Annotated in this window: 88 protein-coding genes (1 of these 88 only partly in view); 55 read left to right on the forward strand and 33 right to left on the reverse strand. The window is 65.7% G+C overall.

Features of this window, described 5'->3' with window-relative positions; genetic code table 11:
- The 10 genes from LJ760_RS15905 to LJ760_RS15950 form a co-directional block, all read left to right on the forward strand.
- A protein-coding gene (locus LJ760_RS15905) for a ribose-phosphate diphosphokinase (RefSeq protein ID WP_104104432.1) crosses the window boundary here: on the forward strand, positions 1-892 show its 3' portion. Its footprint begins 92 nt before the window's first position; only the last 892 of its 984 coding nucleotides appear in the window; the start codon falls outside the window, past its left edge; its stop codon occupies positions 890-892.
- Between the two features lie 255 nt (positions 893-1147).
- Complete coding sequence (locus LJ760_RS15910) at positions 1148-1756, forward strand: 50S ribosomal protein L25/general stress protein Ctc (RefSeq protein WP_227924291.1); 609 nt, start codon at positions 1148-1150, stop codon at positions 1754-1756.
- A gap of 66 nt (positions 1757-1822) precedes the next feature.
- A complete protein-coding gene (gene pth, locus LJ760_RS15915) occupies positions 1823-2410 on the forward strand; it encodes an aminoacyl-tRNA hydrolase (RefSeq protein WP_227924292.1) in 588 nt (195 codons plus the stop codon).
- A gap of 441 nt (positions 2411-2851) precedes the next feature.
- Positions 2852-5455: a helix-turn-helix transcriptional regulator gene (locus LJ760_RS15920; RefSeq protein ID WP_227924293.1), complete on the forward strand. Its 2604-nt coding sequence runs from the start codon at positions 2852-2854 to the stop codon at positions 5453-5455.
- A 29-nt stretch (positions 5456-5484) separates the two neighbouring features.
- Entirely contained in the window at positions 5485-8181 is a 2697-nt protein-coding gene (locus LJ760_RS15925; protein WP_227924294.1) for a helix-turn-helix transcriptional regulator, read from the forward strand.
- Between the two features lie 287 nt (positions 8182-8468).
- Positions 8469-10709: a helix-turn-helix transcriptional regulator gene (locus LJ760_RS15930; protein ID WP_227924295.1), complete on the forward strand. Its 2241-nt coding sequence runs from the start codon at positions 8469-8471 to the stop codon at positions 10707-10709.
- Between the two features lie 295 nt (positions 10710-11004).
- Positions 11005-13752, forward strand: coding sequence for a helix-turn-helix transcriptional regulator (locus tag LJ760_RS15935; RefSeq protein ID WP_227924296.1), 2748 nt, complete (start codon positions 11005-11007; stop codon positions 13750-13752).
- A complete protein-coding gene (locus tag LJ760_RS15940; protein WP_227924297.1) occupies positions 13749-16496 on the forward strand; it encodes a helix-turn-helix transcriptional regulator in 2748 nt (915 codons plus the stop codon). The genes LJ760_RS15935 and LJ760_RS15940 overlap by 4 nt, the downstream gene beginning before the upstream one ends.
- A gap of 383 nt (positions 16497-16879) precedes the next feature.
- Positions 16880-18412: a sugar transferase gene (locus LJ760_RS15945; RefSeq protein ID WP_231709612.1), complete on the forward strand. Its 1533-nt coding sequence runs from the start codon at positions 16880-16882 to the stop codon at positions 18410-18412.
- Between the two features lie 150 nt (positions 18413-18562).
- Positions 18563-19189, forward strand: coding sequence for an acetyltransferase (locus LJ760_RS15950; protein WP_227924299.1), 627 nt, complete (start codon positions 18563-18565; stop codon positions 19187-19189).
- 20 nt (positions 19190-19209) lie between these two features.
- Here LJ760_RS15950 and LJ760_RS15955 read toward each other — a convergent pair whose 3' ends face one another.
- Positions 19210-20025 (reverse strand): SGNH/GDSL hydrolase family protein, encoded by an 816-nt coding sequence (locus tag LJ760_RS15955; protein WP_227924300.1) that lies wholly within the window; start codon positions 20023-20025, stop codon positions 19210-19212.
- Positions 20026-20572: 547 nt separating this feature from the next.
- On the opposite strand from LJ760_RS15955, the gene LJ760_RS15960 reads away from it, so the two are divergent.
- The 4 genes from LJ760_RS15960 to LJ760_RS15975 are packed head-to-tail and all read left to right on the forward strand — an operon-like array spanning position 20573 to position 25333.
- A complete protein-coding gene (locus LJ760_RS15960) occupies positions 20573-21868 on the forward strand; it encodes a glycosyltransferase (protein ID WP_227924301.1) in 1296 nt (431 codons plus the stop codon).
- Complete coding sequence (locus LJ760_RS15965; RefSeq protein WP_227924302.1) at positions 21865-23301, forward strand: O-antigen polymerase; 1437 nt, start codon at positions 21865-21867, stop codon at positions 23299-23301. Before LJ760_RS15960 ends, LJ760_RS15965 begins: the two co-directional genes overlap by 4 nt.
- Positions 23298-24098: a CDP-alcohol phosphatidyltransferase family protein gene (locus LJ760_RS15970; RefSeq protein WP_227924303.1), complete on the forward strand. Its 801-nt coding sequence runs from the start codon at positions 23298-23300 to the stop codon at positions 24096-24098. The genes LJ760_RS15965 and LJ760_RS15970 overlap by 4 nt, the downstream gene beginning before the upstream one ends.
- Positions 24098-25333 (forward strand): hypothetical protein, encoded by a 1236-nt coding sequence (locus tag LJ760_RS15975; protein WP_227924304.1) that lies wholly within the window; start codon positions 24098-24100, stop codon positions 25331-25333. Before LJ760_RS15970 ends, LJ760_RS15975 begins: the two co-directional genes overlap by 1 nt.
- A 102-nt stretch (positions 25334-25435) precedes the next feature.
- Here the strand turns inward: LJ760_RS15975 and LJ760_RS15980 are convergent, their stop codons facing one another.
- The 3 genes from LJ760_RS15980 to LJ760_RS17535 all read right to left on the reverse strand — a co-directional run bounded on the left by LJ760_RS15980 (position 25436) and on the right by LJ760_RS17535 (position 30819).
- The gene (locus LJ760_RS15980) at positions 25436-26902 is read right to left on the reverse strand and encodes a polysaccharide biosynthesis tyrosine autokinase (protein WP_231709592.1); all 1467 of its coding nucleotides are present in this window, start codon (positions 26900-26902) and stop codon (positions 25436-25438) included.
- Positions 26903-26970: 68 nt separating this feature from the next.
- Complete coding sequence (locus LJ760_RS15985; RefSeq protein ID WP_227924306.1) at positions 26971-27702, reverse strand: hypothetical protein; 732 nt, start codon at positions 27700-27702, stop codon at positions 26971-26973.
- Between the two features lie 48 nt (positions 27703-27750).
- Positions 27751-30819 carry a LamG-like jellyroll fold domain-containing protein gene (locus tag LJ760_RS17535; protein ID WP_227924307.1) on the reverse strand — a complete coding sequence of 1023 codons (3069 nt, stop codon included), beginning with the start codon at positions 30817-30819 and terminating at the stop codon, positions 27751-27753.
- Between the two features lie 244 nt (positions 30820-31063).
- On the opposite strand from LJ760_RS17535, the gene LJ760_RS15995 reads away from it, so the two are divergent.
- Positions 31064-31513, forward strand: a complete 450-nt coding sequence (locus LJ760_RS15995; RefSeq protein ID WP_227924308.1) for an adenylyltransferase/cytidyltransferase family protein — start codon at positions 31064-31066, stop codon at positions 31511-31513.
- Positions 31514-31614: 101 nt separating this feature from the next.
- Positions 31615-32994 carry a glycerophosphodiester phosphodiesterase gene (locus LJ760_RS16000; protein WP_227924309.1) on the forward strand — a complete coding sequence of 460 codons (1380 nt, stop codon included), beginning with the start codon at positions 31615-31617 and terminating at the stop codon, positions 32992-32994.
- Here LJ760_RS16000 and LJ760_RS16005 read toward each other — a convergent pair.
- A complete protein-coding gene (locus tag LJ760_RS16005; RefSeq protein WP_227924310.1) occupies positions 32987-33448 on the reverse strand; it encodes a VanZ family protein in 462 nt (153 codons plus the stop codon). The genes LJ760_RS16000 and LJ760_RS16005 overlap by 8 nt on opposite strands.
- Positions 33449-33768: 320 nt before the next feature.
- On the opposite strand from LJ760_RS16005, the gene LJ760_RS16010 reads away from it, so the two are divergent.
- From LJ760_RS16010 to LJ760_RS16025, 4 genes are all read left to right on the forward strand, one after another.
- Positions 33769-35085: a cysteine desulfurase gene (locus LJ760_RS16010; protein WP_331460736.1), complete on the forward strand. Its 1317-nt coding sequence runs from the start codon at positions 33769-33771 to the stop codon at positions 35083-35085.
- Positions 35086-35535 carry a Fe-S cluster assembly sulfur transfer protein SufU gene (gene sufU, locus LJ760_RS16015; RefSeq protein ID WP_227924311.1) on the forward strand — a complete coding sequence of 150 codons (450 nt, stop codon included), beginning with the start codon at positions 35086-35088 and terminating at the stop codon, positions 35533-35535. It begins immediately after the preceding gene.
- A 113-nt stretch (positions 35536-35648) separates the two neighbouring features.
- On the forward strand, positions 35649-36725 hold the full coding sequence (locus tag LJ760_RS16020) for a hypothetical protein (RefSeq protein ID WP_227924312.1): 1077 nt from the start codon (positions 35649-35651) through the stop codon (positions 36723-36725).
- Positions 36725-37591 carry a hypothetical protein gene (locus LJ760_RS16025; RefSeq protein ID WP_227924313.1) on the forward strand — a complete coding sequence of 289 codons (867 nt, stop codon included), beginning with the start codon at positions 36725-36727 and terminating at the stop codon, positions 37589-37591. Before LJ760_RS16020 ends, LJ760_RS16025 begins: the two co-directional genes overlap by 1 nt.
- 50 nt (positions 37592-37641) lie before the next feature.
- On the opposite strand, the gene LJ760_RS16030 is transcribed toward LJ760_RS16025, so the two are convergent.
- Entirely contained in the window at positions 37642-38955 is a 1314-nt protein-coding gene (locus LJ760_RS16030) for a UDP-glucose dehydrogenase family protein (protein ID WP_227924314.1), read from the reverse strand.
- Between the two features lie 222 nt (positions 38956-39177).
- Between LJ760_RS16030 and LJ760_RS16035 the strand changes: the two genes are divergently transcribed.
- Genes LJ760_RS16035 through LJ760_RS16045 form a run of 3 tightly spaced genes read left to right on the forward strand, consistent with a single transcriptional unit; the run spans position 39178 to position 42467 of the window.
- Positions 39178-40434 carry a glycosyltransferase family 4 protein gene (locus LJ760_RS16035; RefSeq protein WP_227924315.1) on the forward strand — a complete coding sequence of 419 codons (1257 nt, stop codon included), beginning with the start codon at positions 39178-39180 and terminating at the stop codon, positions 40432-40434.
- 13 nt (positions 40435-40447) lie between these two features.
- Positions 40448-41476 carry a GDP-mannose 4,6-dehydratase gene (gmd, locus tag LJ760_RS16040; protein ID WP_227924316.1) on the forward strand — a complete coding sequence of 343 codons (1029 nt, stop codon included), beginning with the start codon at positions 40448-40450 and terminating at the stop codon, positions 41474-41476.
- A 1-nt stretch (position 41477) separates the two neighbouring features.
- Positions 41478-42467 carry a GDP-L-fucose synthase family protein gene (locus tag LJ760_RS16045; RefSeq protein WP_227924317.1) on the forward strand — a complete coding sequence of 330 codons (990 nt, stop codon included), beginning with the start codon at positions 41478-41480 and terminating at the stop codon, positions 42465-42467.
- Here LJ760_RS16045 and LJ760_RS16050 read toward each other — a convergent pair.
- Positions 42464-44074 carry a sensor histidine kinase gene (locus tag LJ760_RS16050; RefSeq protein WP_227924318.1) on the reverse strand — a complete coding sequence of 537 codons (1611 nt, stop codon included), beginning with the start codon at positions 44072-44074 and terminating at the stop codon, positions 42464-42466. The genes LJ760_RS16045 and LJ760_RS16050 overlap by 4 nt on opposite strands.
- A gap of 180 nt (positions 44075-44254) precedes the next feature.
- Here LJ760_RS16050 and LJ760_RS16055 point away from each other — a divergent pair, with 180 nt between their 5' ends.
- Positions 44255-45067, forward strand: coding sequence for a response regulator transcription factor (locus tag LJ760_RS16055; RefSeq protein WP_227924319.1), 813 nt, complete (start codon positions 44255-44257; stop codon positions 45065-45067).
- A 118-nt stretch (positions 45068-45185) separates the two neighbouring features.
- On the opposite strand, the gene LJ760_RS16060 is transcribed toward LJ760_RS16055, so the two are convergent.
- The 4 genes from LJ760_RS16060 to LJ760_RS16075 form a co-directional block, all read right to left on the reverse strand.
- Positions 45186-46874 carry a sensor histidine kinase gene (locus LJ760_RS16060; RefSeq protein WP_227924320.1) on the reverse strand — a complete coding sequence of 563 codons (1689 nt, stop codon included), beginning with the start codon at positions 46872-46874 and terminating at the stop codon, positions 45186-45188.
- A 110-nt stretch (positions 46875-46984) separates the two neighbouring features.
- Positions 46985-47359 carry an Hpt domain-containing protein gene (locus LJ760_RS16065; protein WP_227924321.1) on the reverse strand — a complete coding sequence of 125 codons (375 nt, stop codon included), beginning with the start codon at positions 47357-47359 and terminating at the stop codon, positions 46985-46987.
- Positions 47360-47626: 267 nt separating this feature from the next.
- The gene (locus LJ760_RS16070) at positions 47627-48061 is read right to left on the reverse strand and encodes a VanZ family protein (protein ID WP_227924322.1); all 435 of its coding nucleotides are present in this window, start codon (positions 48059-48061) and stop codon (positions 47627-47629) included.
- Positions 48058-48636 (reverse strand): arsenate reductase/protein-tyrosine-phosphatase family protein, encoded by a 579-nt coding sequence (locus tag LJ760_RS16075; RefSeq protein ID WP_227924323.1) that lies wholly within the window; start codon positions 48634-48636, stop codon positions 48058-48060. The genes LJ760_RS16070 and LJ760_RS16075 overlap by 4 nt, the downstream gene beginning before the upstream one ends.
- 221 nt (positions 48637-48857) lie before the next feature.
- Between LJ760_RS16075 and LJ760_RS16080 the strand changes: the two genes are divergently transcribed.
- The 5 genes from LJ760_RS16080 to LJ760_RS16100 all read left to right on the forward strand — a co-directional run bounded on the left by LJ760_RS16080 (position 48858) and on the right by LJ760_RS16100 (position 52314).
- Positions 48858-49370: an alternate-type signal peptide domain-containing protein gene (locus LJ760_RS16080; RefSeq protein WP_227924382.1), complete on the forward strand. Its 513-nt coding sequence runs from the start codon at positions 48858-48860 to the stop codon at positions 49368-49370.
- A gap of 85 nt (positions 49371-49455) precedes the next feature.
- Positions 49456-50007, forward strand: a complete 552-nt coding sequence (locus LJ760_RS16085) for a hypothetical protein (RefSeq protein ID WP_227924324.1) — start codon at positions 49456-49458, stop codon at positions 50005-50007.
- A gap of 17 nt (positions 50008-50024) precedes the next feature.
- On the forward strand, positions 50025-50768 hold the full coding sequence (locus LJ760_RS16090) for a signal peptidase I (protein WP_227924325.1): 744 nt from the start codon (positions 50025-50027) through the stop codon (positions 50766-50768).
- Positions 50768-51721: a hypothetical protein gene (locus LJ760_RS16095; protein WP_227924326.1), complete on the forward strand. Its 954-nt coding sequence runs from the start codon at positions 50768-50770 to the stop codon at positions 51719-51721. Before LJ760_RS16090 ends, LJ760_RS16095 begins: the two co-directional genes overlap by 1 nt.
- Entirely contained in the window at positions 51718-52314 is a 597-nt protein-coding gene (locus LJ760_RS16100) for a hypothetical protein (RefSeq protein WP_227924327.1), read from the forward strand. Before LJ760_RS16095 ends, LJ760_RS16100 begins: the two co-directional genes overlap by 4 nt.
- On the opposite strand, the gene nhaA is transcribed toward LJ760_RS16100, so the two are convergent.
- From nhaA to LJ760_RS16120, 4 genes are all read right to left on the reverse strand, one after another.
- Positions 52311-53675 carry a Na+/H+ antiporter NhaA gene (nhaA, locus tag LJ760_RS16105; protein ID WP_227924328.1) on the reverse strand — a complete coding sequence of 455 codons (1365 nt, stop codon included), beginning with the start codon at positions 53673-53675 and terminating at the stop codon, positions 52311-52313. The genes LJ760_RS16100 and nhaA overlap by 4 nt on opposite strands.
- 168 nt (positions 53676-53843) lie before the next feature.
- Entirely contained in the window at positions 53844-54065 is a 222-nt protein-coding gene (locus LJ760_RS16110; protein ID WP_227924329.1) for an SCO4848 family membrane protein, read from the reverse strand.
- Positions 54066-54068: 3 nt separating this feature from the next.
- The gene (locus LJ760_RS16115) at positions 54069-54572 is read right to left on the reverse strand and encodes a DUF2505 domain-containing protein (protein ID WP_227924330.1); all 504 of its coding nucleotides are present in this window, start codon (positions 54570-54572) and stop codon (positions 54069-54071) included.
- A 128-nt stretch (positions 54573-54700) separates the two neighbouring features.
- Positions 54701-55363 carry a hypothetical protein gene (locus LJ760_RS16120; protein WP_227924331.1) on the reverse strand — a complete coding sequence of 221 codons (663 nt, stop codon included), beginning with the start codon at positions 55361-55363 and terminating at the stop codon, positions 54701-54703.
- A gap of 294 nt (positions 55364-55657) precedes the next feature.
- Between LJ760_RS16120 and LJ760_RS16125 the strand changes: the two genes are divergently transcribed.
- On the forward strand, positions 55658-57298 hold the full coding sequence (locus tag LJ760_RS16125) for a M28 family metallopeptidase (protein WP_227924332.1): 1641 nt from the start codon (positions 55658-55660) through the stop codon (positions 57296-57298).
- Positions 57299-57507: 209 nt separating this feature from the next.
- Positions 57508-61107 carry a transcription-repair coupling factor gene (gene mfd, locus LJ760_RS16130; protein ID WP_227924333.1) on the forward strand — a complete coding sequence of 1200 codons (3600 nt, stop codon included), beginning with the start codon at positions 57508-57510 and terminating at the stop codon, positions 61105-61107.
- An 8-nt stretch (positions 61108-61115) separates the two neighbouring features.
- On the opposite strand, the gene LJ760_RS16135 is transcribed toward mfd, so the two are convergent.
- The 4 genes from LJ760_RS16135 to LJ760_RS16150 all read right to left on the reverse strand — a co-directional run bounded on the left by LJ760_RS16135 (position 61116) and on the right by LJ760_RS16150 (position 62652).
- Positions 61116-61253, reverse strand: coding sequence for a hypothetical protein (locus LJ760_RS16135; protein WP_227924334.1), 138 nt, complete (start codon positions 61251-61253; stop codon positions 61116-61118).
- Between the two features lie 133 nt (positions 61254-61386).
- Entirely contained in the window at positions 61387-61638 is a 252-nt protein-coding gene (locus LJ760_RS16140; RefSeq protein WP_146363517.1) for a hypothetical protein, read from the reverse strand.
- 39 nt (positions 61639-61677) lie between these two features.
- Positions 61678-62352: a deoxyribose-phosphate aldolase gene (gene deoC, locus LJ760_RS16145; RefSeq protein ID WP_227924335.1), complete on the reverse strand. Its 675-nt coding sequence runs from the start codon at positions 62350-62352 to the stop codon at positions 61678-61680.
- Positions 62353-62508: 156 nt separating this feature from the next.
- Entirely contained in the window at positions 62509-62652 is a 144-nt protein-coding gene (locus tag LJ760_RS16150) for a hypothetical protein (RefSeq protein ID WP_227924336.1), read from the reverse strand.
- Between the two features lie 156 nt (positions 62653-62808).
- Here LJ760_RS16150 and LJ760_RS16155 point away from each other — a divergent pair, with 156 nt between their 5' ends.
- From LJ760_RS16155 to LJ760_RS16165, 3 genes are all read left to right on the forward strand, one after another.
- Positions 62809-63888: a hypothetical protein gene (locus LJ760_RS16155; RefSeq protein WP_227924337.1), complete on the forward strand. Its 1080-nt coding sequence runs from the start codon at positions 62809-62811 to the stop codon at positions 63886-63888.
- Between the two features lie 122 nt (positions 63889-64010).
- The gene (locus LJ760_RS16160) at positions 64011-64472 is read left to right on the forward strand and encodes a DUF7793 family protein (protein WP_227924338.1); all 462 of its coding nucleotides are present in this window, start codon (positions 64011-64013) and stop codon (positions 64470-64472) included.
- Entirely contained in the window at positions 64469-66052 is a 1584-nt protein-coding gene (locus LJ760_RS16165) for a bifunctional diguanylate cyclase/phosphodiesterase (protein ID WP_227924339.1), read from the forward strand. Before LJ760_RS16160 ends, LJ760_RS16165 begins: the two co-directional genes overlap by 4 nt.
- A gap of 21 nt (positions 66053-66073) precedes the next feature.
- Here LJ760_RS16165 and LJ760_RS16170 read toward each other — a convergent pair whose 3' ends face one another.
- The 3 genes from LJ760_RS16170 to LJ760_RS16180 are packed head-to-tail and all read right to left on the reverse strand — an operon-like array spanning position 66074 to position 69286.
- Positions 66074-66631: a dihydrofolate reductase family protein gene (locus LJ760_RS16170; protein ID WP_227924340.1), complete on the reverse strand. Its 558-nt coding sequence runs from the start codon at positions 66629-66631 to the stop codon at positions 66074-66076.
- An 18-nt stretch (positions 66632-66649) separates the two neighbouring features.
- Positions 66650-68437, reverse strand: a complete 1788-nt coding sequence (locus tag LJ760_RS16175) for a phospho-sugar mutase (protein WP_227924341.1) — start codon at positions 68435-68437, stop codon at positions 66650-66652.
- 48 nt (positions 68438-68485) lie between these two features.
- Positions 68486-69286, reverse strand: coding sequence for a purine-nucleoside phosphorylase (locus LJ760_RS16180; protein ID WP_227924342.1), 801 nt, complete (start codon positions 69284-69286; stop codon positions 68486-68488).
- A 90-nt stretch (positions 69287-69376) separates the two neighbouring features.
- Here LJ760_RS16180 and LJ760_RS16185 point away from each other — a divergent pair, with 90 nt between their 5' ends.
- Both LJ760_RS16185 and LJ760_RS16190 read left to right on the forward strand, forming a co-directional pair.
- Positions 69377-70783: an NAD(P)H-quinone dehydrogenase gene (locus tag LJ760_RS16185; RefSeq protein ID WP_227924343.1), complete on the forward strand. Its 1407-nt coding sequence runs from the start codon at positions 69377-69379 to the stop codon at positions 70781-70783.
- 175 nt (positions 70784-70958) lie between these two features.
- Positions 70959-72386 carry an MFS transporter gene (locus LJ760_RS16190; RefSeq protein WP_227924344.1) on the forward strand — a complete coding sequence of 476 codons (1428 nt, stop codon included), beginning with the start codon at positions 70959-70961 and terminating at the stop codon, positions 72384-72386.
- A 98-nt stretch (positions 72387-72484) separates the two neighbouring features.
- Here LJ760_RS16190 and LJ760_RS16195 read toward each other — a convergent pair whose 3' ends face one another.
- On the reverse strand, positions 72485-74290 hold the full coding sequence (locus tag LJ760_RS16195; RefSeq protein ID WP_227924345.1) for an acetyl/propionyl/methylcrotonyl-CoA carboxylase subunit alpha: 1806 nt from the start codon (positions 74288-74290) through the stop codon (positions 72485-72487).
- A 278-nt stretch (positions 74291-74568) separates the two neighbouring features.
- Between LJ760_RS16195 and LJ760_RS16200 the strand changes: the two genes are divergently transcribed.
- Positions 74569-75531, forward strand: a complete 963-nt coding sequence (locus LJ760_RS16200; protein ID WP_227924346.1) for an endonuclease domain-containing protein — start codon at positions 74569-74571, stop codon at positions 75529-75531.
- Positions 75532-75580: 49 nt separating this feature from the next.
- On the opposite strand, the gene LJ760_RS16205 is transcribed toward LJ760_RS16200, so the two are convergent.
- The 5 genes from LJ760_RS16205 to LJ760_RS16225 form a co-directional block, all read right to left on the reverse strand.
- Complete coding sequence (locus LJ760_RS16205; RefSeq protein WP_227924347.1) at positions 75581-76216, reverse strand: Maf family protein; 636 nt, start codon at positions 76214-76216, stop codon at positions 75581-75583.
- Positions 76217-76310: 94 nt separating this feature from the next.
- Entirely contained in the window at positions 76311-77705 is a 1395-nt protein-coding gene (locus LJ760_RS16210) for a dicarboxylate/amino acid:cation symporter (RefSeq protein ID WP_227924348.1), read from the reverse strand.
- 172 nt (positions 77706-77877) lie between these two features.
- Complete coding sequence (locus LJ760_RS16215) at positions 77878-79608, reverse strand: DUF885 domain-containing protein (RefSeq protein WP_227924349.1); 1731 nt, start codon at positions 79606-79608, stop codon at positions 77878-77880.
- Between the two features lie 44 nt (positions 79609-79652).
- Complete coding sequence (locus LJ760_RS16220) at positions 79653-79886, reverse strand: acyl-CoA carboxylase epsilon subunit (protein WP_227924350.1); 234 nt, start codon at positions 79884-79886, stop codon at positions 79653-79655.
- Entirely contained in the window at positions 79883-81472 is a 1590-nt protein-coding gene (locus LJ760_RS16225; protein WP_227924383.1) for an acyl-CoA carboxylase subunit beta, read from the reverse strand. The genes LJ760_RS16220 and LJ760_RS16225 overlap by 4 nt, the downstream gene beginning before the upstream one ends.
- Before the next feature lie 265 nt (positions 81473-81737).
- On the opposite strand from LJ760_RS16225, the gene LJ760_RS16230 reads away from it, so the two are divergent.
- From LJ760_RS16230 to LJ760_RS17440, 13 genes are all read left to right on the forward strand, one after another.
- Entirely contained in the window at positions 81738-82595 is an 858-nt protein-coding gene (locus LJ760_RS16230) for an SDR family oxidoreductase (protein ID WP_227924351.1), read from the forward strand.
- Positions 82596-82654: 59 nt separating this feature from the next.
- On the forward strand, positions 82655-83542 hold the full coding sequence (locus tag LJ760_RS16235; protein WP_227924352.1) for a biotin--[acetyl-CoA-carboxylase] ligase: 888 nt from the start codon (positions 82655-82657) through the stop codon (positions 83540-83542).
- Positions 83543-83576: 34 nt separating this feature from the next.
- On the forward strand, positions 83577-84146 hold the full coding sequence (locus LJ760_RS16240; RefSeq protein ID WP_227924353.1) for a PH domain-containing protein: 570 nt from the start codon (positions 83577-83579) through the stop codon (positions 84144-84146).
- Complete coding sequence (locus LJ760_RS16245; RefSeq protein WP_227924354.1) at positions 84139-85287, forward strand: adenylate/guanylate cyclase domain-containing protein; 1149 nt, start codon at positions 84139-84141, stop codon at positions 85285-85287. The genes LJ760_RS16240 and LJ760_RS16245 overlap by 8 nt, the downstream gene beginning before the upstream one ends.
- 236 nt (positions 85288-85523) lie before the next feature.
- Positions 85524-91544, forward strand: a complete 6021-nt coding sequence (locus LJ760_RS16250) for an Ig-like domain-containing protein (protein ID WP_227924355.1) — start codon at positions 85524-85526, stop codon at positions 91542-91544.
- A gap of 71 nt (positions 91545-91615) precedes the next feature.
- Complete coding sequence (locus tag LJ760_RS16255; protein WP_227924384.1) at positions 91616-92593, forward strand: AAA family ATPase; 978 nt, start codon at positions 91616-91618, stop codon at positions 92591-92593.
- A gap of 8 nt (positions 92594-92601) precedes the next feature.
- The gene (locus tag LJ760_RS16260; RefSeq protein WP_227924356.1) at positions 92602-93960 is read left to right on the forward strand and encodes a DUF58 domain-containing protein; all 1359 of its coding nucleotides are present in this window, start codon (positions 92602-92604) and stop codon (positions 93958-93960) included.
- A 2-nt stretch (positions 93961-93962) separates the two neighbouring features.
- Positions 93963-96434, forward strand: coding sequence for a transglutaminase family protein (locus LJ760_RS16265; RefSeq protein WP_227924385.1), 2472 nt, complete (start codon positions 93963-93965; stop codon positions 96432-96434).
- A 7-nt stretch (positions 96435-96441) separates the two neighbouring features.
- Positions 96442-97335: a PP2C family protein-serine/threonine phosphatase gene (locus LJ760_RS16270; RefSeq protein WP_227924357.1), complete on the forward strand. Its 894-nt coding sequence runs from the start codon at positions 96442-96444 to the stop codon at positions 97333-97335.
- Positions 97332-98954, forward strand: coding sequence for an FHA domain-containing protein (locus LJ760_RS16275; protein ID WP_227924358.1), 1623 nt, complete (start codon positions 97332-97334; stop codon positions 98952-98954). The genes LJ760_RS16270 and LJ760_RS16275 overlap by 4 nt, the downstream gene beginning before the upstream one ends.
- Positions 98951-100558, forward strand: a complete 1608-nt coding sequence (locus LJ760_RS16280) for a serine/threonine-protein kinase (protein ID WP_227924359.1) — start codon at positions 98951-98953, stop codon at positions 100556-100558. Before LJ760_RS16275 ends, LJ760_RS16280 begins: the two co-directional genes overlap by 4 nt.
- A 90-nt stretch (positions 100559-100648) precedes the next feature.
- Positions 100649-101446, forward strand: coding sequence for a hypothetical protein (locus LJ760_RS16285; protein WP_227924360.1), 798 nt, complete (start codon positions 100649-100651; stop codon positions 101444-101446).
- Positions 101447-102577: an RDD family protein gene (locus tag LJ760_RS17440; protein WP_269436624.1), complete on the forward strand. Its 1131-nt coding sequence runs from the start codon at positions 101447-101449 to the stop codon at positions 102575-102577. It begins immediately after the preceding gene.
- Positions 102578-102604: 27 nt separating this feature from the next.
- Here the strand turns inward: LJ760_RS17440 and eccCa are convergent, their stop codons facing one another.
- From eccCa to LJ760_RS16310, 4 genes are all read right to left on the reverse strand, one after another.
- Complete coding sequence (gene eccCa, locus LJ760_RS16295) at positions 102605-106612, reverse strand: type VII secretion protein EccCa (protein ID WP_227924361.1); 4008 nt, start codon at positions 106610-106612, stop codon at positions 102605-102607.
- Positions 106609-107577 carry a hypothetical protein gene (locus LJ760_RS16300; protein WP_227924362.1) on the reverse strand — a complete coding sequence of 323 codons (969 nt, stop codon included), beginning with the start codon at positions 107575-107577 and terminating at the stop codon, positions 106609-106611. The genes eccCa and LJ760_RS16300 overlap by 4 nt, the downstream gene beginning before the upstream one ends.
- A 91-nt stretch (positions 107578-107668) precedes the next feature.
- Positions 107669-108994 (reverse strand): type VII secretion integral membrane protein EccD, encoded by a 1326-nt coding sequence (gene eccD / locus LJ760_RS16305; protein ID WP_227924363.1) that lies wholly within the window; start codon positions 108992-108994, stop codon positions 107669-107671.
- A 5-nt stretch (positions 108995-108999) separates the two neighbouring features.
- The gene (locus LJ760_RS16310; RefSeq protein WP_227924364.1) at positions 109000-109380 is read right to left on the reverse strand and encodes a hypothetical protein; all 381 of its coding nucleotides are present in this window, start codon (positions 109378-109380) and stop codon (positions 109000-109002) included.
- A 143-nt stretch (positions 109381-109523) separates the two neighbouring features.
- On the opposite strand from LJ760_RS16310, the gene LJ760_RS16315 reads away from it, so the two are divergent.
- Complete coding sequence (locus LJ760_RS16315) at positions 109524-109841, forward strand: DUF6457 domain-containing protein (RefSeq protein ID WP_227924365.1); 318 nt, start codon at positions 109524-109526, stop codon at positions 109839-109841.
- A gap of 69 nt (positions 109842-109910) precedes the next feature.
- Here the strand turns inward: LJ760_RS16315 and LJ760_RS16320 are convergent, their stop codons facing one another.
- Entirely contained in the window at positions 109911-112259 is a 2349-nt protein-coding gene (locus tag LJ760_RS16320) for an FdhF/YdeP family oxidoreductase (protein WP_227924366.1), read from the reverse strand.
- Between the two features lie 337 nt (positions 112260-112596).
- On the opposite strand from LJ760_RS16320, the gene LJ760_RS16325 reads away from it, so the two are divergent.
- The 4 genes from LJ760_RS16325 to LJ760_RS16340 all read left to right on the forward strand — a co-directional run bounded on the left by LJ760_RS16325 (position 112597) and on the right by LJ760_RS16340 (position 114276).
- Positions 112597-112932: a hypothetical protein gene (locus LJ760_RS16325; protein WP_227924367.1), complete on the forward strand. Its 336-nt coding sequence runs from the start codon at positions 112597-112599 to the stop codon at positions 112930-112932.
- 68 nt (positions 112933-113000) lie between these two features.
- Positions 113001-113306: a pore-forming ESAT-6 family protein gene (locus tag LJ760_RS16330; RefSeq protein ID WP_227924368.1), complete on the forward strand. Its 306-nt coding sequence runs from the start codon at positions 113001-113003 to the stop codon at positions 113304-113306.
- 260 nt (positions 113307-113566) lie between these two features.
- Positions 113567-113902, forward strand: coding sequence for a hypothetical protein (locus tag LJ760_RS16335; RefSeq protein ID WP_227924367.1), 336 nt, complete (start codon positions 113567-113569; stop codon positions 113900-113902).
- A gap of 68 nt (positions 113903-113970) precedes the next feature.
- A complete protein-coding gene (locus tag LJ760_RS16340) occupies positions 113971-114276 on the forward strand; it encodes a pore-forming ESAT-6 family protein (protein WP_227924368.1) in 306 nt (101 codons plus the stop codon).
- The last annotated feature ends 2 nt before the right edge of the window (positions 114277-114278 follow it).

Raw genomic sequence — 114278 nt, forward strand, 5'->3', positions numbered from 1 at the left:
TCTTGACACCGACCTGCTCCCGCTGGCGTCCTATGACTTCGCGAACGGCGAGATCTACGTCCGTCCCGGTGAGAGTGTCCGCGGCACCGACGCCTTCGTGATCCAGGCGCATCCGGCCCCGATGAACAACTGGCTGATGGAACAGCTGATCACCGTGGATGCGTTGAAGCGGGCTTCTGCCAAGCGCATCACCGTGGTCTCCCCGTTCTACCCGTACGCACGGCAGGACAAGAAGGGCCGCGGCCGCGAACCCATCTCGGCACGCCTGATCGCGGACCTGTACAAGACCGCCGGCGCAGACCGCATCATGAGCGTGGACCTGCACACCTCCCAGATCCAGGGCTTCTTCGACGGTCCCGTGGACCACCTGATGGCCATCCCGCTGCTGGCCGACTACATCCGCACCCGTGTGGATGTCTCCAACGTCACCGTGGTGTCTCCGGACACCGGCCGCGTCCGCGTTGCCGAGCAGTGGGCCGAGCGCCTGGGCGGCGCGCCGCTTGCCTTCGTGCACAAGAGCCGCGACCTCACCGTCCCGAACCAGGCCGTGTCCAAGCAGGTCGTGGGCCAGGTTGAAGGGCGCACCTGCGTGCTGATCGATGACATGATCGACACCGGCGGCACCATTGCCGGCGCTGTCCGCGTGCTCAAGGAAGCCGGTGCCAAGGACGTCATCATCGCCGCCACGCACGCAGTGTTCTCCGACCCGGCCGCGCGGACCCTGGCAGAATCCGGTGCCCGCGAGGTAGTTGTCACCAACACCCTGCCGATTCCGGCCGCCAAGCGTTTTGACCAGCTGACGGTGCTCTCGATTGCCCCGCTGATTGCCCGGGCCATCAAGGAAGTCTTCGAGGACGGATCCGTCACGAGCCTCTTCGACGGCAAGGCCTAGCACTTACAGCACCGGTGAACCCAACCGCCCGCCCGGACCGCACCTCAAGTGCCGTTCGGGCGGGCGGACTTGTGCTGGTAGCATTGAGACCGATGCCTAGGCGAGGGAGCGGCCCGGAGAACTCCGGACGAACTCCGTTATCGACGGTGGCTGGCAACTTCTGATCGTACAAAGGACCGTTATCCGGTCCGTACGGTGCACTGTTCCGAAACCGGCGCCTGAGGCAACCACGGAACACCACTTACAGGAGTAGCAATGTCTGAGCAGAAGCTCGCAGGAACCGCCCGCACCGAGTTCGGCAAGGGTGCAGCCCGCAAGGCCCGCGTCGCAGGCCAGATCCCGGCAGTCATCTACGGCCACGGCGCCGATGTTATGCACATCCTGCTGCCGGCCAAGGCCACCACGCTGGCCGTCCGCACCTCCAACGCCCTGCTGGAAATCGACGTCGACGGCGAGTCGCACCTGGCCCTGGCCCGCGACATCCAGCGCGATCCGATCAAGCAGATCATCGAGCACATCGACCTCCTGACCGTCCGCAAGGGTGAAAAGGTCGAGGTTGAGGTCAACGTGCACGTTGAAGGCGAACTGGCTGCCGGCGATTCCGTCTACAACCAGGAAGCCAACACCGTCCTGGTTGCCGCAGACGCCACCGACCTGCCGGAAACCATCGTGGTCAGCATCGAAGGCCGCAAGGCCGGCGAGCACATCTACGCCTCCGACCTCGTCCTGCCTGCCGGCGTCGAGCTCCTGCTGGATCCCGAGACCATGATCATCAACATCTCCGAGCCCACCGTTCAGGACCTGGGCGCTCCGTCCGACGAGCAGGTTGCTGTTGCAGCTGCTGAAGTCGGCGCTGAAGCGTAACCCACTTCCGGGGTCTGCTCCCCGTAACGGAGCCGTCCGGTTCTTAGTGAAGGAGCAGTACCCGTAGTGAACAGCAACACCTGGCTTGTAGCCGGGCTCGGAAACCCCGGGCCCGGCTACAGCCGTAACCGGCACAATATCGGCCAGATGGTCCTCGACGAGCTGGCCTCCCGGATGGGCGGAAAGTTCAAGACCCACCGGTCGCACGCGTCCATTGTCGAAGGACGCCTCGGCATCGGCGGTCCGCGCGTAGTGCTGGCCAAGCCGCTGACCTATATGAACCTGTCCGGCGGCCCGGTTTCCTCCCTGGCGCGGTTCTTCGATATCGACCCCGGACACGTGGTGGCGGTGCATGACGAGATCGACATCCCCTTCAACACCGTGAAGCTCAAGCTCGGCGGGGGAGAAGGCGGACACAACGGTCTCCGGGACATCAGCAAGGCCCTGGGCACCAAGGACTACCTCCGTGTGAGGGTAGGCGTCGGACGCCCGCCCGGGCGCATGGACACCGCGGATTACGTGCTCAAGGATTTCTCCGGTACCGAGGCCAAGGAGCTTCCGTTCCTCGTCGACGACGCCGCCGATGCCGTGGAGCTCCTCCTGTCCGAGGGCCTTACCACCGCTCAGCAGAAATTTCACGCCGCAGGCGCCTGACCTCATAGCTAGGTAGCAGCGGGGCAGAATGGAGTAGTTTTCCAGCGTCCCGAATGCCGGGTGACCATTGTTTCGGTTCGGTTACCGGGCCTAAAATGGAATCAGCCTCAAGGGCTCCCAAAGCGGGGCCGACGTCGGGAGGCCTCCGAGACTGGGCCACCCCCATCCCGGCGTCGGTCCCTTATTCTTCCGAATTATTCTTTCGAATTTCCGCCCAGTCTGACATGTCCGCCCCAGCCTGATGTTCCAGGGCCCAGTTTTCATGGCCCAGTCCACGCCTGCTCGACGCTTTCAGCGCGGGCGCGTCCAAATACATGTTTTTGTATCTAGACGCCGCCTGCGCACGCGCGTAAGCTCCATTCCACTGAGCGGTTGCTACCGATAGCCGCGGCATCCGGCATCCGGATCCGTGCAGGCGTTGTGGGGGGCGTGGGCTGGCTGATGGAAAGTGTTTCACTTGTCGCCGGGCTGATCGGGCGAACTGAGCTTCTTGACGATCTGTGTTCGGCACTTGCTGCCGGCGGAGCCGGAGCCGTCATCCTCGGTCAACCCGGCGCCGGGAAAACTGCCGTGCTGCACGCCGTAGCCGACCGCCTGCGCGCAGACTTCCATATAATTCCGGTCCGCGGTACGGCCATCGCCGCCGGGACTCCTTACGGAGCCTTGGCCTATCTCATAAGCGGCCTGCCCGAAGGCGCGGAGCAGGATCCGCTCCAGCTGCTGCAGGAACTTAGCCGCTCCTTTGACGCCGAAGCACGGGAAAGCCGCGTACTGGTCACAGTGGACAACGCGGATCGCCTGGATCGATTTTCCATCATGGTGCTGTCCCAGTTGCTTCGGCGGGGAAAGATTGCCGTGCTGGCGGCGGCGTCCATCGACTGGGAAGCGGACCATGAGCTGGTGGGCCTTTGGAGCGAAGGGCTGCTGGAACGGGTCGACCTTGAACTTCTTACCGAGCGGCAGACCCGCCAGCTGATGCAGGAATTGCTCGGGGGACCCGTTTCCTCCCTTGCCGCAGGCACAATGTGGAAGGAAACACTGGGCAGCCCCCGGCTCATCCGGCTCATGACAGGTGCACAGGTGCGCTCCGGAACCCTGGTGCGGCGGGAAGCCGTATGGGTCCGGACCGCCCCCTTCGTCCGCACCGGCGAGGTCAGCGAGGTTTTCGACACCGTGCTGGACCGGATGGGTGCACACGAACGCCGGCTGGTCGAGGTCCTGGCACTGTGCGTCAGCCTGCCTCTGTCCAGCGTCCTGGAGCTGGTACCGGCAACCGCCGTCGAGGCACTCGAAGAGCAGCAGATTATCTCTGTTGGCGGCAATCCGCCGTCAGTGCGGCTCGGAGGTGGAAATCCGGGGTCAGTGATAGCGGCGAGCATGGCGCCCGGACGGAGGCGGGAACTGTGGGAAGACGTGGGAGTCCGGATTGACCCAACGGACATGGACGGCGAGGAACTGACCGGGTTCCTGGGCTGGGCCCTTTCCTGCGGCGAGGAGATTCGTCCGGCGGACGCCCTCCGCGCCGCACGTGCGGCCAACGACCGTGCGGATGCAGCGGCCGCGCTCCGGTTTGTCCGGGCGGTGGCCCCGAAAACGCCCGGCCAGGAAATGGTTCTTGAAGAGGTCCGCGCCCTGCACAGTGTGGGCCATCTCGACAAAGTACTCCGCGTCTTCCGCGAAGCCGAGCCCCGCTTGGCCTCGGAGAAGCGCTCCAGCTTCGTGCCGTTGATGCTGCTTTACAGCTATACCCTGGCCCGTGTTCCCGGATCGGGAGACCCGCAGGAGGCGCTTGCCGCGGTTGAGGAGTCATGCCCGGCAGAAGGGGAATCGCCGGAGCTGGAAGCGGCGCTGGTCTTGGCCCGCAGCGCACTGGCTGCGGACGGGGGGCGCCTTCCGCTGGTCCCGGAGCGGCTCACCAGCCTCGCCGGGGACGGGAAACTGGGGCAGGCCACCCGGATGCAGGCAGCCGCGTTGTCCGCCCATGTCCTCGCCCTGGCCGGGCGGACCGATGAAGCACTGCACATCCTCGACCAGCTGGGGCCGCCGGAGAATTACGCGGTCAATGGCGGGAACGCCGGGGAAGCATGCACCCGCATATTCGATACCTATGTCCTTTCGGGCGAGCTGGACCGGGCTGCCACGTTCGTCGAGGCCTTCGACGCGACCGGGGTCCGCCCTTCCTACCAGGGCAGCGCAGGTGAACTGGCCGTGGCCGTCCTGGCTGCCTGGCAAGGACAGGAGGGCATGGCCCGGGATGCGCTAACCGGCGCTATCGGGCAGCTCCGCGTCCACGACCCGCAAGACATGCTTCCCCTGGCCCGAACCCTGACGGCCTATATCCATCGTGAGCGGCGCCCGGAAGCCGCCGAGCTGCTTCGGCAGGCAGCCGCCGGCAGGCAATCTCCCAGTTACTTCCGGGGGTTCCTGCTCCGCTATTTCTCTATCCTGTCCGATGGTGACGACGGAATCCGCTGCGGACGCCTGCGCGCCGAAGCTGCGTCCGCACACGCGGCAGGGTACGCGGCACCGGCGCTGTTGTTCCTGTCTGCAGCTGTGCGGGCCGGTGACAGGGACGCTGCCGCCGATGTCATCAGGGTATCCAAGGACGTGAGCGGAAGGTTCAGCGAGCGGATGGCAGACTTCGCTGCCGGTTTGCTTAACGATGATCCGGTCCGGCTGGTCGCTGCGGCAAAGGGGTTCCTCGACTGCGGGCAGTACCTGCTCTCACGGGATGCCGCCAGGGCTGTCGAGCACAGCCTGGCAGAGTGCAGCGCAGATGAGCGGAAAAGACTGGCAAGAACCGCCCGTGAAGTGGCAAATGCGAGCATGCGCCGCATGGAGCATTCCGGCGGCCGCGCAGAAACGCTGGCAGAACTGAGTGAATTCGAGGCAGATCTTGCGCATCGGGCGGTTACGATGGCCACCACCACGCAGATAGCCAGGGAACTGAACCTGTCTCCCCGAACCATCGAGTGGCACTTGGGAAAGATCTTCGCGAAGCTCCATGTCTCCGGCCGTATCGAGCTCTCCGAGATCCTGGCCTAGGGACCAACGGGGGGAATGGGATGCACGGGTTGAACGCACGGTCGCTGACGGGCAGGGATACCGTCCTCGCCTCCGTGCTCCAGAGCCTGCGCCGCCCCGCCGGCCACGGTGCCGCCGTGGCGGCGGAAGCCGGGCTTGGCAAAACTGCCCTGGCAACGGCTGCCGTCCAGGAGATGCAGGCAGAAATGCCCGTTTACTGGGTGTACTCCAGCCCCGCCCTGAAGTCCGTGCCGTACGGTGCACTGGCTGCCCTCCTGCCTGACCTCGCGCAAGGGCAGACTGGGTCTGCCCTTGCGGTGATGCGTGCCCTGATGGCTCGCATCATTCCCCAGGCACCCGCGGACGGAGCACCCGCGGTCCAGCCGGGCCCGGCACCGTTGGTGGTAGTTGACGACGCGCACGACATTGACGGTCCCAGCTTCGATCTACTCGTCCAGCTCCTTGACGCCCGCCACATCAGGCTGCTCGTCCTGACCCGGACCTTCCAGGACATTTCGGGCGTGCTGCCGCACGTGTGGGATGGTCAGGTAACCCGCCACCACCTCCTGCCGCTGGATGAACTGGAGGTCCTTCAGCTGTGCCAGCAGGAGCTCCAAGGCCAGGTCAGCACCACGGCCGCGGTTGAGCTGGCCCGCCTCACCGGTGGAAATCCCATGTACCTGCTCGCGTTGCTTGATGAGGCGGTGCGCAGCGGTTTCCTGGTCCAGCGGCAGGGCATCTGGGGAACGACGGACAGCGAGACGCCCGTCGGAGGACGCGTGGGAGACCTCGTCAAGGCCCAGATCAGGGGTCTGGACCCGGAAGACCGCACGGCGCTGGAGATCATTTCGCTTGCTGAACCGCTGCCCCTGCGGCTTGCCTTCCGGCTGGGGCTGCATGCCTCCGTGGACCGTCTGGCGAATTTCCTCCTGGTGATGGTGTCGGGGGCGTCCGACGCCGGACAGGTTGTGCGTCCGCTGCACCCGATCTATGGAGAAGTTGTCCGGGGGATGGTTCCGGCTGCCCGCAGTGCGCGCCTGCTTAAACAGCTGCAGGCCGTGCTGGCAGGCGTGGACATGGGGGAGGAGGGGCAGCTCCACCTTGTCTCATGGTCCTTGGCGCTCGGGGTGCAGGTCCCGGAGCAGGAGTTGCTGTATGCCGCAGAAACGGCAAACAACCGATCCGATCCCCGGCTGGCGCTGAGGGCTGCCGCTGCTGCCGAAAGAGGGGCGCTGCGCATACCGGCACGCGTACAGGAAGCGCGTGCACTGCTGCTGCTCGGCGAAGCGGGCCAGGCGACGGCGACGTTGGAAGGGACACTCGAACAGGCAGCGGACCTTCGCACCGTGAAGCAGTCGATGATGGTGCACGTCCAGCTGGCGCAGCAGTCCACATCCGGGACCGGCTGGGAGGTTCCCCTGGCCAGCCAGTGGAACCGGGCAATAGACCGCTTGTCCGGGAGCCAGCCGGCGGAAGCGGTTGAGGCGGCCCGCTGCGGGGCACAGATGCTCCGCCTGCTGTCCCGGGTTTGGGCGGGCGAATACGCCCAAACGGAACTGGAACTGGCGGAGGTACTCCGCAAAGCACATGAAAGCGCAGACACCGAGGCAATCCTGTTTGCCGAAGCGATGACGGCCGAGGTCCAAGTGGCAACGGGGCGCGCCCAAACCGCGCTCGTTCACAGCACCGCTGCCATGGAACTGTTACCGGAAGCCACTGCCGGTTCAAAGCTCCTTGGCCCGTTTATCCTGCACCGGCATCTCACCGCGCTGCTCTGGCTTGGGGAATGGGAACAACTGCAGCGATCCGTTGCCTCCGCGGATTCACCCGTTCAGCGCACGCTGCTGCATTCCGGCGGTGTCGCCGATTTTGCGATGGGCCTGAGCCATCTGCGTTCCAATGCCCTGCACGAGGCCGTGAAGGATTTTTCCGCTGCAGTTCAAGCGTCGACCGGCAACGATCCCGAAGGGATCCTTCCGCTGTCCCTGGCAATGGCTTCCTTTGCCGCTGCGAGCCTTGGGCAACGGGAAGCCGCCGGACGGCTGCTGGCCGCCGCGGGAAGGACTCCGCCGCGGGGACCGGAGCAATACCGGCTTCTGGCCGAGGGCATTCTCGCCGGGGGACGGTTCGCACTGGACTCCGACGGCACTTACCTGCAAAAGCTGCGCGACACGGCGGCTGCGGCGCAGGAGCGTTCCTTCACAGCGGTGGAGTTCACCCTGCGCCACCTGTCCATGCGGCTCGGGGACTTTTCCGAGGCAGGCCGGCTGCTGAAGGTGACGGAGGGATTCGAGGGACCGCAGGCTCTGGTGCTGAACCGGGTGACCCGGGCCGTCGTCGACCAGGACAGTGCGGCGTTGGTGGCACTGGCCTCGGACCCGGAGCCGGAGCTTGACCTGCAGCTGGCCCGGCAATGCCTGCTCGAAGCCCAGCGGCTGGCCCGCAGGAACAACGACCGCGCCTTGTTGAACCGGATCCACCGGCTGACCGGACGGCACGGCGGCGGGAACCGCGGCATGCTTCCGGAGCTGACCCGGCGGGAGCGCGACGTTGCAGCCCTGGTCGCCGCCGGCCAGCGCAACGCCGAAATAGCCAGCTCGCTGAACCTTTCCGTCCGTACGGTCGAAGGGCATATCTACCGGACGTACGAAAAACTGGGGATCAGCCGCCGGGAAGAACTGAGGGAACGGTTTCCCCTGCTTGACCGCCCTTCCGGAGGCTGGAACCGGACTACTCCGGCCGAGTAATTTCCGCAAGGAACACCAGTAGGTTTTACTCGGGCGCCGCCATTCCGGGGTTCGTAGCCTTGTGCATGTTACTCAAGGTTCAACCTGGTTACGGCAGCGGGTTTCCATCCGGTTCTGCCGCACCGGTACCTCGGGTCCCACATACGGAGCCGGCGGCGTCGATGCCCTCTGAGACCGGGGCGTCCCCCCAGCCGCCGTCGGCTCCTTCCCGGGCGCATTCATGCGCCCGCACCCCGCACTATGCGCGTGACGCCAAGCCTGCACGACGCCGGTGAAGGAGACGTTCGATGGAAGTTGCCGGACGCACCCTGACTCCAAGCAGCCGGGACCCTGGAAGGGAAACGGGAAACCAACTTCGCGAACCCCTGCTGGCGCAGGTGGAAAACGCGGTTGCAGGAGCCCTTGAAGCATTGTCCGAAGACCAGAGCGTGGTGCTGACGGGGGCAGCGGGAACAGGTAAGTCCACCGCGATGGCCGGCATCCTGGCCGGCCTCGGCGACCGCTATTCGGTGCTGCAGCTGCGCGGGGCGGCCTCATGGGCAGAAAAACCCTTCGCCGGATTGTTCTGGCTGCTCAGTGAGCTGCCGCCTGAGTCACTGTCCGATCCGGTTTACGTGCTCCAATTCCTCCGGCGGGTCTTTCAGGGCAAGGCCGCCGGACGGCGTCTTGTTCTTGCAATCGAAAACGTTGAGGACATGGATGCGGCAACCGTCGCTGTCCTTCTCCAACTGTGCAGGACAGGCAGTGCCCTGATGCTGGCAACTGTCCGGGATCTCTCCGCCTGCACCAGCGAGTTCGTCCGATGGTGGTCCGAAGAGTCAGTGCACAGGGAAGCCCTGGGGCCGTTGCGTCCCGGCGGAACCCGGGTGTTGCTCGAAGGACTGGCCGGGGGAACGGTTTCCAGCCGGCTGGTGGCCCAGGTGCAGTCGCGGAGCCGGGGCAACCCGCTGCTTTCTGCCGTGTTCCTACGGGAACAGATGGACGCCGGGACAGTGGTTCGCCGCCGTGGAATATGGGTATGGACAGGATCGGTGTCATATTCCGGTGCCCTGGCCGAGCGGGTGGAGGCGGAGACCGGCGGGCTGTCCACGGCGGAACGGTTCGCTGCAGACGTGCTCGCGGTCAGCGGTGCCCTGCCTATTCTTTTGCTCCTGCAGGTTGCCGACCCGCCGGCGGTGGAACGGCTGGAACAGGATCTCCTGGTCTCCTCCGGATCGGCCGGTATCCTTCGGTTCAAGGATCCGCTGCTCGCCGAGGCTGCGGCGGCACTGGTCCCGCCGGGCCGCGCTGCAGAGATCCGGTCCCGGCTCGCGTCGGCCCAGGGGCAGCAGACAGCCGAAGACAACCGGGAACCCTCACATGCTGCGGAAATGGCCGCTGCATGGGTAGCAGTGCAGGAAGCAGGGAAATTGTCCCGCTCCGGCCGGTGGACGGAAGCCAGCGCAGCCGCGCAGGCAGGGCTGGAGCTGGCGGACAGGTGTGGAATAACCGGTCGCTGGCGGCGGGACCTCCTGTCGGAGCTGTTCTGCGTGTTCCTGCGCTGCGGCGAGCTGCGGCATGCTGCAGATGTCCTGGCCAAAACAGGCGAGGCAGTCGAGGGAATGGAGCTTCGAGGAGGCAACGACCTGTGTGAGGGCATCGTGCAGGTCCTGGGCGGCCGCGCCGACCGCGCCTTGGATTTCCTGCAGCGGGCGATCGTGCAGTTCGAGGAAGAAGGAACAGAGGACCTGGTTCCCCTCGCGGAAACGGCCGCGGCTTATGCATGCGTCCTGCTTGACGACGGCGAGGCGGCCCGCGGCTACCTTTCGGCGGCCGGCGCGGGCACCGGGCACCGTACGGGCGGTGCCAATGCTCCTTCCGCCGGCGCACGGACCTTCGACTGGCAAACCGCCCTCACCCGAAGCTTTTCCGGGTTGTGCGCCGTTCACGGCGTGACGATCCCCGGAGGCGACGGGGAGATCACTACGGTCGCTGCCGACGGAGGAGCCGAGTGCCTTCCTGACGCCATGCCGGTGTTGGCCGCTGCGGCACTGCACGGCAGGCCCGGGGCAGCCGAGGAACTGCGCGAGGCAGCGGCCGGCTGCAGCGGGGAATCCGCGCAGATGTACCTGGATTTGGCCGAGGGGCTCACAGCGCTCCGTCCCGCCAGCCTGCTCAGGGCAGCGGAGAGGGCGCACGGCCTGGGCCAGTATCTGACGGCACACGGGGCAGCCGGCGAGGCAGTCCGCCTGGCACGCGCGCAGTCTGACCGTGTGCGGCTCCGTGCAGCGCGTCGACTCGAGAACGCCAGTTACCGTTTGCTGCGGGCGGCCAACTCGGTGGCCGACCGGTTACCGGAACTGTCCGACTTTGAACGGGAGCTGGCACTCGGGGCAGCGGCAGGGAAGAGCAGTTCACAGCTGGCCGGTGGCCTGCACCTCTCGCCAAGAACAGTGGACTGGCACCTTGGCCGCATCTTTCAGAAACTACGTGTTTCGGGGCGGGCAGAACTGAGGGAGTGCCTCGAGGCGGAGCGCCCCCGTAACTGATGAGTCGCCCCTTGCCCAGTGTTGGCAGCGTTACGGGTGGTTTGTACGGAAAAACCACGTAGGCACGAACTGCCCCGGCACTATATTTCCAAGTAACCCAAGTGGCATCACTAGGGAGTGCTACTCGTGTAGCGCACACGCACCCTTTCTACTCTGGTGCACGGCAGCAGGGCCGAGTCCTACGCGGAATCCGCACACCAACGGTGCCTGGATGCGACAGCTCCCTGCCGAACGTGTTCCAGAACCGCTTGTACGTGAACCGAAGAACGTTAACCGACAGAAAACGGGTCTCAAAGTGCAGCCTCATGATGATCAGCCGGCCTTTCCCCGTCTTACCGCCGCAGATACGCCGGACGCGGCAGCGGGCACGGACACCCGACAGCAGGCCCAGCCCGCCGTCGTCGGCAGGGAACAGGTACTGGAAGAAATACTGCAGAACCTGTCCGGAGGCGCGCAGGGAACCGGATGCCTGCTTGTGGGGGAGGCCGGTATCGGCAAGACCGCCGTAATGCAGCACGTGCTCCGCAACCTGCAGGAAGACACGTACATCGTGCAGGTCCGCGGCTCGGTATTTGCGGGGCGGACACCGTTTGGCGCACTGACGTTCCTGCTCTCGGACCTGGATCCGGAGCTTTCCAGCCATCCGGTGATGATCCTGCGCGGGCTCACGCAGCTGGTGTCGGAACGTTCCGGGGGCCGGCCGGTGCTCCTGTCCGTGGACAACGCAGAGGAGCTGGACGAGTTTTCCGCCATGGTGCTTACCCAGATGGTGCTTAACCGCAGTGCCGGCATGCTCGTGGCGTTCCGCGATTTCAGTTCGGCCCCGGCGGAATTTGCCGGCCTTTGGCGGGACGGCATCCTGGAGCGGGTGGATCTTGAGCCGTTGAGCGTACCCGAAACCGCTGCTTACCTCGGTTCCCTGCTGGGCGGTACGGTCTCGCGGGCAGCAGCAGCCGCAGTCCACGACCACGCCGGAGGGAACCCGCATCTGCTGGCACTGGCCCGAACAGACTTCCAGGATGCGGGGCGGCTGAAACTGCATAACGGAAGCTGGATCCTTGCCCCGGGTGAAGAAATCCGCGGAGGGCGGGTGGCTGCAGCTGTCATGGGCAACCTCGCCGACCTGCCGCCCGCCCAGACCAAACTTCTCCAGTTGCTGTCAATGGCGCAGTCGCTCCCGTTGCCCGTGGTCCTTGCACGGTTGGACAACGCGGATCTGGACGCGCTGCAGGAAAAGGGAATCGTGACACTCGATGCCCGTCCCGTTGTTGACGTGCTGATCTCCAATCCCGTAGTGGCACGGTCCGTGCGGGCCAGCCTGACACCGGCGCGGCAGCGGCAGCTCTTCGAGGAACTTGCACCGGCGCTGAACACCGGCCTCGTCCTGGATCCGCTCGTCCTGGCCCGCTGGCTGAGTGCCATCGGCGAAGAGCCTGCCCTGGAGCTGGTGCTTCGGGCCGCCCGTCTTGCCACCGCCTCGGGGCAGCCGGAGACAGCTGTCCGGTTGCTTTCGGAGGTCATACACGGTGAGGAAAGCGCCGGGGCCGTCGTCGAACTTGCACGTGCACGCACAGCCCAGGGCGAATACGGGGCAGCAATGGGGGTGCTTGCGCGCTTCCGCGGCAGCGATTCGGTTCCGTCCGGCCAGGACCGGATCCGACTGCTGCTCGCTGAGGGCAAGGTGATGTGCATTGAAGCCACCGGACTGCGCGATCCCCGCTCCGCGGAAGCTCCCGCGGAGCCGGCCCGGATGCGGCATACGGATCTCTTTGAGCAGGCGGAACGGGAGATCGCTGACCTCCGTGACGGGAATGGGGGAGATACTGCCGATCTGGTCAGGGAACTTGCTTTGGCCCGCGCCGAATGCCATTCCGCTCATGGCCGGTTCGTGGCCAACGCCAGCTACCTGGCTGATCTGGACATCCCCGATGCGGGCTTCCGGATACTGCGTGCCGCCTGGCAGGCCGAGGCGTGGAGCATGACCAACCGCCAGGATGACGCCGTCGAGCAGGCGGGGAAGGTGGAGCGGCTGCTCCAAGGAGCGGAGCTTACTGCCGGTAACCGTGCCCGCGTGGTCAGCAGGCTGCTGCATACCTATGCGCTCACCGGGGCGTTGCCCGCCTGCGAGCGGTTGCTTGAGCGGTCTGCCGCCGAGGGCATGGAGGGCACGTACGCGGAATTGGCTGAAGGATTGCTGCATGCCTTCGCCGGCAAGCCGGAACCGGCGCTCGCCGCACTGACCCCCGGGGTCAGCCAGCTGACGGTTAGCGGACCCGCGGCGTTCCTTCCGCTCGCCGCTGCCGCGGCAGCGTACTGCCACGCTTTGGAGGGGCGCAGCGAGGAAGCGCGCCGGTACCTCCAGGTGCAGCGCTCGGCGGCGGACGGCGGCCCTTGGACGGTTCGCCGCGGTGCCCGGCACTTCGCGGCCCTGACCGAAGCAGCGCTTGGATCGGAGACCGGCAGTTCCCGTTTTTCCTCGCTCGCGGCCCAGGACCACCGGCGGGGGGCCTACGCCTATGAACTGTTGGCCCGGTTCACCGCCATGCGGCTGGGCGATGAGGAAAGCCTGGATGACGTCCTCTCGGTGGCGGCCAACCAGGAAGGGGACTTCGCCTCATTGTGCGAGCTTTATGCCAAGGGGCTGGGCAACGGGGACGCCCAGGTGCTGCTGCGGGCGTCTGAGGTGGCCGCCGGGGTCGGGCATGTGCTGCTGGCCCGGGAAATCTCGGAACATGCCTTGAGCATTGCCTCCGGAGCCGGGGACCGCGCCACCGTCCGGTTTATCCACCGCAGCCGCCGGGTGGCAGCTCCCGATTCTCCGACCGAAGCCGCGGACGAATTCCTTGGAGCACTCACCGCCAGGGAACGCTCCATTGCCCGGAAGGCCGTGGCGGGCACCAGCAACAAAAAGATCGCAGAGGAACTGGGCATCTCGGTCCGGACAGTCGAAGGACATCTCTATCAGGTGTACTCCAAACTCCATGTGGGAAGCCGGCGGGAACTGGCCCGAACTATTGCCGAGCAATCAGGGGCGAAGAAATGACGCACTGGGGACAGGGCCGCCGATTGTTCGGCCGCGAACGTGAACTTGCAGAGGTGACGAACAGGCTCCTGGACCCGGGGCTGCGCGGCGTCGTCCTGCTGGGAGCCGAGGGGATCGGCAAGTCCTCCCTCGCCGAACTGGCGGCTGAGCGCCTCAGCTCCATCATGGTTCCGTATTATGTCTGCGGGTCCCCGGTGTTGTCCCGGATGCAGTACGGCATCCTATCCACGTATCTGGGTTCCGCCACGGCTGCAGAAATGGAGTCCCCGCTCGCGGTCCTGCGGACGGTGCGGGCGCATTTCCAGCGGCTGACGGAAACCAGCGGCATGCAGACCCTGCTGGTGGTGGATAACGCCCAGCACATAGACGAGGCCAGCGCGCACCTGCTGACCCAGCTGGCCATGTCCGGAGAACTACGTCTGATGGTCATTTCCCGCGCCCGGGCACCGCGGATCCATGAGCTGCTCTCACTGGCCCGGGACGGTCTGCTGGCCCGGATAGACCTGGGGCCGCTGTCCCGGCACGCCGTTCACGAGTTCTGCGTCAGCGTCCTCGGAGGCCCCGTGCTCCAGGCCTCGAGCACGCTGCTGAGCCGGATGTCCGGCGGCAACCCGCTTTACGTGAAGGAATTGTTGACCCGGGCCCAGCGGCAGCAGCGGCTTCTGGAAGTGAACGGTGCCTGGTATCTGGGGAAAGAGCCCGACAGCCTCGACACCTCGCTGGTGGATCTGGTCAAGGGCATGCTGGCTTCGCGCAGCCCCGCAGAGCGCAATGTCCTGGAGACGGTGGCGCTCGCCGAACGGTTGCCGCGGTCCGTTGTGTCGGCGGTGTCCGACGACGAGGCCGTCCGCTCGCTCTTGATCGACGGGATCCTCGAAATCCTGCCGGACCGGGATGAATCCGTGCATCTGGTGCAGCCGCTGCACGAGCAGATCATCCGCAGCCTGGTTCCGGCCGCCCGCAGCGCCGAAATCCGTGCCCGGGTCCTGGGCCGCTACGAGCCCGGATCGCTGCTGGATACGGTGCAACCGGCCCGCCTGGACACCCTGCTGAGGTACACGGAGTGGGCACTCGACTGCGGCGAACGGCTTTCCGCCGAGGAGTTGCTGGCGGCGGCGCGTGCAGCAAACGGAATGTGGGACGCAGCACGCGGCCAGCGTTTCGCTGCCGCCGTCCACCTGCCTGCGTTCCGGAAGGCCGCAGAAGTGGAGCTTGCCATTTCGTCTGCCAAACAGGGCAGCTACGGACGTGCCCGGACCCATTTGGAAGCACTCAAGACGGGTGCGGGCGATACCTGGGATCAGCGGAGCCTGCAGCGAGCTGCCTTCACAAGTGCGCTGATGCTCCGCCAGAGCAACGCGGACGCCGAGGAATTGAATGCCCTGGCGCAGCGATGGACCGAGGTGGCCACCGTCATGGCCGCAAGGGAGATGGCGTCCGCCGGAACGCCGCCCGGAGTGTCCGCCGGGGCTGTAGTGCTCGCGGCCGCGGCACTGGTGCTCAACGGGGACTACGCCGAAGCCCGCACCCGGCTGGCCGCCCTCGCCGGCGACGGGGAAGAACCGCAGTCCGCCGACGACGTCGAGCGGGCCTTGATCATCCACGGGCTCTATGCGGAAGTGCTGGGGGCGTGCGGCGAGGTGGGACCGGCACTGAAACAGGCGCAGGCCGCCGCGAACCTCCTCGCAGGCAGTGCCGGCCGGTTCCGCTGCTATTCCGGGTTCGTTTTTGTGCGCCATGCCCTCGCCCTGCTCCACGGCGGCCGGTTTGCCCAGCTGGAACAGCTGATCGCCAAGATGCACACCGGACCCCAGCCTCTGCTGACCGTGTTGGGAGGAACATTGGGCGTGTTTGAGGCCGCCCTCGAAATCCACCGGGGGAGATTGCACGAAGGACTGCAGAGGCTGCGCCCTGCCGTGGAAGCGCTGCGCGACAAGGACCCCGAGCTGATGCTTCCCTACGCCCTCGGCTTGGCCTGCTACGCCTCGACGGTGGTCGGAGACGGAACTCCTGCTGCCGGGCCGGGCACCCAGGTGTCCGCCGCGGGCTACCCGGGTCCCCGGCATTTGTGGCTTACCGCCCAGGCTTATGCGGCGGCTGCTGAGGCCTCCCAGTCCACCGAGGGCCCCACTTCCGGCAGGCTGGCGGTGCTGGCGGCCGAGGCCCGGGCGGCCGGGCTGCGCAGCAGCGAAAAGGACATCCTGGAACTGTGCCTTGCCGTGGGGGACCTGACCCAGGTTGGACGGCTGGCCGAGCTGACGGCGGATTTCGAGGGTGCAGAGGCCCAGGCCCTGCACGCCTATGCCGCGGCGGTCGCCTCCGGCAATCCGGACCGCATGGTTGCCGCCGCCGAGGACGCGATCGGAGCACAAAAGTACCTGGTGGCCGTGGAGAGCATCGGCCATGCGATCCGCTTCTACGGAAACCACGGAAACCTGCGCCGGCAGCGCGCCCTTATCCAGCAGCTGCGGCGGCGACGGGAGGAACTGGCGGGAGTAACCGTCTCCTACCTGAGTCCGTCTCTGCACCTGGTCCGGCTCACCCGACGGGAACACGAGATTGTGGCACTGCTGCTGTCCGGGGCAACTACCAAGGACATTGCCGGCCACTTCACGCTGTCCCAGCGGACCGTGGAGGGGCATGTGTACCGGATTTACGTCAAGCTGGGGATCAGCCGGCGGGCGGATCTGGAATCTGCCTACCGCGCCCTGGAACCGGGCCACCGAACCGCGCCTCTGCTGTAATCGACCGTCCGGAAAGCCGCTCTCGGAGCGTGCCGGAATACGTACACGTACAGGTACCGCGTATAAGGCAGGTACCGCCGCTTTCCAGAGCGAGTTCAGCCCGCTCAGTTGAGTATCCGTTACGCGTGTCCGCCATGCATTGCCGCTCCTAAGTTGATGTCAGCTGAGTAGACGTTGGAACGGAAAAGGGACGACGGTCTCGTTATGGGGGGAAAATGGGCACTCGTCTGTTGCCGAAAGAACTCCGTCGTAAGGCGCCGAACGCTGTGCATGCCGAGGCAAAACACAGGGCAGCCGAACGAACGGTATCGGAACGCAAGGCGCCCGATCTGGTGCTTTTTTCCGCCACAGGTCCTCAAGGGGCGCTTTCCGACGGCACCGTCATGGCGCAGGTCCGCGATGCAGCTGGAACCGTGCTGCCGGCGCAGCCTTTCGTCTTTCCCAGTTTCACCACGGCCAAGCCGTTCAGCAGGACCGGGCGTACCAGGAGCGCAGCAGTACTTTGGAACCGCCGTTACGCCCGAATCCTTTCGGTCTGTGACGCACTGATTGTGTTCGCTGCTGTCTTTGGCGGCTATCTCGTGCGGTTCGGGCTGGAGCCCGCCGTACTGCCGGTCGGCGTGTTCGAGACCAGCTACCTGGTGGTAGCGGCGGTCACGGGCTGCGCCTGGCTGCTGGCCCTGTCTGTCTACCGGACCCGGGATAAACGAATAACCGGAATGGGCACCGACGAATACAAGCGGCTGGTGAATGCCACCGTGGCCCTTCTGGGCGGGCTCGCCCTTGCCTCGGTAGCTTTCCAGTTCGACCTTGCGCGGGGCTATTTCGGCTTCGTGCTCTTCGCCGGCACTGCCGGGTTGGTCTGTAGCCGGTGGTTCCTGCGGCAATGGCTGGCCGGCCAGCGGCAACGCGGTCGCTACCTCTCGAAAGTGCTGGTTCTGGGCAGGCCGCGGGACGTACGCTACGTGACCCACCAGATCGGGAAGAAGTCACGGGCCGCCTACCAGGTGGTGGGGGTGGCGCTGACTGGAAAGCCGCGGACCTGGCTGGAAGTGGACGGCACGCGCGTTCCCGTGGTGTCGGATGAGCACTCGGTGGTCGACGCCGTGCGGCGCGTGGGTGCCGACGCCGTCATTGTCGCGGGTCCCACCAAGGGCGGCAGCAGGTATGTACAGGAGCTTGGCTGGCAGCTGGAGGAATCAGCCACGGAACTGATCCTCACCACAGGACTGACCAATGTGGCCGGCCCGCGGATTCACGCCCGCCCGGTGGAGGGACTGCCCCTGATGCACGTCGAGCTCCCGCAGTACGCCGGTGCCCGGCATGCCATGAAACGGACCCTGGACATAACCCTCTCCGGGCTGGCCCTGCTGGTGCTGTTGCCGATCTTCCTCATCCTGGCCGTGCTGATCAAGAAGGACAGTCCCGGTCCCGTCATCTTCCGCCAGGAACGCGTAGGGCGGGGCGGCCGGAAGTTCCTCATGTACAAATTCCGGTCAATGGTGGAAACCGCCGAAGACGATCTTGCCGGACTGCTGGACCGTAATGACGGAGACGGCGTGCTCTTTAAAATGCAGCACGACCCGAGGGTCACCGAGGTGGGTCGATGGATGCGCAAGTACTCCCTCGATGAGCTGCCCCAGTTCTGGAACGTATTCATGGGACACATGTCCCTGGTCGGCCCGCGGCCCCCGCTGCCCCGCGAAGTGGCCCGGTACGGCAACCGGGTGCACCGCCGCCTCTACATCAAGCCCGGCCTCACCGGTATGTGGCAGATCAACGGGCGGTCGGAACTGAACTGGAAAGACGGCGTCCGGCTGGATCTGTACTACGTCGAAAACTGGTCGCTTGCCGGCGACCTCATCATTCTCTGGCGGACGGTGCAGATGCTCCGCCGGCCAGTGGGCGCCTACTAGAGCGTTCCCCGCCGGCTTCGGCTGGTCTCCCTAAGCAGAAAGCGGAAACCATGGAATGTTTCGTTACCGGACCCGGCGGATCACGGCTGGTCGTCTCCTCCCGGGGGGACCGGCCTCGGCAATCCCGGGGGATGCGCCGGAGGCCGCACGATGCTGCGGCATAAACCCCGCCCGGAGGGGGAGGACGACGGCGCCGTCATCGATTTGTCCAAGGCGCCCGGATCCAAGGAATCCTGGGGAAAGCCACTGTATGCGGTGGCCCTGTGGTCCGCGTGTGAACTGGTCTTTGTCACCAACCCGTGGCAGATCAGTTCCCGTCTGCGGGTCGCTGTGCTGCGGGCCTTCGGGGCAGAGATTGCCGACGGCGTGATCTTCCGTCCGCGCACCCGCGTCAAGTCACCGTGGAAACTCCACATCGGCCCGCGGTCCTGGATCGGTGAAGGCGTGTGGTTCCACAACCAGGACAACATCTGGATCGGAGCCGACGTCGTCATATCGCAGGAAAGTTTCCTGACCACGGGCAGCCACCGGGTCCGTACCGACATGGGGCTGGTGACCAGCCCCATCCGGATTGACGACGGCGCCTGGGTCACGTCACGCTGCATGGTGCTGGGAGGAGCCCGAATCGGTAAGTCCGCAGTCATCCAGCCAATGACCGTGGTCAAGGGGACGGTCGCGCCGGGACAGGTCTTTGGCAGCGCCGTCGGGCCGACCGAGCTGGGGGAACGGTTCCTCCCAGCGGCGGAGAGCAGCAACATGGATCGGAAATCGTCGTGAGGACCGCAGCCGGCTACCCGCTACGCGGCGCGGACTTCGCGCAGTGCGTCCTCCAGCAGCGGAAAGATCTTCCCCGCCAGGTAGTCATGGCCAACGTCCGTGGGATGGACACCGTCTTCACTGAGCAATCCGGTGTTGTCGCCGGCAAACCAGCCGGCCGCCAGGGCATCAACGTAACGGACGTCTTCCTCGCTGGCGGCCCGAGCCATGGCCTCGTTGTTGGCCTGGATGAAATCCGGAGCGGTGTCCTGGGGCCAGACGGGTCCGACGGCGACGATGCGGGCCCCCGGCGCACGGTCCCGGACATCCGAGTACAGCGACTTGGCAGCCACGTACATGGCATCGTCCGTCTGGAGGCCGTCATTCCTGCTGCCGAAAACCAGGACGACATCCGTATCCTCCCTCAGCCGGAGAGTGGCGATCTCCCGGAAGGCCAGACCCTCGTTGCCGCGGGCTATGTAGCCGGACCCTGGCTGCGCCATGACGTTCAGTTCGACGGTATCGCCGCGGTCCGTGAACCGGGTGCCGACCAGCCGGGTCCAGTTTGCCGCGCCGCGGCCGCCTTCCACGGAACCCGCCGTGTAGGAATCGCCCAGGACATCGATTTTCACCACGGAATCTGCGAAAACCTCGCCAGTGCCGGGGCTTCCGGGCGTGGATGTCGAGGACGGACGCGGGGAAAGAGTCCGGCTGGTGGTCCCCGGGGCCTGGGAAAGTGCGTACGCCGAAACCAGTCCGGCAGTCACGGCAAGGACCAGGAACCAGACGAACTTCCGGCCCTGCCGTCTCCTCCGGGAACGGCGCTTGGATATGTGGCGTCCATGTCGAGTAGGCATTCCTGAATCGTAATCGAATAGTCCCGGAAATTGATACTAACTCGGTCCATAAATACTTAATCCAGGGGGAGTACGTGAGTAAAATACCTGTTTATCTTTTGAGCGATACAAGCTATGCAAGAAATGCCTCAGTAATGTTCCACGGAGCGCACGGGACGTCCGGTCAAGCATTCCTTCAGGGCGCCGCGCGAATGGGTCGAACCGCTGCGACTGCCGCGCCATACCGTGTATCTTCCGGTGGCTTCTCCGTTAATAACGGAGTTCAGCGGGAAAAGCGAGGCCGGTATCAAGACGTCGGGATTTGCAGCGGGCGGGTAGCCGGGGGATATGCTCCGGAGAGTTTTATGCGGCGTGCAGCCCTTGATTCACCTGTTTATTGCCGTTTTGCCGGGCAGGGGCTGAAATCTGGCCACCGGGCGGTGCTGAATGCATTCCTGTCATTCGGTTTTACCCTTATTCGCGGAATTCCCGAGGTGGACGGAGACTGCCGGGCCGGGCAGCAGCGAAACGCGGGGTCCGCATCTCCCGCAGACCAGGGGAGCCGCAAGTGAAGGCGAGGGGTCAGGGTGCCGCCGGTGGACTGCTTACCTCCGTGCCCAAGACCGCCGACGGACCTGCCGCGAGCCCGGCTATTCAAGAGCGCCGGCGCCGGGACCGTTCGGGTCCGGTCCCGGCCGTCCTGCAGATCGGCGGGCTCGCGGGTGCGGCAGCCGGCGGCGTATGGGTAGTGGCCCAGATGCAAAGTGATGCCCTGGCCGGACTGGGAGTAAAAGTCGACCTGGTTGGTGGCTGGTTAGGCGTTCCGCCGGCTACGCACGACGGCGCCGCTGCGCCGCAGGCTCCGTCCATCCCGGCGGACCAGGGCCGGCCGGCGGTGGTACCCCGCCTCTTCCGGATGCGTCGGCCCGCCCCGGGAACCGGGCTGCGGGCCCCGGTCAGTCTGGCACTGCCGCGCTACGTACGCAGGGCCGCAGCAGGGGCCGATGTCGCGCACGTGCACCTCTGCCGGGACTTCGTGACCTGCGCTTCGGTGTTCCTGCTGGTCCGGGCCAAGGTACCGGTTGTGGCCCAGGCGCACGGGATGCTCCAGCCTTCCCGGCGCCCCCTGCTGCGGGCGTTCGACCTGCTGATCACCCGCCGCATCCTGCGGATCCCGACTCTCTGGCTGACCCTCACCGAGGACGAGGAACGGGGGTTGACTGAGCTGGGAGTGGATCCTGCCCGTTTCCACCGTGTCGTGAATGCGACGGCGGAGCCTCGGCAAAGATGGTCGGACCCGGACACGGCCGTGTTCCTGTTCGCGGCCCGGCTTGCACCGCGCAAACAGCCCGGGGTTTTCGTGCAGGCTGCCATACAGGCCCTGGACGCGGGACTGGACGCCCGGTTCGTCGTCGTCGGACCTGATCAGGGCGAAGCAGCGAAGGTGCGCGCCTTGATTGCTGCATCCCGGCACGCGGACCGTTTCGAGTTCGTCGGAGAGCTGCCGGCGGCCGGCGTCCAGGCGCGGATGGCGGCGTGCACGGCCTACGTCCTGCCTGCCCTATCCGAGCCATACCCCATGACGGTGCTTGAAGCGGCTGCGCTGGGCACACCCCTGATCCTCACTGTGCAGTGCGGACTGGCTCCCCTAATGGCCCGGCAGGACGCCGCCGTGGTGGTGGAGCCGGATGTTTCCACCGTTCGGGACGCGATGCTTGAGCTGGCACGAAACCCCGCTGCCCGCGTGCGGATAGGTGGCAACGCCCGGAGGGTTTACCGGGATAACTGGTCCACCCGCGCACTGGCCGAAGACCTGCTCACAACCTATCGCGGCGTAGCCGCGTCGGATGGAAGGCAGCCGTGACAACTCTCTTGCCCGCCGGTACCGAGATAGAGAAGCGCTCGAGCGCTCGGTCCGCCGCCGCCATGGTGGCGTTCCTCGCCTTTGGCGTGGTGCTCCCTCTGCTGGTCCGCGGCGCCAGCAACGTTTTTTACACCGACACGGATTTCCTGATCCGCTACGCCGTCGTGCTTTACGCCGCCGTGAAACTTGCCCTCGTGCTTAGCCAGCGGGCGATCCGCCCCGTCTCCGGTGTGTTCTGGATCTTCGTCTACACCTGTATGGGGGTGGCACCGCTCGCGCAGTTGACCACCGGGCGGTCCACAGCCCTCGCGATCCAAGTGGATGACCAGATGCTGACGGGGGCCAGCTTGCTCACCCTTCTGGGGTGCGTCTGTTTCGACATCGCCTACCACTCACGGCTGCGCCGGCCGCCGGCAGATATGACCCGGATGCGTGTGCACAGGCTGCGCGGCATCAGGGTCCTGCGCATATTTTCCATTGCTGCGCTGGCAGCGGGATTGTTTTATATCGTCCAGGTGGGCGGTGTGGCCGTCTTTTTCCTCAGCCGGCAGGAGGCCGGTGCGGCACTTGATGCGATCAACCCGGACAGCGGCCAGGCCTTGCGGGCGATCATCTCGGGCGCAGGGTCGGTGGCCAACCTCTGCGCGCTTATCTTCTACATTCATGTGGTGCGTACCCGGGAGCATGCGCTGGCGATCCTTGACGTCATCCTCATGGTGGCGCTGGTGCTGATGAACGTGGTCGTAAACAACCCGATTTCCAACTCACGCTACTGGGTCCTGGCTGTGTTGTTCGGCCTGGTCCTCCCGCTGATCCGGGGACGCAAGGCGCTGTTCAACCTTGCCATCCTGGGCGGAACACTTGCCTCGATCTTCGTTTTCCCGCTGTCGGACATCACCCGCCGGGCCGCCGGTACGCAGGCGCCGCTGCAGGTCGATTCGGTGTGGACGATGATTGCCACGAAGGATTATGACCAGTTCACCATGCTGGCCAACACCCTCGGCTATACCGCTGACCACGGACTGTCCTGGGGTATGCAGGCGCTTGGGCCGCTGCTTTTCTGGGTGCCGCGGGTGGGCTGGCCGGATAAGCCGTACGACACCGGTGTTGAGGTGGGCATCTGGATGAACAACTCGAATCTCAACCTGTCGGCGCCGCTCTGGGCGGAGGCCTGGATCAACTTCGGACTGCTCGGCGTGGTGCTGGCCTTCGTCGGCCTCGGCGTCTTGGCCCGCCGCCTGGACACAGCGTACCGAGCGGACGTACTGGGCATGGGGTCCGTCGGGTATCTGGGGATCTCGATCTTTGCGGGCTACCTCTTCATCCTGATGCGCGGATCGCTGCTTCAGTCCATGGGCCGGCTGATGATCCTGGCGATTTCCATCCTCATCCTGACCACGGTGGCCAACGGCCGCGAAAGGAGCACACCATGAGCGGGCCCCTGCCACTGCCCCAGGCACCGGACCGCCCGGGGTTCCGTGCGTCCTTTGACCAGCTGAGACAGGCACAGAAAACCCGCAAGGGCGTTCCGTTGTATCTGCTCTACGTGAACCGGCCGGCCGGCCGCGCGGTCGCAGCGGCCCTTCGGAGCACCCGGGTTGCCCCCAACCACGTGACCTGGGCCGGAGCGGTCCTCACCTACGGGTCATTGGTCTGGCTGGCGCTGTGGGCGCAGCCCGAGCCGGCGGCCGCATTGGCAGGCCTGCTGCTCGCGGCCGGGTATGTACTTGATTCCGCGGATGGGCAGCTGGCCCGGTTACAGGGCAGCAGCTCGGCCTATGGTGAGTGGCTGGACCACCTGCTGGACAACGGCCGGATAACGGTAATGCATATTGCCGCTTTCTGCTTTCTGGCGCGGACAACGGACTACGACGTCGTGCTGCTGGCTCTCGGCTGCGGTGTTTTCCTGCTGGCCAGCTCAGTGATTTTCTTCGGGGGAATACTTTTCGACCAGCTGGCGAGGAACGCCCGGACGGATCCCGGTCCTGGCGCCGGATCGGATGGGGGTTCCGGACCAGCCGCCGACGCGAAGCCGGATGCTGACCGGCGCCTGTTTATCCGTTCGGTGGTGATGCTCCCGGCGGATTATGGCATTACGTGCCTGGCTTTCCTGGCGGTGCCCGAGCCTTCGGTCTTCCTCACCGTCTACCTCATCCTGGCAGCCGCGCATGTTGTGCTCGGTGCGGCGTTTGTGCGGCATTGGCGGTCCAAGCTCCTCCGGCTGCGCTAATGGGAGCACTGCGACGCTTCGCCACCTTCGCCGACCAGGGCGTCTCGAGTGTGTCCAATTTTGTAGCCGTCGCCGTAGCGGCGAACGTGGCGGGCACCGGCGAGTTCGGCCAGTTTTCGCTCGCGTACGCCGGGTTGCTGCTGTTCCTCGGAGCGCAGCGCGCATTCGTGGGCGAAACTTTGCTGGTGCGCTACTCGCGCACCGGTGCCCTCAACGCACAGGTTATCGCCGCCAGCCTCGGCGGCTCGGTACTCGTGGCCGTACCCGCGGCACTGTTCCTGCTGGGAGGTGCTGGCCTGGCAGAAGGGCAGGACGCACTCCTGTGGATGGTCATGGCGCTGGCAGCACCGTTTATCCTGCTGCAGGACAGCTTGCGGTACCTCTTCATCTGTCAGGGACTGCCCGCACGGGCGCTGGCCATAGACGGACTCTGGGCGGGCCTGTCCATTCCTGCCATGCTGTTGGCGGCGAACGCTGGCTGGTCCCTGGTTCCGGTGCTCTTATGGTGGATCGCGGGTGCGGTCGCAGCGTTGGTCGTTGGCCTGATACTTGCCCGCAGTGTTCCGGCCGTGATCGCCGGAGCACGCTGGCTGTGGCTGAACCGGGACTGCGCATTCCGTTACCTGGCAGAGTTCGCTGCCCTAAACGCCTCAAGCTTCGCGGTGCTGTATCTGTTGGTCTTTCCATTGGGTGCCGCCGGTGTTGGGGCCCTGCGTGCGGCGCAGCTGCTGTTTTCTCCGCTGAACACCGTTTTCGGTGCAGTGAAGACGGCGATCATTCCAGAGCTGGTGCGCTCGCGGGGGACGGCAGCGTTCCGGCGGCGGATGCTGGAAGCCTCCGCGGTGGTGTGCGTACTCGCTGTGGCCTGGGGTGCTGCCGTACTGCTTCTGCCTGATGCTGCCGGGGAATTTGTATTGGGTGATACCTGGTCCAACGCCACGGAGCTGCGCTGGCCGTATGCAGTTCACTATTTGGCCATGGTCCCTTACACGATCATGCTGGCCTATTTCCGGGCCTCCGAGGCCAACCGGCTTTCCACGCTTATGCGTGCAGTCCTTGCCGGCTTAACCCTCGTACTGCCGCTCTGTTTCGCCCTGACGGAATCAGTGGCGGCCACAGCGTGGGGCTTTGCGGGCGCCGTCGCTCTGGCCTCGGTCTGCGGCTTGCTCAGCCTGGCCGTCAGGCGCCGCAGCAGAGCTGAGGCAGCGACGGCGCAGCAGGTCTCCAGCAGGTAGACACCCGGCAAAAAGCCCGGCACCTGATCAGGGTGACCAGGTGCCGGGCCTCTGCCTGCCGCATTACACAGTGCGGTCCGTCGGGACCGCGGGGGACGGGAGTCAGCTCTTTACAGGGTGCTTCCGGCGGGCGCTGCGGCCCTCACCGCCGTGCACGATAGCAGCCTCAGCTTCGGCGATCGGCGACGACGGCTGGCCGCTCTGCTCTCCGTCCAACGGTGACGCAGGAACCGCTCCGTAACCGGCGAGGTACGCCGAGTTCGCATCCGGGCCCTTCCGCGGTATGCGGTTCAGGACGACCCCGATGACGTTGGCTTTCACCAGGTTCAGCTGTTCAACTGCCTTGGACAGATTGTGCTGGCTGACCTTTGTGGCACCGACCACCAGCAGCAGGCTGTCCGTGTACCGGGTCAGAATAGTGGCGTCGGCCACCGGCAACACCGGCGGGGCATCAAAGATCACGACGTCGTATGCCTCCTCCATCTCCCCGATCAGCTTCTGCATGGTGGACGAACCCAGCAGCTCCGTGGGGTTTGGCGGCAACGGACCCGAGGTCAGGACGGACAAGCCGCCGTTGCCCCAGTGCTGCGCCGCATCGGAGAGGTTGGTACGCCCGATCAACACCGTGGTCAGTCCCACGGTTTGCTCCAGGCCGGTGGCAGCGGCCACCGAAGGGAGGCGCAGGTCGGCGTCGACCAGCAGGACGCTGCGGCCGCTCTGCGCGATGCTCAGCGCCAGGTTCAACGCCACTGTGCTCTTGCCTTCTCCGGCCTGGGACGATGTGACGACTACGGACTGCATCTCATGCCCGACGGCGGCGAACTCCAAGTTGGTCCGCAGCTGGCGGAACGCATCGCTGCCCGAGCCGCCGAGCACGAACGGTGCGGAGGAGACCCCGGGGGTCGCCGATTCAGTGATACCGCCCAGCAGCGCCAGTGAGGTGGACCTGCGCAGATCGGCTTCCGTTCGGACATGCCGGTCCAGGACGTTCCGCAGGATGGCTACCACCAACCCGGCGGCCAGGCCGTAAAGCAGGCCGAGCAGCAGATTCAGGGAAGTCTTGGGGCTGGACGGGCTGACAGGTGCCTGCGCGGTGTCCACTGAGGACAGCCGGACCGGCGAGGGCAGCCCGTTGGTGGGACGCTCCAGGTCTGCCACGGACACAATCAGGCTTGAGACGACGCCATTGGCAATCTCCGCGGCGCGCTCAGGAGAGGAATCGACGGCTTCGATCTCAATGAGCACGGTGTTGCGGGAGGTTGAGGCTTTGACGTTCTTTGCCAGCTCCGGTGCGGTGGTGTCAAGGTTGAGCTTTTCAATCACCGGGTCCAGGACCTGCGGCTTCCGAACCAAATCCACATAGGACTGCACGCGCGCCAGTGCGAAGACACTGCCCTGCTGCAGTTCGGCCGATGACTCCACGTTTTGGGTCGAGACAAAGATACTGCTGTTGGCGGTGTAGGCCTTCGGCATGATGACAGACACCACGGCGGCCGTGATCAGGCCAATGAGAGCGAATGAAACGATAAGCATCCAATTTCGTCGCAGGACGAGAATCTGTTCGCGCATATCCATTGGTTACCCCTTCCCTTGGATAAGATGGCTGGTTGGTTGCGGTGCATGGTGGATCCGGCGCCTCATGAGCGGAACCATGAGTGGCACTGGCTGGAATCCACCCGCGCGGCATCTGTCCCGATGGTGACCGGTGCGGAGCCGTCGTAGTTTCCGATCAGCGCGCCGGACCCGGTATATATCGAGATGCTGCATTCATCGATGCCTGTGTAGGCACGGTAGGTGCCCGGAGCAATGGAGGGTTCTTCTGCGTGCGGTGCGGGCTCGCCCACGTTGAAGACTCCGTCCGGGAATCCGAGTGCGGATGCCTCGAGCTCCGGCAGCAGGTCCGCGCACAGAGCATTGATCGCGTCGGTCATCTCGGCCGAGGGATTCGTAATCAGCTCGCTGACCACGGCCTCGGGATCGGACGCCTTTGCGCTCAACAGAACGTCGCATCGTTCCTGGCCGACCTGCAGCACGGCGTTAGGATCAACGCCCTCGGGCACCTTGCCCTCAAGGAAGACTTTCTCGGCGTCGTTGAAGGTGGGCTCCGGTGCCGGCTGCGGGGACTGCTCGCCTGTGGGCTGTTCCTCCCCGCCAGGGGCCGCGGACGGGGCGCCGGACGGGGATTCGCCCGCAGCGCTGCCGCCGCCGGACGGGGAAGATGGCGCGGAGGGGATGGAGCTGGCCGTAGCCTTCGGGGTTCCCTGCCCGGGATCGGAGGAACTGCAGGCTGTGGCCGTCCCCAGCAACGGAACCAACAGCCCGGCGGCGAGCAGACGTGCCGCCACGGGTTTACCGAGACCTGTTTTCATTCGATGTGCTTTCTCTTCAAGGCGGAACCTGTGCCCGCCGGCCGGATGTCAGGGGGCGAAGACGAGGGTCAGGACCGGACGGCGGGTGGATGATGCTTCCCTGGTGTAGAACCACGCATTGTCCGTACCGGTGCTGGTGATGCCCAGGTCCACGGATCCGGCCAGCATCGCGGAGATGGCCTCCGGATCAAGGTTGACGGTGTAGGGACTGTTGACAGCGAGAGGCGCAATGCTGCCCAGCAGGGTCGACGCCAATGCCGGCCGGGTGTTCCAACTGGTTGCCGCCTCCGACCAGCTGCCGGTAACGGGGTGGATCGTGTGCTGGTCCAGTGATCCCGCGATGGACTCGGTGGTGGTGTAGAGCCGGAGGGTGGCCGATTGCAGGCGCATCCCGTCCGGCACCTCGGCGCCGGGCAGGAACCGCACATACGAGGTGTAGCCAAGGCTGCCGCGGGAGGCCATGGTGACGGGGGAACCGAACGTCGAGTTCGGCGCTGACTGATTGACATAGGTGTCCGCCGACGGCGTCAACGTCAGCGTGACCGGCTCCGCAGGGACTTCGGCGTCGGGAACTGTTGCGGAGGCCGGTGCCGAGGCCGGTCCGCTGTTCTCCGCCGCGTCCACGGCCACGATCCGGTAATGGTAGGTTCCTGGTGCCAGTTCCCTGTCCTCGTAGGAGAGCGCCGTCCCGGGCACCGTGGCCAGCAGGGTTCCTGCGGACGGAGTGAAACCCTCCACAGCTGACCGGTGGACCTGGTACCCGGTGACTGCCACATTGTCGGTGGCAGCGGTCCAGCCCAGGTTCACGGCGGTTCCGGAGAGGGTGGCAGTTGCACCAGCCACCGCCGACGGCGGCGTGCTGTCCGGGGCCGGAGCGCCTCCGCCCGCGGCTGCGTAGTGAGCCTGCACCATGGCCTCGCTCAGGGCCGAGGGGTAGACGGCGAATTCATCAACGCTGCCCTGGAAATACCGGCTGCGGGGCATCTGGGGCCAGGTCGAGCCCAGTTGGTCTCCGCCGACCCGCCAGGAACCGGCGACTGATTCGTTGGTGGTCACGTCGTTCGCACCCACCTGCTCGCCGTCGACATAGAGCACCATGCCGTTGGGTCCTTGGGTGGCCACTACATGGTGCCAGGCGTCGTCGTTGTAGGTCGCGGGAGAGATAAGCGTCTGGGCACTGCCGTTCCAGACCCCGAAGATGAGGTTGCCGGCGTTGTTCATGTAGACGTGGCGGTCGTAGCTGTTGCTTAGGCCGGGGGAAGTATTGTTTCGGCGCGGCTGGCCGCTGCCGAAGCCGAATATCTTACCGCCCGTGGTGGTGTCGGTACGGAACCAGGCCTCGGCACTGAACACCTTGGGCGGGGCGACCCGCTGCGGGCCGTAGACGTAATCGTCAGCACCGTCGAAGCTGGTGGCCCTGTTGGTGTCGCCGGAAAGCGCTCCGGTGGCTGAGCCCATGACGGGAGATCCGTAGGGCAGTCCCATCCGGTCGCCTGCGGAGTCCGGCGCGGCGGCAAAGGAGTCGCCGAGCCGCCAGTAGGTTTCGGCGCCGTCGGCGCGGACCCTGGAGGGGTATGCCTGCGCGGCGGTGGCCGTGGTGATCTGTACCTGGGCCGAGAGTGCTCCCACGTGTCCGTTGGGGTCGTTGGCGCGCACCCGGTAGGAGTAGCTGACCCCGGGTGCCGCGGTGGTGTCCGTGAATGAGGCCTGCGGCAGGTTCCACCAGAGCGAGGACGCCGGCACGGTGCTCAACGGCGTGGAGGATCCGTTGCGGTAAATGCTGTAGGTAAGCTCCGAGTCATCGGGGTCCGTTGCGGTCTGCCAGCGGATGGTGTTCTGCCCGGCGGCGCGGGACTCGGCACTGACGAAACGGGGTGTGCCGGGGCCGGCGGCGCCGGGACCGGGACCGAACCGGGTCAGGCTTTGCTGTGCCTTGCCGTTGGTGGTGGTGAATTCACCACCGACCCACAGCACGTCGTTTGATCCGGTGGTGGTTTGTGCAAGGGTCCGCGGGCCGATGCCTTCACCCTGCCCGTCATTGGTGAGGGGGTTCCACTGCATCATGGGGGAGGGGTTGTCCACGTCCTGGGCGCTGAGGTGGATCCGGCTTCCATCGGTGAACGAACCCATGCTGCCGCAGTCGTGCGCATGGTGGGCGGAGTAGAGGCTGCGCTGGTAGACGGACACGGCCTGCGTGGCGCCGAGGCAGGTGTCCCTCCAAACCTGGTCATACGTGCCCAGATCGAGGCGGGCCCGTCCGTCGAAGACACCACCGCCGGTTCCTTCGTTGCCGATGTAGAAGCTGGTGGCATCCGAGGTGATGCTTTTCACCACTGATGTTCTCGGAATGAAGAAGTTCGGGTACGTCCTGATGCTGCTGCCCGAGACCGGGTCGACGACGGCCAGGGCCTTGGAATCGGTGCCGTTCATGGTCGTGAAGTCTCCGCCGGTGATGACCACGTTCTTGGCGGGCGGGACGTGCAGGGCCCGGACGGGCAGGTCCGCTGACGGGGCCCAGGGAAGCAGCGCTCCGGTCGGTGTGACGGCGGCGAGGCGATTGCGGGGGGTGTTGCGGACGGTGCGGAAGTCCCCGCCGAAATACACGGTGTCGCTGGTGGCGTCGATGGCGCGGACAGTAGCGGAAACGCCGCCGGGATTGAAGCTGGTTTTGACGGTGCAGCCGGGCAGGTTGATCGCCGCGATGCTTGAGGCATTGACGCCGTTGACGGAGCTGAAGCTGCCGCCGATGTAGAGGGTACGCCCGTCCGGGGAAACATCCATGGCGCGGACGGTGCCGCTGCCGCCGGTGACCGAGAGGTTGCAGTTGGTCGGGTTGCCTGTGTAGGCGTCGAAGGCGGCGAAGTTCACGGCGCTGCGTGTTCCGGTGCCGCCGGCGGTGGTGCCGGGCGGGCGGATGGCGGTGAAGGTGCCGCCGGCGTAGACGATGCCGTTGGACTGTGCCAGTGCCCAGACGATGCCGTTGGTCTGCCAGGTGGGCAGGTCGGTGGCAGAAAAAGCGACGCCGGAACTGATGGCCGACGCCGGCGTTGCAGTCCCTGCCAACGTGGTTGCTGCCAGGGCCGCAACCGCCAATAAAGCTGCTAGTGATTTACGCACGCCACGCCTCGTTTACATGGGGTCGGGACGATTTGCCCGAGACTGTGAGCATCGTAGCTGTGCCGAAGAGGCCGTTTGCACGGTGTCTATTACCCGACTTGTGCCCGGCGTTACGCGGCATCCGTGCACCGGTACCCGTGTTTGCAGTGAGGCTACTCGAAGCCGAAAAATGCCCTTTACCGCCGGTTCCCGGGACTGGAAGATAAGCCGGAAAGTCACCGTCGCAGCTGGGGGTCCATAGGTCATGCCTGTAAAAGTCGGTTACGCCTCGGGCGTCTACGATCTCTTCCATATCGGCCATTTGAACCTGCTGCGTGAGGCCCGGGACCGGTGTGATTTCCTTATAGCCGGCGTCGCTTCGGCGGAAATGTCCCAGCGGCTCAAAGGCACCACCCCGGTGGTTCCGCTGGCCGAGCGGCTGGAGATCGTGCGCAGTATCCGGTTCGTGGACGCTGTGGTGGTGGATGAACACGTGAACAAGGCCGAGACGTGGCGCGAAGTCGGATTCAACGTTTTCTTCAAAGGCGACGACTGGCGGGGCACACCGAAGGGCGTACGCCTGGAACGGGACATGAAGCTGATCGGTGTCGAAGTCGTCTACCTGCCTTATACGGCGACGACCTCTTCTACGATGCTGCGCCGCGCGCTGAGCGCCATCACCGGTTTACCCGGCGATTCGGCCCTGAACGCATGAAACACCGCGGCACTCCCGGACTGGGCGCCCCGGCGGCCTCCGGGCCGAGCCGCCGCAGCGTATTGGCACTTGGAACCATAGGCCTGGCCTTGGCCGGATGCATGCCCAAGGACACGGATCCGGACGGTGCATCCGAAGAGACCCCCGCGGCAGCCCAGGTGCACACGGTGCGCTCACTCTTCGATTCGCATCCCTTCCAAGTGGCCCACCGCGGCTCCTGGGACAACTGGCCCGAACACACAATGACTGCATACCGGGAAGCGGCCCGTGCCGGCGCGCCGGCCTTGGAAGTTTCGGTGTGCTCGACGGCGGACGGCACCCTAATCTGTCATCACGACATCGATACCGGAAGAACCACCGGGCAGAACCTGGTCATTAGCGACACGACATGGAAAGACCTGTCGAAGCTGCGCGTCGACGCCCGGCCGTGGCTGGGGCCGCAGATGCCGGTGGAACCGATTCCGCGGCTGCAGGAGGTGCTGGATGCGTACGCCGGCACGCACGTGATCTTCCTCGAGGACAAGCAGGGCACCAACACCAAAGCACTCCTGGATCTGATGGACACCTATCCGGATTCGCGCCGGCACATCATCTGGAAGCAGTCCGCAGTGGCAAAACAGATCTGGGCGGTGACCGAGCGCGGATACGACAGTTGGGGCTACTTCACCGAGGAACAGATGTCCTTGCTGCCGGAAAGCTATGAGCGGTTCACGTTCCTGGGAATCAACACCCTCGCCACGGACGCGGAGATCACCGCCGCGGTGGCAACGGGGAAGCCGGTGATCTGCTGGGAGGTCCATTCCCGGGCGGAACGGGACCGGCTGATCGGGCTTGGAGTCGCGGGCCTCATGAGCGCGAACGTTCCCTATCTGTCGGTCCAGACGTCTCCGGAAACCGCCGATCGCTTCGGGGACGGTCTCCGCGCAGCCGGGGACCTTCCCTGGACGGTTAAACAAGGGTGGAACGTGCAGCCGCAATTGGATGCGGATGCGGGGGTGCTTCGGCTCCACGCCCCGGTGAACAGCAGCTACCGGATGGGGTCCATGGGGCCGGTGGAGCAGGACGTGTACAGCATCGAGTTCGAGATGCGCTGGCCCGGACAGCTCCCCGGCATCGAAGGGCACGCAGGCCTGGCGTTCGGGCAGGAGAACGATCTGCCCTACCGGGTGCTGATACCGAGCGAGGTGGGCGGCTACCACCTTGTGTTCCGGCCGAACGGGGAAATGGCACTGCTGCTGCGCCATTCAGGCGAACCAAACGGCCTGCGGCTCGCCGTCCTGGAGACCCAGCCGGCCAAATCCGGCGAATGGCTCTCCTTTAAAATCGACATAGCCCCCGACAGCCTGCGCTTCTCCCGCCGGGACAGCTCCGGATGGGGAGGTATGGCTGTTGAACGCAGCTACCGCGGCGGTTACTTCAGCCTTACCCGCAACTACGCCGGGGAATTCCCGGTTGAGTTCCGCAATGTGGCAATCACCTGATCGGCAGTTCCCGCCGCAAACCCCGCCGCAGCAACGCGGCCATTCCGATCCCGGCCAGCGCGCCGGCGCAGTTGAGCAGGACGTCCCTCGCATTGCCCACCCGTTCGGGCAGGAACAGCTCCTGGGCCAGTTCGCCGGTTCCGGACAGCATGGTGCAGAGCAACAAAGCGATCCACCACCGCTGCGGGGCCATAAGGCAGGCGGCCATGAAACCAAGCGGCACGAAGAGCACCACGTTTGCGGAGGCCTCCAGGGAGGCGTAGCTCAACCCGGGCAGGCCCAGCTCCTCGAGCCGGTGCAGCGCCCCCAGCAGCCGCCCGTACAACGGGCGGTCCACCGGTGTTGGCCACAGGACCACCGCAAGAATGCCGGTGGCAAGGACCGCGGCAGCAGCAGCTTTGGCTGCCCATCGGATCCGGTAACTTGGAGGGCGCTCGGTAGGTTTCCTGCGCATGTTCCTTCCCGGCTGTCCAAACGGCTTTGGCTGGAAACTTAGCGGGGAGGAGGAGGAACAGTAACGCGGGTGCATACCCGGTTTTGTGCAGGCCTTACTTACGCCTGCGGCGGCACCGCCAGGCGCGTCGCCGTCGTACCGCCCGGCGCGTCGCCGTCGCCCGGCCTGTGCCCAATCGATGCCGCTGGATTTGTAGTATTTCGCCCAGGGGCGAACGGAACTTAGGCCAGACTCAGATGCATTGCCCCCTGCTGCATGGGACGATTAGGGAAGATTTGTCTTGCGTAATGCAGGACGCCGCCAGCAGAGGAGTAACTAACGTGCCTGTGGTGACTACCCCCGCAACGTTGCGCCCGGCAACCGGGCCCATGGACAACGCCGAAGTGCTGCGCATCCGCAATGACTTCCCGATCCTCGACCAGGAGGTCAACGGGCACCGGCTTGTCTACCTTGACTCGGGTGCCACCTCCCAGAACCCGCTGAGTGTCATCGAAGCTGAGCAGGAGTTCTACGAGCAGCGCAATTCCGCCGTCCACCGCGGCGCCCACACCCTCGCCGTTGCCGCCACTGACGTCTACGAGCAGGCCCGCGAAACGGTGGCGGCCTTCATCAACGCCCGCTCCAATGAGCTGGTGTGGACCTCCAATGCCACCGAAGGCCTGAACCTGCTGGCCTACTCCTTCTCCAACGCTTCCCTGGGCCGCGGGGGAGAAGCGGCAGCCCGGTTCGCCTTGAAACCCGGGGACGAAATAGTCGTCACCGAAATGGAGCACCACGCCAACCTGATCCCGTGGCAGGAGCTCGCGGCCCGCACCGGAGCAACTCTGCGGTTCATCCCGGTGGATGCCGACGGCGGGCTGCGGCTCGAGGAGGCCGAGCACATCATCGGCCCGCGCACCAGGATCCTGGCGTTCAGCCATGCCTCCAACGTGCTCGGCACGATCAACCCGGTGGAGACCCTGGTGGCCATGGCGCACCGCCACGGCGCCCTGGTGGTGCTGGATGCATGCCAGTCCGTGCCGCACCTGCCAGTGGATGTGAAGGCGCTCGACGTCGACTTCCTGGTCTTCTCCGGGCACAAGATGCTCGGGCCCACCGGCATCGGCGCCCTCTACGGCAAGGCCGAACTGCTGGATGCCATGCCGGTTTTCCTCACCGGCGGGTCCATGATCACCACGGTGACCATGGAAAAGGCCGCGTACCTGCCCGCACCCCAGCGTTTCGAGGCCGGAACGCAGCGGATCTCGCAGGCAATGGCCCTGGGCACGGCGGCGAACTACCTCACCGAGACCGGGATGGACCGTATCCATGCCTGGGAAACCACGCTCGGCCAGCGCCTGGTGCAGGGGCTGGAGGAGATTGAAGGGATCCGCGTGCTGGGTCCGAAGGCCGGCGAGGAGCGGATCGGCCTGGCAGCGTTCGACGTCGACGGCGTCCACTCCCACGACGTGGGCCAGTTCCTGGACGACCAGGGGATTGCCGTGCGGGTGGGACACCACTGCGCCCAGCCGCTGCACCGCCGACTGGGGCTGGTCTCCACCACCCGTGCCAGTACGTACCTCTACAACACCACGGACGACGTTGACGCGTTCCTTGCCGCGGTGGCCGGCGTCCGTCCCTTCTTTGGAGTGAAGTAAATGAGCTCGGACCTGCAGCAGCTCTACCAGCAGATCATCCTGGAACACGCCAAGCGTCGCCGCGGCGACGGACTGGAAGCGGCCCCGGACGGCTTGGCTTCGGGGGAGTCCCACCAGCTGAACCCCACCTGCGGCGACGAGATCACCCTGCGGGCCGCCGTCGACGGTTCCACCGTGGACGGCATCAGCTGGGAAGGTCAGGGTTGCTCCATCTCCATGGCGTCCGCTTCTGTGCTGACCGAACTCGCTTCGGGCCTGGAGCGGGACGAAGTCCTCTCGCTGGTGGACGAGTTCCGGACGCTGATGCGTTCGCGGGGCAGCATTGAACCGGATGAGGAAGTGCTCGGCGACGCCGCGGCCTTCGCGGGCGTGGCCCGCTACCCGGCGCGGGTCAAGTGCGCCATGCTCGCCTGGGTTGCCTTGGAAGAAGCGCTGCTGGCGGCTAACTGACGCATCCGACCTCGCGCGGCTGCGCGACGGCGGGTGACCCGACGTCGGTGACCCGACGGCGTGGCGGCGTGTCACCGACGTCGGGCGACGCATCCGGTCCGTACTCTGGCGGCATGATCAGCCAACTGGATACCTCCGCCTTCCGTGACCCCGTGCCCGCTGAGGAGATCGCAGCCCAGCGGCCCACCGGTATTGCCGGTCTGGTCACCGGGTCCCGGCTGTTCCTGGCAGGTTTCGCAGCCGCCTGCCTGGCAGTGTGGCTGGTCTGCTCGATGGGCATTGCCGAAGCGACGGTGGACTCCTTTAACCTGGACGCGTCAGCGGTCAATGTGGGATCGGGGATCTTCCTGGCCGGGCTCCTGGCCGCCGCGGTGGGGTTCCTCCTCCAAGGCCGGAAAGAGGATCCGCGGATCACTGCCGCAAAGCTGAGCCGGTTCGTACAGCGGAACGGGCTGTCCTACAAGGCGGACCCCATGCTTCCCAGGATCGATGCCACCATCTTCGGGGAGGGTCACCATCCGCAGTCCTGGAAGCGGTTCCGCAGCGGACCCGCCCACCCCTTTCCCTTCGAGGTTGCCCATTTCTCCTACCGGACGGGCTCGCAGGCCCGGAACCGGAACGATCGGCCGTCCGTCACAGCCTGGACCTACGCCGCGGTCACCGCGGAGCGGCGGCTGCCCCGGATGCTGCTCGATGCCAAGGGAAACGATCCCATGTTTGGCTCCAGCGTGCCGGTCAGCCTGGCGAAGTCGCAGCAGGTCGCGCTGCCGGAGGACCTGGACCGACACTTCACCCTGTACGCCCCGGAGGGGCACGAGGCAGCGGCCCTGGCCGTCTTCACGCCGGAGGTCCTGCGCCGGGTGCTCGCTGAAGCTCCGGGGTTCGACGTCGAGACCGTGGAGGATTCCATCATCTTCTTTACCCGGAGGGAACTTGATCTGGGCAGCGAAGGAACCTGGGAACAGCTCTCGCGGGTCATCTTCGGACCCGGTGCGGTGCTGGTGGGACTGGCGAACGGCCCGGTGTCCGCGCAGCGGTTCGCCAGTGGCGCCGCGCAGCTGGTGCCTCCGGAAGGCCGCACGCTCAAACGCCGCACCCTCACTCCTGCCCTGATCTGGACCGTGGGCGGTTTCGCCGTCCTCGTGCTCGCGCGGTTACTCCTGACCGGACCACTGAACGGACTGATCTAATGGGTTTCCTCGATTTCCTGGACGGTACCAAGCGTGCCGCCAAAGCCTCTGCGGCAGCCGCTGCGGAGGCACTGGCGGCAGAGATAACCGCTGCCCTTCCCGGTGGTGCGACTGTGTCGGCCGATTCCTGGAGCGTTGGCTTCACGACGTACACCGCAGCGATTACCGGCACCCGCCGGGAGCTGCCCCTCCTGGTCTCCCGGTTGAACGGTGCGGTCAACGGGCTGGGCCGCACCGACGATCTGGAGGTGCGGATCGTGGAGTCAGCTGCTCCCGATGCCCTTTTTTCATCGCTTCGGATTATCGGGCAAAGCCGGGATGCGGACGTGCTGGACTTCCTTGTGCGGACGCACGGGGAGTTGCTGGCAGGGTTCCCCGGGACGTCTGTGCTGGTGGACGGCTCCTACGGAGGCTTTACCGTCAGCGGGGTGGCGCGCGACGACGCCGTGCCCGCCGCCCGCCGCCTGATCAAATGGTGGGAGGACATGCTGGCCGCGGATCTGGAGCACTGGCCGGTCTCCGAGGTCGAAATGACTATCGGCGGGACGGCCGAGGAGCCGGAAATCAGCTACTCCGTGGCCCTGGATGAACCGGAGGACGATGCTGCGCCGGTGCCCCTCGAGGAGAAGCGGCAGGAAGCCGGGCGGGCGGTTGCCGCCTGGACCCGGAGCCTTCCTGATCTGGAGGCACTGGCCAAGACCCGGGTCCGCTCCGGCTACGCCGCGCGGTTCAGCTTCACGCCCACGAAGTTCAAGCCGAGGGTGGTTGTGGAAGACCTGGAAACCGGCGACGAGGATGAGGACGAGGCCGCCGAGGTGGTGGCGGCAATCCGGTTCCACCATCCTGCGTCGACGGTGAAGGCCTAAGCTACGGGGCTACGGGGCTACGGGCTACGGGCTGCGGGCCTTCGGGGCAGTTAGGGCCGGCCCATGCCGCGGTAATTCCAGCCTGCGCCCCGCCAGGCGGCCGGGTCGAGGACGTTGCGGCCGTCGATGATGTTCCGATCCGCAACGAGGGTGCCCGTGGCTTCCGGGTCGAGGGACCGGTATTCTTTCCACTCGGTCAGCAGCACCACGGCATGGGCGCCCAGCAGTGCGTTCCCGGTGACGGGTTCGTAGTTCAGTTCGGGGAAGCGGCCCTTGGCGTTCTGCAGGGCCTGGGGGTCGGCCACAGTGACGGTGGCGCCCTGGAGCTGCATCTGCGCCGCGGCGCTCAGGGCAGGGGAGTCGCGGACGTCGTCGCTCTCGGGCTTGAAGGCAGCGCCCAGGATGGTCACCCGCTTGCCCAGCAGGGAGCCGCCGCAGATTTCGCGCGTCATTTCGACAACCTTGGAGCGGCGGCGCATGTTAATGGCGTCCACCTCGCGCAGGAATGTCAGCGCCTGATCGGCGCCCAGTTCCCCGGCCCGTGCCATGAACGCACGGATATCCTTGGGCAGGCAGCCTCCGCCGAACCCGACGCCGGCATTCAGGAAGCTCCGTCCGATGCGTTCGTCCATGCCGATGGCGTCCGCCAGGGCCGTGACATCTGCACCCGATGCCTCGCAGACCTCCGCCATGGCGTTGATGAAGCTGATCTTGGTGGCCAGGAAGGAATTGGCGGCGGTCTTGACCAGTTCGGCCGTGGCATAGTCCACCACCATGCGAGGGGTTCCGGTGGATAAAGGAATGGAATAGACCTCATCCAGTGCGGCGACGGCGGCGGCTCCGGCCGCGCCGTCGGGCACGCCGTAGACAAAGCGGTCAGGGGTTAACGTGTCCTGCACTGCGTGACCCTCGCGCAGGAATTCCGGGTTCCAGGCCAGGACCGCGTCCGGCGCGGTTTCGGCCAGCTGATCGGCCAGCCGTGCGGCGCTGCCCACCGGGACCGTGGACTTACCGGCCACAATGCTGCCCGGCAGCAGGTATGGCGCCAGCCCGGCGACGGCCGCATCCACGTACCGCATGTCCGCGGCGTACTCGCCCTTCCGTTGGGGCGTGCCCACGCAGACGAAGTGGACGTCAGCGCCGGCGGCGTCTGCCAGGTCGGTGCTGAACTTCAGGCGGCCGCTCTCCAACGCTTCCGCAAGGAGCTCGGGCAGGCGGGGTTCGAAGAACGGGGCGCGGCCGGCGGCGAGGTCTGCGATCCGGGCGGCGTCGACGTCGATCCCTACAACATCATGTCCAAGCTTGGCCATGGAAACCGCGTGTACGGCGCCCAGGTAGCCGCAGCCAATAACCGAGAGACGCACTGTTACCCCATAGGTTCGATAGCGGAAGACGGCTACCAGCCTATCCCTTGAGCCGTGTGCGCACGGAACCCAGGGCTGGGAAATTACCTACTGCGCCCATTTCCGGTACTCAGATAAACACTTGTTTTTTATTCAAGGGCACCCAACCACGCATTGCTGGTTCGAGTAGTAAGTGGAATTGAATCCATCGTTTCGGTCTCGTCCGACTGCTAGTCTCCCCATGTGATTCCAAATAACCCAAAAATACTAATTGCGGGCTTGAATTACAGCCCCGAGCCATCCGGCAACGCTCCATATATCTCTGGGTTGGCTACCGGACTTTCCGATAAGGGTTACCAAGTAAGCGTACTTACGGGCTTCCCGCATTACCCGGAGTGGCGGAGGCGCCCGGGATACAAGGGATGGAGCATTTCTGAAGCAATCGGCGGCGTATCCGTTCGCCGGCTAAACCATCTCGTACCTGCCAGGCCTCGGAGCTTCGCAAGGCTCTGTATGGAGGTTTCTTTTGGCCTTCGACTGGCCTTCGCACGCTGGGGTCAGCAAAGCGCGGTCATCCTCGTTAGCCCAGCCCTTTTCGCCACGGGGATCGCTCTGCTCCGCGCACGTATGGCCCCGGCAAAGCCTCCCGTCCTCATCTGGGTGCACGATCTCTACAGCCTGGGCATTACGGAGACCGGAACCTCCGGTTCCGCGGTCAGCCGGGTCATGAAATTGGTTGAATCGAAAATACTGCGGTCAGCAGACCGTGTTGTGGTCGTTCATGAGCGCTTCCGCAATTACGTGACCGGGCAACTCGGAGTGGATCCGCACCGAGTGGAAGTCGTCCGTAACTGGACACACCTCAAGCCGTTTAACCTTGAGGACCGGGCTGCGTCCCGTGCCTCGTTCGGATGGTTGCCGGACGACGTGGTTGTCCTTCATGCAGGGAATATGGGCGCCAAACAGGGGCTGGAGAACGTGGTGGAGGCTGCCCGCGTTGCCTCTCGCGAGGGTAGTGCCGTCCGTTTCGTATTGGTCGGCGACGGCAACCAGCGGAGCCGGCTTGAACAACTCGCACAGGGCGTTGACCAGATCGAATTTGTGGATTCACTTCCCGGTACTCGATTCCAGGAAGCTCTCGCCGCCGCGGACATCCTCCTGGTCAATGAACTGCCGGACGTTAGGGAGATGTCCGTGCCCAGCAAGTTGACCTCATATTTCAGCTCCGGTGTTCCCATACTGGCCGCTACCGACAAGGACAGCGTCACGGCCGAGGAGATCGCTACCGCGCAAGCCGGTATGCGAGTGGCTGCAGGGAGCCCGGTTGATCTTGTACGCGGCGCAGAGGCAATGGCGGCGGACAAGGAACAAGGGCGCCGTTTTGCTGAAAACGGCCGCCGTTTTATGGAAACGACATTGTCGGCGGAGCACGCAGTCGCTAAGTATGGTTCGTATCTCATGCATCTCACTGACCACCATCAGAAGGAACGCATTAAGTAATCGGGGGATTATCTTGTCTAAGCGCGCACTCATTACAGGAATAACCGGGCAGGACGGCTCTTACCTTGCGGAGCTTCTGCTAAGGAAGGGTTATGAGGTGCACGGGCTTATCCGCCGCGCCTCGACATTCAATACCTCCCGGGTGGACCACCTTTACGTGGATCCACACGACCCCGAGGCAAAGCTTTTCCTGCACTACGGGGACCTCAGTGACGGGTCGCGTCTGGCGACGCTGCTCGCAGGCCTGCGGCCGGACGAGGTCTACAACCTTGCCGCCCAGTCCCATGTCCGTGTGTCCTTCGACGAGCCGGAACATACGGCGGACACCACGGGCATGGGTTCGGTTCGGCTCCTCGAAGCCGTGCGCCTCACGGGAATTGACACCAGGTATTACCAGGCATCGTCATCTGAGATGTTCGGCGCTACTCCACCGCCGCAGAACGAGGACACTCCGTTTTATCCACGGTCGCCGTACGGCGCCGCTAAGGTTTACAGCTACTGGATCACTAAGAACTACCGCGAGGCCTATGGCATGTACGCGGTCAACGGAGTTCTTTTCAACCACGAATCCCCCCGACGCGGCGAAACGTTTGTCACCCGTAAAATTTCCCGCGCCGTAGCCGCCATCAAGGCCGGGCAGCAGCAGTACCTGTACATGGGTAATCTGGACGCCATCCGTGACTGGGGCTACGCCGCGGAATACGTGGAGGGAATGTGGCGCATGCTGCAGGCCGACGAGCCCGAGGATTATGTGCTGGCCACCGGTGGAAACTACACCGTAAGGGACTTCCTCACCATCGCCTTCGAACACGCAGGGCTCGATTGGGAAGAACACGTGAAGTTCGACGAACGGTACCTTCGGCCCACGGAGGTTGACGCCCTCGTTGGTGATGCCTCCAAAGCACAGGAGAAGCTCGGGTGGAAAGCCACGGTACATACCCCCGATCTCGCCCGCATCATGGTGGATGCTGACACCGAAATGCTCAAGCACTCCGGCCGTAATTGGGTCGATACCGTGAACCTCGAGTCTTGGAATGACTGACATGACGCAGCACTCAATCGCAGATAACACGGGCTTCGAACCCGGCCGCCTCGACCGCGACGCTCCCTTTTACGTCGCTGGACATCGGGGACTCGTAGGCTCGGCCATTTGGCGCAACCTCCAATCCGTTGGTTTCTCGAATCTTCAGGGTCGGACCTCCAGCGAACTGGATCTGTTGGACCGCCCGGCCGTCTTTGAGTACTTTGCGGAGACCTCGCCCCGCTACGTGGTCCTGGCGGCAGCGAAGGTGGGAGGTATCCTCGCCAACAATACGTACCCGGTGGACTTCCTGACCGAGAACCTGCAGATCCAGATCAATGTGCTGGACGCCGCACGCGAACAGGGCGTGGAACGTCTTCTTTTCCTGGGATCGTCCTGCATCTACCCCAAGTTTGCCGAGCAGCCCATTCGCGAGGATTCGCTTCTGACCGGGCACCTCGAACCCACCAACGACGCATATGCGATCGCGAAGATCGCCGGAATCATGCACATCCAGGCCGTCCGCCGCCAAGACGGGCTGCCCTGGATTTCAGCGATGCCCACCAGCCTTTACGGTCCGGGGGATAATTTTTCCCCGGAAGGATCCCACGTCCTTCCGGCTCTCATCCGCCGCTATGACGAGGCGGCGCAACAGGGATTGAGCACCGTGACCAACTGGGGCACCGGTTCGCCCCGGCGTGAATTCCTGCATGTCGATGACATGGCAGCTGCCTGCCTGCACCTCTTGGAGCATTATGACGGACCGCAGCAGGTGAACGTAGGAACGGGGTCAGACATCACGATCAAGGAACTCGCCGAACTTGTCGCGGACGCCGTGGGCTACAACGGGTCCGTGGAGTGGGATACCTCGCAACCCGACGGTACCCCGCAAAAGCTACTCGACGTCTCCAAACTGACCGCCACCGGCTGGACCGCACAGATCCCCTTCGAGGACGGCATTCGGGACACAGTGTCCTGGTACCGGAACCATTTGGCCACACTGCGCAGCTAGCTGGATCCGGGCAGCTCCACCCGGAACGTGCTCCCCGCACCAAGCTCCGAGCTGAACGAAATCCGCCCGCCGTGGGCTTCCACTATCGACTTGGTGATGACCAGGCCCAGGCCCACGCCCGGGATGGCCGCCTTCTTCACCTGGCCGGTGCGGAAGAACTTGGTGAACACGTCCCGCTGGTCGGCCTCACTCATGCCGATGCCGGTGTCCTCCACCTCCAACACCAGATTCCCGTCCTCCATCCGGGAACGAACGGTGACTTTGCCGCCGTCGGGGGAGTATTTGATGGCGTTGGAGAGCAGGTTGTCGAGGACCTGGGAGATCCGGCCCGGGTCCACCAACGCACGCAGCTCCGCTTCGCAGTCACAACCCAGGTCCACGCCGATGGCGGTGGCTCGGGGCCGGGCGGAGTCCAAGGCTACACGCACCAGTTCGGCGACATCGGTTTCGGAGCGTTGCAGGTGCATGGTTCCGGAGGCAGTGGTCAGCAGGTCCGCCACCAGCAGCAGCAGCCGCTCGGCGTTGCGCTGGGCCACCTGCAGGGCGTTCACGAGGTGCCCTGGAAGCCCGGAGGTCTCTTCATCATCGACGACGAGGTCGAGGTAGCCGATGATCGAGGTCAGCGGGGTCCGCAGCTCGTGGGAGACACTGGAGACAAAATCCTCCCGGGCATTGAGTGCATTGACCATTTCTGTGACATCGCTGTACGCCAGTACAGAGCCGGCGAATTCTCCCTGTTCGTGCATGGCGCGGGCGCAGACGGCGAGGGCACGCTGCCGCTCCCCGGTTCCAACCCAGACAATGACGTCCGAAAAAGATTCCTCGCGCATGGCCCGCTGCGAGGGTCTTTGTGCCAGGGGTACCGGCGTGAGCTGGTCCAGACCGTAAATCCGGGCGTCGCTGCCCGTGTCTGCTCCGTCGGTAAGGCCAGCCAACGCATGGTTGATCCGCTGGCGGCTGTTCATCAGGATGGTCCGACCCTCAGCATCTACCGCCATCACGCCCACATCGACCGTTTCCAGCACGGCGTCCAGCAACTGCGAGCGTCGGCGGGTCTCCTGCAGGCTGGCCTGCAGTTCGGTTTCAATCGCCACAAGCCGCTTCTGCTGGGACGTGGTATCCGATTCCATCGTCGAGATCACCACGCCCATGGCAAACATGACGAACGGGATAAGGAGGGGGGCCACCAGATCCTCCCGGGCGGGGAAACCGCCCGCCTGCATGAACAGCGGTGCCCACAGCAGCAACGTGGTGCAGAGATAGCTGAGTATCCATGCCCTTCGCGGCGCAGCGCCGGACCAAGACATCCAGAAAACGGGGAAGACCGCCAGGAAACTAAGCCCGATCACTGAGTTGCGGCCCTCGTAATAGAGGCCGCCCACAACAGCAAAGTCCAGTACGGGGATGCACCAATAAGCCAGCGGTGGATACCGTTCCCACGGGACGGCCACGCATGCCAATGTCAGGGCGGCAAGGAGTACCAGCGCAAATTGGAAACTGTCGCTGCGCAATAGATCCGGGGACACGACAGCGGTAATCACGACCGCTATGGCAACCGATATCAGCATCGGCTGCTGGCTCACCAGCAGCCGGCGCCGAAGACTCAATTCATTAAACTGCGATTTGATACCAGGAAGCGTGGCCACTCGGTCTTTGAGACTGGACATGAAAAAAGGGAACCCCCGGATTCCTGTAGTGGTAGCTCAGAGTATAGGGGTGCTCCTGTAGGATACCGAGCAAGGGGAGCGGGGATTCAGAAGGTCTCGCAGGACAGGAAAAAATAAAACATGGAAATTCAACGCGTAGCCGTCATCATCGAGGACGATGCAGATATCCGCGATCTTCTTAACGCAGTTCTGCAGCAATCAGGTTTCAACGTCTTTACTGCCCCGAACGGCTCCGAAGGTGTTGAAGCAGTGCGGCTGCATAATCCCACCGTGGTCACATTGGACCTGGGCCTTCCGGACATTGACGGGTTTGAGGTGATTCGGCAGCTGCGGCAGTTCAGCGATGCCTACATCGTGATGCTCACCGCCCGCGCCGAGGAGCTTGACACCCTTATGGGGCTGGAAGCCGGCGCGGATGACTACATCACCAAGCCCTTCCGGCCCCGGGAACTGCGGGCCCGGATTTCAGCCATGCTCCGCCGCCCCCGCGGAGAGTCTGCAGGCGAAGCCGAGACGCCCGTTTCCGCTGATGCTCTTTCATCCCTCGGCGGAAGCCAGGGAACCACCCCCGCAGCGGTGCAGGTTCCGGCTCCCGCAGCCGCCCCGGGGACGCTTGCCCACAACGGCCTGACCCTGAACCCGGGGACGCGCACCACCGAAATCAACGGCAAGGGCGTAGAGCTGACCCGCACCGAGTTCGACCTGCTGCAGGCGCTCCTTGAGGGTGGCCGCCTGGTGCGGACTAAAACGGACCTGGTCCGGCGGCTGCGCGGCGAGGAGTATGACACCGGATCCTTCATCAGTGACGCCGATGAGCGGACCGTGGAAGTGCACGTGGGCAACCTGCGCCGCAAACTCGGGGACGATTCTAAGGCGCCGCGCTGGCTCGAAACCGTACGCGGCGTCGGCTACCGGCTGGCTCCGCAGGCCTGACCCGCCTGACCCGCCTGGCTCCGGCCCTGGAGCCTCCGGCCTTCGAGCCCCCGGCCCTCGATCCCGGCCCTCGATCCCCCCACCGGCTCCCTTGCCGGCGTGAGTACCGGCTGCGCTGCTAAGTGAGCGCCGGCACGCCGGCAGGCAGTTCGACGGTAAAGCTGGTGCCGCGGCCCAGCGTGCTCTCCACCCGGATGCTGCCCCCGTGCGCCTCGGCGATGTCCTTGCTGATGGCCATGCCGAGCCCGACGCCGGGGATACCCGCCTGCCGAACCGTGCCGGTTCGGAAGAACTTCTCGAAGACATCATCCACGTCGTCCGCGGACATGCCCATGCCCGTATCGGATACACGGAACACAGCACGGTCCCCTTCGCGCCACGCGCTGACCGTGACCGTGCCGCCGTCGGGGGAGTATTTGACGGCGTTGGACAGCAGATTGTCCAGTACCTGCGCGATACGGTGCGGATCCGCGAACATCGGCAGCTCTGCCGGGGCATCGTTGACCAGGTCGACGCCGGCCTCCCGCGCCCTGGTCTCCGCCGTGCGGAGGCTGTTGCGGATGATCTCCGCCAGGCACATGGGCCGGGATTCCAGCTGAACGGTCCCCGAGGCCGCGGTGAGCAGATCCGACACCAGGCGAAGCAGCCGCTCGCTGTTGCGCAGGGCCACCCGCATTGATCCGGGAATGGTGCCCTGCAGCCCGGTCTCTTCTGCCTCGTCCAGGGCCAGGTCCAGGTAGCCCATGATCGACGTCAGCGGGGTGCGCAGTTCGTGCGAGACGCTGGCCACGAAGTCGTCCTTCGCGGCCAACGCACCAACCATGGCCGTGACGTCGGAGAAAACGATCACCGCACCGTTGAAGCCGCCGGCGTCATTGCGGAGCACGGCCCCCGAGACGTTCATGGCCATCTGGCTGCCGGGCGGGCCCAGCCACAGCTGTAGGTCGTTGAAGTCCGAGCCGCGCAGGGCACGGGCAACGGGACGCTGTTCGAAGGGCACGGGAGTAGTGCGGTCAACTGTGTAGAGGAACAGGTCGCGTTCATGCGGATACGCCGTGTCCGGCGGCAGCGCCCGTTCCTGCAGCATCCGCTGGCGGCGGTTCATATGCCGCGGCACGCCGTCCTCGTCTACCAGGAGGACACCGACGTTGATGGCGTTCAGCACCCCGTCGAGCTGTTGGGATTGCCGTTTGCTCTCCGCCAGCGCGGCCTCGAGCAGCCGGTCCTTATTCTCCAGCGTCTCGCGCTGGGAACGGATGTCTTCGCGCAGCACGGACACGGTGATCGCGACACCCAGGCTGACCAGCGGAACGAGCAGGGGAGCGGAGAGATCCGCGCCGCTGACCGGACCGGACGCGCCCAGGATGAAGGGGTGCCATACGGACAGCAGGGGGCAGAGGAAGCTCAGGTACCGGGCGGCCGGCGGGGAGACTCGGGACCAGGACATCCAGAACACGGGGAAAACGTGGAGGAGGCTCAGCCCGGTAAGGATGCCGGCGCTGCCATGCTGCAGTTGGGCGATGGCCACGAAGTCGAGCAGCGGGATGATCCAGTAGGACGGATACCAGAGCCGGTTCCAGGGGAGGGCGATGCACACGGCGGTGACAACGGCGAGCGTGACCAGGCCGGCCACGAATTCCCGGCGGTGGAAGACCTCAGGCAGCTGCCAGGCGGCAATGGCGCAGATCAGGGCCACAACGACCACCAGCGGTGCCTGGCTCACGGCGGTCCGGTACCGCAGCGGCAGTTCGTGGAACTGGGAGGAAATGCCGAAAAACTTCAGCGTCGACTGCGACAACCGCGACATGCATGACCCCCTCGTAAAACGCAACAGGGTCTAACGATACCGGTGGTATGTCGCGGGCGTGACCGCGCTCACTTCCGCGGCACGGCGGCCGGGATGGGTAGGAGCGGCACTTATGCGGCGGAAAACAGGTCCGACTCGTTCAGATAGGCCATGGTTTCGGCGCCGCAGGTGCGGACAGCGGTCACCATCTCCTCGAGGCCCCGCACATCACGGCGTGCCACGAGGTCCTGCGCTGCGGCGCCAAGGGCCGAGAGTCGTTCGGCTCCGGCCATGTGGCTGGAAATCTTGATGCTGAGGACCACATCCATGGCGGCGTCGAAGTCCCGGCCCTGCACCGCTTGGTGAAGGCGCGTGAACCGGCCCTCCCACATCGATGTGAAGTTGGCGACGAACCGGCGGCAGGATTCCACGCCAACCTGGTCGCTTAGTTCCCGCAACCGGTCCAGGGAGATCAGCCGCGCCTCGAGTTCTTCCTGGGGCGTCATCAGCTGGCGCTCCTGAAGGGCAGGGCGGCGTTGCAATTCCGCGGTAATACTCGTGCAGCGGCGGACGGGCGCGGTGGCCAGACCGGTGGGGGCTGCGGGGGAATGAGAGACAAACAAAATATCCTTCGGTGTGGGGTCGCCGTCGGGCGGTTCGGTGCCTGATGGAAGCCAGCCGAATACTCCCGGCTGATGCCCCACGGTCTCACCCCAACCTCAGGAAAAGTTGCCTGCAACGCTCAAGATCGAGGCAATATTGCGGGCCGTCGACTAATCGCCCTTCCGGCTGCGGAAGGCATAGACCACCAACGTGCCGAGCGCCGCACCCAGCGAATTGGCGATGACGTCGTGGATGGTGGCGTAGCGGGCCGGCAGGAACACGTGCTGCCCGGCTTCGATGGCGCAGGAGGCGGCCATGCCGACGACGGCGCCCAGCCAGGCGAAACGTTCGGTGAGGCAGGCGGCAGCCAGGATACCGAAGGGAACAAACAGGACCACGTTCGCGACGGACTCTAAGAGGGTGTAGTTGACCCATCCGGGCATGCCTCGGCTGTTCAGGGCAGCCAGGATGGCGCGCAGGGTGCCGGCCGGTCCGGCATCCACCGGGGAGGGCCAGAACGTGATGAGAGCCAGGGCGACTATATAGAGCAGGAAAAGGCCGGCCAGCCTGCGTCGTCGATGTGTCCCCGGAATGATCACGTTCATCGGTAGCGGCGCTCCCAGGCGAGGAGGTTGCCCACCGCGGGACTCAGCTCGCGGACCATCTGCTGGTAGACGGCGTCGCTGCGGCGGTACGGGTCCACTACGTCGTCCTCCTGCGGTCCCACCGGATGGGCGCTGCGCAGCCGCAGCACCTTGGCCGTTGCGGCCTGCCAACGGTCGACGGCAGGGGCATCGGGGTCCGCGTCGACCAGCGGGAGCAGGCGGGCCAGTTCGCGCAGTGTGAAGGTGCGCCGCAGAAACGCCGGGGCGAGTTCCACGATCTTGCTCCGGTGGGCCCGGGTCATGCCCAGCACGAGGTCCTGGCCCTCGAGAATCTCCGCAGAGAGCTGCCGTGCGGCGAAGCCGGCGGAGTCGCCGCCGAAAATGTTCACGAAACCGGCCACATGAGGTTCGATGCCGGATCCGACCAGGGCACCGGTGCCTGCACTGGTGACTTCGAATTCACCGGGGGCAACGCTGTCCAGTCCGGCCTGGAGCAGGCGCTCGGCCATCGGGGAGCGGCAGATGTTGCCGGTGCAGACAGTCAAGATTCGGAACGGAGCAGCGGTGGGTCTCATGTCCTCAGGCTTCGGATAGGGCTGGTTCCCGGGCCGGATACGGCCGGTTGTGCTGGTGTTGAGGCTACCTTGTGTGGCGCTTGAGCTTTGCCGGAATGTTGCATGAACCCTGTGTTTGGGCGGCGTTGTTTCTTGAGGGGAGGGCGGCAAAGTAATACCCAGCGGCGAGGAAAGCCTTCCGAGCCAAGAGACTTTCGAACAAGGGGAACAGCGTGAACAAGATGGCTAAGGGTGCACTGGCAATCGGTATCGGCTCGGCAATGCTGCTCGGCGGCGGCGGAACGCTCGCCGTCTGGAACGATTCCGAGAAGGCGAACGCCGGCACCATCGTCTCCGGTGACCTTGACGTGACCGCCGCGGCGGGTAAGTGGACCAACAAGGCCGGTACCGAAATCGACATCACCAAGTACAAGGTTGTACCGGGCGATGAGCTGACCTTCACCCAGGATGTCAGCCTGCAGCTTGACGGTGACCAGATGAAGGCGACGCTGGTTATCAACGAGGACGTCACCAACGGCTTCACGGGCAGTGCCAAGCCGGTACCTACCCTGACCCAGGGCGGCAAGACCCTGAACGCGGCAAACCTGACCGCCGCCAACGACGTCGACACGGCGGGAGTGGTCACCGCCAAGGCCGTCTTCGTCTTCAACAAGGACACCGGCGCCCGCACGGACACCAACGCCAGCCTGGACCTCACCCGCGTGAACTACGTCCTGACCCAGGTCGCCAAGTAGCATTCCCGTAAGCCCCTTGTTCTAACCCCGGTTGTGCGCGGAACACATGTCCCGCGCACAACCGTTCCCCTGGAGGAAAAAATCCGTGAAGAGCTCCCGAGTACTGAAGGCAGCCGGCCTGATTCTGGCCGCTGTGGTACTCGGACTGATGACGGTCCAGGGAAGCTATGCCCTGTGGAACGCCGCCGCACAGCAGAACGCCGGCACCGTCCAGGCCGCCGATTTCAACATCCTGGTGAATGAAGCCAACATGGCCCAGACACCGACCCTGTCGTTGGACGTTGCCGGATTGCACCGCGGAGTACCGAAATTCACCGCAGTCCGGGTGACCAACAACACCAACGTCACCGCGCAGTCACCGCTGGTCCTGCAGCCCGCCGTTTCGCTCCCGGTACCCGGCAGCCTGCTCAACGGCAACCTGACCCTGCACACAGCGGTTGTCCAGGGATCGGCGATCTGCACCGCCAACCTGGCCTACCAGGCCGGAACCCCGGTCCTTCCGGTGCTGGCCACCGGAACCACCCAGACCATTTGCTTCAAGGTTGAAGTCAAGCAAAACACCCCGGCAAACCAGCTCGGAACGCCGATCAGCATCCCGGTAAACCTCAGCGTGGCGCAGCTCGCGCCGGCAGCTTAGTGATGGATAGGAACACCATGTCGAGTGGCCGTAGGACAGCAGAGAAGCCCGCCAGCCCGCTGCGCTTCATCGGAGCCGGTCTGAGCTACATCGCCCTGTGCGCCACGGCGCTCGTTGCCCTGGTCATCGTAGTCATTCCCCTTGTGACCGGCTCGCAGACGTTCAGCGTCCTCACCAGCTCCATGGCCCCGCACTACGCCCCCGGCGCCTTCCTGGTCGTCAAGCCCACCCCGTTCGAGGAACTGCGCGCGGGCGACGTGATCACCTACCAGATCGAGTCGGGCAGCTCTGCCGTCATCACCCACCGAATCACGTCCGTGGGCACCGCGCAGGACGGCGAACGCACACTGATCACCAAGGGCGACAACAATGACGTTGCCGACGCCGAACCCGTGCGCGAAGTCCAGGTCCGGGGCAAGCTTTTCTACGCCGTACCGTTTGTAGGTTTTGCCGCCAATGCCCTGGGTAACTCGGACCGCGGCGCGGCACTCCAATGGGGTGCTGTCGCACTTATGGGCTACGGGATCATCTCCATGGTCCGCGGCGCGTTGGCTAAAAAACGCGGTGACGGGGAAACCCCGCAGGCAGACAATGACGATCCGGATAATGGTTCCACCGACGACGGCGCGGACCCGTTCTTCGCCTTCCGCACCCAGGACCCGCTGGATCATGAGGATCCCGTCCTGGAAGAGTGCGAGCACTGCAACCACGACAGCGCCCACCCGCATGTCCGCAGCCGGCGGAAGCCCGTAGCCGTCTAATGCGGATTTCCAAACCGGTGAGGCGCTGGCTGACAGTCGGTGCCGTGGGCGGAGCCGCGGCGACCATCACCCTCGCCGGCATCCCTGCCGCTTCCGCATCCGGCAGCTACCTCAGCTTCAGCCCCGACGGCGTCGGCTTTAGTCCGACACTGACCCAGCCAGTCTTTAACCAGGCGGTTCAACTGGTCCCGGGAGCATCCACGGACGGCAGCGTGTGGGTGCGGAACGACGGCGCAGAGGCAGCCTATCTCTCCGCCGGCGCCGTCAGCGCCGCGATGGACCCGGAGCTGGCGGGCCTGGTCAGCGTGAGCGGATCCGCCGGTGCCGCAGTCGGCGTCCCGGCCTACCTCGGCGCTGCCGGAGTATGCAGCGACCTTTACCGGGGATGGGAACTGGGCGCCGGCGACGCCGTCCTCGTACAGCTCACGGCAGGCCTTGCCGCGGAAGCTCCCAACGCGGCCATGAACCGCAGTGCCCGCTTCGACGTCGTGTTTTACCTGCAGTCCACCGATGGTGCAGGCACCGGACCCAGCGCCTGCGAGGCGCTGGGGAACAATGACGACAACGGCAACACACCGCCGTCGGATCCGGGGACACCCAACGCCGAAGTCCCCGGAACCGGCAACACCTCCGGGGACACCCGGAATACCGGGAACACGGGCCAGCAGGCTATCCAGGCACGGCCGGGTCCAGGCACGGATCAAGGCACTGCGCCAACCGACGGCACAGCGGCGCTGGCCGCTTTCCCGGCTGCCCCCGCACAGGCACAGGACTCGGGCTTCAATACCCAGGTCCCGCCGGTGGAAGCCGGACGGCTGGAAGCGGCTTCGCCGGCGTCGTTCGAAAGCACCGTCGAACCCATCATCCGCTCGCTCTCCGGTACGCTCCTGATAGTACTGTCGGTGGCTTTCTTCGCCGCCGCCGGAATCCGACTACGAAGCAGGAGCCGATGAGCAGGAATACGCAGCAGGGGGCTGCGGTGGGCACCGACACCGTGACGGAGACCCGTCCGGGCCCGTTTAGGCGGCTTCGTGCCCAGCCGGGTTTCCGGACCGCTGCGGTGGTTTTTGTGCTCACGGTTGTTCTGGGCCTGGGCGGCCCCGCCGCGTATGCGTACTGGAGCCAGTCGACCGCAGTGACAATCACCGGGCTCCCGACCGCAAAGGTGCAAACCCCCGCCCCGCCCGTTTGCACCACTCGGGCTTTGGCCAATGAGATCAGCTGGCCCGCCGTAACGGACGTGGACCCTGACGTGGTCTATGTGCTGTCCTTCGCCGTCAATGGGCGCACCAAGACCTACGCGGTTCCGCGCAGCACTACTACGGTCAAGCCCGTATACCTCAGCGGTCTGAGCGACGCGCTGGGCAGGACCCCCTATGACAAGGTGCCCCTGGCAGTCACGCTGCGGACCGCCACGGTCAAAAAGGATGTCCCGTCAGTGACGCCCATCAGCGAGGGCGATATCCTGGCCCCTTCCCAGGCGTCCACGCTCCAGATGTTCTATTACGCACCACCGGGACTGCTGGGCTACCCCTGCTCGCGCTAGTTCTCCCGGTCCTCGTACACGTCCGGAATGCCGTCCTGGTTGTCGTCGCGCCGGTCTTCGGCCTCGATGAGCCGGTAGCGCCGGTTCCGGGCAGTCAGCAGGGCTGAAGCCAGCAGGGCAGCCAGCACGGAGGCCACGAGGATGCCGACCTTGGCGTCGTCGTTGTGCAGCGAGCCGACCTCGAAGCTCAGGTCATTGACCAGCAGGGAGACGGTGAAGCCGATCCCGCCCAGAATGCCGATGCCTGCCAGATCGATCCAGCGCACATCCGGGTCCAGCTTTGCCCGCGTGCCCGCGGTGACTGCCCAGGTGGTGAGCAGGATGCCGATGGGCTTACCGGCCACGAGGCCCAGGATAATTCCGATCGCTACGGGGTCCGTAACCGCAGCACCGACGCCGCTCCAGCCGCCCAAGGCCACGCCGGCGGAAAAGAAGGCGAAGATCGGAACGGCAAAGCCCGTGGAAACAGGCCGGAAGCGGTGCTCAAAGATTTCCGAGAGGCCGGGGGCCTTCGGATCGGCGGGCAGTTTCTGCCGGTCCGGACCGCGGCGCAGCACCGGAACAGCAAAGCCCAGCAGCACCCCGGCCACGGTGGCGTGGACGCCGGAGGCGTGCATCAGCGCCCAGGTGGCGACACCCAAGGGCAGCAGGATCACCCAGGCGGGCCAGCCCCGGGTGCCGAAGAAGCGCGGGACGCGCTGGACCAGCAGTGTGAATGCGGCGAGCGGCAGCAGCATCCACAGCAGGTAGCTAAGGTGCACGTCTTCGGAGTAGAAGAAGGCAATGATGGCGATGGCGATGAGGTCATCCACCACGGCGAGGGTCAGGAGGAAGATGCGCAGCGCGCTGGGCAGGTGCGAACTGATAACCGCCAGCACTGCCAGGGCGAAGGCAATATCGGTGGCGGTGGGGATGGCCCAGCCCCGCAGGCCGTCCGAACCGGATATCAGGTTGACGGCTACGTAGACCAGGGCGGGGACAATTACGCCGCCCACCGCTGCCGCGATGGGTACGATCGCCTGTTTCAGGTCCCTCAGGTCCCCGGCAATGAATTCCTTCTTCAGCTCGAGGCCGACCAGGAAGAAGAAGATGGCCAGCAGCCCGTCGGCTGCCCAGGTGCCGATGCTCAGCTTGAGGTGCCACGGCTCGTAACCGAATTCAAAGTCACGCACGGCAAAGTAAGTGTCTGCAGCCGGAGAGTTGGCCCAGATCAGGGCCGCGACGGTAGCGATCAGCAGCAAAATGCCGCCCACGGTTTCCTTGCGGAGAATCTCGCTGATGCGAAGGGTCTCTCCGTAGCTGCGCCTGCCGAGGACGGTGTGCGAACCGTTGGGCTTGGGGGAGGAGGGCTCAGAGGCCATGAAAGGTTCCTATCAAATTCGGGTACGGCAAAGTTATTGCCGACCAGACTTCCCGGCGCACCGTGTACCAGTCTAACTGCATCAGTCAGGCAGCGTGTGATGAGGGGCGAAGCAGGCAGCAAAACGCCCCGGCAGGAAACCTGCCGGGGCGTGCGTCATCAGGGAAAGTCAGCCGATCAGGCCGCGGATACCGATCACGAGGGTTGCCAGTCCGAAGACCATGGCCGTGCTGATCTTCATGAGGTTCGTGGTCATGTACCGGGTCGGCGCACCGTTGGTATCCCGCGCCTGCGGGGACTTCAGGACGTCCCGCAGATAGGGCGGCCAGACGATGAGGGACCAGAGGCCTGCGATCACCAGGACCAGAGCGAGGGGAGTGGAGAGGACCATGGGCTAGCTCTTCCGGCTTTCAATCCACTTGCCGGCCTGGCCTGCCTGGATCGTGAGGGCCTTGCCGATCATCGGTTCGGCGGCCTTGGCGATCTTGTCGCCCAGGAACGGAATGCTGGAGGCCACGTTGCCGTCAACATCGACGCGGGTGCCCTCGGGGGTGCTGATCAGTCGCTGCACGGCGTTGACCTTCAGCGGGACCCCGCCCACGGAGAGCTCCACGGCGGCTTCGCGGGATCCGTCGGCGGCAGGTGCGGCCCACTGCTCTTTCTGGGTCACGGTCAGGTTGGCACCAACAAACTTCTTCGCAATGTCCGGCAACCGGTCCGTGGGCATCGTCCGCACAGCGGTGAGGACAAATGCCCCGGCGGTGTCACCGTCCACGGAAGCGGAAACCAGGGAACCGCCTACGTGCTCGCTCATGCTGCGCAGGAAACCCTCGTCAGCGAACGTGTCCGTCACGGTCCGTACGTCGTAGGGCAGGATAGTTGATGCGTTCAGGGCCATAGGTCCTCCGTAAGGTGAGCGGTAATGCCGGATTCCGCGGGCTTGTACAGCCCGCCGGCCGGCCAACCCTCATCCTAAACCGCACGCGCAGCTGCCCCGAAACCGGGGCCGGGGAGCTCCCGGCCGGGTCAGGGCACCAGATTGATGCAGCCCACGGGGCTTCCCGCCGCACCGCCCTGCCCCGCATCGAGGATGAGGAGCGACTCGGCGTCGTCGTCGGGCAGCGTCCACGGAACCGTGGTGCTCGCGGTGGCGTTGCCGGCGGTGTCGGTAGTGAAGTCCAGGGTGAGGCCGCCCTGGCTGCTCTGGTACTCCGCGCCGGCGTCCGTTGGATCTGCTCCGCAATCATCCTCGTGCAGCCGGGCACTGTAGGTCGTGTCGGCGGCGAAGCTCTGTGCCTGGAGCTGCACGGTGGTGTTCTCCGCGCTTTCCTCGACGGTGACAATCGCTACGGACTCATCCGGGATCAAGGCGGTGCTGTAGGTAGTCGCGACGGCGTCGTCGCAGTACGGGCCGAACGTTCCCTCGATGATCCCGCCCGGAGTCGGGGACGCAGTGAACTTTCCGCATCGATCGGGGTTGGCAGTGCGGCCGGGAACGCCGGCTGCCTGGCAGTTTTCTCCGCTGGCGTTCGGGGAGTTGGTGCCGCAGGGCGAAGGGCTGGAAGACGATGCGGAAGGGGAACCTTCGGAATCGTTGGCGCCGTCGCCGTCGGAGTTGCCCGCGCAGCCGGTGAAGGCCAGCGCGAATACCGCACATCCCGTGGCCAGGAGGGTCGCTTTGCGTGCCATGGGCAGTCCTTACGTTGTCGAAAGGCGAGGCCGGCGACTGGATTACTGCCGTCTCCGGGTAACCCGTGCTTTTCCAGCGTGGCAGGCGACCCCACGAAAAACCAGATCCACCGGTGCTGCGGGCCGGGTCTGGATCTCCTCGCACATGTAGCCGGCTTCCCGCCTACGGTTACCCCGCGCGGGAAGCCGAGGTAGGTTGCGCGGCACGGTGCCAACGCCTGCGGGCGCGGTGCTGGACCATCACGCACGCACGGGGGACACACACCTAGGGGAACGATGAAGAGGAACAGGACTTTGCGTACGACGGCGCTCGCAGCGGCGGTTTTCCTGACGGCTGCAGCGGGAGTGCCGGCAGCGTCAGCGGACAACGGCAACGGAGCAGCGGACGGCCAGCAAAGCGTCCGTGACGCTGCAGCCGGCAAGGGCAATCCCGGAAAGGGCAATCCCGGCAAGGGCGGCCCGGACAAGGAGTCTCCCGGCAAGGGGAGCGGCAAGCCGGATGCCAGCGAAATGCTGCGGAAGAAAGTGACCGTCAAGAATGTGTTGCGGCACCTGGACGCCCTGCAGGCTGCTGCAGATGCCAACGGCGAAAACCGCGCGTCGGGAACTCCCGGATACGAGGCCTCCGGCCGATACATCGAGCAGCAGCTGCGCCGGGCCGGCTACAACCCGGTGAGGCAGCCCTTCTCCTACGACCAGTTCGAGCTGTCCGGCGAGACCTTCGAGCAGGTTTCCCCCACGGCGCAGGCGTACGTGGCAGGAACGGAATTCAGCACCATGAGCTACTCGGGCCCGGGAGACGTGACAGCCGGACTGATAGCGGTGGACATCAACCTCGGCGGCAACCGTGCCTCGAGCAGCGGCTGCGAGCCGGAGGATTTCGCCGGGTTCCCCGCCGGGAACGTCGCATTGATGCAGCGCGGCAAATGCAGTTTCGAAATCAAGGTGGACAACGCCGCAGCAGCCGGGGCATCCGCTGCGGTCATCTTCAACCAGGGCACCAATGTGGCGGGGGATGACCGCACGGGCCTGCTCAACGGCACGCTGGGCACCGAGCTTTCCCCGATTCCCGCCGTCGGTACAACATTTGCCCTCGGTGAGGCCCTGGCAGGCACTCCGGGCGTTGTTGTGCGGGTCTCGGTGGAATCCGGGGTGCGCACCATCAACTCCTTCAACATCCTCGCGGATACCCCCACCGGGGACGCGGACCGTACCGTGGTGGTGGGAGCACACCTGGACTCGGTCCCGGAGGGGCCTGGCATAAATGACAACGGCAGCGGTTCGGCAGCAACCTTGGAAACAGCCGTCCAGCTCGCCAAAACCAAGACGAAGGGCGGATTGGAGAACCGCGTCCGGTTCGCGTTCTGGGGCGGGGAAGAAGACGGGCTCGTAGGCTCGCGGCACTACGTCTCCACCTTGGACGAAGCCGGGCTGGCCGGAACGCTGCTGAACCTGAACTTCGACATGGTGGGTTCCCCGAACTTCGCCCGGTTTATCTACGACGGCGACGGCGACGCCTTCGGCCGGACCGGGCCCGCCGGGTCCGACGTCATTGAGGGAGTCTTCGAGGAGTACTTCGCCTCCCAGGGCCTGACCACGGCACCCACCGAATTCAGCGGCCGTTCCGACTATGCCGGGTTCATCGAAAGGAACATTCCGGCGGGAGGGCTGTTCACGGGTGCCGAAGGCCTGAAGACACCGGAGGAAGCTGCACTGTTCGGCGGGGTGGCGGGTGAGCCGTACGACGCCTGCTACCACGCCGATTGCGACGACATCAACAACGTGAACCGCACTGTTCTCGACCAGATGTCGGACGCCGTGGCCCACGCCGTGGTCACCTTTGCCCTCACGGAGGAGGAGCTGCGCGGCGGCGGCCAGGGTGCCCGGTCCGTCCCGGCCGAATACGACTACCGCGGACACCTGCTGCGGAAGTAGGCGGCTTAATATCCAGCGTCACCGCCCGGGCGGATACCCGGTACGGGAGCGGGAGTCCGGTGTAACGGACTCCCGCTTCCTTATGTTTTCCGCTCTCAGCGCGAGCGCCGGACCGGCGCCCCGGCAGCAGGTAATGTGGAAGAAAACCCCGGGGTTCCGTTTGTGGACTTCGGGTATTTGCGTTGCCGTCATGAAGGAGAAAACACCCCATGAGCCTGAACGGACTGCGTGCCGCCCTCGCTGAGGACCCCTCGTACGCAAGGGTGCGGACTCTTTCCTCCCGGCCGCCCGCAGGCCGCAGCGAAGACCTGCAGATCGGGGCTCCGCAGGGCATGCGCGCCGCCCTGCTGGCCGAAGTCGTGGACGGCCTGGCCTCGGCCGGTACCGGTGACGGCGTTCCGCCGGTGGTGCTGGCCGTGACGGCGACGGGACGCGAGGCGGAGGACCTGGCAGCCGCGCTGCGCAGCTATCTTCCCCTGGCCGGCATTGAAGAGTTCCCCAGCTGGGAGACCCTGCCGCACGAGCGGCTGTCCCCGCGCTCGGATACCGTCGGACGGCGCCTGTCGGTGCTCCGCCGGCTGGCGCACCCGGAAACCGCCCCCGTGCAGATTGTGGTTGCCCCGGTGCGCGCCGTGCTTCAGCCGCTGGTGGCCGGACTGGGTGAACTCAAGCCGGTGGCGCTGAAGGTCGGCCAGGAACAGCCCTTCGACTCCGTGGTGCAGGCACTGGCGGAAGCTGCCTATGCGCGGGTGGATATGGTCTCCCACCGCGGCGAATTCGCCGTTCGCGGCGGCATCCTGGACGTCTTCCCGCCCACCGAGGACCACCCCATCCGCATCGACTTCTTCGGCGACGAAGTGGATTCCATGCGCTGGTTCGCGGTCGCTGACCAGCGGACCCTTACCGGGGAGCACATCACCCACCCCTCGGAGCTCTACGCCCCGCCGTGCCGCGAAATCCTGATCACGCCGTCGGTCATGAGCCGCGCCGCCAAGCTCAAGGACCAGATGCCGGCCGCCTCGGACATGCTGGAAAAGATCGCCGGCGGTATTGCCGTGGAAGGCATGGAATCCCTCGCTCCGGTACTGGTGGACTCCATGGTCCCGCTGATGGGGGAGCTGCCGCGGGGATCCATTGCCGTGGTCATCGAGCCGGAAAAGGTCCGGGCCCGCGCCCACGACCTGGCCGCCACCAATGAGGAGTTCCTGGCCGCGGCCTGGGCCACGGCGTCCGACGGCGGTGCGGCACCCCTGGATCTTTCCGCCGGGCTGGCCTCGGACCTGGACGCTGCAAGCTTCCGTTCCCTGACCGATACGCGCACTGCCGCGCATGCCAATGACGTGGCCTGGTGGTCCATCACGTCCTTCAACCCCGACGACGAAACCGTCCTGGACATCGACACCCTGACCATCAATGCCCGCGAACCGCGCGGCTACCGGGGCGACGTAGCGGAAATGATGGAGTTCATCGGCGGCCGCGTCCGGGACGCCTGGCGTGTGGTGGTGGTGACGGAGGGACCCGGCCCGGCCTCCCGCCTGGCCGAACTGTTCCGGGAGAACGACATTCCGGCAGCGCTGGTGGAATCCGTGGACGAGGAACCGCGCCCCGGCGTCATCGCCATCACCACGGCCAGCGCCGGCCGCGGGTATGTCTTTGACACCCTCAAGACCGGCCTGCTGACCGAGGCGGACCTGCTCGGCCGCGCCAGTACCTACTCCACCCGCGACATGCGCAAGATGCCCTCCAAACGGCGCAACGCCGTCGATCCGCTGCAGCTGCAGGAGGGCGACTTCGTGGTGCACGAGCAGCACGGCGTGGGCAAGTTCATTGAACTCATCCAGCGTGCCACCGGTGCCGGCACCAACAAGACAGTGCGCGAGTACATGGTGCTTGAATACGCGTCCTCCAAGCGCGGAGCGCCGGGGGACCGGCTGTTCGTCCCCACCGACCAGCTGGACCAGATCACCCGGTACGTGGGCGGTGAAACCCCTGTCCTGTCCAAGATGGGCGGATCCGACTGGGCCAAGACCAAGAGCCGGGCGCGCAAGGCCGTCAAGGAGATCGCGGGGGAGCTGATCCGGCTCTACTCCGCCCGGATGGCGTCCAAGGGCCACGCCTTCGGCCCGGACACCCCGTGGCAGCGTGAACTTGAGGAAGCGTTCCCCTATGTCGAGACCCCGGATCAGCTGACCACTATCAACGAGGTCAAGGCAGACATGGAGCGCGAAATCCCCATGGACCGCCTGGTCTCCGGCGACGTGGGTTACGGCAAGACCGAGATTGCGGTCCGTGCAGCGTTCAAGGCCGTGCAGGACGGCAAGCAGGTGGCCGTGCTGGTGCCCACCACGCTGCTGGCCCAGCAGCATATGGAGACCTTTGCCGAGCGGTTCTCCGGCTTCCCGGTCCGGGTGGATTCGCTCTCGCGCTTCCAGACCGCCAAGCAGGCCAAGGCAACTATCGAGGACGTCAAGACCGGCGCCGTGGACGTGGTCATCGGCACCCACCGCCTGTTGTCACAGGAAGTGCAGTTCAAGGACCTGGGCCTGGTGATCGTGGATGAGGAGCAGCGCTTCGGCGTCGAACACAAGGAAGCGCTGAAGAAGATGCGCACCAACGTGGACGTGCTGGCCATGAGCGCCACCCCGATTCCCCGCACCCTGGAAATGTCCCTGACCGGCATCCGCGAGACCTCCACACTGGCCACCCCGCCCGAGGAACGGCACCCCGTACTCACCTATGTGGGCCCGTACACGGACAAGCAGGCCTCTGCCGCCATCCGCCGCGAGCTCATGCGCGAGGGCCAGGTCTTCTTTGTCCACAACCGGGTGTCCTCGATTGACCGGACGGCCGCGCATCTGCGGGAACTGGTGCCGGAGGCGCGGATCGCCGTGGCGCACGGCCAGATGAGCGAGTCCAAGCTCGAGCAGATCATTGTGGATTTCTGGGAGAAGCGCTTCGACGTGCTGGTGTGCACCACGATCATCGAAACGGGCCTGGACATCTCCAATGCCAACACCCTGATCGTGGACCGTGCGGACCACTTCGGCCTCTCCCAGCTGCACCAGCTGCGCGGCCGGGTAGGGCGCGGCCGGGAGCGGGCCTACGCATACTTCCTGTACCCGTCGGAAAAGCCGCTGGGCGAGGTGGCACTGGAGCGGCTGAAGGCCGTGGCCACGCACAACGAGCTGGGTGCGGGCATGCAGCTGGCCATGAAGGACCTGGAGATCCGCGGTGCCGGCAACCTGCTGGGCGGGGAACAGTCCGGCCATATTGCCGGCGTCGGCTTTGACCTGTACATCCGGCTGGTGGGCGAAGCCGTGGCCGACTACCGGGGCGAGGCCGAGGAGAAGGCGGCCGAAATGAAGATCGAGCTGCCGGTCAACGCCCATCTCCCGCATGACTACGTTCCGGGGGAGAGGCTGCGGCTGGAGGCCTACCGCAAGCTGGCATCCGCGCTCACCAATGAGGCGATCGACGAGGTGCTGGCCGAACTGGTGGACCGTTACGGCGAGCCCCCGCAGGAAGTGAAGAACCTGATCGATGTTGCCCGCTTCCGGGTGGATGCACGCGCCGCCGGGCTGACCGACGTCGCGCTGCAGGGCAACTTCATCAAGTTCGCACCGGCGGACCTGCCCGAATCGCGGACCATGCGGCTGCAGCGTATGTATCCCGGGGCGCTCGTGAAGCCTGCGCTGAACGCGGTGCTGGTACCCAAGCCGAAGACCGCCAGGATAGGCGGAAGGGATCTGGTGGACGCCGAAATCCTGGCCTGGGCCAAGCAGGTGCTCGACGCCGTGTTCAAGGAGTGAGCCGGAGGCTAGCCCGTCACCGCAATGACGAAGACAGCGGCGGCGGCCACTACGCAGGAGGCCAGTACCGAGTAACCGACGAGGACGATGCGCTGCTGCAGGGCCCGGTTGCGGCGCCACTGTCTGCGGGTCATGGTGGTAGTCATAAATCGAATCTAGGGACGGCGGGGCACGGCAGCTAAGAGTAGGACACACCTGCTTACCCCCGGCGAATACTCAGTTAAACAGTGATGCACCCCAGCCCGCGGACTGGGGTGCATCACTGTTTACGCAGGAAGACTACTCGTTGTGCGAGTAACCCTTGGCCAACTCCGTGGTGGTGTCGGAACGGCCGATGCTGAACGCAACGAGGTACATGCCGGTCGCGGCGACCAGCAGAATGGCCATCGGCCACACGTTGTCCAGGGTCAGCCAGTTCACCGCGTAGATGGCGCCCAGGAAGATGGCGAACATCACGGCAAAGATGAGGATGTTGCTGACCAGATGGCCCTCGCCCGAGTGTGAAGGCTGCTTTGACCGTGTTCCAACCATGAAGTTCTCCGTTTCAAAAAGTGTCAGTAGCTATGCCGGTCAGTAGTCCGACGTGGCTTTGCTTCCATTAACAATAGCGATTCCGGAGCTCGCTCCGATACGCGTGGCCCCGGCGTCGATCATTGCCTGTGCATCTTCGAGCGAACGGACACCGCCGGAAGCCTTGACTCCAAGGTCCGGACCGACCGTCCGGCGCATCAGGGCAACGTCTTCCGCAGTGGCTCCGCCGCCGTTGAAACCGGTGGAGGTCTTCACGAAGTCGGCTCCGGCTTCGACGGAAGCTTCGCAGGCCAGGACCTTCTGCTCATCGTTGAGCAGGGAGGTTTCGATGATGACCTTGAGGATGCCGCCGGCAGCATGCACGGCATCGGCTACGGCTGCAATGTCGCGGACCAGGGCGGCGCGGTCTCCGCGCCGGGCTGCGGCGATGTCGATGACCATGTCAATCTCATCTGCGCCGTCCTGAAGCGCGCCCTGGGCTTCAAAGACCTTCACCTCGGTGGTGGTGGCTCCCAGCGGGAAGCCGATGACCGAGCAGGTGAGCACTCCGCTGCCCTTCAGTGCGTTGCGGACGGTGCCGACCCAGATCGGGTTCACGCAGACGGACTTGAACTGGTACTCAGCGGCTTCGGAGCAGACCCGGAGGATGTCGTCGCGGCTGGCCTCGGGTTTGAGGAGCGTGTGATCAATATACGAGGCAATGGGTGTAGACATGGGATCTATCTTGCCATAGGGCAGTGGTGCCGCGTGGTTGAGATCACGGTGTCGGCAGAGGGTGCGGGGCGCGGGGTGCGGGGTGCGAAAGCATGGAAAGAAAATCGGCCGGGTCCCGCAATGCGGAGCCCGGCCGATTCACTTATGTCAGAACAATTATCCTACGGCCGGCCAGTTGCCAAACAGCTGCACAGCATTCTTGCTGGCTCCAGCTACAGGAGCTGCGTCGGAATTCTGGGCCACGGCGCCCGCTCCGAAGATAAGGGCGGCCAGAAGTGCAGCTGCACCGAATTTTTTCATGTCGTGCTCCTTGAGAGAAAAGATGTGGTGGGGTGAAACACCTGAAGTATAGCTATGCTGAAGCTCTTATTGATATGCGATTGGCCATCTTTGGTGAATTCTGAGTAATTATTGCAGAATGGCACCGGGCCTCTGTCGCTGGAAGGACCAGAATCCTTGGAAGATGAACAGGTGTATTTAGCCAACGAGTACAAGGCGCAACAAGCTAGCCAGCGTCGTGACTACGGCAAAGCGGTCGAATATTCGGTGCTCGCGCGTGAAGCTGCACTTCAGGCCGGTGATACCTGGGGATACTGTCGGTTGACGCTCAGCATCGCCCGGTACCAATACGACCTGGGGCTGATGGATGAGTGCATCCATACAATAAACGCGTTGACAGCTCATCCCATCATTGTTGACTACCCGGAAACCGCTGCCCGCGCCCGGGTGATCCTCTCCGAAGCCTTGCGGAACAAGGGGGCAAGCGACCGTGCGCTGGTTGCGACAGAAGAGGCGATAAGTATCGTTCCAGATCGTTCCAAGGAATTGCGTACCGCTCTTCAACATTCCATGGTGGCAACCCTGGCTGAGGAAGGGGAGGTGGAAGCTGCGTGGCAGGAAGCCATGGTGCTGGACTCCCTCGTCGGTCCTGAAGCAGGCGCAAGGGCTAGCGGTATGGCCTACTGGACGATTGGAAATTCGGCGTTTATGTCCGGACGTATCGAGGAAGGGCTCCGGTTCCACCGGAAGGCAGCAACGGCCCTGACCCCGTTGGGGGACGTCAACCTATGGGCGCTGTTTAATAAGGCTTCGGCAAACCTGCGGATGGATGCAGGGGTAGTGCAGCCGGAGACCCTCGAATGCATTGAACGGGCGGAAGTAGCCATTTCGGTTTCCGAAGGCAACCTGGCCGACCGGCTGGAGATCCTTTTATCACGCGCCCACTGGGAACACTTGGCCGGAAATAACGGGGTAGCCGAACAAAAGCTCCGGGACGTGGCCACCAAGGCAGAAGAACTGTTCCCCTATACACGGGCGCAGGCGCTGATGGTTTTGGCGAGATGCCTGTTCGACCTTGGGCGGGCTGGGGAGGCATTGGACGCGGCGCGGGAAGGTGAACAGCTATTCGACGGTTTAGGGGCGCCGGTCCAAGCGGAAAGGGCCCGGGAGATTATCAGGACCATCCTCCGAAATGACTCCATCGCCCAAACAGCTGAACACGAAACGAAAAGTCAGGCCGAGAAACTCGATATTTGAGAATCGAAGGCGCACAATACAAACACCGTCTTTCGACTTACCGGCGGCAATCACGGACGAGCCGTTCCAAATCGGCGAGGGAATCCGCTGCATTTGATCCTGCGCAGCGACTTGGGGGAAGCATGGCTAGAAGCGATAGATTGCAGTACGCAGGGACGCGCCCCCATGACGGGCCGCAGAACCCACCGGAAGGCAAGGGCGCGGTAACCGGGGATGAAAGGATTTCCCCCGGGAACATCTCGGTCGAATTCGCCGATGAGGGCCATTTGGTGCTGGTCCTGCCGCCAGGTGAAGTGATCACCGGGACGATGGCCCTGCTGGCGGCAGAGAAGATCCGGGCCTTCGCGGGAGCCAGCACCCTGCCTCTGCTCCTGGTCCTGACCGGGGTGGATTCAGTCTCCCGAAGCGCCCGCGACGTTTTCAGTGCGGCACGGTCGCTCTCGGCGGTTGCCGTCATGGGTGTCTCGCCGGTGGACCGCGTTATTGCTAATTTTCTGTTGGGAGGCGAAGTGCAGCCGTGCCCCACCCGCTACTTCTCGAGCGAGCCTGACGCGCTTGGCTGGCTGAAACGATTTGCGGTATGACACCTGACTCTGGACCTGCCAACCCGTCTGCCGAAGCTGTCCGGCTGAACAGGATAGTCGAGGGCATTGTCAGTATCGCGGCGGGAAACCTCACATCGCGGATTCCCGTTTCGCCCGCACGCGACCAGATTGATGCCGTCAGCACGGGCATTAATCTGCTGGCCGAAGAACTGGACGATATTTACCGGGACCTTGAGCAGCGTGTGCAGGACCGTACCCAGGAGCTCCGGGAAGCCCACGCCCAGATGCAGCACATGGCCCTGAGCGACCCGCTCACCGGAGCTGGAAACAGAACTGCCTTGATGCAGGCAGCTGAGGACGCGTTGGCGGTTTGGAACGTCGAGCAGGTTCGGGATGCCGCGCCGGCGGTTTTGATGGTTGACCTGGATGGATTTAAAGACATCAATGACAGCTTCGGACACCAGGCCGGTGACCGGGTACTCCAGGAAGTGGCGACCCGATTGCTGGCGTGCGTGCCGGGGGATAGCACCGTTTCCCGGCTCGGCGGGGACGAATTCGCCGTCCTGCTCCCCGACGTCAGCCGCATGTCCGCCCGGGCGACGGCCGAGCGTGTGCAGGAAGCACTGGGGTTCAAAATGAAGGTGGAGGAACTGGATGTCTGGCCCCGTGCCAGCATTGGCGTGCACCTTGCCGAGGTTGGGCAATCCGCCAAGGACCTGCTGCTCCGCGCCGACACGGCGATGTACGAAGCGAAGGAAGACGGCCCGGGCCTGGTGCGGCTATTTGAACCGGTGATGCTCTACGCCCGCCAGCTGCGGCGCAAAATGTCCTCCGACCTGCGCAACGCCGTTGAACGCAACGAGTTTCGGTTGGCGTACCAGCCCGTTGTGGATCTGGTCACCGGCAAGATGCAGGGTGTGGAGGTGCTGCTGCGCTGGGAGCATCCGACGCAGGGACTGGTCATGCCGGACATCTTCATTCCGCTGGCCGAGGAGAGCGGAGCCATTCTGGGGATAGGACGCTGGGTGCTGCGGTCTGCCTTGGAACAACTAGCGGAGTGGCGTAAGGCGGGCCAGGACCAGGATGGCTTCCATATCCGCGTCAACGTCTCCCCGTCCGAACTGCAGAGCATGGACTTGGTGGACTTTGTCCGGGCGCAGCTGCGGGAAACCGGCGCCGCACCCGGTGATCTCACTCTTGAGATCACCGAGAGCGCCTTCGTGGGCAGCGGGGACGTGGAGACTTACTCCATGAGATCGATCAAGGCCCTGGGTGTCCGTCTGGAAATCGACGATTTCGGCACGGGGTATTCATCCATCAGCTACCTGCGGCGCCTGCCGGTGGACACCGTCAAGGTGGACCGCGCGCTGATTGCCGAAATCAGCCGCGACGAAGGGCAGCTGCAGTTCGTGGACGCGGTCCACCGGCTTATCCAGGCTGCCGGGATGGAAGCCGTGGTCGAAGGGATAGAGACCCTTGAGCAGGCTGAACTTCTGCAGGACATGGGCTGCTGCAGCGGCCAGGGCTACTATTTCAGCCGGCCGCTCACTGCCGAGCAGGTAGGAACTCTCCTGGCGAGCGGAAGCCGCCTGCCGCTGGCTACGGAACTGCTGGCGTAACCGGACGCCGGGGAGGGAAGCTCAGTTCCGGACCCGGTACCGCAGGAACACCACGCCGTTGGCGAATCGTTTCTCCTCCAGCAGCTCCAGGTCCAGCCGCAGACCGTCCGGCAGGAACCGCTTCCCGCCACCGACAATCACGGGGGAGAGCAGCTGCTGCAGCTCGTCAACCAGCCCTGCCTGCAGCGCCTGGCCGGCGAGGTCCGCTCCGCCCACGGACACGTCGCCGTCGGACGCCTCTACGAGTGCCCGCACGGCAGCAGGATCGAACTCCCGTTCCAGCCGCGTGCGCGGCGCGGAGGGGTCGGCGAGGGTTCGAGAGAAAACCACCTTGTCCGCCCCCTGCCAGATCCGCGCGTACTCGTGGATGGCAGGCGGCTCGTCCTCTGCGGGCACGGCGTCCCAGGCGGCCATCACCTCATACAGCCGCCGTCCCAACAGATGCGTGTGCACGTCCCGCTCAAGCCCGTTGACGAAGGAGTGGACCTCTTCATCGGGCATGCTCCAGTCAAAGGACCCGGACTCGTCCGCTATGTACCCGTCGAGCGACGTGATGCTGGTGTAGATCAGCCGTCCCATGCCGGCCTCCCGCTTAGGCTAGAGTCCCAGGGCCGTCCGTACATCCGCCAGCACCGCATCCAGGGTTGCGCGTGCGTTCGAACGCGCAGCCGGCAGATCAGCCGCTGAACCGACGGGCTCAATCACTTCGAGGTAGCACTTGAGCTTGGGCTCGGTTCCGCTGGGTCGGATGATGACCCGGGTGTTGTCACGGGTAATGTACCGCAGCCCGTCCGTGGGCGGCAGTCCGTTGGCGCCCTCGGAAAGGTCGACGGCGGTTTCCACCGGGGAGCCGGCGAAGGAGACCGGCGGGTGCTCGCGCAGCCGCTGCATCATTTCGGTCAGCAGGCCCAGGTTCTCCACTCGGACGGAGAGCTGGTCGCTCTGATGCAGGCCGTGCTCCAGGGCCAGCTCGTCGAGTTCGTCAAAGAGGGTCCGGCCCTTCGCCTTCAGGGCTGCGGCCAGCTCGGCCAGCAGCACGCCGGCGGAAATGCCGTCCTTGTCCCGGACCAGTCCGGGGGCAACGCAGTAGCCCAGTGCTTCTTCGTAGCCGTAGGTCAGCTTCGGCACCCGGGAGATCCACTTGAAGCCGGTCAGGGTTTCCTGGTGCTCAAATCCTGCAGCGTCCGCAATGCGGGCCAGCAGGCGGGAGGAAACAATCGAGTTGGCGAAAACAACGCCGGAGCGGGTTTTCTCACCCCGCACCTTCCAGCGTCCGGCAGCGATCCGCCGGGCAATGTGGCGGCCCAGCAGGGCACCCACTTCGTCCCCGCGCAGCATGCGCCATTCGCCCGTGGCAGGGTCCTTGGCGGCGACGGCGGCGCGGTCGGCGTCGGGATCATTGGCAAGGACTAGGTCCGCGTTCCGTTCGGCGGCAAGCTTCAGGGCCAGGTCCAGCGCTCCGGGTTCCTCCGGGTTCGGGAAGGCGACGGTGGGGAAGTCCGGGTCCGGCAGTGCCTGCTCCGGAACCAGGGTCACCGAGGTGAATCCGGCGCCGCGAAGCACGGCGGACATGGTTTCGCCGCCGACGCCGTGCATGGGCGTGAGGACGATGTCCAGGTCCCGTGCCGGGTAGCCTTCGCGGTGCGCCAGGTCGTCGACGGCGCCGATGTAGTCAGCGATCAGCGACTCGGAAACCTCCGTGTAGCCGTCCGGTGCCAGCTCAATGGAGTCCAGCGGAACGGTGTAGTCGATCCGTGCGGCAATCTCGGCGTCGTACGGCGTGACAATCTGTGCACCGCGGCCGGGGCCCTTGACCGTGCGGCCGCCCAGGTAGACCTTGTAGCCGTTGTCGGCGGCAGGGTTGTGGCTGGCAGTGACCATCACACCCGCGTCCGTGTCCAGGGCACGGACCGCGTAGGCGAGCAGCGGCGTCGGAAGCGTGCAGGGCAGCAGGAACGTTTCGATGCCGGCGGCGCCGAAAACGGCAGCCGTTTCCAGTGCGAAGTCCTTCGACTTGTACCGGGCGTCGTAGCCGATCACGGCGCTGGGAGTCCAGTTGTCGCCGGCTGTGTCCTGCAGGAAGGAAGCGATGCCGGCAGCGGTGCGCCGCACTACTACGCGGTTCATCCGGTTTGAACCGGCGCCCAGCTCCGCACGCAGCCCAGCGGTTCCGAACTCGAGCGTGCCGGCAAACCGGTCCGCCAGTTCCGCCGCAGCGGCGTCCGCACCGGCGGCGTCCGCGCCGTCCGTGTCCGCACCGTCCGTGTCCGCGAGGATGCGGAGGAGGGCGCGGAGCTCACGGGCGGTGTCCGGGTCAGGGTCACTGTCCGCCCACGCATGCGCGGCGGCGGTGAGTTCTTCGAGGTCGGCGGGGATCAGAGTCATGTGGATACCTACTGTTGCTGGTGCGGGTAGCTGTGCGGCGGAAAGCTGCTAGATCTTGTTGATGATCTCGGCGAGCAGCTTGGAGATGCGCGGTCCGGCGGCCTGTCCCGCTTCCAGGACCTCGCCGTGGCTCAGTGCCACCGGGCTGATGCCGGCTGCCAGGTTGGTGACCAGGGAGATGCCGAAGACCTCCATGCCGGCGTGCCGGGCGGCAATGGCTTCGAGCGCCGTGGACATGCCGACCAGGTCGGCGCCGATGGTCTTGGCGTAGCGGACCTCGGCCGGCGTTTCGTAGTGCGGGCCGGTGAACTGGGCGTAAACGCCTTCATCCAGGGTCGGGTCCACGCTGCGTGCCACGTCGCGCAGCCGCGACGAGTACAGGTCTGTCAGGTCAACGAACGTCGCGCCTTCGAGCGGGGACGTGGCGGTGAGGTTGAGGTGGTCGCTGATCAGCACCGGGGTGCCCGGCTGCCAATCGGGATTCAGCCCGCCGCAGCCGTTGGTGAGGACCATGACCTTGGCGCCGGCGGCGGCTGCGGTGCGTACGCCGTGCACGACGGCGCGTACGCCCTTGCCCTCGTAGTAGTGGGTGCGTGCGCCCAGGACCAAGGCACGCTTGCCGTCGGTGGTGAGGACGGAGCGGATGGTGCCCACGTGCCCCTGCACGGAGGGGGCCGAGAAGCCCGGGATATCGGAGGCGGAGAGCGTAGCGGTGGTCTCGCCGATCAGTTCGGCGGCTTCACCCCAGCCGCTTCCGAGAACCAGTGCAATGTCGTGGGATGGCACGCCGGTGTGCTCTGCAATGTAGTCGGCGGCCTGCTGGGCAAGTTCAAATGGGTCGTTAGTCACTTAACAAACTTACAGCCTTGCCGGCCTGCCGATGTCCGCGCCTGCACCGCCGTTTGAGCGCCGTCACTCGATGGGACAGAATAGAGCCTTGTGACCACCCAACTAGATTTTACTGCCCGGAAACTTGCGATTCTCGGAGGCGGCCCCGGCGGCTACGAGGCTGCCCTCGTGGCGGCATCCCTCGGAGCGGACGTAACCATCGTCGAGCGGCAGGGACTGGGCGGTTCAGCCGTGCTTACCGACGTCGTTCCGTCCAAGACCCTCATTGCCACCGCCGACGTGATGACCCGGCTGACTGCGGCCCGGAACCTCGGCGTGGAATTCGGGGACGTGGCCTCGCCGGTCTACGCAGACCTGAAGGTGGTCAATCATCGCCTGCTGGCCCTGGCCAAGGAACAGTCCAATGACATCCGCAGCACCCTGGAACGGGTGGGCGTGAAGGTGAAGATCGGCGAAGGCCGCCTGCTGGACAACACCACCATTGAAGTCACCGCCGACGACGGCACTGTGGAAACGGTCAAGGCCGAAGCCTTGCTGATTGCCACCGGCGCGAACCCCCGCGAGCTGGAGACCTCCGTTCCCGACGGTGAGCGGATCTTCACCTGGAAGCAGATCTACAACCTCACCGAGGTTCCCGAGCACCTGATCGTCATCGGTTCCGGCGTCACGGGCGCGGAATTCGCCTCCGCCTACAACGGGCTCGGCACCAAGGTCACGCTGATCTCCAGCCGCGACCGCGTGCTGCCCGGCGAGGACGCAGATGCCGCCGTCGTGCTGGAAGACGTTTTCCAGGCCCGCGGCATGACCGTGCTCAGCCGGTCCCGCGCCGATTCCGTGAAGAATACGGGCGACGGCGTGCTGGTTACGCTTTCGGACGGACGGACTGTTGAAGGCAGCCACTGCCTCGTAGCCGTGGGCGCCATCCCGAACACCGCGGGCATCGGTTTGGAAGAAGCAGGCGTGCAGCTGGACGAGCGCGGCCAGATCCGGGTTGACGGCGTCTCCCGCACCACGGCCAGCAACGTCTACGCCGCGGGCGACTGCACCGGCGTTTTCAACCTGGCCTCCGTGGCGGCCATGCAGGGCCGCATTGCCGTGGCACACCTCATGGGCGACGGCGTGAAGCCGCTGAAGCTCAAGACCGTGGCCTCGAACATCTTCACCTCCCCGGAAATCGCCTCCGTGGGCGTTTCCGAGGCCGATGTTGCAGAGGGCCGGTACCAGGGCGACGTCATCAAGCTGTCCCTGCACACCAACGCCCGGGCCAAGATGATGGACGTCAAGGAAGGCTTCGTGAAGATCATTTCCCGCAAGGGCTCGGGCACCGTGATCGGCGGCGTCGTGGTGGGTCCGCGCGCATCGGAGCTGATTTTCCCCATCGCCATTGCCGTCACCCACAAGCTGCACGTGGATGATCTTGCCAATACTTTTGCCGTCTACCCGTCGCTCACCGGTTCCATTTCAGAAGCCGCCCGGCGCCTGCACGTGCACATGTAGCCGACTACTCATCGTCCCGCGTCCGCAACGGTATATCCGTTTGCGGGCGCGGGATTTTTTGTGCCCGGATATCGGCGCCGCGAAACATTTGTCCATTATCCGGACACAAATCTCAAATAACGGACGGAAGCTCCTAGGATGTGGTTACTTCAATTCCTCTTGCGAAAGAGTTCCAATGTCTACTAAGAATCCCTCCGCGGCATCCACGCCGGCGCCGGTGCCGGCCAAGGCCAATTCCAAGGGCCGCGTGATTGTTGCCAGCCTCGTCGGCACCTCCATTGAGTTCTACGACTTCTACGTATACGCAACGGCTGCGGTCCTCGTCTTCCCCCGGTTGTTCTTTCCGAACGCCGAGGGGATCACGGCCCTGCTGAGCTCGTTCGCTGTCTTTGGGGTGGCTTTCATTGCCCGGCCGCTGGGCTCCATCGTCTTCGGGCACTTCGGTGACAAGGTGGGCCGCAAGGGAACCCTGGTGGCATCGCTGTTGACCATGGGGATAGCGACGTTCCTCATCGGTTGCCTGCCGACCGCGGAAAACGGCTGGACGATCCTCGCTCCCGCGATGCTGGTGGTGCTGCGGTTTGCCCAGGGCCTGGCCCTGGGTGGGGAATGGTCGGGAGCGGCGCTGCTCGCGACCGAGAACGCTCCGGCCAACAAGCGTGCCGTCTGGGGAACCTTCCCGCAGCTGGGCGCGCCGATCGGGTTCATCCTGGCCAACGGCCTGTTCCTGCTGCTGAGCTTCCAGCTGGATGCCGAGCAGTTCGACTCCTGGGGCTGGCGCGTGCCGTTCCTGGCCAGCGCCGTCATGGTGATCATCGGCCTGTACGTCCGGCTGAAGCTGGTTGAGACGCCGGCCTTCCAGAAGGTTGTGGATTCGGGCGAGGTCAGCAAACTGCCCCTGAGCCGCGCCTTCAAGTACAGCTGGCGCCAGATGATTGCCGGCACCTTCATCATGCTGGCGACGTATGTGCTGTTCTACCTGATGACCACGTTCACGCTGTCCTACGGGACCGCGGCCAAGAGCGCGGAAGCGGCGCAGGCCGCCGCGGAAAAGGCCGGCAAGGCCTTCGACCCGGAGACCTTCGCCGCCGGTCTGGGCTACGCCCGCAACGACTTCCTGATCATGCTGATCATCGGCGTGGTGTTCTTTGGGATCTTCACGCTCGTCGCCGGTCCGCTGGCGGAGAAGTTCGGACGCCGCAAGACACTGTTGGTTGTCACCGCCGGCATCTTCCTCTTCGGCTTCACGTTCTCGCCGCTGCTGGGCGGCGGAACCGTGGGGGTCATGGCGCTGCTGATCATCGGCTTCACCCTGATGGGCCTGACGTTCGGGCCCATGGGAGCCCTGCTGCCGGAGCTCTTCCCGACCAACGTGCGTTACACGGGCTCGGCCATCGCCTACAACGTCTCCTCCATCCTGGGGGCGGCCGTGGCTCCGTTCATCGCGGTTGCCCTGTGGCAGGCCGCGGACGGAAGCCCGTGGCTGGTGGGCATCTACCTGTCCTCCATGGCGGTGCTGACGCTGATCGCACTGTTCGTGACCAAGGAAACCCGCGACGTCGACTACGAAAACAATTCCAGTGAGGGCGTGAAGGTCCCCTAGGCCCTTCAAACACACAGCAGCAGGCCCGGTTCCCCCTGAGGGAACCGGGCCTGCTGCGTTTTGCGGTGCTGCTGCTGTTGCTCGGAGTTGCTCCGGGATCAGTCCAGGATCGAGGCGATGACGGCGCCGGCGGACACCGTCGCGCCGGGCAGGGCGCTCAGGCCGGAGATAGTGCCGGACTTGTGCGCGGTCAGCGGCTGTTCCATCTTCATGGCTTCGAGCACCACCACCAGGTCACCCTCGCGAACCGCTGCTCCGTCCTCGACGGCCACCTTGACGATGGTTCCCTGCATGGGTGAGGTCAGGTCATCGCCCGCGGCCGCGGTGGAGGCACCGCCCCGGGAACGCTTGCGGGCCTTGCCGTTGCCGCGGGTGCCGTTGGAAGCGCCGGCTGCGGGGCCGCCAAGGCCGGCCGGGAGCACAACCTCGAGCCGCTTGCCGCCTACTTCAACGGTGACGCGCCGGCGCTCGTCGTCGTCGTCGCCCGTTCCGGGTTCGCCGCTCCAGGCCGGGATGGTGTTCACGAACTCGGTCTCGATCCAGCGCGTGTGGACGCCGAAGGTATCCTCGCCGGTGAAGGCGGGGTCCGCAGCGACGGCGCGGTGGAAGGGCAGCACGGTAGGCAGGCCGGCGACGTCGATCTCCGCCAAGGCGCGCCGCGCACGCTGCAGGGCTTCGCGGCGGGTGGCGCCGGTGACGATCAGCTTGGCGAGCATGGAATCGAAGTTTCCGCCCACGGTTTCTCCTGCTTCGATGCCCGAATCAACGCGGACGCCGGGGCCGGTGGGCAGCTTGAACTCGGAGACGGTACCGGGGGCGGGCAGGAAGTTGCGCCCCGGGTCTTCGCCGTTGATGCGGAACTCGAAGGAGTGGCCGCGCACTTCCGGGTCGCCGTAGCCCAGGGCCTCGCCGCGGGCGATGCGGAACTGTTCGCGGACCAGGTCCAGGCCGGTGACTTCCTCGGAGACGGGGTGCTCAACCTGCAGCCGCGTGTTGACCTCCAGGAAGGAAATGGTGCCGTCCTTGCCGACCAGGAATTCGCAGGTCCCGGCGCCCTGGTAGCCGGCTTCCTTGAGGATGGCCTTCGACGCCGAGTAGAGGCTGGCGTTCTGTTCTTCGGTGAGGAAGGGGGCCGGGGCTTCCTCGACAAGCTTCTGGTTGCGGCGCTGCAGGGAGCAGTCGCGCGTGGAAATAACCACCACGTTGCCGTAGGCATCAGCAAGGCACTGGGTTTCCACGTGGCGGGGGGCGTCCAGGAAGCGCTCGATGAAGCACTCACCCCGGCCGAAGGCAGCTGTGGCCTCGCGGACCGCCGAGTCGAACATTTCGGGAATCTCTTCGCGGGTGCGGGCAACCTTGATGCCGCGGCCGCCGCCGCCGAAAGCCGCCTTGATGGCGAGCGGCAGTCCGTGCCGGTCCGCGAAGTCCAGGACATCCTGGGCCGACTCGACCGGATCCGCCGTACCCGGAACCAGTGGTGCGCCGACCTTGGCGGCGATGTGCCGGGCCTGGACCTTATCCCCGAGTGAGGAGATAGCGGCGGGGGAGGGGCCGATCCAGGTCAGGCCGGCGTCGATGACGCGCTGGGCGAATTCGGCGTTCTCGGAGAGGAAACCGTAGCCGGGGTGGATGGCGTCGGCGCCGGCGCGTGCGGCGGCGTCGAGGATCTTGTCCATATCCAGGTAGGACTCGGCCGCGGTGTTGCCGCCAAGCGCAAAGGCCTCGTCGGCGAGGCGGACGTGCAGGGCGTCGCGGTCGGGCTCGGCATAGACCGCAACGGCGGCAATTCCCTCATCGCGGGCGGCGCGGATGACGCGGACCGCAATCTCGCCGCGGTTGGCAATGAGGATCTTCGTGAGTGCCTTGGCGGGGGTCGCAGCAGGCGCGGGGATGTTCTGGCTCATTGGTGCACTGGCTCCTTTTGATCTGTTCGGAGCCTAGCGCGGTTTTGTGGTCTCGGGCCATAATGCGTGCTGTTTCTGCGTGGGAACCGCCCGTTCGTTGTGGGGATTCTACAAAAGGCCGGAGGTTCCCGACTGCGTGCGCGTCGGTGGGGCTGACTGTGCAGTAGATGCTGGTTAAGCCCGAGGCAGGCAGCATCTGCTGCACTTTCGGCCGGCTGAACTGCACAACGGCCTGTGGAAAAAAACCCAGAGGCGCCGGCACACCCCGTAATGGGTATATGACTAAGCCGAAACCGCTGCCCCCGCTCTTGGCCGCTGAGCCGTTCATTTTTTCGGCTGCGCTCCGAGCGGGCGTCACCGTTGCCCGGATGCGTGCGGGGGATCTCTCAGCTCCGACCCGGGCCATTCGCGTCCCGTCAGCCGCACGAATCGACTTGCCTGCGCTGTGCCGCCCGTATCTGGAACTGCTTCCGGATGCCGCGATCAGTCACGGGACCGCGGCCCTGTTGCTTGGACTGGTGGTTCCGCAACGGGTGGCACAGGAGGGAACTATTCATATCTCCCGCGACCCGGCCCATGCCGTTCCGCGGCGCCGCGGAATCACCGGCCACCGGCTGGTGCTCAGCGCGGAAGAAGTCGGGACATTCCGGAACCTCCGGGTGACCGCCGTACACCGCACCTGGCTGGATCTGGCCACTGTGCTCACTGTGGACGAACTGGTAGTTGCCGGAGACCACATCATCAGCGAGACACGGAGGTCCTTCGGCATCCCGCGGACGGCTTTGGTCCGTCAGGCCGATTTCGAGAGGTATGTTGCCGGGAAGAGTGGAGTCCGGGGAATAACCAAGGCCAGGGAAGCGATGGCCCTCATGCAGCCGGGTGTCGATTCTCCGCCCGAGACACGGGTTCGGTTGCTGGTGCACCGGGCGGGACTGCCGGAATTTACCCCCAATACGCCGATATTCGACGCTACCGGCCATCCGGCCGTGTGGACTGATCTGGGCTGCCGCCGCTACCGGACATGTATTGAGTACGAGGGGACACACCATCTAAGTCCCGGCCAGCAGAGCAGGGACCACGAGCGGGATCTCCTCACGGCCGAGCTGGGTTGGCACCAGGTCAAGATCAACCGGTTCGATCTGGCGCAGGGGAGCAATTGGGTGGTCGGGAAAGTCCGCCACGCGCTCCGGAAAGGCGGATGGACTCCGGACTTGCCGGGAAATCCATCGAGTGTGCAGTAGATGCTGCCTCGCTCAGGGGGAGGCAGCATCTACTGCACACTCACGGAGGCTACTTCCAGAGGTCGATGATCCGCACATCGACGCTGGCGAGGAGCTGGCGCAGCGTCGAAACCGAAAGTCCGACGACGGCGTGCGGGTCGCCGTCGACCCGCTCGATGAACGCCCCGCCCAGGGAATCGATGGTGAAGGAACCGGCCACCTGCAGCGGCTCACCCGTGGCGATGTAGGCCTCGATCTCATCCTCGGAAAGCTTCACGAAGTGCACCTCGGCGGAGGACACCGCCCCGAGGGTGGCTCCGGAGCCGTCCTCGTCGGTGTCGCGGCAGTCCACGAGCCAGTGCCCGGTATGCAGTACCCCGGAGGAACCGCTCATGCGGCGGATCCGTTCGCGCGCGACGTCGGCCTCCCACGGCTTGCCGTGTGCCTCGCCGTCGAATTCGAAGACTGAATCGCAGCCGATGACCAGCGCGCCGTCGGCCTCGGGCAGGGAGGCTACGGCTTCGGCCTTGGCGCGGGCCAGCAGCAGGGCCGTATCGTGCGGGTCGGTCAGGCCGTAGCGGGCGGTGACGGCGTCTTCGTCGACGTCGGAGACGAGGACGGTATGGCTGATGCCGGCATCGGTCAGCAGTTTGGTGCGGGCGGGGGACGCGGAGGCCAGGATGAGGCTCAGATTGGGGTTGGTCACGGGTTCAAGCCTAGTGCCGGGGCGGACCGGCCCGGAAACCAAAAACGCCGGGCCGCCCCCGAAGGGACAGCCCGGCGTCGTACTCCAGGGAGGATCAGCTATTGGACTCAACGAGCAGGGGAACCTCGATCTGCTCGGAATCGTCCGCGAAGGGATCGCCCTGGCGGCGGGCGTTGTACAGTCCGCTGTCCAGCAGCGCGTTGCGCTTGGCCACGAGGGTGGGGACCACGGTCTGGCCGGCCACGTTCACTGCGGTGCGGCCCATGTCCAGGATCGGATCGATGGCCAGCAGCAGGCCGACGCCGGCAAGCGGCAGGCCGAGGGTGGACAGGGTCAGCGTGAGCATCACGACGGCGCCGGTGGTGCCGGCGGTTGCGGCGGAACCCAGGACCGAAACCAGTGCGATCAGCAGGTAGTGGGTGAATTCCAGGTCCACGTTGAAGAACTGTGCCACGAAGATCGCGGAGACGGCCGGGTAGATGGAGGCGCAGCCGTCCATCTTGGTGGTTGCACCCAGGGGTACGGCGAAGGATGCGTAGGCCCGGGGGACGCCGAGGTTACGCTCGGTCACACGCTGGGTCAGCGGCAGCGTACCCACCGAGGAGCGGGAGACGAAGGCCAGCTGGATAGCGGGCCAGGCGCCGGAGAACCACTGGCGGACGGAGAGGCCGTGGGCCTTGATCAGCGCCGGGTAGACACCGAACAGCACCAGGAACAGGCCAAGGTAAACGGTGAGGGCGAACATGCCCAGGGATCCGATGGTGTCCCAGCCGTAGGTCGCGACGGCGGTGCCGATGAGGCCGACCGTGCCGACCGGTGCGAGGCGGATGATCCACCACAGGACCTTCTGGATGACGGCCAGGGCCGAGGCATTCAGGGCCAGGAACGCTTCGGCGGGCTTGCCCACCTTGAGGGCGGCGATGCCGACGGCGATCGCGATCACGAGGATCTGCAGCACGTTGAAGCTGACGCTGGTGGTGACGTCCCCGGACTCCGCCACCTTGGAACTGGCGCCAAGTCCCAGGAAGTTGGCCGGCACCAGCCCGGTCAGGAAGCCCACCCAGCTGCCCTGGCTGCCGCTGAACTCCTCGCCCTGGCTGACGTCGGCGTTGTTGCCGGGCTGCAGGAAGAAGCCGAGCAGGATGCCGATGACCACGCTGATGAGTGCCGTAATGGCGAACCAGAGCAGCGTCTGCCAGGCCAGCCGGGCGGCGTTGGAAACGGCCCGGAGGTTGGCAATGGAGCTGACCACGGCGGTGAAGATCAGGGGGACAACGGCGGCCTTCAGCAGCGATACGTAGCTCGTGCCGATGGTGCCCAGCGTGGTGGTGAGCCAGTTCGGCTCATCGTCAACGGTGCCCATTGACTTGGCCAGCAGGCCCAGCGCCAGGCCAACAATAAGGGCGGCGATGATCTGCGGTCCGAAGGACGTTGCCCACTTGGGCAGCCGCCGGGCGGTGGATTCAGGGGAGGAGGTCTGTGAGGTCACGGGAAAGACTCTAGCGGTGCGTCATTACCAGAACCGCCTCCAAGTTGCGAAATATGACGTAAGGAAAAAGTTGCAGGGCTCACCTGGCGACCGTCAGATCCGCACCGTTGCGGGGCTTCATCGCAGTGGCCCGGAATATTTCCCGGGCCACTGTGACTAAGATCGCAGGCGCTTACTCGCCCAGCAGGGCCCGCCGCAGCGTGTCGAGTCCCACGGAGCCGAGCTGCAGCGCCCGGGTGTGGAAAGCCTTCTCATCGAAGGCATCGGCCTCACGGCTGCGGACCTCGTCGCGGATCTGTTCCCAGAGCCGCTGGCCCAGTTTGTAGGAAGGGGCCTGTCCCGGCCAGCCCAGGTAGCGGGTGAACTCGAAGTTGAGCTGCCCTTCGCTGATCGACATGTTTTCCTTCAGGAACGCGTAGCCCTTGTCGGCGGTCCAGGTGCCTTCGCCCCACCGTTCCGGGATTTCCAGTTCCAGGTGGACGCCGATGTCGAAGACCACGCGGGCGGCACGCATCCGCTGCGCGTCCAGCATTCCCATCCGGTCGCCCGGGTCGCTGAGGTAGCCCAGCTGCTCCATCAATCTTTCGGCGTAGAGCGCCCAGCCCTCACCGTGGCCGGAAACCCAGCAGATGTTGCGCCGCCAGTCGTTGAGCAGTCCGCGGGATGCCGTTGCCGTCGCAATCTGCAGGTGGTGGCCCGGAACGCCCTCGTGGTAGACCGTGGTGGTTTCCTGCCAGGTGGTGAAGGTGTCCTCGCCGGCCGGCACGGACCACCACATGCGGCCCGGACGGGAGAAATCGTCGCTGGGACCGGTGTAGTAGATCCCGCCCTCCTGGGTGGGAGCAATCATGCACTCGATCCGCCGCATCGGTTCGGTGATCTCGAAGTGGGATCCGGCGAGGTCTTCGACGGCACGGTCGGCGAGGTCCTGCATCCAGGCCTGCAGCTCGTCCGTTCCGTGCAGCTGGCGTGCCGGATCCTCATCAAGGATGCGCATGGCTTCCACCACGGTGGCGCCGGGCCGGATCTGCTCGGCTACGGCTTCCTGCTCGGCGATGATGCGGTCCAGTTCCTCCACACCCCACTGGTAGGTCTCCTCCAGGTCCACGGCGGATCCGAGGAACTGGCGGGACATCAGGGCGTAGCGCTCCCGGCCCACGGCATCTGCGGCGGGCGCAGCCGGACGCAGCTCCTCCTCCAGGAAGGATGCGAGGTTGGCATAGGCCCGGCGGGCGGATTCGGCTCCGGCCTGCAGGTCCGCGCGGAGCGCGTCGGGCAGCTCTCCGCCGCCGGGCAGGGCGGCATTGGCGGCGAGGGCGTCAAAGAACCCGCCGTCCTCTGCATACGCGGAAGCCTGCTCCACCACGATCTTTACCTGCCGGCGGGCGGCCACCCGGCCGTGTCCGATGCCGCTGCGCAGGCTGGTGATGTAGCCGGCGACGGCGTCGTCCACGTTGTTCAAACGTCCGGCAATGTGGTGCCACTGCTCTTCGGTATCCGTCGGCATCAGGTCGAAGATGCTCCGGATCCCCTGCGCGGGGGAAGCAATGTTGTTCAGCTCCGCAAGGTCCCAGCCCGACTCGTGGATTTCGAGGTCCAGGCCGAGGCGTTCGTGCATGGCGTCAAGGGTCACGCGGTCGACGTCGTCCGCGGGCTCAAGTCCGTCCAGCCGGCTGAGCGTCTCCCGGACTGCTTCGGCATAGGACTCCAGGCCGGCCGGCGAGTAATCGCCGTATTCGGTTTCCCGGCCCGGGATGCCCAGGGACGTGGCGAGGGACGGATCCAGCTGCAGGAGCGTGGCGGTGAAGGCATCGGCAACGGCGTCGATAGCGGTGGGCTGGCGCACCGGGGCACTGCTGGCAGTGGCGGACACGGGCGCGGAGGAAGGTGTCTGTTGGGTCACAAAGGTAGCCTAACCGCACACCGGCCCCGAGGCCCTCATTGGGCCTAGCGGAAACTCCGCCGCCAGGACCCCGGCCCGGGCTTCGGGTCCAGGCGCAGGTTCCGCCGCCGTGCCCACGCGCGGTGGGCCGGGCGTGCGGGAGGCAGGGGTGCAGCCTGCGCTCCCAGCCCGGCGACGACGGCGGCCAGGGCCGCGAGTTCCTCGTCCGTCGGGGAGCCGGAAACCACGGAAAAGAGCGGCTCCGGAGCCGGTTCCGGGGTACTGCCGTCGATACTCACAGCGGCATGTTCCCGTGCTTCTTGGCGGGCAGGGACGCACGCTTGTCCCGCAGCGCACGCAGGCCCCGGATCAGCTGCAGGCGGGTGTCCGAAGGAGCAATGACGGCGTCCACGTAACCGAGCTCGGCCGCCTGGTAGGGGTTGAGCAGCTCGTCTTCATATTGCTCAATGTATTGGCGCCGGACGTCCTCGACGTCGCCGCCGGCGTCGGCCGCTGCCTTGAGCGGTGCCCGGTAGAGGATGTTCACCGCGCCCTGGGCACCCATCACGCCGATCTGCGCAGTGGGCCAGGCGAGGTTGATGTCAGCGCCGAGCTTTTTGGAGCCCATCACGATGTATGCGCCGCCGTAGGCCTTGCGGGTGATGACCGTCAGCTTGGGAACCGTGGCCTCGGCGTAGGCGTAGAGCAGCTTGGCGCCGCGGCGGATGATGCCCTGGAATTCCTGGTCCTTGCCCGGCAGGAAGCCCGGCACGTCCACGAAGGTCAGGATCGGGATATTGAAGGCGTCGCAGTTGCGGACAAACCGGGCCGCTTTCTCGGAGGCGGCGATGTCCAGGGTGCCGGCAAACTGCATTGGCTGGTTGGCCACGATGCCTACCGTGTGGCCCTCCATGCGGCCGTAGCCGATGATCACGTTCGGGGCGTACAGTGCCTGCATTTCCAGGAAGTGCCCGTCATCCAGGACGGTTTCGATGACGGTGCGGATGTCATAGGGCTGGTTCGCGGAGTCCGGGATCAGCTCATCCAGGGCCAGGTCGGCGTCGGTGGTTTCCGGGTCCTGGTCAAACGCGGTCAGCGGTGCTTCGGCCAGGTTGTTCGACGGCAGGAAATCGAGCAGTTCGCGGACGAACTCGACGGCGTCCTCTTCGTCGGAGGCCAGATAGGCGGAGGTGCCGGTGTTGGCATTGTGCTGCCGGGCGCCGCCGAGGGTTTCCATGTCCACGTCTTCACCCGTGACCGTCTTAATGACGTCGGGTCCGGTGATGAACATGTGCGAGGTCTTGTCCACCATCACCACGTAGTCGGTGAGCGCGGGGGAGTAGGCCGCGCCGCCGGCGGAGGGGCCCATGATCAGTGAGATCTGGGGAACGACGCCGGAGGCGTGGACATTGTTGCGGAAAATATCGGCGAACATGGCCAGCGAGGCGACGCCTTCCTGGATGCGGGCTCCGCCGCCGTCCAGGATGCCGATCACCGGGCAGCCGTTGCGCAGGGCGAATTCCTGCACCTTGACGATCTTCTCGCCGTTGACCTGGCTCAGGGAACCGCCGTAGACGCTGAAGTCCTGGCTGTAGACGGCCACGGGGCGTCCGTCGACGGTGGCGTAGCCGGAAACCAGTCCGTCGCCGAGGGGTTTCTTCTTTTCCATGCCGAAAGCGGTGGAGCGGTGCACGGCGAGGGCATCGAACTCCACGAAGGAACCGGCGTCCACAAGGAGGTCGATCCGCTCGCGGGCGGTGTGCTTGCCGCGGGCGTGCTGCTTTTCCACTGCCGCCTGCCCCGAGGGCATCGCTGCCGAGGCCTGCCGGCGCCGGAACTCGGCAATCTTGCCGGCCGTCGTATGCAGGGACAGATCCTGGTCGATACTCAAAGGGGCCTCCGGGTGCTTCAGTTCAGACGCTGCCGCGTCTTCGGGGGATCCCGAGGAAGAGGCAGTGCAGGGCGTTAAGTAGGTTCCGCACAAAAAGCGGAACGGTTTACCCAGTCTAGTGAGCCACAGCAGGGGGACCGAGTGTAGAAAACCTACAATGTCGTCTCCTGCCGGTTGGTCCGGTCCCCGGAAGGCAAGCCCCGGAGACACTTTTGTTACTGGCTAGTAACATCGCTCGAGGGTGCATTACCCTGTGCCTATGAGCATCCCCAACAGCACCCCGGAAACGGCGTCCCGGTCCCTCGCCGGACGCACCATCCTGATGTCCGGCGGAAGCCGCGGCATCGGCCTCGCCATTGCCCTGCGCGCAGCAGCGGACGGCGCCAACATTGCCATGCTCGCCAAAACGGCGGAGCCGCACCCGAAGCTGGAAGGTACCGTCTACACAGCCGCCGAACAGCTGGAAGCAGCCGGCGGCAAGGCCCTGCCGATCATCGGCGACGTGCGCAGCGACGAAGACGTTGCCCGCGCCGTCGAATCCACCATCGAGCAGTTCGGCGGGATCGACATTGTCCTGAACAATGCCTCTGCCATCGACCTTTCCGGCACCGACGCCGTGTCGATGAAGAGCTATGACCTGATGGCCGACATCAATACCCGCGGCACGTTCATGCTTTCCAAGTTCTCCCTGGACGCCCTGCGCCGCTCCGGCAACGGCCACATCCTCACCCTGTCCCCGCCCCTGAACCTGGATCCCAAGTGGGCCGGCGGCTACCTGGCGTACACCATGGCCAAATACGGCATGTCCCTCACCACGCTCGGCCTGGCCGAAGAGCTCAAGAACGACGGCGTGTCCGTGAACTCGCTCTGGCCGGTGACCGGGATTAACACCGCGGCCATCCGCAACATGCCCGGAGGGGACAAGCTCGCCGCGGCCTCCCGCAGCGCTGACATCATGGCGGACGCCGCACATGCCATCCTCACCCGACCGAGCGGACAGTCCACCGGCAACTTCTTCACCGACGAAGAGGTGCTGCGCGAGGAGGGAATCACGGATTTCAGCCGCTACGCACCCGGAGTGCCCGCGGACAAGCTGATGCCGGACTTCTTCCTCTAACCCGCGCTGCAGGACCGGGCGCGAAGGGAATGTCGGGGCGCCCGCGTAAGATCGGAAGAATGCAACTGCACTACTCCAGCATGGAAAGACCGGCCCTGGACCCCGGCCGCCTGAGGGCGGCACTGGTGGCACCCAACGGTCCCTTCGCTGCGCTGGAAGTGGTGGAGGAGACCGGGTCCACCAATACGGATCTGGCGGACGCCGCCCGGCTGCGCCCCTGGGAGGTCGCGGACCTGACCGTCCTGACCGCTGAACTGCAGACGGCAGGCCGCGGCCGGATGGACCGCAGCTGGGTCGCTCCCGAGCGTTCATCACTGTTCGTCAGCGTGCTGCTGCGTCCGGTGGGCCCGTCCGGGCGCCCCCTGCCCACAACCTCCTATGGCTGGTTGTCGCTGCTGGCCGCCCTGGCCATGGCCGAAAGCGTGGCCGCGCGCACCGGCGTCGAGGCCCGGCTGAAATGGCCGAACGACGTCATGGTGGACGGGCGGAAACTCGCCGGCGTGCTGGCCCAGTTGGTTCCGGCGTCCGACGGCGGCCCGCCGGCCGTGGTGGTCGGCGTCGGCCTGAACGTGAGCCTCACGGACGAGGACCTGCCCGTCCCCACCGCCACCAGCCTGTTGATGGAATATGCCTCCACGACGGACCGGAACATCCTCCTGCAGGATTACCTGTTGGCGTTGGCAGCCCGGTACCGGGCGTTCTGCTCGGTGGACGGCGACCCGGAGGCAGTGCCTGCCGGATCCCGGGGGGCACTGCGGGACGAGGTGGCGGCACGCCTGGGCACCCTGGGCCGGGGCGTGAGCGCGCAGCTGCCCGGCGGAAACGTCCTTACCGGCCGTGCCGTTGCCCTGGCGCCCACGGGTGCCCTGGTCATTGTCGACGACGCCGGCGCCACGCATACCGTCAGCGCCGCCGACGTCGTACACCTGCGCCCCGAGCAGCCGTGAGGGCCGAACCCACCCGCCTGCCGGGAGGCGACCCGTGCGCCTGAAGCTCTCTCCCGGCGAGCAGATCATCGCCGCCGGCCGCCCGCACGCCCGTTCCCTGTGGAAACCGCTGGTGCTCGCCGGAACCACCGGAGCCCTGGCCGGTTACGCCTTGGGATGGCTGGGACGGGACACGCTGCCCGGCCAGCTGGCCGAATTCAGCCCCTACCTGCAGCCGGCGGTAGTGGCGCTGGCCGTGCTGCTGCTGGCCCGCTACACCGTTCCGCCCGTGCTGCGCTGGCTGGCCGGGCGCATCATCCTCACCGACCGGAGGCTGATCCAGCGGCAGGGAGTGCTGATGCGCCGCGAGCATGAGATTGCCCTTGCCGCCATCTACCAGCTGGAAATCCGGCAGTCCGTGACGGACCGGATGCAGCGCAGCGGGACCCTCATCCTCGACCTGGGACACGGGCGGATTATGCAGTATCCGGCGGTGCCGGAAGTGCACCGTTTCCGCTCCATGGTGGTCTCCGCCATCGGTCAGCTGCCGCTGACTGCCATGTTTGATGGTGTAGATATGGAAACAGATGGGGAATACGACTACGAAGGGAGGGACGATGACTGATACCGGCCACGGCGAGCTCGGTCCCGCGAGCCACCCCGAACCCGTGACCCCGCCCGTGCAGCCCGTTCCGGTACCTCGGCCCGACTACTCCCTTGCCAGTACCGGCACCGAGATTGACCGGGAGGATGTGCGCAAGCTTGAGGCGCAGCTGCTCGGCGGACCGCGTACGCTTCGCCGCCGCGAAGCCGCAGCGGAAGCGGGCGTGTCCCTGCTTTCAGCCCGCAAGCTCTGGCGTGCCATGGGTTTCCCCAACCTCGACGACGACGCCGTTTTCTTCACCGAACAGGACCGCGAGGCCCTGAGCACAGTGATCGAACTGGTGCGCGACGAGCAGCTCACCGAGGAAGCAGCCATCTCCATCATGCGGTCCATCGGCCAGATGACGGACCGGATGGTGGTCTGGCAGGTCGAAGCGCTGGTGGAGGAAATGGTGGTCCGCCGCGGCATCACCGACGCCGAAGCCCGCAAGCGGCTCGTCGAGGCACTTCCCGATCTCATCGAGCCGCTCGAAAAGACCCTCGTCTACGCCTGGAAACGCCAGCTCAACGCGGCCATCCAGCGCCTGGCCCTTCGTGCGGAGGCAGGCCTGGCCAGCCACGACGACGCCGCCTCCGACGACGCGCCGCTGCCGCTGGCGCGCGCGGTTGGTTTTGCCGACCTCGTCTCATACACCAGCCTTTCCCGGCAGATGAACGAGAAGACCCTGGCCCAGATGGTGCAGCGTTTCGAGCACAAGTGCGCGGAGATCATTTCGGTGGGCGGCGGGCGGCTGGTGAAGACCATCGGTGACGAGGTTCTTTTCAATGCCGAGACACCGGAGGCCGGGGCGGAGATTTCACTGGCGCTGGCGAAGGCGTTTACCGAGGACGATCTGCTGCCCTCTGCCAGGGTGTCCCTGGTCTGGGGCAGGGTGCTTTCCCGGCTGGGCGATATCTACGGCCCCACGGTCAACCTGGCTTCCCGGCTCACCTCCCTGGCCGAACCCGGCACGGTCCTTACCGACGCCTCCACCGCTGCGGCGCTGAAGGACAACCCCAAGTTCGTGCTCATCCCGCACCAGCCGCGCAATGTGCGCGGGTTCGGCGAAATCCATCCGGTGACCCTGGCCCGGGGGACCGGGTCCGGCCTCGTACTGGACTAGCGGCGCCTTCGGCCCCTCAGCCTTTCCGGCCTGCGGGTGAGATGACTCACCCGCTCCTGAGATTTGTGCAACACTATGCGGTGGAACTGCTGTGCCCGCCGCGTTGTCCCCGGTGGAGCCACGGTTCCGGTGCAGGTTCATAACCAGGGGGAAACATCGTGGCAGTGCTCGGGGGAAAAGCACGTCTGCTCAGCCGTAGGCGGCGGAAGGCAGTCTCGGCAGGGTCGGCTGTCGCCGTGACCACGGCGCTGGTCACCGGGGCGCTGCTTTACCCCGGCTTCGCCAGTGCCGATGTGGACCTGAACGACGGCGGCGTCTGGGTCACCAGCCGGACCCAGGGCATGGTCGGCCACCTGAACTACCCCTCCAAGCTCCTGGACGGCGGCTACACCGCCAACAGCGACAATTTTGACGTCCTGCAGAACGCCGGCACCGTCTTCAACCTCAACACCGACCAGTCCAAGATCAGCCCCGTGGACGTGGCCAACGTTGTCCGCGGTGCGGAAGTCCAGCTTCCCGGTACGGCCGCTTTCTCTTTCGGGACCGAGACCGTGGCGGTCACCGACCCGGCACAGGGCAGGGTCTGGATTACCCCTGTCAGCGAGATGGGCTTCTTCAGCGACGGGGAAACCGAGCCCGTGCTGGAAGGGAACCCCGGGGTGCTTGCCGCGGTATCCGCCGGTGACCACGTGGTGGTTGCAGCACCGGAAGACGGCATGCTCTACACCTTCGAGAAGGATGAAGACGGCGGCTACGGCGAACCCGAGGAGCAGGAGGCTCCGGCGCTGAAGGACTTCAAGGATGCCCAGATCGCCGCCGTCGGAAATCAGGCCGTGGTCCTGAACACGGAGACCGAGACGCTGCTGCTTCCCAACGGTGACACGGTCGGCATTCCTGACTCCAAGAACGCCAAACTCCAGCAGAGCGGGCCGGCGAGCGATTTCGTGGCCATAGCCACGGAGAAGGCACTTATCCTGCAGCCGCTCGACGGCGGGGACCCGGAAGTCACGGACATCGACGCCGGGGGCGGGGCCGCCGCACCGGTGAAGCTGGGGGACTGCGTCTACGCAGCCTGGGCGGGAGCCGGAACCCACGTGCGGAACTGCGGCAACGATGCCGAGGACGCCCGCGAAGACATCCCCGACCTCACCGCATCCTCCGAACTGGTGTTCCGGGTCAACCGGGACGTGGTGGTACTCAACGATGTCAACGGCGGTGACGTCTGGCTGGTGCTCGAAAACATGCAGCTGGTGGATAACTGGGGAGACATCATTCCGCCCCAGCAGGATTCGAGCGACGACGAGGAAGAGTCCGCCAGCGAAAACCCGGTGAACACCCTGCCTGACCGCACCACGGAAAACCGTCCCCCTTCAGCCGCCGACGACCAGGTCGGTGCCCGGGCCGGGCGCACCACCATCCTCCAGGTGCTGGACAATGACAGCGACCCGGACGGGGACCTCCTGACCGCTTCGGTGGTCGGCGGCCAGCCCCTGGTCGGTTCGGTACAGCCCATCTACAACGGTGCCGCCCTGCAGATTGTGATTCCCTCCGGCACACCGGCTGGAACCGGCAGCTTCACCTACGAGATCGCTGACGGCCGGGGCGGCACGGACACGGCCACGGTGACGGTCTCGGTGCCCGGCACGGGAACCAACACCCCGCCTGAGCCGCGCCGCAGCACAAAGATCCTGCTGGAACAGGGGAAATCGGTCAGCCAGAACATCCTCAACGACTGGAAAGACGCTGACGGAGATGACCTGGTCCTGACCGATGCCCAAATGACGGAAGACGGAGACCAGGTCCATCCGAACTCGGACGGGTTGCTGGATTTCAGGGACGTCGGCAAGACCCAGGGGATCAAGGAAGTGCCGATCACCGTTTCGGACGGCACTGACGAGGTGGAAGGCATCGTGACGTTCGACGTCCGCCCCACCGGCGTCCTGCCTCCCGTGGTGAACTTCGACCACTTCACCGCCACGGTGGACCAGCACATCCAGATGTTCCCGTTGAAGAATGACCTGGACCCGGCGGGCGGCCAGCTTTCGCTGGCCAAGGCGGAGGGGGAGAACGGCCTGGCACTGACGCCGGATTATCAAACGGGTTCCATTGGATTCCTGCCCACGGAGGCGGGGACTTACTACATCGAGTACCTGGTCACTAACGGTCCGCAGAGCGCCAGCGGCCTGATCCGCGTTGATGCACAGCCTGCCGGCAGGCAGGGAGCCCCGGTGGCCGTGCGCGACGTCGCCCTGCTTCCCAGCGGCGGCAGCGTGCTTGTGGACGTGCTTGGCAATGATACGGACCCGGCCGGCGGCCTGCTGGTTGTCCAGTCCGTTACCTCTGCACTCGAATCGCCCGTGAACGTGGCTGTCCTGGACCGCAACCTCCTGCAGATCCATGATGTGCGGGGGTTGAACCGGCAGATGACGATCGAATATGCCGTCTCGAACGGAACATCCACGGCAACGGGTGAAGTCAACGTCATCCCGGTTGACCGGCCTGAAACGGTGCTGCCCCCCGTCACCGGTCCCGACGAAGCGGTGGTCCGGGTAGGGGACGTGGTGACCATCCCGGTGCTGGACAATGATTCCTCGCCGGTGGGAGAGAAGCTGACGCTGAACCCGGTGCTTCCGCAGTCGGTGGAGCCGGCAGACGGACAGATGTTCGTATCGGAGGACAAGCTGCGTTTCGTGGCGGGCCCGACTGCGAAGACCGTGTACGCCATCTATGAAGTCTCAGACGAGTCCGGGCAGAAGAACTCGGCCCAGGTCCGCATCAACATCCGACCCCGCGACGACGAGAAAAACACACCCCCCATTCCGCAGAACGTGGAGGGGCGGGTGGTCGCCGGCGCCACGGTGCGCATCCCGATTCCGCTGGACGGGTTGGACTCGGACGGCGATTCCGTGGTCCTGAACGGTATTGGTTCCGCGCCGACCCTGGGAGCGGCGCTCGCGGGTCCCAACTACATCGATTACACGGCCCTTGCCCAGTCGGCCGGAACGGACACCTTCACCTATACGGTGCGTGACCGTCTGGGCCTGGAGAACACCGGCACGGTGCAGGTGGGTATCGCCCCGGCGGCAGAGGCCAACCAGAGACCGGTGGCCGTTGATGACGTGGTGGCGCTGCGGCCGGGCCGCGCCCATGCCATGTCCGTGCTTCGAAACGATTCGGATCCTGACGGGGACCCGGTTTCCCTTAACGTAGGGGCTATAACAAGCAGCGATCCGGCACTGGAAACCCGCGGAGATCCGCCGAGGCTGCTGTTCTCCGCCCCGGAGACACCGGGGGTTTACAGCATCAGCTATGGACTCAAGGACAACCGCGGGGCGTCGACAACCGGCAACGTGACGGTGACGTCGGACGAGAATGCCCCGCTGCTGCCGCCGCTCTCGCGCGATGATCTGGTGGATGTCAGCGAGATCCGGAACCAGAGCTTCGTGGAAGTTCCCGTACTGGAAAACGACGAGGATCCTGACGGGCTTGCCACGGAGATGGAGGTGCGGATCCTCGGCGACCATCCGGGTGCGTCCGTCTCCGGCGACGGCGTGGTCCGGGTCGACTTGGCGACAGAGGCACAGATTGTCCCGTACACGGCGGTGGACCAGGACGGCGGAACATCCAGCGCCATCATCTGGGTCCCCGGCCTGGGCACCCAATATCCCATGCTGCGGCAGGGCGAGCCGCTGGAAGTGCGCGCCGGAAGCACCCTGGACCTTAACCTCAAGAGTCTGGTGACCGTGCGGGACGGGCATACTCCGCGCGTCACCACAGCCGAACGCATCAAGGCCATCGGTACGAAGGACGGCGGGGTGCGGATCATCAGTCCGACGGTTCTTCGATATGCGCCCCATCCGGATTATTCGGGGCTCGGTTCGGTCACCTTCGAGGTAACCGACGGCGTGAGCGCGGAGGATCCGGAGGGTTTGAAGGCCACCTTGACCGTGTTGGTGAACGTTATTCCGCTGCCGGCCCAGAATTTCCCGCCCACCATCAGCTCGGGCTCCCTGGAAACCGCAAAGGGGGAAGCCCCGTCCGTGCTGGACCTGGCTTCCCTGGCCTCCGACCCGAACCCGGAGGACGCCGGCCGGCTCCGGTTCAGTCTGGAAGGATCGGTGCCGCTGGGCTTCGACGCCAAGCTGGACGGAAGCCTCCTTGAGGTAAGCGCACGCGATGACGCTGCCGTCGGCACACTGGGTGAGCTCTCGGTGTCGGTGACGGACGGCCGCGGGGACCTGGTCATCGGGCGGGTGGACCTCATCGTCCTGGCCTCGAACCGCCCACTTCCCGTCGCCAACGACGACATTGTTCCGGATGCGGTCCAGGGCCGTGCCGTCACGGTTCCGGTCCTGGCCAACGACGTCAATCCCTTCGAGGACAAGCCGCTCGAACTGGTCGACGTGGCAGCGGACGGAAACGGAACCGCTGTCCGCCAGGGGGACGCCGTCGTGGTCACGCCGGGGGCCGACTTCGTGGGCAACATGACCGTCAGCTACACGATCAGGGACCGGACCGGCGAACCCGGGCGTAACGCCGTCGGCCAGATTCGGCTGACAGTACAGGGAAAACCTGCGGCGCCCTCCACACCGGTGATTGAGTCCACCCGCAGCCGGACCGTGGTGCTGGCCTGGAATCCGCCGGCGGCCAACGGGTCACCCATTACCGGGTACACCGTGACAGCGGCAAACGGTTTCAGCCAGGCCTGCCCGGCCACCACCTGCACCTTGACCGGGCTGACCAACAACGTGGAGTACGTCTTCCGGGTCACGGCGACCAACGCGAACGGCACCTCTGCGCCCTCGCCCACCTCTGCAGTTGCCAGGCCCGACACGCAGCCGGGCCGCCCGGCACCGCCCGGCCTGGTCTACGGCGACAAGGAGCTTACGGTGAACTGGGTGGCGCCGCCCAACGAGGGCTCACCCATCACCGGTTACGACCTCCAGATTTCTCCAGCGCCGCCCAACGGGGTCTCGCAGAAGTCCGCTCCGGCTGCAGGGGGCTCGATCACGTGGGGTTCCCTCGAGAACGGGACCAGCTACCGCGTCCGCATCCAGGCGCGCAATCTGGCCCCCGACCCGTCGGAGTGGAGCGAGTATTCCGTCCCGGAAACCCCTAACGGGCTGCCGGGTGCCCCGGGCATACCGAACACTATTACCGCCCAGCCGGTGGGCACCGAATCCCAGCTCAAAATCGGCTGGGAGGCAGCACCGAACAACGGCGCCCCGATCGACAAATATGAGGTGCTGGTCTTCCAGAACGGCGCCCAGGTGGGGAGCTTCCCCGGCACGGCAGAGACGGGCACCACCATCACGGTGTCCAACTCGGAAGAGGACTACTCCTACGCCGTGCGTGCCCACAACCGTTCCGGATGGGGCGAAACCGGACCCATGTCGGCGCCGCGCCGGGCACGGGGTAATCCGGAGCCCCCGCAGCCTCCCACGCTGGTTGCCGAGAACACGGACAAGGCCGGCGGAGCGGTAAAGATAACCTTCAGCGAGCTCAGCAAAGAGCAGCGGAACGGTGCCAAGGCGGGCGAGATTGTCTACTACGCGTACTTCAGCAACGGCACTACCGTCCCGGTGAAGAACAACCAGGTCCTGACCGGCTTCACCAACGGTAATGCCATCACGGCCTCACTCACGGCCTCCGTCAGCTTTGACGGAGCTAGATATGAGAGTCCGCAAAGCGCCGCGGCGGCAGAGGTGAAACCCTACGGTGCGGCGGGGAAACCCGTTCTCGGTGGGACCGACGGTAATCCCAAAAACATCCATGCGGTTGCCACCTGGCAGCCGCCGGACCCCAGCGTCCACGACACCCGCGAGGTCTGGATCCAGGTTAATGACGAGCCGTACACCCCCGCATACGGCCTTTCCGGCCAGCTTGAGCTGGGTAACGGGCTGAACCAGACCGTTACGGTGCGGGCCTACTCGGTGAACTCCCTGGGTACCAAGAGCGAGCCGGTGGAGAAGACGTACAAGACGGGTATCCCGTTCTCCGGCACGGTGAACAAGCTGACGTGCTGGAGCCACCCGCTGGGGCCGGTGAAACCCGTGGGCGAGTACTGCGTCACCGGCGCTCCGGCAATCGACACGACGGTAGAGGCCACCTGTAAATGGATCGGGGACAAGGACACCTGGCTTTACATTCCCAAAGGCGGCTTCTACGGGATGAGGTACCTGAATTCCAACGACGTTACCTACGTGTCCGGGCCCAATCCAGCAGTACTGCCCATGTGCAGCGAAGGCGATAACTGACCTTGCCGCACCCGCCGAACACCACCCCGCCGAACACCGGCCCGAGAACAACAACTGGAGAAATGACTACGATGGCAATGACCGAAGAGCAGGCAGCCTGGTTCGCGGAGACGTTTGAACGGCTCACGGCGAACGTCGGTGAAGCGGTGCTGGGTAAGAAGGACGTTGTCCGGCTGGTATTGACCGCGATGCTGGCTGAAGGCCACGTGCTGCTTGAAGATGCCCCCGGAACCGGCAAGACCATGCTGGCCCGCGCGCTGGCCGCCACGGTGCAGGGATCCAACTCCCGCATCCAGTTCACCCCGGACCTGCTGCCTTCCGACGTCACCGGCATCACCATCTACGACCAGAAGCAGCAGCTGTTCGAATTCCACCGCGGGCCCATCTTCGCGAACATCGTGCTTGCGGATGAAATCAACCGCGCGTCTCCCAAGACGCAGTCAGCGTTGCTGGAGGTGATGGAGGAATCCCGGGTCACCGTGGACGGGGAGACGTACACCCAGGACCGTCCGTTCATGGTGATCGCCACCCAGAACCCGATCGAGCAGGCGGGCACCTACCGGCTTCCCGAAGCCCAGCTGGACCGCTTCCTCATCAAGACCTCCATCGGCTATCCGGACCACGAGGCAACCCTGGAACTGCTCTCCGGTTCCTCCACCCGAGACCGCTCGGCGGCCCTCACCCCGGTGATCACGACGACGGCGGTCCGGGACATGGCCGAGCTGGGCACCACGGTGCACGTGGAACCCGCAGTGCTGGAGTACATCTCACACCTCGTGTCAGCCACCCGTACCGCAACCGAAACACGGCTTGGCGTCAGCGTCCGCGGGGCCCTGGCGATGGTTCGGGTCGCGAAGATCCGGGCAGCCTCCGAGGGCCGGAACTATGTCCTGCCCGACGACGTCAAGGCACTGGCGCCGGCGGTCTGGACCCACCGGCTGGTGATGGACCCGGAAGCCGAGTTTGCCGGAGCCAGCCCCGAAGCAGTCCTGCTGTCAGTGCTTGCCGACGTGGCTGCACCCCAGCAGCGGGCCCAGGCGCAGGCCTAGGGACGACCATGCCAAAGTTTTCCGGGCGCACCGGCCGGTGGAGCCGGCGCGCCGCAGTCAGCCTGCGCCGGCGCGCCCTGCGAATGCGCCGTGCAGTCCTCCGCTCCGCTTACTGGCGGGCCGCAGCACCCAAACTGGCGCCGGCCGCCCGGCGCCTGGCTCCGGTCCTGGCACGGACGGGAGCCGGACTCGGATCAGTAGGACGACGCCTGCGTGCGGCCATGGCCGCCGTCAGCCCGCTGGGCTGGCTGGCCGTGGGACTCACCTTTGTTCTTGTTCTCCTCGGCACCGTGTTCAACTGGCAGGAGGCGCTGGTTGCAGCCGTAGGTTCCGGTGTCCTGCTGGTGCTGGGAACGGCGTTCGTCGTCGGCCGGCTCTCCTATGACGTGGCACTGGACCTGGCCCGCACCCGGGTTGCCGTCGGCGACGCCGCAGTAGGCAGCCTCAGCATCACGAGCACGGCCGCGCGGTCGATGCTGCCGGTGACCTTTGAGCTTCCGGTGGGCGGAGCCGTCGCCGCGTTCGACCTGCCCCGCATGCGTCCGGGACACACACATGAGGAACTCTTCAGTATCCCTACGCGCCGCCGAGCCGTTATTAAAGTGGGACCCGTGGAATCCGTACGCCAGGATCCGCTGCGGCTGATGGGCAGGCGGCTCATCTGGGCCGATCCCGTGGACCTGTACGTGCACCCCCGCACCGTGTCCCTCAGCGGTTCCACCACAGGATTCATCCGGGACCTGGAAGGCGAGCCCACTACGGACCTGTCCAGCTCGGACGTGGCCTTCCATGCCCTCAGGGCCTATGTTCCCGGTGATGACCGCCGGCACATCCACTGGAAGACCACCGCGCGGACGGGCACCCTGATGGTCCGCCAGTTCGAGGAAACCCGGCGTTCCCACGTGGCAGTCGCACTGTCCTTGAGCAGCGCCGAGTACACCTCCGAGGAGGACCTAGAACTGGCGGTGTCGGTTGCGGGCTCGCTGGGAATCCAGGCGTTCCGTGAACAGCTGGCACTGTCGGTGCTGACCCAGGACGGGCCGCTGCGCTGCACCACTGCGGGTGCCATGCTGGACGGCCTGACCGAGGCAGAGGGCCGGTCACGCACTTCCGGGATCGTCGACCTCGCCCGGATCACGGCGGATGCCGTGCCCAACGCCTCTGTCGTGTTCCTTGTAACGGGGACCGAACCCAACGGCGCCGCGCTGCGGTCCGCCTCGATGAAGGTTCCACCGGGCATCCGCTGTATTGCGCTGCGCTGCGGAATGGGCCTGGAACCCGCTTTGGCCGCCATCGGCGATCTTGCGGTCCTGGACATCGGGGACCTGGAGTCCCTCCCCGGCGTGCTGCGGAAGGCTGTCGCGTGAGCATGGACGTAACCGGTCCGAAGGCGGCAGCCCTGCTGCCCCGGCTGGCTGACTGGGCGCTGCTCACGGCAGTGCTGACCCTCGGGATCCTGGGATTCGGGCCCACCTTCGGCTGGGATATGCGGTTCCTGGTAGCCGGGATCGGCGGCATCCTGCTGGGCCTGGGCCTGGCCGAAGCGTCCGCCCGGCTTCGCTGGGGATTCTGGGCCACCGCAGGCGCTGCGGCCGGCACCTATGTGCTGCTGGGCAGCGCCTTCGCGGCACCGCTCGAAGCCATCGCCGGCATCGTCCCCTCGTTCGCTTCCGTCCGGGTGCTGGTCCTGGGCATCGTTTTCGCGTGGAAGGACCTGCTGACCATCGCGCCGCCGGTCGGCCTCGCGGCGGGCATGCTGGTAGTACCGTTCCTGCTTGGCCTGGTCGGCGGACTGGTGGCCGGGCTCCTCGCCTGGCGTGCCCGCCGGCCCTACTGGGTGTTGGTTCCTGTCATGGCCGTGTTCGTTGCAGGCATAGCCTTCGGCACGGACGAGGCGCCCCTGCCCGGCATCCGCGGGGCCGTGCTGATTGCCCTGACGATGCCTTGGCTCGCTTACCGGCGGGAGCTGGGCCGGTCCACGGTGGAAACCATTACCCTGGAGGGCACCGGCCCAGCTGCCGCGGCGTCCGCGGGGGAGGCTACCCGGCGAAACCTCCGCAGTGCGTCCGGGCAACCGTCCGCTGCGGCCCGCGCCGCCCGCGCCCGGCGGCTCGGTTTCGGGGCGGCCGTGCTTGCCGCAGCGCTGGCTGCGTCCCTCGGCGCGGCTCCGCTGCTGGACCAGGGCACCGACCGCCAGGTGCTGCGCGACGTCGTCGAGCCGCCCGTGGACCTCTTCGACTATCCCAGCCCGCTCACGGATTTCCGGCGGTACGTGAAGGACGAATCGGACACCACGCTCTTTACGGTGGAAGGACTGCCCGAGGGCCAGCGCATCCGCCTGGCCGCCCTGGACGCCTACGACGGCGTGGTCTACACCGTGGACCCGGGCAGCAACGGGAACTTCACCCGCGTGGGTGACGCACGCTCGGACCTGGCCCAGACGGCCGACGAGGACGGCACCAAGGCGAACCTGAAGTTCACCGTTGGTGAGTACAGCGGCGCCTGGGTTCCGGCAGGCGGGCAGGCCACGGGCTTCAAGGTGGCGGGTGACCGGGCCGCGGACCTTGCCGCTGGCCTCTATTACAGCGAAGCCTCCGGTACGGCGTTGACGGTGGCGCAGCTGCAGCCCGGGGACACCTATGAGGCCAGTGTCCTTTTCCCCGAAGAGCCCGACGACGCCCAGCTGGCCAAATACCGCTTCTCCTCCACCCAGCTTCCCAGGGTCTACAACGATCCGCCGATCCTGGGCTCGAAGGCGGCGGATTACGTGGGCGATGAGTCCCGCCCGGTCCAGCGCGTGCGCCGCCTGCAGCAGATCCTCGCCTCGGAGGGCTTCTTCAGCAACGGCAAGGAGGGGGAGACCCCCTCGCTGCCAGGCCACGGAGCCGCGCGGATGCTGCGGCTGATGGATGCGGACCAAATGGTGGGCGACGACGAGCAGTATGCCGTCGCCATGGCATTGATGGCACGCAAGCTGGGCATCCCGGCACGCGTGGTCATGGGCTTCTATCCGGATTGGGACGAAGTGAAGGATCCGTCGGCGCCGCTGGAAATCACCGGTGACGACGTCCACGCCTGGGTGGAGGTGGAGTTCGAACACGTGGGCTGGGTGCCTTTCTTCCCCACCCCGGATGAGGACAACGAACCGGTCCCGCCGCAGCAGCAACCGAAGTCCACGCCGAAACCCCAGGTCCTGCAGCCGCCGCCTCCGCCGCAGGAACCGGCCGAGCTGCCTCCGGACACCGAGGCCGAGGCCCAGGACCCCGAGGAGCAGGAAGACGATTTCTGGGCTACGTTCCGGTACTGGCTGCGCCTTGTGGCCCTGGCCTCGCTGCCGCTTGTCATCCTGCTGGGCCCGTTGCTGCTGATCCTGCTGGTCAAGGTCCGACGGCGCCGGTCCCGGCGGAAGTCCGGCACACCCTCCCGGCGGGTCGGCGGCGGCTGGAAGGAAGTGGTGAGCCTGGCGACCGATCTCGGCAGCCGCCCGCCCAGCCACGCGACCCGACGCGAACATGCCGCCCTCCTGCAGCATGCGTTCCCGGTCACGGCGGATTCGACTGCTCTCCTGGCCCGGCGCGCCGACGCAGGTATCTTCGGCCCGGGTGAACCTTCCGAGGCCGAGGTGGAAGAGTACTGGAAGCAGGTCGAGGAGCACCTGGGCAGGCTTGCAGGATCCGTGGGTTTCTGGCGGCGCCAGCGGGCCCGCTATTCGCCGCGCTCCCTGCTGCTCGACGCGCGGATGTGGACCCGCCGCCTCACCCCGGACCGCTGGGCGCTGCCGTCGGCTAGGGTAAGCAAGAGAACTCGTAAGCCAGATCACTTTAGTGAACCTTCCGGATAGGGCGTGAATGAACTCCGACGAAACTGCATCCCCGGATACCGATATGCACGCCGTGTTTGGCTACGCCTCGGACCGCGGACTGCGCCGCGAACTGAATGAGGACTCGCTCATCGCCGCAGACCCGATTTTTGCCATCGCCGACGGCATGGGCGGGCATGAGGCGGGGGAGGTGGCCAGCAGCATCTGTGTCCGGACCCTTGGTGATTCCCCGATAGTGGGCAAGCACCTGCCGGAGTTCTCCGCCGAACAGCTGGAGGCCCTGGTCAAGGAGGCGGACCACCGCATCCGTGAAGCCACAGGCGGGCGGGCCGGCACCACACTGACCGGCGCCGTCCTTGTCCGGGAAGGGGGAAACCCCTACTGGCTGGTGTTCAACGTGGGCGATTCACGCACCTACCGGCTGAGCCACGGCGTGCTGGAACAGATCACCGTGGACCACTCCGAGGTCCAGGAACTGGTGGATCTGGGACAGATCACTGCGGACGAGGCCCTGGTGCATCCGCGCCGCCACGTAGTCACCCGCGCCCTGGGCACCGGCAATGATGCCGAGGCGGACTTCTGGCTGATCCCGGTGGAACCCGGGGACCGGCTCCTGGTCTGCTCCGACGGCCTCACCGGCGAGGTTGCGGACGGGCACATCCTGCAGATCCTGACGTCCGTCACCAACCCCCAGGACGCCTGTGCCGCCCTGGTGCAGGCTGCATTGCGCTCGGGCGGGAGGGACAACGTCACGGTTTTGGTCATCGACGCCGAGGGCGGACCGGACGGACATGAGTCCGCCGCCATCACATTGCCCGGAGCGGCCCAGGGCGAGCAGCCCACCGGCTCACGTCCCGTCGAAGGCGACCCGGCGGGTTCCGGCACTGACCCGGCGGTATCACGGAAGACCGCAGAGGAATGAAAGACCTGCGCTACCGCCCCGGGACGTGGCTATGCCTGGTTCGCGATTCGGTGCTGTGCCTGCTGCCCCCGGACACCGGGGAAGAGCGGATACGGGAGATCTGGTCCCTGCTGGGAACGACGCCGGCACTCGACCGCGTTTTTTCGGCTGTCTCCGGGGGACTCTCCGGCAGCCTGGCCGATATGCCTTCCTTCGGTGTGCTTTCCCTGAGGGACCGGGAGCGCCTGCATGTCATCCTGCGCGGTCCGCTGGAACTGCAGGCGGCCGGGAAGGATGAGCCGGCGGCGTCGGGCGAATTTGTCACCACCTGGAGCGAGCGGGTTCTGCCGGCTGGCGGCTCGTTCACCCTGAAGGCGGCGGCTTCGGACGGTGCTGCCGGAAGTTCCGCGGAGAAGCCGCTGCTGCCGCTCGAAAGCGGCGCTGCCCTGGTCTCGATGCTGGAATTCGGTTCACTGGAAGTCGGCTCGGGGGAGGTTGGTGCGCGGGGAACCGGCGGTGCGAAGCCCGCCGAATCCCAGCCTGCGCAGGTTCAGCCGGTGCCTGTCCGGTCGGGACCTGTCCAGCCCGTGCCTGTCCAACCCATGGAATCCCAGCCGGCACCAATCCAGGCCCCTTCCCCGGAAGGGAAAGCTGCCGACCCTCTCAAACCCGGTCCGGCAGCGGAGCCTCTTGAACCCGGTCCGGCAGCGGGGCAATCCGTCGAACCCGCGCAGGAGCAGGTTTCCGCCGAGGAGCCGGATCTGAGCGAGACAGTCCGTCCCCCGGAGGAGGCGTTCGTCCCGTCGGATACCCTCCAGCCTGCCGAAGCATCCCTTCCGCCTGCACCGAAGGCGGCTGACGCGCTGTCCGGTGCACTGATCGATTCGGTTCCGTGGCTGGGCAGCACCTCGACGGGCCCCGTCGGTGCCCCCGGGCGTCCGGCCACAGTCCCCGTGCCTGCGGTCCCGGTTCCGGCTGCTGCAGCCCCGGTAGCCCCGGCACCGTTGGCCCCAGCACCGGCAGCACCCGCCGCCCCGGCAGTACCGGCGGCAACACCGACGGCAACCGCGGCAACTGCCGGTCAGGCTCCGGAAGACCTGGACCACGACGGCGACACCATCATGAGCAGCGAACTGACGAAGGCAGCACCGGCGCCGGCCCCTGCCGGCCAGCCGAATACGGCCCCGACGGTTCTGGCCCGGACCTGCCCGCAGGGACATGCGAATCCGCCTACGCGCAGCGTGTGTGTACATTGCGGGCAGCAGCTGGGCGAAGAGCCCCACCCGGTTAGCCGTCCTGCCCTGGGACGGGCGGTGTTTTCCACCGGCCAGGCGGAGGTCCTGGACCGGAACATTGTTGTTGGACGCCAGCCGTCCGTGGCCAGGGCTCAGGGGTCCGACATGCCGCGGATGGTGCAGGTGCCCAGCAGCGGCGGCGACATTTCCCGCTCGCACGCCGAGATCCGGCTGGAGGGATGGCATGTGATGCTCCGGGACCTGTTCTCCACGAACGGCACCGTGCTGGTCCGCAACGGACAGCTGCCGCACCGCCTTGGCCAGGGTGAAGGGGTGATCGTGCTCGACGGCGATACCGCCGAGCTGGGCGACGACGTCTGGATCCGGTTCGAAGGACTGGCATGAAGAAGCGTGCTCCGGCACCCCCGCCGGAAATCACCGGCTACCGCTACCTGCGGCACCTGGGCTCCGGCGGTTTTGCCGACGTCTACCTTTATGAGCAGGACCATCCCCGGCGGCGGGTTGCCGTCAAGGTGCTCCTCTCGGACCTGCGCACCAACAGCGCCCGGCGCAGCTTCGAGGCCGAAGCGAACCTCATGGCCCAGCTGTCCTCGCACCCGTACATCGTCACCATCTATGAAGCGGACATCACTGAGGCCGGCCACTCCTATCTGGCCATGGAGTACTGCTCCCGGCCCAGCCTCGACATCAGGTACCGCCAGGGCGGCCTGCCGTTGGCCGAAGTACTCACCATCGGCATCCAGGTGGCTTCCGCCGTCGAGACTGCCCACCGTGCCGGCATCGCCCACCGGGACATCAAACCCGCCAACATCCTCACCACGGACTACAACCGTCCCGCCCTGACCGACTTCGGGATTTCCGGCACCACCGAGGCCGCCGAGGACGAGGACCTGGGACTGTCCATTCCCTGGTCGCCTCCGGAAGCGCTCACCGGCGGCCGGGCGGACGGAATCCGCGTTGACGTCTGGGCCCTCGGCGCCACCCTGTACACCCTGCTGGCGGCACGCTCGCCGTTTGTCCTGCCCGGGCAAGGCAATACCCAGCGTGAACTGATCGACCGGATCGTCAGCCAGCCGCTGCGGCCCACCGGACGGGCGGATGTCCCGGAATCGCTGGAACTGGCTTTGGCCACGGCGATGGCCAAGTCGCCCGAGTCCCGGTTCTCTTCCGCCTACGCCTTCGGGTTGGCACTGCAGCGGATCCAAGGTGAGCTGAACCTCGCCAGTACGCCGTTTGAGGTGTTGCAGGAACCGGACCCGACTGAGGAGAGCGGCGAGGACGAGGACCGCACCCGCATCCGGCGCGTGGTTTCCATTGATCCGGGCACCACAACGCCGCCGCGCCGGGCACCCTTGCAGCGCCCGACGTCGTCAGTCACCGGCGCACCCGGGACGGCGCGGGCGGCGGTCCCCGCTGCGGTTTCCCCGGGCCCCGCCTCCGGCGGCGGTGAAGCTGCTGCTGCGGTCCATGAGGGCACGGTAATGCGCTCGGGACTTGCGACGGCGGGACCGGCCCCGGGGGCCATGGACCCGGCAGCCCCGGAGGCTTTCAGCTGGCCGGAACCGCCCCGGCGCCGGGGCAAGACTGCACTGCGCATCGGTCTGGTGACAGCGGCAGCGGCCGCCGTCGGCATTGTCGCCGCGGCCCTGCTGCTGCCCGAGACGGAGCCGAAGAGCGTCCTGCCCACGCCGTCGAAATCCGCGCAAAACCCCCTGGCGGGGACCGAAGGTGCGGTCCTTCCGCCGGAATCGCTGGCGGCCACTGTGGCGGACGGTTCGGTGTTGTTCACCTGGAGCAACCCGGAGCCCGCAGACGGGGACATCTATTTGTGGAGGACGGTCAGCGCCACGGCCCGGGGAGAGATGGTCCGGACACCGGAGACCAACGCACAGGTTCCGGCGTCGGACGGCGAGACCTGCATAGAAGTGCAGGTGGCGAGGGACAACGGAAAAGCATCGCCGCCGGTCGCGTTCTGCGCGCCGCAGTGAGAAGCAGCAGGTGCGGATGGACAATGAGGACGTAGCGGGGCCATGGGGGAGCCGCACGAAAGGCCGGGTAACCGGACGAGGGGGAGACGCGTGGGGGAGCTTGCCATAGAGTACTGCGGCGAATGGTACGAGCCGCAGGAGCCTGCCGTTTTCAGCATCGGCCGGGAGGGCGACCTGGCTATCGACGACAATCCCTACCTGCACCGGAAGTTCCTCAGCATTGCCAAGGACAACGGAATCTGGTGGCTGACGAATATCGGCAGCCGGATTTCGGCGACCATTGCGGACTCGGGCGGCGGTATGCAGGCCTGGTTGGCTCCCGGAGCCCGGCTTCCTGTGGTCTTTGAACAGACCCGGATCATCTTCAGCGCCGGTTCCACCACCTACGAATTCGATGTCCACCTGAAAACGCCCACCTTCCGGCAGGATCCCCTCAGCGCAGCCGACGGCGGGGACACCACCATCGGTCCCGTGCTCTTCACAGAGTCCCAGAAGGCAGTGATGGTGGCGCTGGCGGAACCGCTGCTGCGGCGCGACGGCACCGGCTACAGCGCCCTGCCGACATCCGCGGAGGCAGCGGAGCGGCTGGGCTGGTCGCAGACCCGGTTCAACCGGAAGCTGGATAACGTGTGCGACAAGCTGGACCGGGTGGGCGTGGCGGGCCTGCGCGGGGCCGAGGGAAAGCCGGCATCGAACCGGCGGGCCCGTCTGGTGGAGCATGCCGTAACATCCCAGCTCGTAACATCGGCCGACCTGGCACTGCTGGACCGACCTGCCGATGATCCGGCAGGGACCGCTCCCGGCCCCGAAAAAGTGCAGCAGCAGGCACCCGAAGCGGCATTGCCCGGGGCCCGTACTTCGATCAACAGAACGACAAGGAACACCTAGATGGCCTCCAGCACGAACCTCGTCAATGCCACGGCTTTCCAGCGCGTGGCAGCCAAGGCACTGGACGCGCTGCCGTCCGCGGTGCTGTTGCTGGCCGTGACCTGGCTGTTCCGGCTGGTCGGGGGCGACGACGCCCGGATGCTGGGGATGACAACGGGAGCGGTACTGGCCGGCGGATACGCGTTGTGGCTCTGGATCTGGGAAGCCGGCTCCGGCAAGACACCGGGAAACCTCGCCTTGGGCATCCGGACCACCGGCGGCAACGGACTCGCCCCGGGGCTGGTCCCCGTGCTGCTGCGAAACGCACTGCTGGGGCTGTCCGGCGTGGTGGTGGTAGGGCCGGTGGTTCTGCTGGTCTCCAACCTGTGGGATAAGAACCACCAGCGGCAGGGCTGGCATGACAAGGTTGCCGGCACCCTGGTGGTGGACGTTCGGGCCGGCCGTGATCCGCTGCTGACCGGCGGAATCCGTACCGCCGGTTCGGCTGCCCCGGAGCAGAGCGCCGACCCGTCCTCGACGCCGACCGCCGTCCCTGCTGCCGGCCCGGTCACCGCGGTGCCGGGGTTCCTCGCCTCCGCCGCCCCCCAGACTGCTTCCTCCCCGTTCCAGACCGTGCCTGCCGCAACGGCTGGTGCGCCTGCCGCACCGGCGCCGGTCTCACCGCGGCGCGCGGCGGCTGCGGCGCTGACTGCCGGGGCGCTGCCAGCCCCTGTGCCAGCCCCTGCCCCGGCCCCGGCGGACGTTCCCCAGCATCCGGACGATGAGCTGGAAATGACCCGGGTAGCGTCCCGGCACCGCTCGACCGGCGTGTTGGTGCAGTTCGACGACGGTGCCGCCGTCGTCGTCACCGGCACCGCGCTGCTGGGGCGGAATCCCGCAACCAAGCCCCAGGAAACGGTGGGGCAGCTACTCGACTTCGCGGACATGGGCCGCTCGGTCTCCAAGACCCATCTGCACCTGCAGGCGGATCCGAACGGCGTCTGGGTGACGGACCGCAATTCGACCAACGGCAGCGCCGTCGTCACCGCCCAGGGACTGCGGGAGGAACTTGAACCGCTGCGCCCCGTCCTTGCCCCCGTGGGCAGCACCGTTTTCTTCGGTGACCGCAGCTTCACCGTTTCCCGGGCATAGGGCTCCCGGGCGGCGTCCAGCCCGAACTCAGCGCCCCGGTTCTCCCACCAGCACGTCGCTGGCCGTCTCGTTCCAGAACAGCTGCAGGGTCTGTACCGGCCGTCCGGGCTGGACCAGCTGGGCGCGTCCCGGCGGCAGTGCCCGGGCCCGGACACCGTTGATGAGTGTGCCTTCCCCGCGGTCGCCGGAGAGAATCAGCGCCGCGGCACCGGAATCACGCAGGGCCGTGAAGAAGGACTCGTACATGCCCCGGCTGGCTCCGCGGACCCGGCGGGAAAGCACGGCGTGCAGACCGATTTCCGGGGCCAGCGGCAGGAAGGGCGTCAACCTGCTCAGGGGGGACGAGCCGCCGGCGGTCAGTACGTCATAGTCGTCGATCACCAGCACCACCCGGGGCAGGGCGGCGACCTCTTCGGGGGTGGCACTGATCCGTTTCTGCAGCTCGCCGGCCACGGCAGAGGCCAGCTGTTCGGCCAGGGCCGCGCTGGTGGCATATCCGCCCAGGTAGTCGTCCGGGACCTCGTCCGTGAGCGTGCGCCGCGGATCGAAAACCGCGAACACAATGTCCTCGGCGTTGTGCTGTTCGGCCAGGCGGCGGATCACCGACCGCATGGCGTTGGTCTTGCCGGCGCCGTCGTCGCCCATGATCACCAGATGGCGTTCCTTGTTGTGCAGGTCCAGCAGTTCGGTGCCCAGGTCCGTCTCGCGCTGGCCCAACGGCACCGTGGCGGGGGCCGTCGGTGTGGGTGCGCTTGCTGCGTCCACCACTGCGGGGAGCACGCGAACCTGCATGGCGCGTTCGTCCGTGGAAGCGGAAACCGCGTCCACAAGATCCCGCATCCCGGAGTTGGCGGTGTCCGGGTCCGATTCGGAGTCGATGCGCGGAAGGGCGAAATGCCCCTGCAACTTCCGGTCCATCAGCGCCCGGCCGGGCGTTCCCGGGCTCACGGCCTCGGCCAGTTTCCGGCCGTGCGCCGACTCCCCGGGATCGGATAGGCGCAGTTCAATCCGGTTACCGAAGAAGCTTTGCTGGGCAATGCGGATTTCGTTCATCCGCGAGCAGGTCACCACCACATGGATGCCGTACCCGCCGCCGCGGCTGATCAGGGCATGCACGGATTTTTCAATCTCTTCGAACTCGTCCGAGAGCTGCCCGTAGCCGTCCAGCACCATCACGATGTCCGCGCTGGGCAGTTCCGGGATGCCGCCCTGCGCACAGAGGCGGCGCAGAGTGGGCAGCGAGTCGATCTGGTACTTCTCGAAGATCCGCTCCCGCTGGGCGAGCATGGCCAGGATTTCATCCACCGTACGGCGGACCACCTCACGGTTGGTGCGTACCGCCACGCCACCCACGTGGGGGAGCCCTTCGAGCGGAACCAGTCCGCTGCCGAGGAGGTCAATGGCGTAGATACCCACTTCGGCCGGGGAATGGGTCAGGGACAGGCTGGAGACGAGCGTGCGCAGGGCGGTGCTCTTGCCGGTCTGCGGTCCGCCGACAATTGCCGCATTGCCGCCGTTGGCAGCCAGGTCCACTTCCCAGATGCCCTGCCACTGCTTCGCCGGATCGTCGAGCAGCCCTACCGGGACCTTCAAACCGCCGCCGGTAGCCAGCCGGATGCCGTGGCTGGTGGCGTCCAGCCCACCCGCGGCGATGTCCAGCGCAATGCCTCCGGGGAGCGGCGGCAGCCAGATCGGTTCGACGGCGCGGGGGAATTTCGCGAGCGTGTCCATGAGGGTGGAGAGCACCGTGGGTCCGGTGGTGCGTTTGGAGCCGGAGGTCGACGCCGGTTTGGCGGGGTCCTGCTGTACGGCCTCTTCGAGGGTCGCGGCATACCGCGGGACGCGCAGGACGGCGGGCCGCCCGGCGTCGTCGGTCTCCGGTTCGTCCTCTTCTTCCAGCTCAAGCGGGCCGGACACATACCCGGACTTGAACCGGGTGTACGTGGTGGTATCCACCTTCAGGTACCCGAACCCGGGGACCGGCGGCAGGTGGAAGGCGTCGGGGGTGTCCAGCACGGTGCGTGATTCAGCTTCGGAGAGTGTGCGCAGGCCGATCCGGTAGGAGAGATAGGTGTCCAGGCCGCGGAGCTTGCCGCCCTCGATGCGCTGGCTGGAGAGCAGCAGGTGAACGCCGATCGACCGTCCAATGCGGCCGATGGACAGGAAGAGCTCGATGAAGTCCGGGCGTGCGGTCAGCAGCTCGCCGAATTCGTCAATGATCACCACCAGGTGGGGCAGCGGTGCCAGGTCTTTGCCCTGGGCCAGCAGCTCCTGCCGGTGCAGCTGGTAGTCGGTGATGTTGGCGAGGTTGCCGGCTTCTTTGAGGACTTCCTGCCGGCGCTGGATCTCGCCGGAGAGGCTGGCGTAGACGCGTTCGATCAGGCTGACGTCGTCGGAAAGGTTGGTGATGACGCCGGTGACCTGGGGTGCGTTGGCGAAGGGGGCAAAGGTGGCGCCGCCCTTGTAGTCCACCAGCACCATGGCCAGCACCTCGGGGGAGTGCGTGGCCAGCAGGCCCACCACGAGGCTGCGCAGCATTTCGGACTTGCCGGAGCCTGTGGCACCCACGCACAGGCCGTGCGGGCCGTGCCCGAACTGTGCCGATTCCTTCAGGTCCAGCAGGGCCGGACGGCCGCGGTCATCGGGGCCCAGCGGAACCCGCAGGAAGTCCACCTCCCCGCGGGGCTTCCACAACCGGCGGATATCGGCTTCATCCAGCCGCGGGGAGAGGCCCAGCATTTCCAGGAACCCCTCCGAGTTTTCCGAGGAATCGTGTTCCATCGAATCGGGGGAGAGCCGCAGCGGGGCCAGGCTGCGGGCCAGGGACTGCGCGAGCGGGACCGGCAACTGGTCCAGGGTGCCCGCCTCAACCACCGGCTCCACGGGGTCGGTCCGGTAGTTTTCCACCCGGAAACCTTCGCCGTCCTCACTGATGCGGATGGCCACTTCGCTGGGTTCCTGCCGGCGTTCCTGCACCAGGAACAGCGTGGTGATCCCAAGGGCGCCGGGGGAGGACTGCTTGTCCGGGACTGCCAGCTCCACCGGTAGCTCTCCGTAGGAATCGGCAACCACCAGCAGGCGGGGCAGTGCCGTGCCCACGCCTCCGCGCAGGAAGTTTTTCCGGGACTCCGCGGCCAGGCTGGAACGTCCGTGGAGGTCATCGGCCAGCAGGTCCGACAAGACGTCCATGGACGGGGCGAGCCGCCGGACAGGCCCGGTGCGGTGGGTGCTTTTCTGGTCCGCCAAGTGCGGCAGCCAAGTGGCCCACTCCCAGTTTTCCCGTTCGGCCTCGGGCACGGCCAGGGCCAGGTGGAGGTCCTCCGGGGAATGGAAGGCCGCACCCTGGACCAGCAGCAGGCGGCTGACCCGCAGCACGAACTCCCGTGAGCCGACAATGCTGACATTCCCGGCGCAGTCCAGCGGTACCGTCAACGGCAGTTCGGGGCTGGACTCGTAGCGCCGCTTGAGGATCTCCAGTTCCGTCATCATGAAGGTGTCACTCTGCATCACCGCGGACCCGGAGTTCATGATCTGTACTTCCCGGTTCTGCCGCGGACCGGTGCCGATGCGCACGTCAAGGAAATCCTCGTTGTGGCGCCGCCGCTCCCAGATCCTGCGGGTATTGCGGATGATGTCGAACAGGGCGTCCGGCGGCGGGCTGGCAATCCGGGCCACCTTGACGGCCGTGTGTTCCTCGGCTCGGAGCGTGGCGCGGCAGCGTTCGAGGTATTCGAGATAGTTTTCCCGCCGGTCCTTGCGCTGGCGGCCCTGCTTTCCGCGCTGGCTGACCATCATGATGACGGAGGCCAGGATGGTGACCACCATGGCCAGTGCGCCCACAGCAGCCAGCGGGGATCCGCGGAAGAGCATCATGACCGTCATGGAGACGCCGGCACCGAGGAGGGGTACCAACGACATCATGTTCATGCCGCCCTTGCCCTGTTCCATCTGCGGCGGGGCGTCCATGGTGAACGGTTCCAGGCCGCGGGCGGGCGCTGTGGTCCGGGCCGGCCGGTGCAGGATCCGGACGCTCATGCCGTGGCCCGAGCCAGGACGCCGGCGGCCAGGGCGGCCGCCTCGAGACGGGTTCGCCGGGCCAGCAGGCCAAGGCTGATTTCCACTCCGGCGGCGAGGTGCCGGTCATATCCCAGCCCGACGGCGTCGATACCCATGCGCGTCAAACGGCGCGCTTCGGCGTCGGCGCGGAACGGCCCGTCCGGCTGGTTCCGGACTACCACCACCAGCAGCGGCACGGCTGCCAGTGCCGGGTCCCGCTGCCAGGCCGTGGCGTACAGGCCGGCATCTTCCAGGCCAGCCACGGAGGCCGTTGTCGCGAAGACCGCCAGATGCGACTGGGAAAGCGCCCAACGCGTGCTGGGGAGATCCAGTCCGGTGCCGCAGTCCATCACGGTGATGGGGCAGTACCGGGAGATGGCCAGGGACAGTGCCTTGGCGGCGGCGTCGTCGGCGGCCGGCCGTCCACCGGTGCCGCGGCGCCCGGTGACCAGCAGGTTACCGCGGCCGGCGGGGGTCAGCAGTGCGGAGAGGTCAGCCAGCGACGTCGGAGGGCGGCGGGACAGCTCGGCTGCGGCGATATCCAGGGAGGCTGCGTCGGGGACGCCGGTGCGCAGCGCCAGCGTGCCGCCGGAGGGAGCGTTGTCCAGGACCGTCACGGCGTCGGTGCGCATGGAGGAGTAAACCGATCCGAGCAGGGCCGCCAGCGTGGTCTTCCCGGCACCGCCGCGGGAGCCGACGACGGCGATGCGCCGGCCGGTGGACACCGGTGCCTGCGCCCCGGCCGCCGCCTCGGCCAGACGGTGCGGATAGTCATCCCCGCGGAAGAGGTTCCCCGCGGAGCTGACCGAGCGGCGGAGCAGGCCCTCGGCCGGACGGGTCCGCAGGGTGCGGCGGAGTCGCTGGGGCGTTGATTCGAAGCCGTCCGGAGTGGCGGTACCAGGGGCACCGTAGGGCAGCGGCTCGGCGTTCACAGGTGAGCTCATGGCTATAGTCCTCCACCGGCCGCGGCGGCCGGATCAGCGGGATGAAAGGTGTCGGATGGCGGGCAAACCCGCGGGTGAAGCGATGCGCCCATCAGAAGCTGTCCAACAGCTGGGAGTAAATGCCGAACATCCCGATGACCAGGGGAATCGATGCCAGGATGGCGAAGGTCTCCAGGCGCTTGGCCAGCAGTCGAAGGCGGGCTTCGGCGTGGTCCGGCAGGTCAAGGGTCAGGCTGGCCGCGATGCAGGCGGCAAGGATCAGCACCGCCAGGCCCACAGCCCAGGGCGCGGAGGAGAAAAACCGCAGGGACGCGAGGGTGAGGGCGGTCAGCCCCACACCGGACGCGGCGTACAGCGAAATGCGTTCGGCGGCGAGCGGGAAGGAGCGGGCCCGCAGGAAGACCGCCAGGGTCAGGGCGAACAGCAGCGGCAGCGTCCATTTCTGGTGCTCCGCGTCGGTACCGAGCACCCAGAGCCCCAACGCTATGGAAACCGACGTAAGGATCGCGCCCAGGGTGAGCCCCCGGTGGGCGCCGGCCACGGCCTCAAGCGCATCCGTCCTGCTGATGGTTCCACCGGTGGCACGCTGGTCATCCAGGGTTGCCAGGCCGGAGGCGGACAGCGCCAGCTTCGGGAGCAGGCCGAGCAGGAGGACGCTCGCCACGGCGGCCAGCGCTGCCGTGCGGGAAGGGTTCTCGGAAATGATTCCCGCCGCCGCCCAGATGACGGTGGCCAAGGCAAGGGTGCCGGCGCCCGTGAAGAGGGCCCGCGGGTTGGCTGCGCTCAGTCCCATTCCCACAAGGGTCAGCACGGACAGTCCGGCGAACAACAGCAGGGTTGTTTCCGGTTCCAGGTCGCCGCGCAGCAGGGCACCCAAGCCCAGCAGCCAGCCGGCCCCCTGCAGCGTGGGGCCGATGGCGGACGTCCGGGGCGGCCGTGCCAGCGCCGTGCCGGCCGTGAGGAGCACCAGGGACGCGGAGAGCAGCAGCCACCAGGCGTCGTCGGGGGCCACCGCGCCCAGGAGGATCTCTGCGCCTGCCCACAGGCCCACGGCAGCGAAGATGCCGGCGGTCAGTTCCCGGAACCTGTCGGTCCAGCGGCCCGAGACAGCCTCGGTTTCGCTGACCACCAGGTCCGTGACGTCATAGACGACGGCGGCGGGGGGAGCCTCGGACGCGTTGCAGAGCAGCAGCGAGGAACCATCGGCTATTGCCGCACTGCTCAGCGTGCTCTCCGCGGACAACTCGGTGCCGTCGGGTCCGACCAGGACCTTGGCGGCCACCTCATCTGCCGGCGGGTCGTTCAGCAGCTCCAGGACCTGCGGCATCAGTGCACCGACGGGCTGGTCCGACGGCAGGAGCAGGTCCAGGTGGCGCCGGGAACCGATCAGTGTCACTCGGGTGAAGGCATGGGCCATGGCGGCTAGGATCCTGTCTGCATCGAAAAGGCAACGTTGTACCGGCCGGCGGCGGGACCGGCGTCGTAATGCGCATCGCGGGGGTCCGAAGAGTGGTAGGCGGCCGAATTCTGCTGCCGGCGCTGCTCCTCCTGCTTTTGGCGGTTCTCTTCCAGCAGGTTGCTCACAAAGGAATACCCCACGCAGACCGCGGCGATGACCGCTGCAGCCGCCACGCTGAACAGGAAGAGGCGCACACTGTCCATCCACCGGCGCTCGTTCGGGTTTTCCCCGTACAGCAGGGCGCCGAGCAGCCGGTTCCGGCGCACGGTCACGGATTCGATCAGCTGATTGTCATAATCGCTCGCCAAAATAAGTCCCCCCACCACTTGGACAAGTACCGACATATCCTTACACGATCCGGGTGGGGTCTGCGTCACACGCGCCGGTGCCGCACCGTCGAAGCTGAGGCGTACGTTGTGGATGCCGGGCCGCGGGTGCTAAAGCTTGACTAATTAATCACCGCACACGCACCGATGAAGGAGCCGCAATGAGCACCAACCCGGAGATTGAAGAGCGCCGACTGAACGATTGGAGCAGGCGCCTCACCCAGGCCCTGCAGATCCTGGATCTTGAAGTGGACCACAAGATGCTCATGGAGCTGGGGGAGAAGTCGGCCCGGACCGTTGCAGACAACGCGGGCCTGGTCAGTGCCTTTGTGGTCGGGTATGCAGCCGGACTCACCACCACCAGCGGGCGGAAATCCTCTGAAGAAGCGGTCCAGAAAGCGGCAGACACCGCCTTCCAGCTGGCTGAAACCGGCTTGGAAGGGCCGGACCAGCCCGGTTGGAAGGGTTCTGCCCAGTAAGGAGACGTCGATACGCACAACAGGCCGGGACCGAAATCCTGGCCTGTTGTGCGTAGTGGCTGTTGCTGCCTACACGGGTGCCGTTTCGCGGCGCATCTTGTCTTCCGGGCCCGCAGTCTGTTGTGCGGCCGGTACCACCTTGACCAGCACGGTCTTGGATACCGGGGTGTTGCTGCCCTCGGCAACGTGGTCCAGCGGTACCAGCACGTTGGCTTCCGGGTAGTACGCCGCCACGCAGCCCTTGGGCGTGGGGTACGAGACCACCCGGAAATTGCGCAGGACACGCTTGGCGTCGTCGTGGTGGACACCGTGGATGTCGATGTACTGGCCGTCTGCCAGGCCGAGTTCCTCGATGTCACCGGAGTTCATAAACAGCACATGGCGGCCGCCCTTGATGCCCCGGTACCGGTCATTGTGCCCGTAGATGGTGGTATTCCACTGGTCATGGGAGCGCATGCTCTGCAGCAGCAGGGTGCCTTCCGGACGCTGCACCGCTTCCAGGTCATTAACCGTCAGGACCGCCTTGCCGGTGGGCGTGTGGAAGGTCCGCGAATCACGGGGGCCGTTGGGCAGTACAAACCCGCCCTCGTGGCGGATCCGCTCGTTGTAGTCTTCGCAGCCCGCGACTACGCGGGAGATGTGGTCCCGGATCAGGTCGTAGTCCTTCTCGAAGCCGGCCCAGTCGGCATCGATCCGGTCGCCGATCACCAGGGCACCGAGCCGGGCGACGAGGGCCGGTTCGGAGAGCAGGTTCTTGGAGACAGGTTCCACCCCGCCGTGCGAAGCGTGGACAACGCAGACCGTGTCCTCCACCGATACGAACTGCCGGCCCGTTTCCTGGACGTCGATTTCGGTACGGCCCAGCACCGGAAGGATCAGCGCTTCCTTGCCGGTGACCAGATGGGAGCGGTTGAGCTTGATGGACATCTGCACGGTCATGTCCGTCTTTTGCATGGCGGCCTCGGCGAAGTGGGTGTCCGAGATGGCGGAGATCAGGTTTCCGCCGAGCGCCATGAAGAATTTGATCCGGCCGTCCTGCATCCGGAGGAAGGTTTCCACGGCGTCGGCGCCGTGCTCGCGCGGCGGGTCGAAGTTGAACTCCTTGCCGAGCGAGTCGAGGAAGGTCCCCGGCATCTGTTCCCAGATGCCCATGGTGCGGTCGCCCTGGACGTTGCTGTGCCCGCGGATAGGGGCGGCGCCGGCGCCGGTCTTGCCGATGTTGCCGCGCAGCAGCAGGAGGTTGATGATCTCCTTGATGGTGGCGACGCCCTTTTTCTGCTGGGTGATGCCCATGGCCCAGGTGATGATTACCTTTTCGGCCCGCAGGTAGCGTTCGGCCAGTTCGTCGATTTCCTCGGCGCGCAGTCCGGTGGCTTCCAGCACTTCCTCATCATCGAGCAGCAGCAGATGTTCCTTGAGGTCTGCCAGCCCTTCGCAGTGCTCCTCGAGGAATTCGTGGTCAAGGACGGTTCCCGGGTTCTTGTCCTCCGCCTCGAACACCCGCTTGGAAATGGCCTGGAGCAGGGCCATGTCCCCGCCGAGCCGGATCTGCAGGAACTGGTCCGCGAGTTCGGTGCCCTTTCCTGCGATGCCCCGGGCCTTCTGGGGGTTCTTGTAGCGCTTCAGCCCGGCCTCGGGAAGCGGGTTCACGGCTACGATGTTGCCGCCGTTGCGCTTGCACAGCTCCAGTGCGGTAAGCATGCGCGGATGGTTGGTACCCGGGTTCTGGCCCATGAGGATGATCAGGTCGGCCTGGCCGAAATCGTCATAAGTCACTGTGGCCTTGCCGATTCCGATGGTCTGGCCCATGGCCCAGCCTGAGGACTCGTGGCACATGTTGGAGCAGTCGGGCAGGTTGTTCGTGCCATAGGCGCGAACGAAGAGCTGGTACAGGAAGGCCGCCTCGTTGGAGGTGCGCCCGCTGGTGTAGAACGCCGCTTCGTGCGGGGAATCCAGGGCCTTGAGCCGGTCAGCCACGATCCCCAGTGCTTCATCCCAGCTGACGGGCCGGTAATGGTCTTCACCAGCCGGCTTGTACAGGGGCTCGGTCAGCCTGCCCTGCATGCCCAACCAGTATTCCGAACGACCGCGCAGGTCCGTGAGGCTGTGTTCGGCCCAGAAGTCCGAGGAAATAACCACCGGGGTGGCTTCCCACGTGACGGCCTTGACTCCCTCTTCGCAGTATTCGAACGGGCTGCGGTCCTTCGGGTCCGGCCAGGCGCAGCTCGGGCAGTCGAATCCGTGCTTCTGGTTCATGCGGAAGGTGGTCCCCAAGGCGCGGGCGAGCCCCATGTGTTCAATCGCCGGCTTCATGGAGTGGTAGACGGCAGGAAGTCCCGCCGCCCACTCCTTCGGCTGTCCCTTGACCTCTATGTCGCTCTCGTTGACTTCTTTAACGCGGGGTTCTTTCCTGGCCACGCCGCACTTCCCTTCATCGCGATGTCTGCCGCTGGGGGCGGCGACTGCTTCTGTCGCAGTTTATCTACCAACAGGCCTAGCAGTCCGGGCGCACCGCCGCAAGGACTGTTGCCGTCCTAGCGGCGGCGGGTGCCTTGGGAATAGCGGAACATTATCCGCGGGCACCGGCCGCATGGGTAGTTCTGCCCATGTGTTTTCCTTGACCGGGTTGGTTTCTGTGGGTTTGATGGGGGTTACCGGCAAATGGAACGGGATTTACCTTTGGGTGAATTCGTCCGGCTGCTCGGGGGAACAGTTCGGACGAGGGCGCCGAGGGGTGCCGAAAAGGTGGTTTGCCATGAAGTTTGATATGGGTTCTTCGACCCTTGGGACGTTGACGCAGCAGACGGGTTCCTCCAATGAGGATCTGGGGCAGCTGGTGCGGAGCCTGATGGAGGCTGCGGCGCCGCTGGAGGGCAAGTTCAACGGTGCCGGCCGGGTGAAGTTTGACGAGTTCAAGGCCCGCACGGATGAGGTTGCCAATGAGCTCAACAGCTCCCTCTCGGCGATCCTGATGGGTCAGTCGGAGATGGACCGGCACTTCCAGACCGGTGACCAGGAGGCTGCGGACAACGCGGCCCAGCAGCAGGGCTCGGCGTCGTTCGACTCGGCGCGTTTCGGTTCCTCGCGCTAGTTCTTCTGTCCCTTTTCTTAGTTCCGTTGCTTTCCGGCACGTGGGTGCCGGTGTTGAAAGGATTTGCCATGTCCCAGGATCGTTTGAGCTATGACACTGATACTTCCTCTGCGGTGCAGGGGGATATCCAGTCGATTGTTGCCCGGCTGGAGTCGTTGATCGGTGAGCGTGAGAAGGCCGTGAATGCGGCTATGTCGGATTTCCAGGCTGATGGTGTGTCGGAGGATTACCAGGCGGTGGAGAACCGTTTCCGGAACGCGGCCAACGAGACGCGGAACATTATTGCGTTGGTGAAGCAGACGCTGTCGCAGAATGATGAGACGGCTGCGGGTGCGGGTGCGCGGGCGAAGTCCGCCGTGCAGAACATCGGCTAACTGCTGAGTACCAAAACAACGGCGTCGGACTGGGTCCGGCGCCGTTGTCGTTTTAACCCGACCCCCTGCCGGCCCTTTAGCCGAGCGCAGTCCCGATGGGTAGTTCTGCCCATGTGTTTTCCTTGACCGGGTTGGTTTCTGTGGGTTTGATGGGGGTTACCGGCAAATGGAACGGGATTTACCTTTGGGTGAATTCGTCCGGCTGCTCGGGGGAACAGTTCGGACGAGGGCGCCGAGGGGTGCCGAAAAGGTGGTTTGCCATGAAGTTTGATATGGGTTCTTCGACCCTTGGGACGTTGACGCAGCAGACGGGTTCCTCCAATGAGGATCTGGGGCAGCTGGTGCGGAGCCTGATGGAGGCTGCGGCGCCGCTGGAGGGCAAGTTCAACGGTGCCGGCCGGGTGAAGTTTGACGAGTTCAAGGCCCGCACGGATGAGGTTGCCAATGAGCTCAACAGCTCCCTCTCGGCGATCCTGATGGGTCAGTCGGAGATGGACCGGCACTTCCAGACCGGTGACCAGGAGGCTGCGGACAACGCGGCCCAGCAGCAGGGCTCGGCGTCGTTCGACTCGGCGCGTTTCGGTTCCTCGCGCTAGTTCTTCTGTCCCTTTTCTTAGTTCCGTTGCTTTCCGGCACGTGGGTGCCGGTGTTGAAAGGATTTGCCATGTCCCAGGATCGTTTGAGCTATGACACTGATACTTCCTCTGCGGTGCAGGGGGATATCCAGTCGATTGTTGCCCGGCTGGAGTCGTTGATCGGTGAGCGTGAGAAGGCCGTGAATGCGGCTATGTCGGATTTCCAGGCTGATGGTGTGTCGGAGGATTACCAGGCGGTGGAGAACCGTTTCCGGAACGCGGCCAACGAGACGCGGAACATTATTGCGTTGGTGAAGCAGACGCTGTCGCAGAATGATGAGACGGCTGCGGGTGCGGGTGCGCGGGCGAAGTCCGCCGTGCAGAACATCGGCTAACT

This window comes from Arthrobacter sp. zg-Y895 (assembly GCF_020731025.1).
Lineage (GTDB): Bacteria > Actinomycetota > Actinomycetes > Actinomycetales > Micrococcaceae > Arthrobacter_B.

Excerpts from the sequence above, each read along its gene's own strand:
- mfd (WP_227924333.1), top strand. The coding sequence starts at position 57,508 with ATGAGCCTGAACGGACTGCGTGCCGCCCTCGCTGAGGACCCCTCGTAC.
- LJ760_RS15985 (WP_227924306.1), bottom strand. The coding sequence starts at position 27,702 with ATGAAAACAGGTCTCGGTAAACCCGTGGCGGCACGTCTGCTCGCCGCC.
- LJ760_RS16020 (WP_227924312.1), top strand. The coding sequence starts at position 35,649 with ATGATCAGCCAACTGGATACCTCCGCCTTCCGTGACCCCGTGCCCGCT.
- LJ760_RS16235 (WP_227924352.1), top strand. The coding sequence starts at position 82,655 with ATGCAACTGCACTACTCCAGCATGGAAAGACCGGCCCTGGACCCCGGC.
- LJ760_RS16330 (WP_227924368.1), top strand. The coding sequence starts at position 113,001 with ATGTCCCAGGATCGTTTGAGCTATGACACTGATACTTCCTCTGCGGTG.
- deoC (WP_227924335.1), bottom strand. The coding sequence starts at position 62,352 with ATGTCTACACCCATTGCCTCGTATATTGATCACACGCTCCTCAAACCC.
- LJ760_RS16200 (WP_227924346.1), top strand. The coding sequence starts at position 74,569 with ATGACTAAGCCGAAACCGCTGCCCCCGCTCTTGGCCGCTGAGCCGTTC.
- LJ760_RS15930 (WP_227924295.1), top strand. The coding sequence starts at position 8,469 with ATGGAAGTTGCCGGACGCACCCTGACTCCAAGCAGCCGGGACCCTGGA.
- LJ760_RS15995 (WP_227924308.1), top strand. The coding sequence starts at position 31,064 with ATGCCTGTAAAAGTCGGTTACGCCTCGGGCGTCTACGATCTCTTCCAT.
- LJ760_RS16080 (WP_227924382.1), top strand. The coding sequence starts at position 48,858 with ATGGCTAAGGGTGCACTGGCAATCGGTATCGGCTCGGCAATGCTGCTC.
- eccCa (WP_227924361.1), bottom strand. The coding sequence starts at position 106,612 with ATGAGCGTCCGGATCCTGCACCGGCCGGCCCGGACCACAGCGCCCGCC.
- LJ760_RS16110 (WP_227924329.1), bottom strand. The coding sequence starts at position 54,065 with ATGGTCCTCTCCACTCCCCTCGCTCTGGTCCTGGTGATCGCAGGCCTC.
- LJ760_RS15910 (WP_227924291.1), top strand. The coding sequence starts at position 1,148 with ATGTCTGAGCAGAAGCTCGCAGGAACCGCCCGCACCGAGTTCGGCAAG.
- LJ760_RS17440 (WP_269436624.1), top strand. The coding sequence starts at position 101,447 with ATGGCCTCCAGCACGAACCTCGTCAATGCCACGGCTTTCCAGCGCGTG.
- LJ760_RS16135 (WP_227924334.1), bottom strand. The coding sequence starts at position 61,253 with ATGACTACCACCATGACCCGCAGACAGTGGCGCCGCAACCGGGCCCTG.
- LJ760_RS16120 (WP_227924331.1), bottom strand. The coding sequence starts at position 55,363 with ATGGCACGCAAAGCGACCCTCCTGGCCACGGGATGTGCGGTATTCGCG.
- LJ760_RS16280 (WP_227924359.1), top strand. The coding sequence starts at position 98,951 with ATGAAGAAGCGTGCTCCGGCACCCCCGCCGGAAATCACCGGCTACCGC.
- LJ760_RS16070 (WP_227924322.1), bottom strand. The coding sequence starts at position 48,061 with ATGAACGTGATCATTCCGGGGACACATCGACGACGCAGGCTGGCCGGC.
- LJ760_RS16165 (WP_227924339.1), top strand. The coding sequence starts at position 64,469 with ATGACACCTGACTCTGGACCTGCCAACCCGTCTGCCGAAGCTGTCCGG.
- LJ760_RS16090 (WP_227924325.1), top strand. The coding sequence starts at position 50,025 with ATGTCGAGTGGCCGTAGGACAGCAGAGAAGCCCGCCAGCCCGCTGCGC.
- LJ760_RS16060 (WP_227924320.1), bottom strand. The coding sequence starts at position 46,874 with ATGTCGCGGTTGTCGCAGTCGACGCTGAAGTTTTTCGGCATTTCCTCC.
- LJ760_RS16055 (WP_227924319.1), top strand. The coding sequence starts at position 44,255 with ATGGAAATTCAACGCGTAGCCGTCATCATCGAGGACGATGCAGATATC.
- LJ760_RS16095 (WP_227924326.1), top strand. The coding sequence starts at position 50,768 with ATGCGGATTTCCAAACCGGTGAGGCGCTGGCTGACAGTCGGTGCCGTG.
- LJ760_RS15975 (WP_227924304.1), top strand. The coding sequence starts at position 24,098 with ATGGGAGCACTGCGACGCTTCGCCACCTTCGCCGACCAGGGCGTCTCG.
- LJ760_RS16025 (WP_227924313.1), top strand. The coding sequence starts at position 36,725 with ATGGGTTTCCTCGATTTCCTGGACGGTACCAAGCGTGCCGCCAAAGCC.
- LJ760_RS16000 (WP_227924309.1), top strand. The coding sequence starts at position 31,615 with ATGCCCAAGGACACGGATCCGGACGGTGCATCCGAAGAGACCCCCGCG.
- LJ760_RS16160 (WP_227924338.1), top strand. The coding sequence starts at position 64,011 with ATGGCTAGAAGCGATAGATTGCAGTACGCAGGGACGCGCCCCCATGAC.
- LJ760_RS16270 (WP_227924357.1), top strand. The coding sequence starts at position 96,442 with ATGAACTCCGACGAAACTGCATCCCCGGATACCGATATGCACGCCGTG.
- LJ760_RS16300 (WP_227924362.1), bottom strand. The coding sequence starts at position 107,577 with ATGAGCTCACCTGTGAACGCCGAGCCGCTGCCCTACGGTGCCCCTGGT.
- LJ760_RS16150 (WP_227924336.1), bottom strand. The coding sequence starts at position 62,652 with ATGAAAAAATTCGGTGCAGCTGCACTTCTGGCCGCCCTTATCTTCGGA.
- LJ760_RS16005 (WP_227924310.1), bottom strand. The coding sequence starts at position 33,448 with ATGCGCAGGAAACCTACCGAGCGCCCTCCAAGTTACCGGATCCGATGG.
- nhaA (WP_227924328.1), bottom strand. The coding sequence starts at position 53,675 with ATGGCCTCTGAGCCCTCCTCCCCCAAGCCCAACGGTTCGCACACCGTC.
- LJ760_RS16190 (WP_227924344.1), top strand. The coding sequence starts at position 70,959 with ATGTCTACTAAGAATCCCTCCGCGGCATCCACGCCGGCGCCGGTGCCG.
- LJ760_RS15920 (WP_227924293.1), top strand. The coding sequence starts at position 2,852 with ATGGAAAGTGTTTCACTTGTCGCCGGGCTGATCGGGCGAACTGAGCTT.
- LJ760_RS16075 (WP_227924323.1), bottom strand. The coding sequence starts at position 48,636 with ATGAGACCCACCGCTGCTCCGTTCCGAATCTTGACTGTCTGCACCGGC.
- LJ760_RS15970 (WP_227924303.1), top strand. The coding sequence starts at position 23,298 with ATGAGCGGGCCCCTGCCACTGCCCCAGGCACCGGACCGCCCGGGGTTC.
- LJ760_RS16310 (WP_227924364.1), bottom strand. The coding sequence starts at position 109,380 with ATGTCGGTACTTGTCCAAGTGGTGGGGGGACTTATTTTGGCGAGCGAT.
- LJ760_RS16260 (WP_227924356.1), top strand. The coding sequence starts at position 92,602 with ATGCCAAAGTTTTCCGGGCGCACCGGCCGGTGGAGCCGGCGCGCCGCA.
- LJ760_RS16045 (WP_227924317.1), top strand. The coding sequence starts at position 41,478 with ATGACGCAGCACTCAATCGCAGATAACACGGGCTTCGAACCCGGCCGC.
- LJ760_RS16340 (WP_227924368.1), top strand. The coding sequence starts at position 113,971 with ATGTCCCAGGATCGTTTGAGCTATGACACTGATACTTCCTCTGCGGTG.
- LJ760_RS15950 (WP_227924299.1), top strand. The coding sequence starts at position 18,563 with ATGCTGCGGCATAAACCCCGCCCGGAGGGGGAGGACGACGGCGCCGTC.
- LJ760_RS16170 (WP_227924340.1), bottom strand. The coding sequence starts at position 66,631 with ATGGGACGGCTGATCTACACCAGCATCACGTCGCTCGACGGGTACATA.
- LJ760_RS15940 (WP_227924297.1), top strand. The coding sequence starts at position 13,749 with ATGACGCACTGGGGACAGGGCCGCCGATTGTTCGGCCGCGAACGTGAA.
- LJ760_RS16140 (WP_146363517.1), bottom strand. The coding sequence starts at position 61,638 with ATGGTTGGAACACGGTCAAAGCAGCCTTCACACTCGGGCGAGGGCCAT.
- LJ760_RS16175 (WP_227924341.1), bottom strand. The coding sequence starts at position 68,437 with ATGACTCTGATCCCCGCCGACCTCGAAGAACTCACCGCCGCCGCGCAT.
- LJ760_RS15980 (WP_231709592.1), bottom strand. The coding sequence starts at position 26,902 with ATGCGCGAACAGATTCTCGTCCTGCGACGAAATTGGATGCTTATCGTT.
- LJ760_RS16325 (WP_227924367.1), top strand. The coding sequence starts at position 112,597 with ATGAAGTTTGATATGGGTTCTTCGACCCTTGGGACGTTGACGCAGCAG.
- LJ760_RS16275 (WP_227924358.1), top strand. The coding sequence starts at position 97,332 with ATGAAAGACCTGCGCTACCGCCCCGGGACGTGGCTATGCCTGGTTCGC.
- eccD (WP_227924363.1), bottom strand. The coding sequence starts at position 108,994 with ATGGCCCATGCCTTCACCCGAGTGACACTGATCGGTTCCCGGCGCCAC.
- LJ760_RS15945 (WP_231709612.1), top strand. The coding sequence starts at position 16,880 with ATGGCGCAGGTCCGCGATGCAGCTGGAACCGTGCTGCCGGCGCAGCCT.
- LJ760_RS16230 (WP_227924351.1), top strand. The coding sequence starts at position 81,738 with ATGAGCATCCCCAACAGCACCCCGGAAACGGCGTCCCGGTCCCTCGCC.
- LJ760_RS15955 (WP_227924300.1), bottom strand. The coding sequence starts at position 20,025 with ATGCCTACTCGACATGGACGCCACATATCCAAGCGCCGTTCCCGGAGG.
- LJ760_RS16255 (WP_227924384.1), top strand. The coding sequence starts at position 91,616 with ATGGCAATGACCGAAGAGCAGGCAGCCTGGTTCGCGGAGACGTTTGAA.
- LJ760_RS16195 (WP_227924345.1), bottom strand. The coding sequence starts at position 74,290 with ATGAGCCAGAACATCCCCGCGCCTGCTGCGACCCCCGCCAAGGCACTC.
- LJ760_RS16100 (WP_227924327.1), top strand. The coding sequence starts at position 51,718 with ATGAGCAGGAATACGCAGCAGGGGGCTGCGGTGGGCACCGACACCGTG.
- LJ760_RS16335 (WP_227924367.1), top strand. The coding sequence starts at position 113,567 with ATGAAGTTTGATATGGGTTCTTCGACCCTTGGGACGTTGACGCAGCAG.
- LJ760_RS16265 (WP_227924385.1), top strand. The coding sequence starts at position 93,963 with ATGGACGTAACCGGTCCGAAGGCGGCAGCCCTGCTGCCCCGGCTGGCT.
- sufU (WP_227924311.1), top strand. The coding sequence starts at position 35,086 with ATGAGCTCGGACCTGCAGCAGCTCTACCAGCAGATCATCCTGGAACAC.
- LJ760_RS16115 (WP_227924330.1), bottom strand. The coding sequence starts at position 54,572 with ATGGCCCTGAACGCATCAACTATCCTGCCCTACGACGTACGGACCGTG.
- LJ760_RS16245 (WP_227924354.1), top strand. The coding sequence starts at position 84,139 with ATGACTGATACCGGCCACGGCGAGCTCGGTCCCGCGAGCCACCCCGAA.
- LJ760_RS16065 (WP_227924321.1), bottom strand. The coding sequence starts at position 47,359 with ATGACGCCCCAGGAAGAACTCGAGGCGCGGCTGATCTCCCTGGACCGG.
- LJ760_RS16315 (WP_227924365.1), top strand. The coding sequence starts at position 109,524 with ATGAGCACCAACCCGGAGATTGAAGAGCGCCGACTGAACGATTGGAGC.